The sequence below is a fragment of the Aquabacterium humicola genome, assembly GCF_030167915.1.
GTDB classification, from domain to species: Bacteria; Pseudomonadota; Gammaproteobacteria; order Burkholderiales; family Burkholderiaceae_C; genus Pseudaquabacterium; species Pseudaquabacterium humicola.
In genome coordinates this window covers 169,867-283,445 of record NZ_JARGNB010000001.1, presented here as the reverse complement: position 1 = coordinate 283,445, position 113,579 = coordinate 169,867, and the positions used below count along the sequence as shown (strand labels likewise).

Genomic DNA, 113,579 nt, shown 5'->3' with positions numbered 1-113,579 from the left:
GCTGGCCTATCACCACGACAGCCTGCGCTTCTGGCTCAACCGCGGCCTCGACGGCTTCCGCTTCGACGCGGTGCCGCACCTGATCGAGAACAGCGCGAAGGACTGGAACGACCAGCCGGAAAGCCACGCGCTGATGCGCGACGTGCGGGCATTGATGCGCGACGGCTACCGCCAGCGCTGGATGGTCTGCGAAGCCACCGCAAACCCGCAGCGCTGGGCCGGCGCCGACAGTTGCGGCGCCGCCTTCGCCTTCGGCCTGGAGCATCAGCTGATCGATGCCGCGCGCGGCAAGACCGAGGCGATCCAGCGCGTGGCCGCGTACTTCACGAGTGCGCCGCCGACGATGGCGACGATGCTGTCGAACCACGACATCTTCGCCGGCAAGCGCCTGCGCGACCAGCTCGGCGCCGACGACGCGGCCTATCGTCTCGCCGCGGCCACCTACCTGCTGCTGCCCGGCACGCCCTTCATCTACTACGGCGAGGAAATCGGCATGGCCGGCGTCGACGGGCTGCCCGGCGATGCACCGCTGCGCACGCCGATGAGCTGGACGGCCGATCCGGCTTCGGCCGGTGGTTTCACCCGGCCCGGCGTGAAGCCGTTCCGGCCCGCCTCGGACAACGCCGCGACGCACAACGTGGCCGCACAGCGCACCGATCCGGCCTCGGTGCTCGCGCACTACAAGACCTTGCTCGCACTGCGCAATGGCCTGCCGTCGATCGCCGTCGGCCGCTACGAAGCGCCGCAGGTCGCCGGCCAGGCGATGGCCTTCCAGCGCGCGACGGACGACGAGCACACGCTGGTATTGATCAACTACGGCAAGGCGCCGGCGACGATTCGCATCGACCGGCTGGGCGCCAACGCGCGCTACGCCAGCGAGTACCCGGCCGGCGGCGCGCGAACGCAGGCCGATGCGGACGGCCGCGTGCATTTCGCGCTGGCGCCGCAGTCGTTCCGGGTGCTCCGGCGCGAGCGCTGAGTAAACCCCCACGTCGCTTGGCTCCTGCCCCCCCGAGGGGGCCAGCCGCCTTGGGGCGGCCCGGCGGCGGCTGCGCCTTGCACAATGCGCCCTCCACGAACAGGGAGGGGCTGCATGCACCGCCACCACGACGGCAGCGCCGGTGATGCCGACTACGGACGCATCGGCGACGGCTACGCGCAGTACCGCCGCCCCGAGCCGCGCATCGCGGCGTGCATCCGCGCGGCGCTGGGCGATGCGCGCTCGGTGCTGAACGTCGGCGCCGGGGCCGGCTCGTACGAACCGACCGATGTCGTGGTCACTGCCGTGGAGCCCTCGGCGTCGATGCGGGCGCAACGCCCGCCGCAGCTGCCGCCGGCGATCGACGCGACGGCCGAAGCCCTGCCCTTCGCCGACGAGACCTTCGACGCGGCGATGGCCAGCTTCACCGTGCACCAGTGGCGCGACTTGGCGCGGGGCCTGGCCGAGCTGCGCCGCGTGACGCGCGGGCCGGTGGTCATCCTGTCCTGCGATCCCGACGCGCTGGACCGCTTCTGGCTCGCCGAGTACGCCCGCGAGGCGATCGAGGTCGAGGCGCGGCGCTATCCGCGCATCGAGACGCTCGTGGCGGGGCTCGGCGGCGCGGCGCGGGTCGAGCCGGTGCCGATCCCGCTTCACTGCAGCGACGGCTTCGGCGAGGCCTACTACGGCCGGCCGGAGCGGCTGCTCGACGCCGGCGCGCGCCAGGCCTGCTCGGCCTGGAGCTTCGTCGCGCCGGCGGTGGTCGAGCGCTTCGAGCGCACGCTCGCCGACGACCTGCGCTCGGGCCGCTGGGACCAGCGCTGGGGCGCGCTGCGCACCCAGCCCACATTCGACGGCTCGCTGCGCCTGATCGTCGCCTGACGCTCAACTCCGCAAGACTTGTCAAACAGGGTCGTGGAACGATGGCGACATCGATTCCTTCCGGAGCCCGACCATGTTCCAGATCCAGCACCACGACGCCTTCACGGTGATCGGCCTGCCCCTGCGCACGAACAATCGCGAAGGCTTCCAGACCATCCCCGCGCACTGGCAGCGCTTCTTCGCCGAGCAGTGGGCCGGGCGCATCCCGGGCCGTCAGGGCGACGACGTGGTCGCGCTGTACACCGAGTTCGAACACGCCGGCCGCGACAACCTGGGCGATTACCGCTTCGTGATCGGCGTGCCGGTGCAGCCCGGCGCGGTGCCGCCCGAAGGCTGCATCCAGGTCGACGTGCCGGCCGTGCGCTGCGCCGTGTTCGAGGTCGAGCGCGGCCATCCCGAGCGCGTCGGCGAGGCCTGGCGCAGCATCTGGCAGCATGATGCCGACACCTTGCCGCGCCGCTTCACCTGCGACCATGAGCGTTACCAGCCCGATGGACACATCCACATCGCCGTCGGCCTTCGCTGAGGCCACGGCGGCGTCATTCAGGCGCTACGAGGCGCGCCTGCAGCGTGTGATCGAGCACGTGCACGCGCGCCTGGACGAACCGCTGGACCTGATGACCCTGGCCGACATCGCCTGCCTGTCGCCCTGCCACTGGCACCGCGTCTACCACGCGGTCTACGGCGAGACGCTGGCGGCCACGGTTAAGCGCCTGCGGCTGCACCGCGCGGCCGGACAACTGGCGAACACCACGCTGCCGATCGAGCGCATCGCCAGGCACGCCGGCTACCCCAACCTGCAATCTTTCACCCGCATCTTCAAGTCGGTGTACCGGCTGCCGCCGGCCCGCTACCGCGCGGCGGGCGACCACGCGGTGTTCCAGCAGGCGATCGCCGCCGAGGACGGTGCCCACGCGGCGGCCGAGGTGAAGCTCGTCGAGCTGCCGGCGATTCCCCTGGTCGCCGCGCCGCACCGCGGCTCGTACATGCAGGTCGGCCAGGCGTTCGACGGGTTGTACGGTCGCCTCGCCGCGCGCGGGCTGTCGCGGCCCGGCATGCGGGCCATCGCGCTGTACCTCGACGACCCCGGCTCGGTGGCCGAAGCCGACTTGCGCTCGTTCGCCGGCGTCTCCGGCAGCGCACCCGCCGACGCCCTGCCCGAACCGCTGCAGGCGATGGTCACGCGGCCGGGGCCGTACGCGGTGCTGCGCCACCGCGGTCCCTATGCGTCGATGCACGCGGCCTACCGCTGGCTCTTCGGCACCTGGCTGCCGCGCTCGGGCCACGAGGCCGACGACGCCGCGCCGATGCTCGAGGAGTACCTGAACAACCCGCGCGACACCGAACCGGCCGAGCTGCTGACGGACATCTGCCTGCCGCTGAAGGCTGCATGAGCCGCTGCGCGGCCGTGGGGGATTGCCGCTACGATGCGCGCCCTCTCGACCGCACCGACCCCGGCCTCCGCATGACCACGATCCGCCGCGCCACCCTCTCCGACCTCGAGGCGCTGGCCGCGCTCTTCGACGGCTATCGCCAGTTCTACGAACAGGCACCGGACCGCGCGCGCGCACGCGACTTCATCGCCGCGCGCCTGTCGAAGAACGAGTCGGTGATCCTGCTCGCCGAGGACGATGCCGGCCGGGCCCTCGGCTTCATCCAGATGTACCCGACCTTCTGCTCGATCTCGGCGGCACCGATCTACATCCTGTCCGACCTGTTCGTCGATCCCGCCGGTCGCCGCGCCGGTACCGGCCGCCAGTTGATGCGCGCCGCCGAGGAGCAGGCCCGCGCCGACGGCATGGTGCGGCTGGACCTGACGACGGCGCACACGAACAGCCTGGCTCAGGCGCTGTACGAATCGCTGGGCTGGCAGCTGGACCGGGTCTATCGCGCCTACAACAAGGCGATCGCCGATTGACGCCGCCGGCCTACTGCAGCTCCAGCACCATCACCGACCTCGCCGGCAGCGTGAACGTCGGCTGCGCGAAGTCGATGCGGCGGCCGCTGATCACGTCGCTGCCGCTCCCCTTGCCCGTCAGCATCTCGGCGAAGCGCGCGGTCTGCAGCGTGGTGTCGGTGCTGTTCTTGTTGAACACCACCATCACGCGCTTGGCGCCGTCGTGGCGGAAGAAGGCGTAGGTGCCGTTCTCCGGCGCGTAGTGCACCAGGCGGCCGGTGTGGATCACGGCCGCGGTCTTGCGCCAGTTCATCAGCTTGCGCACGAATGCCTGCACGTCGCGCTGCGCGTCGGTCAGGCCCGCACCGGTGCGCGCGTTGACCCGGTCATCGGCCCAGCCGCCAGGGAAGTCCTGGCGCGTCGCGCCGTCGTCGCGCTGCTTCGGGCTCGTCATCAACACCTCGGTGCCGTAATAGAGCTGCGGGATGCCGCGCATCGTCAGCACGTAGGCCAGCGCCATCTTCGTCAGCTGAACGTCCTCGTCGAGCACGCTGAACAGGCGCGGCACGTCGTGGTTGCCCTCGAACAGCACCATGTTCGACGGGTCCGGGTACAGCTTGTCGTTGATCAGGCCCTCGTACAGCTCGTTGAAGCCGCCGTTCCAGCTTTCGCCCGAGGCGAGCGCGCGGCGCAGCACGTAGTGCAGCGGGAAGTCCATCAGCGCCGGCAGGTGCGAGACATAACCGTCGGGATTCTTCTTGCCGCGCTGCCAGTACGACACCACCACCGGGTTACCGCTCCATTCCTCGCCGACGATGTTGAGCTTGGGGTACTCGGCAAGAACAGCCTTGGTCCACTGGGCGAGGAAATCACGATCGGAGTACCCCCAGGTGTCGGCGCGCACGCCGGCCAGGCCCGCGTACTCGATCCACCAGATCGTGTTCTGGATCAGCCAGGTCGCGAGCAGCGGCTGGCGCTGGTTCAGGTCCGGCATGTTCTCGGTGAACCAGCCGCGCATGAAGTTCTCGCGGTCCGACGGCGCGGCATACGGGTCGCTGACGGCGGTGCGCGCATGGCGCGTCGGCACGAAGCGGCCGTCCATCGTCAGCCAGTCCTTTGTCGGCAGGTCGGCCATCCAGTGGTGGCCGGAGCCGATGTGGTTCAGCACGATGTCCTGGATCGTGCCGATGCCGCGCGCGCGGGCGGCTTCGACGAGGCGCTTGTAGTCGTCGTTGCTGCCGAAGCGCGGGTCGACCCGGTAGCCGTCGGTGATCGCATAGCCGTGGTACGAATAGCTCGGCTGCTTGTTCTCCAGCAGCGGCGTGGGCCACAGCATCGTGTAGCCCAGGCCGGCGATGTAGTCCAGGTGCTGCACGATGCCGGCGATGTCGCCGCCGTGGCGGCCGCCGGAGATGTCGGCGCGGTTGGCCGGGTCCGGGTAGCCGGCGATGTTGTCGTTGGCCGGGTCGCCGTTGGCGAAGCGGTCGGGCACCAGGTTCAGGATCACGTCGCGGGGGCCGAAGCCCTGTCGCTGCGCCGAGCCGGCGATGCGCTCGTGCAGCTCGTAGGCACGGCGCGTTGATTCACCCGCGCGCGCGAGCACGAGGTCGAAGCGCCCCGGCTTCGCGCCCGCGCCGATCTGCAGGTCGACGAACAGCACGTTCGGGCTGTCGCCGCGCCGCTGGCCGCTCACCCGCAGGCCCGGTGCGCGCACCGTGGCGGTCGCGTCGCCGATGCGCGGGCCGTACAGCATCAGCTGCAGCCGCGGGTTCTTCATGCCTGTCCACCAGAACGGCGGATCGATGCGCTCGACCACCGGCGCCGCGGCGCGGGCGGCGAAACAGCACAGCAGCAGCAACAGCGTCAGGACGTGGCGCATGTGATCGACGGCAGAAGGGTTCAGGGCAGCGGGAAGTAGTCGACATCCGGCGGCGGCAGCGGCGTGCACTCGCTCGGGATGCGGCCGGCGGTGGACGTGATCAGCCGCAGCACGCGGCCGGGCTCGGCGCCCACCATGTCCCAGCCGAAGCGCCAAGTCCAGTTGTGATCGCCCATCGTGCCGGGCGTGTTCATGCGGTGCTCGCTGCCGAGGCCCAGCACGTCCTGGAACGGGCAGACCGACAGGTTGGCCACCGAGTTGTGGGCCGCGCGGATCAGCGCCCAGTGCACGTCGGCGCTCGAGCAGGCGAGGTAGGTGCCGGCGTAGTCGCGCTCGTGCGGCTTGGCTTGCGCCCACCAGCCGTGCACCGTGTCGTTGTCGTGCGTGCCGGTGTAGACGACGCAGTGGCGCGGGTAGTTGTGCGGCAGGAACTCGTGCGTGCCGTTGCCGCCGAACGCGAACTGCAGGATCTTCATGCCGGGGAAGTCGCAGCCGTCGCGCAGCGCGATGACGTCCGGCGTGATGTAGCCCAGGTCCTCGGCGACGATGGGCAGCTCGCCCAACCGGCGCGCGATGGCGTCGAACAAGGCCTTCCCGGGCCCGGGCAGCCAGCGGCCGCGCTGCGCGGTCGGGCTGTCGGCGGGGATCTCGAAGTAGCCCGCGAAGCCGCGGAAGTGGTCGATGCGGAAGACGTCGGCATGGTCCAGCGCGCGGTGCACGCGGTCGGCCCACCAGGCCCAGTCCTCGGCGGCCATGCGGTCCCAGCGGTACAGCGGATTGCCCCAGCGCTGGCCCAGCGGCCCCAGCTCGTCGGGCGGCACGCCGGCCACCACCGTCGGCTGGCAGGCGGCGTCGAGCTCGTAGAGGTCCGGGCGCGCCCAGACGTCGGCGCTGTGGTGCGCGACGAAGATCGGCAGGTCGCCCATGATGTGCACGCCGCGCTCGTTCGCATAACGCTTGAGCGACGCGGCCTGCTCGTCGAAGCACCACTGCACGAAGCGCCAGAATTCGATCTCGTGGGCCTGCGCGCTGCGTGCGGCGGCCAGCGCCTGCGGCGTGCGCTGCCGCAGCTGCGCATCCCATTCCCACCACGGCCGGCCGCCGTGCGCGGTTTCCAGCGCCATGAAGAGCGTGTAGTCGTCCAGCCAGTAGGCCTGCTGGTCGCACCAGCGCGCGAAGGCCGCGCGGTCGGCCTCCTCGGCCTTGGCGAAGAAGCCATGTGCCGCCGCGCGCAGCTGCTGCAGGCGCCATGGCACGACGCGGCCGAAGTCGACCCTCCGCGCATCGAAGCCGCCCTCGGCGCCACCGGGCAGCGCCGGCGCGGCGAGCCAGCCGCGCTCGACCAGCGGCTCCAGCGCCACCATCAGCGGGCTGCCGGCGAAGGCCGACACGCTCTGGTACGGCGAGTTGCCCGGCCCGATCGGCGCCACCGGCAGCCATTGCCACAGCGACTGACCGGCGCCCGCCAGCCAGTCGACGAAATGACGCGCGTCGGGGCCGAAGTCACCGATGCCATGCGGGCCGGGCAGCGAGGTGGGATGCAGCAGCACGCCGGCCGCGCGTTGGTGAAGGTTCATGTCAGTGTCCGTTGCTTCTCAGGACCAGCAGCGCACGCGCGGGCACGGTGACCGTGGCCACCGCGGGCAGCGCGTGGCCGCCTTGAAGTTCGCCGCTCGAATCGATCGCCACCTGCCACAGGCCCGACGGCAGCACGAAGGCCTGCGGCCGCGCCTCGGGATTGAAGGCCAGCAGCAGCCGTGCGCTGCCGTGCTCGCCGCCGGCCGGGTCCATCGGCGAGCCGAGGATCTGGCAGGCGAACGCGGGATGGGCAGTGTCGTGCCAGTCGGCCACGCTCATCTCGCGGCCAGCGGGCGTCAGCCAGGCCAGGCTGCGTTCGCCCCGCGCGGCGGGCGGCGCGCGGAACCAGCGGTCGTGCCGCAGCGCCGGCTCGGCGCGACGCAGCGCGAGCAATTCGGCGACGAAGGCCTGGAACGCGACGTCGGCATGCGCCCAGTCCAGCCAGGTCAGCGGCGAATCCTGGCAGTAGGCGTTGTTGTTGCCCTGCTGCGTGCGGCCGATCTCGTCGCCGGCATTGATCATCGGCGTGCCCTGCGCCAGCAGCAGCGTGGCCATCATCGCTCGGCGCACCCGCCGGCGCGTCTCGACGATCGCCGGATCGTCGCTGGGCCCTTCGGCACCGAAGTTCGCACAGGGTTCGCCGTCGCGGCCGTCGCGGTTGTTCTCGCCGTTGGCGTGGTTGTGCTTGGTGGAGTAGCTGACGAGGTCCGCCAGCGTGAAGCCGTCGTGCACGGCGATGTAGTTGATCGATGCGCTCGGCCGGCGTGCGCCGTGGTGGAACAGGTCGCTCGACGCGGTGAAGCGCCGCGCCAGCTCGCCGCGGCCGACACCGGAGCCCAGCCAGTAGCGGCGCACGCTGTCGCGGAACTTGTCGTTCCACTCGAGGAAGCGGCCCGGGAAGCGTCCGACCTGGTAACCGTCGTAGGCCACGTCCCAGGGTTCGGCGATGAGGTGTGCACGCGCGAGCACCGGGTCCTGGCGCAGCGCATGGAAGAAGCCGGCATGCGGATCGAAGCCGTGGCGCGTGCGACCCAGCACCGGAGCCAAGTCGAAGCGGAATCCGTCGACGCCGAACTCGTGTACCCAGCAGCGCAGCGAATCGAGCACGAACTGCGTGATGCGCGGATGCGCGGCGTTCACCGTGTTGCCGCAGCCGGTCAGGTTCTCGCAGCGGCTCTTGTCATCGTGCGACAGCCGGTACCACGCGGCATGGTCCAAGCCGCGGAAGGCCAGGGTCGCGCCGGTCTCGTCGCCTTCGGGCGTGTGGTTGTAGACGACATCGAGCACCACTTCCAGCCCGGCGTCGTGCAGCGTCGCCACCATCGCCCGGAACTCGGCGTTCACCGCGGCGGGATCGTCGGGCGACTGCGCGAAGCGCGGGTCGGCGCAGAAGAAGCCGAGCGTGTTGTAGCCCCAGTAGTTGATCATGCCGCGCGCGGCCAGCGCGGGTTCGTCGACGTGGTACTGCACCGGCAGCAGCGACAGCGTGGTGACGCCCAGTGCCTTGAAGTGCGCGATGGCCGCGGGGTGCGACAGGCCCGCGTAGGTGCCGCGCAACTCGGCCGGGATGCCCGGGTGCTGCATCGTGAAGCCCTTGACGTGCACTTCGTACAGCACCATGTCCGCGGGATCGATGCGCGGCGCATTGAGGCAGCCGGGCGCGGCCTGCGGCGGCGGCGCGACACGCGCCTTCGGCATCGCCGGGGCGCTGTCGCGCGCGTCGAGCGAGCGTGTGCCGTCGGGATGGCCGGTGGTGTAGCCGTGCAGTTCGGGCGACCAGTGCACCCGGCCCACGATCTCGCGGGCACACGGGTCCAGCAGCAGCTTGCGCGCATTGAAGCGGTGGCCGGCCTCGGGCTGGTGCGGGCCGTGCGCGCGCAGGCCGTAGACCAGCCCCGGCCCGACGCCGGGCAGGAAGCCGTGGAACACGCCGTCGTCCGGGCCGGCCAGCTCGTAGCGCCGCAGCTCGCGCACGCCGTCGGCATCGAACAGGCACAGCTCGATGCGCGTGGCGTGCTCGGAGAACACCGCGAAGTTCACGCCGCCGTCGCGTGCGAACGAGCCCATCGGCTCGGCGCGGCCGGGCTGCATCTGGTCGGGCAGCTTGAAAGAGGTCATGACGGCAACAGGATCAGCGTCGCGAGCGGTGGCAGCGTCAATAGCACCGATTGTTCGCGGCCATGGGCGGCCCGGCCCTCGGTGCGCAGCGAGTGCGAGCCGTTGCCGACGTTGCTGCCGCCGTACCAGGCCGAATCGGTGTTGATCGCCTCGCGCCACTGGCCGATGCCGGGCGGCACGCCGAGCCGGTAGTCGTGGCGCGGCACCGGCGTGAAGTTGCACACCACCAGCGCGACACTGCCGTTCTCGTCGCGGCGGATCCACGCGAAGACCGAGGTCTCGGCCTCATCGACCGCAATCCAGTCGAAGCCGGCCGCATCGTGGTCCAGGCGGTGCAGCGCGGGGGTTCCGCGGTAGACGCGATTCAGGTCCCGCACCAGGCGCTGCACCCCGGCATGCCGGGGGTCGCCGGTCAGCGCCCAGGGCAGCTCGGCATCGTGGTTCCATTCGGTCGGCTGCGCGAACTCCTGCCCCATGAACAGCAGCTTCTTGCCCGGGTGCCCCCACATGAAGCCGTAGTAGGCGCGCAGGTTCGCGAAGCGCTGCCAGTCATCGCCCGGCATCTTGCCCAGCAGCGATCCCTTGCCATGCACCACCTCGTCGTGGGAAAGCGGCAGCACGAAGTTCTCGCTGAAGGCGTAGACCATGCCGAAGCGCATCTTGTCGTGGTGCCAGCGCCGGTGCACCGGATCCTCGGCCATGTACTTCAACGTGTCGTGCATCCAGCCCATGTTCCACTTGAAGTGGAAGCCCAGGCCACCGGCGAAGGTCGGCGCGGACACGCCGGGGAAAGCGGTCGATTCCTCGGCGATCGTGAACGCGCCGGGACACTCGGCGCCGATCACCTCGTTGGCGCGCTTGAGCAGGTGGATCGCTTCCAGGTTCTCGCGGCCGCCGTGCACGTTCGGCAGCCACTCGCCGTGCGCGCGGCTGTAGTCGCGGTAGAGCATCGAGGCCACCGCGTCGACGCGCAGCCCGTCGGCGCCGAATCGTTCGATCCAGTACAGCGCGCTGCCGATCAGGAAGTTGCGCACCTCGTGGCGGCCGAAGTTGTAGATCAGCGTGTCCCAGTCCTGGTGAAAGCCTTCGCGCGGGTCGGCGTACTCGTAGAGCGCCGTGCCGTCGAACTTCGCGAGGCCGTGCTCGTCCGACGGGAAGTGCGCCGGCACCCAATCGAGCAGCACGCCGACGCCCTGCGCGTGGCAGGCGGCGACGAAGCGTTCGAAGCCGGCGGGCGAGCCGAAGCGCGAGGTCGGTGCGTACAGGCCCAGCGTCTGGTAGCCCCAGGAGCCGTCGAACGGGTGCTCGGTGATGGGCAGCAGCTCGACATGGGTGAAGCCCTGTTCGGCCACATACGCCGGCAGGGCGGCGGCCAGGGTGTCCCAGTCGTGGAACGCGCCATCGGGATGGCGGCGCCAGGAGCCCAGATGCACCTCGTAGATCGAGATCGGCGCACTGCGCTGGTTGGCGGCGGCGCGCCCCGGCGGCAGCGGCCGGGCCGGCGGCAGCGCGGCCACCTGGCTCGCGGTGTCCGGCCGCAGCTGCGCGGCATGCGCGAAGGGGTCGCACTTCAGCGGCAGCACGGCGCCGCCACGCTGCAGCAGCTCGAACTTGTAGCGGTCGCCCTCGCTCACGTGCGGGATGAACAGCTCCCAGATGCCCGAGCCGCCGCGTGAACGCATCATGTGGCGTCGGCCGTCCCAGCCGTTGAAGTCGCCGACCACGCTGATGCGCATCGCGTTCGGCGCCCACAGCGCGAAGCGCACGCCGGCCACCGCGTGCAGACCTTCGCCCAGCACCATCGGGTGCGCGCCCAGCACCTCGTAGGGCCGCAGGTGCCGGCCCTCGGCCAGGTAGTGCAGGTCGGCATCGCCGATCAGCGGGCCGTAGGCATAGGCATCGGCGTACTGGCCTTCGCTGCCGTCGGACCAGCCCACGCGCAGCCGGTGGTCGAAGCGTTCGCCTCGCCCGGGCAGCGCGGCCTGCCACAGGCCGTCGGCATGGATGCGCTGCAGTGTCGCGACAGGCTGGCCGTTCGCCACGTCGATCACCGCGACGGCGTCGGCCTGCGGCAGCAGCGCGCGCACGACGAGCCCGCCGGCGCCGTCGGCATGCAGCCCGAGCACGGCGAAGGGGTCCGGATGGCGCGCGGCCACCAGGGCATTCACGTCGTGATCGCTGAGCATCATGAACGAGAGAGGGCTTGCCGGGTGGCCTGGCTCAGGCCGCCCAGACCCGCCGGATGTAGTCGCCGATGGTACGGTCGACGCTGAACGGCCCCATGCCGGCGATGTTGCGCAGTGCGCTCGCCTGCCAGGCGGCCGGATGCCGGAACAACGCGTCGACGCGGGCCTGAGCCGCGCGGTAGTCGGCGAAGTCGGCCATCAGGAAGTACCTGTCTTCGTCGGTCAGCGACTGCAGCAGCGCCTGGTAGCGCGTGGTGTCGCCGCCCGAGAACGTGCCGTTGCCGATTGCCGCCAGCACGCGCTGCAGCACCGCATCGCGGTTGATCCAGTCCTGCGGACAGTAGCCTTGCGCCCGCAACGCCGCGATGCCTTCGGCGCGCTGGCCGAAGACGAACAGGTGGTCGACGCCGACGGATTCGGCCATCTCGATGTTCGCGCCGTCCCAGGTGCCGATGGTCAGCGCGCCGTTGAGCGCGAACTTCATGTTGCCGGTGCCCGAGGCCTCGGTGCCGGCGGTGGAGATCTGCTCGGACAGGTCGGCTGCCGGCAGGATGGCCTCGGCCAGGCTGACGCCGTAGTTGGGCAGGAAGACGAGCTTCAACCGGTCGCGGCAGCGTGGATCGTGGTTCACCACCTCGGCCACGTCGTGGATCAGCCGGATGATCTCCTTCGCCCGCACATAGGCCGACGCCGCCTTGCCCGCGAAGATCACCGTGCGCGGATGCCAGTCCAGCTGCGGCGCGTCGGCGATGGCCTGCCAGCGCGCGATCACCTGCAGCAGGTTCAGCAGCTGGCGCTTGTACTCGTGGATGCGCTTGATCTGCACGTCGAACAGGCTGGCCGGGTCGACGACGATGCCGGTGCGCTGCACGATCACCGCCGCCAGCCGCTGCTTGTTGGCCTGCTTGACCGCCTGCAGCCGCGCCAGCAGCGGCGCATCGCCGTCGCGTTCGGCCAAGGCCTGCAGCTGCGACAGGTCGGCGCGCCAGCCGCGGCCGATCGCCTCGTCGAGCAGCGCCGACAACCCGGGATTCGCCTGCATCAGCCAGCGCCGCGGCGTCACGCCGTTGGTGACGTTGGTGAAGCGCTCGGGCCACAGCCGGGCGTGGTCGGCGAAGATGGTTTGCGTCATCAGGCGCGAGTGCAGCGCCGACACGCCGTTGACGGTGTGCGACGCGGCGATCGCCAGCGCGGCCATGCGCACGCGGCGCCCGGGGCGTTCCGCGCTGCCTTCGTCGATCAGCGACAGGCGCGCGGCGAGCGCGTCGTCGCCCGGGTGCAGCACGCGCACTTCGTCCAGCAGGCGCTGGTTGATCAGGAAGACGATCTCGAGGTGCCGCGGCAGCAGCTCGCCGAAGAGCGCGAGGTCCCAGGTCTCCAGCGCCTCGGGCATCAGCGTGTGGTTGGTGTAGCTGGTGGCGTCGCGCACCGTGCGCCAGGCCTCGTCCCACGGCAGGCCGTGCTCGTCGAGCAACAGGCGCATCAGCTCGGCCGGCGCCAGCGCCGGGTGCGTATCGTTCAGGTGCAGCACGTTGCGCGCGCCGACGTCGGCCGGCGCACCGCCTTCGCGCAGGTGCCGCGCCAGCAGGTCCTGCACCGAGGCGCTGACCAGCAGGAACTCCTGCTTCAGCCGCAGCCGCCTGCCGGCCGCGGTCGAGTCGTCCGGGTACAGCACCCAGTTCAGCGCCTCGGCGTCGTGGCGGTGCGCGGCGGACGCCGCATGCTCGCCGCGGCAGAAGGTCGCGAAATCCAGGCTGCGCGGCGCCTGCGCCTGCCATTGCCGCAGCGTCGACACGCGTTCGGTGCCGTGGCCGGGCACGACGAAGTCGACCGCCTGCGCGATCACCGTCTCAGCCGGCTGCCACTGCCTGCGGCCGTCGGCATCCACCACGCAGCCGCCGAAGCCGACCGGGTAGCGCAGCTCCGGCCGCACCAGCTCCCAGGGCTGGCCGTTGCGCAGCCAGTCGTCGGGATGCTCGACCTGGCGACCGGCCTCGATGGCCTGCGCGAACATGCCGTGTTCGTAGCGCAGGCCGTAGCCGAAGGACGGCAGGCCGAGCGTCGCGAAGGCATCGAGGAAACACGCGGCCAGGCGCCCGAGTCCGCCATTGCCCAGCGCCGCGTCGGGCTCCTGTTCCAGCACGTCGGCCAGCGCCGGCGCGCGGTCGCCGAAGGCCGCCGCCACGTCGCCCTCGATGCCCAGCGCCGACAGCGCGTTCTGCAGCGCCCGGCCCATCAGGAACTCCATCGACAGGTAGTGCACGCGGCGCTGGCTCGGGGCGCGGCGCGCGTCGTCGCCCTGCGTCACCGCCCAGCGCGCCGCCAGCAGCTGGCGGCTGGCCAGCGCCGCGGCACGCAGGCAGGCCGAGGGGCTGGCCGGGTCGGCGTGCTGCGCCAGCTCGCGCTGGTAGGCGGCATGGAATTCGGCGAGAGTCGGCAGGCCGATCGGGCCGGTGGCGCTGGCAGCAGCGACGGGATGCAGGTGCGCGGTCACGGTGGTCATCGCAGGCGGGATCGATGCAAGGGCCGCAGTATCGCCACAAAGCCACTCATCATGTAGTTTCGCTACATCTGGATTTCCCTGATTGACTGCTAAGTTGCTGTTTTTCTTCATATAGATGCCCGAATACCCTGGTTCTTCCGGCTTGGATCAGCGGAAGAATCTATGTATATTGTCTACATCCAGGAGGTTCCGAGGTGGCAGACGTCAAGCTGGTCCGGGTGCAGAAGGCTTATGGCGACGTGCAGGTGCTGCGCGACATCGACCTGCATGTGAAGGACGGCGAGTTCATGGTCTTCGTGGGCCCCTCCGGCTGCGGCAAGTCGACCTTGCTGCGCTCGATCGCCGGGCTGGAAGACATCACCGGCGGCACGCTGTCGATCGGCGGCCGCGTGGTCAACGACGTGCCGCCGGCCGAGCGCGGCATCGCGATGGTCTTCCAGTCCTACGCGCTGTACCCGCACATGAACCTGTTCGACAACATGGCGTTCGGGCTGCAGCTGGCGAAGGTGCCCAGGGACGAGATCAGGCGCTCGGTCGAGCAGGCGGCGAAGATCCTGCACATCGAGCACCTGCTGGACCGCAAGCCGAAGGCCTTGTCCGGCGGGCAACGCCAGCGCGTGGCGATCGGCCGCGCGATCGTGCGCAAGCCGGAGGTGTTCCTGTTCGACGAGCCGCTGTCGAACCTGGACGCCGCGCTGCGCGTGAAGATGCGCTACGAATTCGCCAAGCTCCACGAGGAGCTGAAGACGACGATGATCTACGTGACCCACGACCAGGTCGAGGCCATGACGCTGGCCGACCGCATCGTCGTGCTGTCGGTCGGCCGCATCGAGCAGGTCGGCACGCCGCTGCAGCTGTACGAGCAGCCGGACAACCTGTTCGTCGCCGGCTTCATCGGCTCGCCGAGGATGAACTTCCTCAACGGCGAGCTGCTGCGCGGTGATGCCACCGGCGCCGACGTGAAGCTGGCCAACGGCGACGTCGTGCGGTGCGCGGTGGACGCTTCGCGCGCGCAGGCGGGCATGAAGGTCACGCTGGGCGTGCGGCCCGAGCACCTGACCGTCGGCCTCGGCAGCGACCGGGAGAACCCGCTGCATGCCAAGGTCACCTTCGTCGAGGCGCTCGGCAGCAGCACGCAAGCCTATTGCGACTACCCCGGCACCGACGAGCCGCTGACCTGCCAGCTCGACGGCCGCACGCCGATCCAGACCGGCCAGGCGCTGACCCTGGGCGTGCCGGCGGCCTGGTGCTACCTGTTCGACGCCGACGGCCGCGCCTTCCCGCGCCGCTTCGCATTGCAGCCGCAGGCCGAGGCGGCGTGAGCCCGCACGGCCGCCCAAAGGGCGAAATCCCCCTCGGGGGGACGGCGCGCAGCGCCAAGGAGGCCAAGTGAAACGCTGGAAGGTCATCACGGCCGCGGTGACGGCCGGCCTGCTCGCGACGGGCGCCGCCGCCGCCCCGCTGAAGCTGCTGGTCTGGATCAACGGCGACAAGGGCTACCGGGGACTCCAGAAGGTCGGCGATGCCTTCGCGCGTGACAGCGGCGTCGAGGTGGTGGTGCAGCATCCGGAAGGCGCGCCGGACAAGTTCCAGGCCGCCGCCGGCGCCGGCAAGGGCCCCGACATCTTCTGCTGGCCGCACGACCGCGCCGGCGAGTGGGCCAAGTCCGGCCTGATCGTGCCGATCGCGCCGCCGAAGGCCGTGCGCGAGCAGATCGAGGACTCGGCCTGGGCCGCCTTCACCTACCGCGGCAAGGTCTGGGGTTATCCGCTGGCGATCGAGGCCATCGGCCTGGTCTACAACAAGGCGCTGGTGAAGACACCGCCGGCGAGCTTCGAGGCGCTGATCGAGATGGACAAGGCGCTGCAGAAGGAAGGCAAGCATGCGGTGCTGTGGGACTACAACAAGTCCTTCTTCACCTGGCCGATGCTGGCCGCGGGCGGCGGATTCATTTTCGGCAGGACGCCGGCGGGCGACTACGACACCGCGCGCATCGGCGTCAACGCGCCCGGGGCGGTGGCCGGCGCGACGATGCTGGCGAAGCTGATCGAAGGCGGCCACATGCCGCGCGGCGCGCGTTATGCCGAGATGGAGACGCAGTTCGCGCGTGGCCAGGTGGCGATGATGATCAGCGGCCCCTGGGCCTGGGACAACCCGCGCAAGGCGGGCATTCAGTTCGGCGTCGCGCCCATCCCGTCGATCGGCGGCCATCCGTCGAAGCCCTTCGTCGGCGTGCTCGGCTGCATGGTCTCGGCACCAAGCAAGGTCAAGGACCTCGCGCGCCTGTTCCTCGAGGACTACGTGCTGAAGGTGGAGCACCTGAAGACGATCTCGGCCGACGTGCCGCTGGGCACGCCGGCCAACAAGGCCTACTTCGCCGAGCTGTCGAGCGACCCCAACATCCGCGCGACGATGGAGAACGCGCGCCGCGGCGAGCCGATCCCCAACATCCCGGAGACGCAGCGCTTCTTTCCGGCGATGGACGCGGCGCTGGAGGCGATCACCAACGGCCGGCAGTCGCCGAAGGATGCGCTGGACGGTGCGGCCGCGCGCATGAAGGTGCAATGACCACCACCGCACTGCCCTCTCCCGCCGCCGCATCGGCCCGTGCCGCCTCGGCACGCGGCGCCACGGGGTTCAGGCTGGCCGTGATCGTGCTGCTCGGCGTCGGGCTGCTGTGGCTCGCCTTCCGCATGGCCGCCGCCGGCCAGCCGCTGTGGGCGCTGGGTGCGCTGGCGCTCGGCGGCACCGCGCTGTGGGTCTATGCGTCGGCCCGCACCCTGGCCGGGCGCTATCTGTTCCCGGGCGTCGCCGGCATGCTGCTGTTCGTCGCCTTCCCGCTGCTGTACACGATGCAGATCGGGTTCACGAACTACTCGTCGACCCATCTGCTGACCGAAGCGCGCGCCCGCGCCTACCTGCTGGACCAGGGCAGCTTCGACGAGACCCGGGCCCATGCCAGCAGCGTGCATGCCGACGGCGCCGGCTTCCGGTTGCAGCTGGTGCCGCCGGACGGTGGCGCGCCGCTGCTGACGCCGCCGCTCACTTTGAAGGGCATTGCGGCGAGCGAGCCGGTCGCCGTCGCGCCCGCGACGACCGCGCCCGCCTCGCCCGCCCTGCCGCTGCGCGAGCTGCTGGCGCACCGCGACGCGCTGATGGCGCTGACGCTGAAGCTGCCCGACGGCACGTTGCTGCACTACGCCGGCGTGCGCGAATTCGCGCCCTTCCAGCCGCAATGGCAGGCCGGCACCGACGGCGCACTGACCGAGGCGGCCACCGGCACGGTCTACAAGCCCAACCGCGACAGCGGCTTCTTCGAAGGGCCGAAAGGTGAACACCTGCAACCCGGCTTCCAGGTGAACATCGGCTTCGGCAACTACGCGCGCATGATCGGCGACGCCGACTTCCGCGGTCCCTTCGTCTCGATCTTCGTGTGGACCGTCGCGCTCGCCGCGCTGACGGTGCTGTTCACCACCGTCATCGGCATGACGCTGGCGGTGCTGCTGAACTGGGAGGCGCTGCGCTTTCGCACGCTGTACCGCACGCTGCTGTTCCTGCCCTACGCGATCCCCGGCTTCATCTCGATCCTCGTCTTCAAGGGCCTGTTCAACCAGAACTTCGGTGAGATCAACGCCATCCTGGATGCCGTGTTCGGCATCCGCCCCGACTGGTTCGCCGACCCGACGCTGGCGCGCACGATGATCCTGATCGTTAACACCTGGCTCGGCTACCCGTACGTGATGGTGTTGTGCACCGGCCTGATCAAGGCCATCCCGGCCGACCTGTACGAGGCCTCGGCCATCGCCGGCGCGACGCCGCTGACCAACTTCTTCCGCATCACCGCGCCCTTGATCGTCAAGCCGCTGACGCCGCTGCTGATCTCCGCGTTCGCCTTCAACTTCAACAACTTCGTGCTGATCGCGCTGCTGACCGACGGCCGGCCCGACTACCTGAACACCAAGCTGCCGGCGGGCACCACCGACATCCTGGTCTCGTACACCTACCGCATCGCGTTCACCGACGCCGGCGCGAACTTCGGCCTCGCCGCCGCGATCTCGACGCTGATCTTCTTCATGGTCGCGGCAATGTCGCTGCTGAACCTGAAGCTGACGAAGGCGAAGGACTGAGAAGGACTGACACGATGGCCATCGTCACCGGAAGAAGCCAGCGCTGGCGCATCGTCGCCGCGCACGTCGGGCTGTGGATCCTGATCGGCATCACGCTGTTCCCGCTGCTCGCGGTGGTGTCGATCTCGCTGCGGCCCGGCAACTTCGCGCACGGCTCGCTGATCCCCGCGGAGATCAGCTTCGAGCACTGGAAGCTCGCACTGGGCATCCCGCACATCACGAAGGACGGCACGCGCATCGACCCGCCCTTTCCGGTGCTGCTGTGGCTGTGGAACTCGGTGAAGGTGGCCACCGTCGCCGCGTTCCTGATCGTCGCCATCTCGACCACTGCGGCCTATGCCTTCGCGCGCCTGAAGTTCAGGTTCAAGACGCCGCTGCTCAACAGCATGCTGCTGCTGCAGATGTTCCCGGTGGCGGTCGCGCTGGTCGCGATCTACGCGATCTTCGAAGGCATCGGCCAGTACATCCCGTGGCTCGGCATCGAGACGCATGCCGGGCTGGTGGTCGCCTACCTCGGCGGCGTCGCGATGCACATCTGGACCATCAAGGGCTACTTCGAGACCATCCCGACGGAGATCGAGGAGAACGCGAAGGTCGACGGGGCGACGCACTGGCAGGCCTTCGTGCGCGTGCTGCTGCCGATGGCCGTGCCGATCCTGATGGTCGTCTTCGTGCTCGCCTTCATCGGCACCATCATCGAGTACCCGGTCGCCTCGGTGCTGCTGCGCGAGGAGCCCAACCTGACGCTCGCCGTCGGCTCGAAGTTCTACCTCTACGACCAGAAGTACCTGTGGGGCGACTTCGCCGCCGCCGCCGTGCTGTCGGGCCTGCCGATCACGCTGGTGTTCCTGGCCGCACAGCGCTGGATCGTCTCGGGGCTGACCTCCGGCGGCGTGAAGGGATGAACCGCATGCAATGGAAAACCCACGCCCTGCTGCTGGCCCTCGGCCTGGCCACCACCGGCCAACTCGCCACGGCCGCCGCGCCCAAGCCGCAGCCCGGCAGCGTGTACGACCAACGCGAGCGCGACTGGCGCAACGGTGCCATCGTCTACCAGGTGATCGTCGACCGCTTCGCCCCGGCGAAGGACCTGGCCGCCAAACGCGCCCTCTACCCCGCTCCCAAGCGCCTGCGCGACTGGGGCGAGGTGCCCGCGGCGGGCACCTACCTGCCCGAGTACAAGGTCAACTCCGCCGAGCTCGACTTCTGGGGCGGCGACCTGGCCAGCACCACGGCCCACCTGGGCCACGTGCGCCGGCTGGGCGCCCAGGTGCTCTACCTCAACCCCATCCACCTGGGCTGGACCAACCACAAGTACGACACGCTGGACTACCAGGCCATCTCGCCCGAGTACGGCAACCGCGACGACTTCCGCCGCCTCGCCGCCGAAGCCCACCGCCTGGGCATGAAAGTGGTGCTAGACGGCGTGTTCAACCACATGGGCCGCAACGCACCCGCCTTCCAGCAGGCGATGGCGGACGCCAACAGCCCCTACCGCCCGTGGTTCGCCATCGGCCCGCAGTACGAGGGCGGCGCGCGCGTGTGGACCGGCTTCCAGAACCACCCTGAACTGAACCTGGACCACCCGCCGGTGCGCCGCCACCTGTGGCTGGACCGGGACTCGGTGGTGCGCAGCTACCTGCGCGACGGGGCCGACGGCTGGCGCCTGGACACCGCCTTCGAGCTAGGCCCGCGCTACCTGCGCGAGCTGACCGACGCCGCCCACCGCGAGAAGCCGGGCTCGCTGGTGATCGGCGAGATCGCCAACTACCCGGGCGAGTGGCTCAAGGGGCAGGACGGGGTGATGAACTTCACCCTGCGCGAGATCCTGCTGGACATGGCGCGCGGCACCACGACCGCCCCCGCCGCCAGCCGCATGATCGACCGCCTGATCGGCGACGCCGGCATCGAGCCCATGCTCAAGTCGTGGACGCTGCTGGACAACCATGACGTGCCGCGCATCGCCACCCAGGTGCCCGACGAAGCCCCGCGCCGCATGCTGCAGGCGCTGCAGTTCACCTTGCCCGGCTCACCCAACCTGTACTACGGGGCCGAGGTGGGCATGACCGGCGGCGCCGACCCCGCCAACCGCGGTCCCATGCGCTGGGATCTGGTGGCCGACCAGCACCCCGAGACGGTGTGGCTGCGAAAGCTCATCGACCTGCGCGCACAGCACCGCGCGCTGCGGGTGGGCGACTTCCGCCGCATCGACGCCGAGCAACTGCTCGCCTTCGAGCGCCACACGGACAAGGCGCTGGAAACCCTCGTCATCATTGCCAACCCCAGCCGCCAGACCGTGCGCGAGCGGCTGTTGGTGCCCAACCCCTGGCTCATGGACGGCACGCCGCTGCGCGATGTTCTCGGTGCGGCGCCAGTGGGATTCGGCATCAACCACGGCCTGCTCAGTGTCGAGTTGCCGCCGCAATCAGTGCTGGTGCTGCAACCGCAGCCGCAGCCGATGGGTGGCTACAGCCGGTACAAGAACGTGCGCTGAAGCGGCGCCGGTGGCGTAAAGGGACGACATGCGACACACCCGCAGCTTGCTGGCCGCCGTCGCGGCACTTACCCTCGCCCTGCCCGCGCTGGCCGGTAAGGCTCCGCTCAGGCCCGGCGCCACCCCGATGAAGACCACGCCCAACGCCAATCGTTTCGACCAGGCCCTGGCGGGCGTGTTCGTCCCATGCACCTGGCCTACACCAACCACAAGTACGACGCGCTCGACTACCGGCAGGTGTCGCCCGAGTTCGGCACCCGCGCCGACGTGAAGGCGCTGGCCGCGAACCTGCCGGAGCTGAACCTTGAGCACGCAAAGGTGCGCGAGCATGTCTACGGCGGCCGCGACTCGGTCGTGCGCAGCTACCTGCGCGACGGCATCGACGGCTGGCGCCTCGATGTCGCGGTCGACATCGGCTTCCGCTTCCTCGACGAGCTGACACGCGCCGCGCACGCGCAGAAGCCGGGCTCGCCGGTCGTCGGCGAGATCGCGAACTACCCGAAGGAATGGTTCCCGTCGGTCGACGCGGTGATGAACTTCCCGCTGCGCGAGCTGTTGCTGCGCACCGTCTCCGGCCGCATCGAGCCGCAGACCGCGCAGCGCATGATCGCGCGGCTGGTGAACGACGCGGGCATCGAGCCGATGCTGAAGTCCTGGCTGATGCTCGACAACCACGACACCGCGCGCCTGGCGACGTCGCTGCCCGACGAGCGACAGCGGCGGCTTGCGCAGCTGCTGCAATTCACGCTGCCGGGCGCGCCGAACCTCTACTACGGCAGCGAAGTCGGCATGACCGGCGGCGACGACCCCGAGATGCGCGCGCCGATGCGCTGGGACCTGGTGCGCGACGACGACCCGACGCTGCAGTGGACCAGGCGCCTGGTCGAGCTGCGCAAACGCCACCGCGCGCTGCGCATCGGCGACTTCCGCACCATCGAATCGACGCGCCTGCTGGCCTTCGAGCGCCACACCGACCGCGCGCGCGACACGGTGCTGGTGTTCGCGAACCCGGGCAGCACCGAGGTCAGCGAGACGGTGATGGTGGCGAACTCCAAGCTGATGAACACGATGAAGATGCTCGACGTGCTCGGTGCCGTGCCGCCGCAGCCGATGAACGCGTCGTTGCTGCAGATCACGCTGCCGCCGCACGGCTTCCTGGTGCTGGCGCCGGAGGTCGCGCCGCCGGGCGGCTACAGCGCCTACAAGCGCGTGCAATGAAGCGCCATACCGCCGGCGCGCCGGTCGTCGCACTCGCGGCGGCGCTCGCGCTCGCATCGCCGCTGGCGCGCGCCGCGGACGACTGCCGGCCCGACCCGCTGAACGGCGAGACGCTGTTCCTGCGCGGCACGATGAACAACTGGGCCGCGCAGGACGACTGGGCGTTCCAGTACCGCTGCAACGCGTGGCTCCTGAACGTCAAGCTGCAGGGCCGTCACGACTTCAAGATCGCCGACGAATCGTGGACCGATGCGCGCACGTGGATCGTACCGAGCCCGGAGTTCGCCGGCGAGCACACGCTGCGCTTCGAGCTCGCCGACGGGCAGCCCAGACTGACGCTCGGCCCGAAGAGCTTCGACGACCCGGCGGCACGGCCGATGACCGATCCGGTGGCCGCCAGCTTGCGCCACGACACGCGGGCCGCCGTGCACAAGGCCCCGTTCGGCGCGGTGAGGGCCGGCAGCCGCATGCGCTTCGCGGTCGACGCGAAGCGCGGCGTCGAGCGCCTGACGCTGGTGATCGAGCAGCGGCGCATGCACGGCAACCAGGAAGGCCTGGCCTATGTCGATGCGCAGCGCATCCCGATGCGCCGGACAAGGGCCGGCGCCGATGCCGAGCGCTGGTCGGCCGCCTACCGCTTCGAGTCCATCGGCATCTGGGGTTATCACTTCGAGGCCGAGGTCGGCGGCCGCGTCTACGTGCTGCACAACAACGCCGATGCGATCTTCTGGACGCGCGAGAAGGGCAGTGGCGGTCTCGGCCACGTCGCCGAGCTGCCCGCCGATGCGCGCCGCATCCGCCGCTTCCGCCAGACCGTCCATGCGCCGGACTTCCGCGTGCCCCACTGGGCGGCCGACGCGGTCTACTACTACATCTTCCCCGACCGCTTCCGCAACGGCGACCGCAGCAACGATCCGAGGCCGGGACGCGACCGGTACCACGACCAGGGCGTCGAGTTCCATGCCAGCTGGCTCGACAAGCCCTTCAAGCCAGGCAGCGGCGACGGCTCCGACGCGGTCCACAACAACGACTTCTTCGGCGGCGACATCGCCGGCATCGTCGACAAGCTCGACCACCTGCGCGCGCTGGGGGTCAACGCGCTGTACATCACGCCGCTGTTCGCCGCGGCCAGCAACCACAAGTACGACACCGCGGACTACCACCAGATCGACGCGGCCTTCGGCAGCAACGAGGACTTCGTGCGCCTGACGCGGGAAGCGGCGCGACGCGGCATTCGCGTGGTGCCCGACATGTCGCTCAACCACACGGGCAGCGATTCCATCTACTTCGACCGCTTCGGCCGGCATCCCGGCACCGGCGCGTTCGAAGCCGGCCGCATCCGCGCCGACTCGCCCTACGCCAGCTGGTACCGCTTCGACCCGACGCAGACCGAGATCGACAAGCAGTACCGCGGCTGGGTCGGCGTGAGGGACCTGCCGGAGCTCGACAAGGCCTCGCCCGACTTCCGCCGCTTCGCCTACGGTGCGCCCGACTCGGTGACGCGCACCTGGCTGCAGCGCGGCGCCGCCGGCTGGCGCATGGATGTCGCACCGTGGGTGCCGGATGATTTCTGGCGCGAATGGCGGCGCGTCGTCAAGGCGCAGGACCCGCAGGCGATCACCATCGCCGAGACCTGGTTCGACGCATCGAAGCACCTCGTCGGCGACATGTTCGACTCGACGATGAACTACGTCTTCCGCAACACCGTGCTCGAGTTCGCCAACGGCGGCGATGCGGCCGCGCTGTATCGCAACCTCGAATGGCTGCGCGAGGCCTATCCGAAGCCGGCGCTGCACGCGCTGATGAACCTGCTGTCGTCGCACGACCAGGCCCGCGCACTGCATCATCTCGGCCACCACGGCGAATCGAGCGATGCCGCGACCATCGCCACCGCGAAGCAAAAGCTGCTGCTCGCGACGCTGTTCCAGATGAGCTACCCGGGCGCGCCGGCGATCTACTACGGCGACGAGGTCGGCGTGACCGGCGGTGACGATCCGTACAACCGCGCAACCTATCCCTGGACCGACGAAGGCGGCCGGCCGGATGAGGTGTTGCGAGCCGAGGTGCAGCGCCTGGTGCAGATGCGCGCGCGCCATCCGGTGCTTCGGCAAGGCGAGCTGCTGGCGCCGCTGATGGCCGACGCCGAGGTGCTCGTGCTCGCGCGCCGTCTGGATCGGGGCACCCGAAGCACCTGGGCGATCACCGCGTTGAACAACGCCGCGGTCCCGCGGCGGATGCGCATCCCCCTGCCGCCGGGCAGCCCATCAGCGTACGCCGATGCCCTCGAGGGCGGATCATCGCGCGCTCGCGCGCGTGTACTGGAAATCACGATTCCACCGCGCTTCGGCCGCGTGCTGATCTCGCGCTGACGCGGCCGTTGCTTCTTGCAGCAATGCGGCCCGCATCCGAGGGTGTCCCCATTGCTTCGCGTCATGCTTCGGGTGTAGAAACGCCATGTCCATAGCAGTGCATTTGCTCAACGTCAAAGGAGGGCAGCATGCGCAGAAGGATCTACTGGTTATTGCCTGACCTGCCGAGTGCTCGTCGGACAATGGATGATCTGCTGCTGGCTCGCATCAGCGAACGGCACATCCACTTCGTCGCCCGCGAGGACGCGGACATGACGGGGCTGCATCAGGCCAACGTGCTGCAGACCTCCGACGTGATCCGCGCCGCAGAGATGGGGCTCGTGGTCGGTGGCTCCGCCGGTTCGCTGATCGGCGTGATCGCAGCGATCTACTTCCCGATCATCGGCGACTCGCCGCAGTGGGGCCTGGCGGCCGTGCTGGGCATGCTGGGCGCGGGCTTCGGTGCCTGGTCGGCCAGCATGATCGGCATCTCGGTGCCGAGCCAGCGGCTCAAGCGCTTCACGCCGATGATCGAGCAGGGCCAGATCCTGCTGATGGTCGACGTGCCGAACTCGCGCGTCCAGGAGATCGAGGCCCGCTTGCAAGCCCTGCATCCGGAAGCCCACCTGGAAGGCGTCGAGTCGAACGTGCTGGCCTTCCCGTAGGCCGCTGACCGGCTGACCGGCGGGGCCGCGGGCACTGACCCGCGGCCGACCTGGGTCCCCTCATGAGGCGCAACGCGGTCGCGTGCAGCGACCGTGCCGGCGTCGAGTCCTGACGGAGGTACTCATGGAACTGCAGATGCAGTCGCATGCCTGGACGCGGCGCGCCCCGGACTGGAAAGCCGCGGCCGTGGCCGGTTTCGCCGCGGGCGCCGTGCTGATGGTGCTGGAGTTGCTGTGGGAAGCGACGATGGGCCCCGCGGGGCCGTGGCGCATCCCGCACCTCGTCGCCGCGCTGGTGCTGGGGCCCGACATCCTGAAGCCCGCGGTGCTGCCATTCGACCTCGGCGTCGTCAGCATCGCGCTGCTGGTGCACTACGTGATCGGCGTCGGCTTCGGGCTGCTGATCGGCGCGCTGATCGCGGGCTTCCACTACGAGACCAGCCTGGGCGTGATCCAGGCGATCGGCGTGGTGGCCGGCTTCGCGATGTACCTGTTCAATTTCCACGCGATGTCGCAGGTGTTCCCGTGGTTCGCCGAGCTGCGGGGCTGGGGCACGCTGATGGCACAACTGGTGTTCGGCGTCATCGCCGCGGTGCTGTACTGGAAGCTGGCTCGGAGTTCCGACGCCGGCAGCTAGCCCCGCGCGGGACCTGTCGGTGCAACAGGTCCTGACAGCGAAGGACGCCCGGGCAGCGAAGAGGAGAGCCCCGGGATGGTGATCGCGCTGGTTCTGCTGCTGATCGTCGTCGCCTCGGTGGTCTTCCACCTGGCGACGCCATGGTGGCTCACGCCACTGGCTTCCAACTGGAAGGCGATGGACGACACGCTGACGATCACGATCGTCGTCACCGGCGTGTTCTTCGTCGTCATCAACCTGTTCGTCGTCTACGCGCTGTGGCGCTTCCGGCATCGGAAAGGTCACAAGGCGAGCTACGAACCCGAGAACCACAAGCTCGAGCGCTGGCTGATCGGCGTCACGACGATCGGCATCGTCGCGCTGCTGGCGCCGGGGCTGAAGGTCTACGCCGACTACGTGCAGCCGCCCGGCGACGCAATGATGGTCGAGGTGCTCGGCCAGCAGTGGCAGTGGCGCTACCGGTTCCCCGGCCCCGACGGCAAGCTCGGCGGCAGCGACGCCCGCTTCTACACCGGCAGCAACCCGTTCGCGGTCGATCCGGCCGACCCCGCCGGCCGCGACGACGTGGTCGTCACCAGCAACGAGATGCACCTGCCGCTGAACCGGCCGGTGAAGATGGTGCTGCGCTCGCACGACGTGCTGCACGACTACTTCGTGCCGCAGTTCCGCGCCCGCATGAACATCGTGCCGGGCCAGGTCAGCTGGTTCTGGTTCACGCCCAGCAAGGCCGGCAAGTACGAGGCGATGTGCGCGCAGCTGTGCGGCGTGGGCCATCCGCAGATGCGCGGCTACGTGGTGATCGAGGACGACGCGGCCTTCCAGGCCTGGCTGAAGTCGCATCCGAGCTTCGCCGATTCGCTGGCGCCGCCGAAGGCCGCTGCCGCCGGCGGCGATGCGCTGGCCGCCCGCGGCAAGGAAGTGGCGCAGGCGCGCGGCTGCGTCGCCTGCCACTCGGTCGACGGCAGCGTCGGCGTCGGGCCGACGTGGAAGGGGCTGTACGGGAAGATGGAGAACCTCGACGACGGCACCACGGTGCGCGTCGACGACAGCTTCCTGCGCGACTTCATCAAGGAACCGACCGCGCGCAGCATCAAGGGCTTCCCGCCGGTGATGCCGAAGATGGACCTGAGCGCCGAAGAGCTCGACGCGCTGGTCGCCCACATCAAGGCCCAGGGCCAGCCCTGAACCTCACTGCACGCACGAGAGGCTTCAAAGATGGCCGACATCGACGTCCACGCCGCCGACGAGCTCGAAGAGCATCACGACGAACCGCACAGCTTCTTCACGAAGTACGTCTGGAGCCAGGACCACAAGGTCATCGCGGTGCAGTACGGCTGCGTCGCGATCTTCGTCGGCCTGATCGGCCTGGTGCTGTCGAACCTGATGCGGCTGCAGATCGGGTTCCCCGGCGTGTTCGAGTTCATCACGCCCGAGCGCTACTACCAGTACGTCACCATGCACGGGATGATCATGGTGATCTACCTGCTGACCGCCCTCTTCCTGGGTGGCTTCGGCAACTACATGATCCCGTTGATGGTCGGTGCGCGGGACATGGTGTTCCCGTACATGAACATGCTGAGCTTCTGGGTCTACCTGCTCAGCGTGATCGTGCTGCTGGCCAGCTTCTTCGCGCCCGGTGGGCCCACCGGCTCGGGCTGGACGCTGTACCCGCCGGCATCCGTGTTACCCGGCACACCAGGGCACGACTGGGGCATCATCCTGATGCTCGTGTCGCTGGTGATCTTCATCGTCGCGACGACGATGGGCGGCCTGAACTACGTCACCACCGTGCTGCAGGCGCGCTGCCGGGGCATGACCTTGCTGCGCATGCCGCTGACCGTGTGGGGCATCTTCACCGCGACGGTGCTCGCGCTGCTGGCCTTTCCGGCGCTCTTCGTCAGCGGCGTGATGATGCTGCTTGACAAGACGCTGGGCACCAGCTTCTTCATGCCGGCGGTGGTGTCGATGGGCCAGGTGGCCAGCTACAAGGGCGGCAGCCCGCTGCTGTTCCAGCACCTGTTCTGGTTCTTCGGCCACCCCGAGGTGTACATCGTCGCGCTGCCGGCCTTCGGCATCGTGTCGGACCTGATCAGCGTGCATGCGCGCAAGGCGATCTTCGGCTACCGCACGATGGTCTGGGCCATCGTCGTCATCGGCGGCCTGAGCTTCGTCGTCTGGGCCCACCACATGTTCGTCGCCGGCATGAACCCGTGGTTCGGTTTCTTTTTCGCCACCAGCACGCTGATCATCGCGGTGCCCACCGCGATCAAGGTCTACAACTGGGTGCTGACGCTCTGGCGCGGTGATATCCACCTGACCGTGCCGATGCTCTTCACGCTGGCCTTCATCCTGACCTTCCTGGCCGGCGGGCTGACGGGCCTGTTCCTCGGCAACGTCAGCGTCGACATTCCGCTGTCGGGCACCTACTTCGTCGTCGCGCACTTCCACATGGTGATGGGCGTGGCGCCGCTGCTGGTGGTCTTCGGCGCGATCTACCACTGGTACCCGAAGATCACCGGCCGCATGCTCGACGACCGGCTCGGCCACATCCATTTCTGGTCGACCTTCCTCGGCACCTACCTGATCTACTTCCCGATGCACTACCTGGGCGTGCTCGGCATGCCGCGGCGCTACCACAACTACGCCGACTACCAGTTCATCCCCGCGTCGGCACACCAGCTGAACGAGTTCATCACCGTGGTCGCGCTGATCGTCGGCGTGATGCAGCTGGTGTTCGTCTGGAACCTCGTCTGGAGCCTCTTCCACGGCGCGAAGGCCGACCCGAATCCGTGGCGCGCCGCGTCGCTGGAATGGTTCACGCCGGACACGCCGCCGAAGCACCTGAACTGGGGACCGAAGCTGCCGACGGTGCACCGCTGGGCCTACGCGTACAGCGTGCCGGGCGCGCCGCAGGACTTCATCGCGCAGAACGCGCCGCCGGAGGCCGGCGGGCTCGAGCCCGATCCGCCGCATTTCGAGCGCGCGGCGCAACCGAAGGGACACGCGTGATGAACACCGCAGCGATCGAGCCGCACGAGCTGGAGGCCCGTCCGGTCGCGCCGCTGCAGGCAGCCGGCGTCGGGCTGTGGGTGTTCATCGGCGTCGCGTCGGCGCTGTTCAGCCTGTTCCTGGCCGCGTACATCATGCGCATGGTCAGTCCGGACTGGTCGTCGATCGCGCTGCCCGGCCAGCTGTGGCTGAGCACCACGCTGCTGATCGGCGGCAGCGTTCTGATGCAAGCCGCGGCCTCGAGCGCCCGACGAGACGAGCCGGCGCGCACGACCGCGCTGCTGTGGGCCGGCGGGCTGTGCGCGATGGCCTTCCTCGGTGCGCAGCTGTGGGCCTGGTCGGCGCTGCAATCGGCCCGCGTCACGCTGGCCGGCAACCCGTCGGCCAGCTTCTTCTACCTGCTGACCGCATTGCACGGCCTGCACGTGCTGGGCGGCCTGATCGCCTGGAGCCTGGCGACGCGCGACATCGGCCCGCCGAAACTCGCGCCCGGCGCCGCGCCCGATCGCGCCGCGCTCGCCGAACGCGCGGTGGCAGCCGCGATGCGCATCCGCCTGTGCGCCCGCTATTGGCACTTCCTGCTCGCCGTCTGGTTGCTGCTGTATGCCGCGCTCGGCAACCTGACGCCCGAGTTCGTCCGCTATGTCTGCGGCATCGAGGCACCGACACGATGAGCGCACTGCCGATCCCCGGCGATCCGAAAGCCTCGCCCACCGCGGCGGCGCCCGCGCACGGCGGCCCCGGCCGCACCGGCGTCGACGGCCTGCGCGGCTTCGTCGCCGACTGGTCGTCCGACCGCCAGGCCTTCCACGTCTCGTGGGGCAAGGCGATGATGTGGATCTTCCTGCTGTCGGACACCTTCATCTTCGGCAGCTTCCTCACCGGCTACATGACGGTGCGCATGTCCACCACCGTGCCGTGGCCGAACCCGAGCGAGGTGTTCGCGCTGCACGTGGGCGGCACCAACGTGCCGCTGCTGCTGATCGCGATCATGACCTTCGTGCTGATCACCAGCAGCGGCACGATGGCGATGGCGGTGAACTTCGCCTACGGCCGCGACAAGTCCAAGGCCGCGATGCTGATGGTGGTGACCGCGGCCTTCGGCGCGCTCTTCGTCGGCATGCAGGCCTTCGAATGGAGCAAGCTGATCTCCGAAGGCGTGCGGCCCTGGGGCAACCCGTGGGGCGCGGCGCAGTTCGGCTCGGCCTTCTTCATGATCACCGGCTTCCACGGCCTGCACGTGACCGGCGGCGTGATCCTGCTGCTGCTGTTCGCGCGCAAGCTGGTGCGCGGCGACTACGACCGCAAGCCCAACTTCCAGATCGTCGAGGTGATCGGCCTGTACTGGCACTTCGTCGACCTGGTGTGGGTGTTCATCTTCGCGTTCTTCTACCTCTGGTGATCGGAGGGTCCATGCATACCGAAGCGAGCAGCCAGCACCCGGCGCCGGCATCCGCCGGCGGCGGCCATGGCACGCAGCAGCACCCGATCGGGCTGTACCTGAAGATCTGGGCGCTGCTCTTCGTGCTCAGCGCGTTCTCGTACATGGTGGACTACTTCCACCTGCAGGGCCTGCTGCGCTGGGGCCTGATCCTGCTGTTCATGATGCTGAAGGCCGGCCTGATCGTCGCGATCTTCATGCACATGGCCTGGGAGCGCATGGCGCTGATCTGCGCCATCCTGCTGCCGCCGGGCGCGTTGCTGGTGCTGGTCGGGCTGATGGCGTCCGAGGGCGGCCACACGCACCTGACGCGGCTGCTGTTCTTCCGCTGACACCGCGATGGAGCCGGGCGCAGCCGACGTCGCCGCGACCACCACGTCAGCGGTCGCCGCGCTGCCGCGCGCGCGGCGGCGGGCGTTGTGGCAGCGCTATGTCGAGCTGACCAAGCCGCGTGTCGTCGCGCTGATGAGCTTCACGGTGCTGGTCGGCATGATGCTCGCCACGCAAGGCCCGGTGCCCCTGACGCTGTTCGTCTTCGGCACGCTGGGCATCGCGCTGGTGGCCGGCGCGGCCGCGGCGATCAACCACCTCGTCGACCGCCGCATCGACGCGATCATGGCGCGCACGCGCTACCGTCCGCTGCCCAGCGGCGCGCTGGCTGCTCGACAGGTGCTGGCCTTCGCGGCGGGGCTGGGCGCCGCTGGCATGGCGCTGCTGCTGCAGTTCACGAACCCGCTGTGCGCGCTGCTCACCCTCGCCTCCCTGCTCGGCTACGCGGTCGTCTACAGCCTGTACCTGAAGCGCGCGACGCCGCAGAACATCGTCATCGGCGGGGCCGCCGGCGCCGCGCCGCCGCTGCTGGGCTGGGTGGCGGTGACGGCCCAGGTCGACCCCGGTGCCCTGCTGCTGTTCCTGATCATCCTGGTGTGGACGCCGCCGCACTTCTGGGCGCTGGCGATCCACCGCCGCGACGACTACGCGAAGGCCGACATCCCGATGCTGCCGGTCACGCACGGCATCCCGTTCACGCAGCGCCGCGTGCTGCAGTACACCATCGCGCTGCTGCCGCTGACCTTGCTGCCTTCGGTCATCGGCATGAGCAGCTGGCTGTACCTGGCCGGCGCCCTGCCGCTGGGGCTGCGCTTCATCTGGCATGCCTGGATGCTGACGCGCGACGTGAAGCAGGCGATGCCCGCCTTCCGCTTCTCGATCGTGCACCTGTTCGGGCTCTTCGGCCTGCTGCTGGCCGACCACTACCTGCTGACCTGAGCGGCCGGCCGGCGGGTCGGGTCAACGCGCCGCAGCCGCGCAGTGGCGCGCGATGTAGTCGCCGTGCGCCGGCATCGACTCCGCCGCATCGGCGATCGCGCGCCGCAGGCGCTCCAGGAAGTAGGCGGTCTCGTCCTCGCTGAGCAGATGCGCCAGCGCATGGTGGCCGCCCGGCATCACGCGCTGACCGACCAGCACCTGCAGCCAGCTGGACTCCGCGAACAGGTCGTCCTGCGCGCGGAACAGGCGCCCGCTGGCGCGGAAGAGCGCCATCTTCTGCGCCAGCGCCTCGGGCACCGGCATCTCGCGGCAATAGCGCCACAGCGGCGCGTCGTCCCGCTCGGTGGCCTTGTAGTGCAGGATGATGAAATCACGCACCAGCTCGAACTCGCGGTCGGCTTGGCGGTTGTGCTCTTCGATGTCCGCCGGATTGAAGTCGCGGTCCGGGAAGAAGTTCATCAGCCGCGCGATGCTCGACTGGATCAGGTAGATGCTGGTCGACTCCAGCGGCTCGAGGAAGCCGCTGGACAGGCCGATCGCGACGACGTTGCGGTTCCACAGCTTCCTGCGCTTGCCGGTGGTGAACTTCAACAGGCGCGGCTCGGCCAGCGGCTCGCCGTCGAGGTTCGACATCAGCGTGTGCGCCGCTTCGTCCTCGCTGATGAAGCGGCTGCAGAAGACATGGCCGTTGCCGGTGCGATGCTGCAGCGGGATGCGCCACTGCCAGCCGGCGGCGTGCGCGGTCGAGCGCGTATAGGGCGTGAATGGCTGCGCCGAGGTGCAGGGCACCGCCAGCGCGCGGTCACAGGGCAGCCAGTGCGTCCAGTCGTCGTAGCCGGTCTTCAGCGTCTGCTCGATCAGCAGGCCGCGGAAGCCCGAGCAGTCGACGAACAGTTCACCGTCGATGCGCTCGCCGCTTTCCAGCACCACCGCCTCGACGAAGCCGTCCGGCTCGCGCTGCAGCACGCGGCTGATCTTGCCTTCGGTCCGGCGCACGCCTCGTGCTTCGGCATAGCGCCTCAGGTACGCGGCATAGAGGCCGGCGTCAAAGTGGAAGGCGTAGACGATCGACGCCAGCGGCGAGCCCGGCGCCTGCTGGGGCGACGGCGGGCGCATGAAGCGGTTGCGACGCGCCGCCGCGGTGTCCATCGAATACTCGCCGAGCTCGGCCGCCTTGCCCTGCACATGCAGCCGGTGCCAGTAGTGGTGGAACGGCACCAGTCCGTAGGGCTGACCGACCTGGCCGAACGAGTGCAGGTACGAGTCCCCGATCCGCCCCCAGTTGCGGAACTCGATGCCGAGCTTGAAGCTGCCCTGCGTTTCCCGGATGAACTCGTTCTCGTCGATGCCCAGCGTCGCGTTGAACAGGTTGATCTGCGGGATCGTCGCCTCGCCGACGCCGACGATGCCGATTTCGTCGGACTCGACGAGGCGGATCTGCACGCTGCGGTCGAGCAGCCGCGACATCGCCGCCGCGGTCATCCATCCTGCCGTGCCGCCGCCGACGATCACGACACTGCGGATGCGCTTGTCTTCCATGTTGTCAACCACGGTTCATGAATGAAAGAGGCCCCTGCCGGCCTTGGTCGACAGGGGCGCTCACTTCGGACGTCAGCGTCAGAGCTTGTAGTTGACTCCGAACAGGTACGTGCGGCCGTACTTGACGTACTCCTTCGGCACGTTCGGATCGCCGTCGTAGCGGCGGTAGGGTTCGTTGGTCAGGTTGCTGACCTGGAACAGCAGCGACAGGCCCTTCGCAGGTCCGCTCTGGAATTCATAGCCCAGCTGCAGGTCGGTGACCTTCTCGGGACTGATGTAGACCAGGTCGCGGTCGGCGCCGAAGCCCGCGATCTCGCCGACGAAGGCCGAGCGGCTGACCTGCGAGATGCGGCCCGAGAAGCCGTACTTCTCGTAGTACGCGGTCAGGTTGGTCACGCGGCGCGACAGACCGGGCAGCGGCAGCGACGTACCGGGACCCTGCGGCTTGATGCTGCTGCGCGTATCGGAGTAGCTGCCCAGGAAGCCGAAGCCATCGAGCATCGGCGCCACCAGGTTCAACGGCATCGACACCGCGACCTCGAAGCCCTCGATCTTGCCGCCGGTGCCGTTGAACGGCGCCTTCATCGTGCCGAGCGTGCCCGGCGGATTGAGCTGGCCGGTCACCGGGTTCGGCAGGCCGGAGAAGTCCATCGGCAGCGTCTGCTCGTAGATGTAGCTCTTGAGCTTCTTGTGGAACGCGGCGACGCTGAAGTAGGCCTTCGTGCCGAAGTACTTCTCGTAAGACAGGTCGAAGGCATCGGCGCGGAAGGGCTCGGCCTGCGGGTTGCCGCCTTCGATCTTCACGATGCCCAGCGTGCGGTCGTACTCGTAGTTGTTGCTCGCGCGCAGCCAGTCCAGGCGCGGACGGGCGACCACCTTCGCGATGCCCAGGCGCAGCTTCTGGTCGGCCGGCAGTTCGGCCGCCAGGTTCAGGCTCGGCAGCGTGTCGCTGTAGGTCTTGCCGTCGCTGTTGGGCTTCGGATCGTTGGCGTTGCGGCCGGGCAGAGAGAACGCCGTCGAGCTCTGGTCGGTGCGGATGTGCTGCAGGCCGACGTTGCCGCGGATCGGGATGCCGCCGAGCTCGGTGTCGATGTCGAGCTTCGCGAAGAAGGTCGAGATCTTCTCGGTGACGGTCCAGTTCTTGTTGAAGATGTCCGGATGCAGGTTGGTCGACAGCTTGTACAGCGTGTCGTAGGCGCCTTGCACGTTGTAGGCCATCACCGGGCCGAAGCCGACGAAGTTGGCGGACACCGGCGACACCAGCAGGCCGGTCGGCACCGCGGTGGCGGCGCTCGAGAAGTTCGGCCGCGCGGCCGAACCCTTCAGGTCGACGAAGGCCTCGGGCACCTGCTTGGTCTTCTCGCGCTCGGTGTAGTTGACGCCGAAGTCGAGCTTGCTGAACAGGCCTTCCATGTCCTTGCTGCCCTGCAGGCGCAGCGACTTCAGCTCGTCGGTGACGTCCAGCCACTTGATGTAGCCGTCCTGGCCCCAGCCGCCGGAGTCGACCAGGCGGATCACCGACGGGTCGCCGTAGTTGAAGCCGGGCTTCAGCTTGGGCAGGCCGGTCGAGGGATCGAAGGTGAACGTGGCGTTGTCGCGCGTCAGCGAGCCGGCGTAGGTTTCGAGGATGGTCTCGTTCTTCTCGGCCTTCGAATAGCCGAGGTCGGCGATCACCGACCAGCCGCCGCCCACCGCCAGCTTGTTGTTCCAGCCGATCGCGTGGACCTCGTCCTCGCGGGTCTCCAGGTCGTTGCGCAGCACCGGCTTGATGCTCGTGAAGGTGCCCGCGACCAGGAAGTCGTTCTCGACCTTCGGGTTCGTCAGCGTCGCGCCGCCCCACGGCAGGCCGACCTCGAAGCCGCGCTTCTTGATCTGCTTGTCGAACTTCGAGTAGTACGCGTCGAGCACGCTCTCGAAATCCTTGCTGGGCTTGTACTGCACCACCGCCAGCAGGCTGTCGCGCGTCTGGTCGGTGGAATCGACGAAGGCCTTGAAGCCGCCGAGCACGCGCACGTTGGACGGCACGGCCGCATCGCTGGTGTAGCCCCAGGCTTCCCACCGCTCGGCCTGGCTGGGCGAGTCCAGCCGCGCATAACCCAGCGCGATGCCCAGGGTGCGGTCGGCGAACTGGTCGACGTAGGAGGCGCTGAAGCGCGAGCCCTTCGATTCGCTGTCCGGGTTCAGCGAACCCATCGAGTTCTTCTCGCCCATCAGCTTCACCGCGACGCGGCGGCCGCCGAAGTCGAGCGGCCGCACGGTCTTCATGTTCACCGTGCCCGAAAGGCCCTGGCCGATCAGCGTGCCATCGGGCGTCTTGTAGACGTCCACGCCGGAGAGCAGTTCGGACGGGTACTGATCGAACTCGATCGCCCGGTTGTCGCCGGTCGAGACTTGCTCGCGGCCGTTCAACAGCGTGCCGGCGAAGTCCCCGGACAGGCCGCGGATGTTGATCGTCTGCGCACGGCCGCCGACGCGCTGCGCGGCCAGGCCAGGCAGGCGGGCGATGGACTCGGCGATCGAGTTGTCGGGCAGTTTGCCGATGTCCTCCGCCGACACCGACTCGACGATCGAGTCGGAATTCTTCTTGACCGAAATGCCGGCCTCGATACCGCGGCGGATGCCGGTCACCGTCACGGTCAACCCGTCGCCGGCGGGCTGTTGTTGAGCGGCCTGCTGCGCTTGCGCTGCGGTGCCCAGGCACAGCAGCGCGACGGCGGCGGCGGTGGCACTCAGCCTCACCGCACCGCGCTTGTCATCGATCGAACTCTTCACCGGATGTCTCCTTGCTACACAACCCCGACACCTGCCCGGTGGGTGTCCGAACGCCACCTGCCGCAGTGGCGGTCCGCACCGGGGACCCTCGTCGTCGACCGGATTTGTACCAAAACTAGATTGTTTCTTTGACCTGCGTAAACCCTAGGTGTTGCTGCACAGCCACCTATCGCTCATCAAACTAAGCCCGTCTTCATAGGCAAGAATGACAAAGGGCGCGCACCGCCTTGCGCGATGCACGCCCTTGCATCAGTAGTCTAACTACTTATAACTTGGCGGTTTGTGTAGCGCTCAGATGTCGATCTGCTCGATCGCCAGCGCCGCCCCGCTCAGGGCCGCCAGGGTGTCGGTGATCAGGGCCGTCGGGATCGGCTCCAGGTAGCCCCGGAAACGCCCCTTGGCCTCGAAGCGCTCGCGGAAGCGCGAGGCGAAAAAGCGCTCGCCAAGCCGCGGCACGATGCCGCCGCCGATGTAGACGCCGCCGCGCGCGCCCAGCGTCAGCGCGACGTTGCCGGCGAAGCTGCCGAGCAGCGCACAGAAGGCGTCGATCGTGCGGCTGCAGACCTCGTCGCCGCCGGCCAGCCCGCGCTCGACGATGGTTTCGGCCGCCAGCGGTGCCGCGACCGGCCGGCCGAGCACGGCCGCCGCCGCGTCATGCAGCACCGGCAGGCCGATGCCCGAGAGCAGCCGCTCCGCCGAGACATGCTCGAAGCGGCCGCGGACGTGCTGCAGCAGCGCACTCTCGAAGTCATCGGTCGGCGCCAGGGTGGCATGGCCACCCTCCCCCGGCAGCGCGACCCAGCCGTGCGCCGTCTGCGTGACACCGCCGACGCCCAGCCCGGTGCCCGGACCGATGACCGCCAGCGTGCCGCGCGGCTGCAGCGGCGGTGCGCCGACGATGCGCAGCTGCTGCGGACCCAGGCGCGGCAGCGACAGCGCCAGCGCCTCGAAGTCGTTCAGCAGCAGCAACGCGTCGAGACCGAGCGCGTCGCGCAGCTTCGCGCGCGAAAACGTCCAGTGGCTGTTCGTCAGCGTGACCTCGTCGCCGTCGATCGCGGTGGCAATGGCGAAGGCCGCCCGCCGCGGCGCCCGGTAGTTGGCCCCCCGTTCCCGCTGCACGATCGCCAGGTAGGCGCGCACCGCTTCGGCCGGACCGGCATGGTCCGCCGCAGGCAGCTTGTGAATATGGGCCACGGCCCCGTCCGCATCGACCCAGCCGAAGCGGGCGTTCGTGCCGCCGATGTCCGCCACCAGCCAGGGGCGCCCCGCCGCCAATCCGTCATCGCTCAAGCGCTTGTCTCCCCATCAGTTGCCCCAAAGGTAGCAAAACTACATCATCGCATCAAGATGACTTAACCTAGGTAGCGGGGAAGTTCAGGAGACCATGTGGCGCGAGCTGTAGTCAAGCTACCGATACAAGTCGGGCAGGCCGGGATGACGCGCCCGCGCCGCGGGCGGACCGCCGCCGACGCCGGTGCGCGCCGCTCCCGCACAATACGGCGCCGCCCGGTCCCGGGCCCCCACCGCTGCACGACGACCAAGCCCGCCCCGTGAGCCGCTACGACAGCCCCCGACTGATCGCCGACATCGGCGGCACCTACGCCCGCTTCGCGCTCGAGACGGCGCCGGGCCGCTTCGAGCAGGCCGCGTCGCTGCGCTGCGCCGACCATGCCGACTTCCACGCCGCCGTCAGCGCCTACCTGAAGTCGGTGCCCGAGGGCCGGCTGCGCCACGCCGCGGTGGCCATCGCGAACCCCGTAGAAGGCGACGAGGTGCGCATGACCAACTACCACTGGCAGTTCTCGATCGAGCAGATGCGCGAGCGGCTCGGGCTGGACACGCTGGTCGTCGTCAACGACTTCACCGCGCTGGCGATGGCGGTGCCGCGCCTGGCGGATCACGAGCGGCGCCAGGTCGGCGGCGGCGCCGCCCGCGATGGCAGCGTCATTGGCGTGTTAGGCGCGGGCTCCGGCCTCGGTGTCTCGGGGCTGATCCCGGCGCACGACGGCTGGGTCGCGCTGGGCACCGAAGGCGGCCACACCAGCTTCTCGCCGCACGACGAGCGCGAGATCGTGGTGCTGCGCTTCGCGTGGAAGCAGTTCGAGCACGTGTCCTTCGAGCGCCTGCTGTCGGGCCCCGGGCTGGAGCTGATCCACCGCGCGCTGGCCGCCGATGCCGGTGCGTCCGGCGATGCACTGCCGGCGCCGGAGATCACCCGGCGCGGCCTCGACGGCAGCGATGCGCTGTGCGCCGCGGCGATCGAGGCCTTCTGCGCGATGCTCGGCACGGCGGCCGCGAACCTCGCCGTGACGCTGGGCGCCCTGGGCGGCATCTACGTCGGCGGCGGCATCGTGCCGCGGCTGGGCGACTACTTCGACCGTTCACCCTTCCGCCGACGCTTCGAGGACAAGGGCCGCTTCAGCGACTACCTGCGCGCGATCCCCACCTACGTGATCACCGCCGACAACGCGACCTTCGTCGGCGCCTCGGCGATCCTGCAGTCGCAACTGCGCACCATCGAGGCCGCGCCAACCTCGGCGATCCTCGAGCAGATCCGCCGCGGGCTCGAGGCGCTGTCGCCGGCCGAGCGCCGTGTTGCCGAGCATGTGCTCGCGCACCCGCGCGCGGCGCTGAACGACCCGATCGCCGACATCGCACGCGCCGCGGCGGTGAGCCAGCCGACCGTGATCCGCTTCTGCCGCTCGCTGGGCTGCGAGGGCCTGTCGGACTTCAAGCTGCGGCTCGCCTCCGGCCTCACCGGCACCGTGCCGGTGACGCACATCCAGGTCACCGGCGACGATTCCACCGTCGAGCTCGGTGCCAAGGTGCTGGGCAATACCGCGTCGGCGATCCTGCAGCTGCGCGACCAGCTCAACCGCGACACGATCGACCGCACGATCGGCCTGCTGAACGCCGCGCCGCGCATCGACTTCCACGCGGTGGGCCACTACGCGCCGGTGGCGCTGGACGCGCAGTACAAGTTCATGCGCTTCGGCATCGCGAGCAACGCCTACACCGATGCCCGCCTGATGGTGCTGGCCGCCGGGGTGCTCAAGCCCGGGGACGTGGTGGTGATCATCAGCAGCAGCGGCCGCATCAACGAGCTGATCGAAGTGGCCGACATCGCGCGCGAGCGCGGCGCCACGGTGATCGCCATCACCGCGAGCCAGTCGCCGCTGGCGAAGAAGGCGGACATCGCACTGATCGTCGACCACCCCGAGGACGTCACGACGCAGCTGCCGATGGTCAGCCGCGTACTGCACCTGCTGGTGATCGACATCCTCGCGGTCGGCGTCTCGATGCGCCGCCAGGGGGATGCCGGCGACGCGGCCGATGCCGACGCCGGCGAGCGCCGCCCGCGCAAGGCCGCCGGTGCGCGCGGCACGCCACCCGGCGTCAGCGCCTCGCTGCCGTATGCGCGGCTGACGTCGCACGGGCGTCGCTGAAGCCGCCGCATCGACACGATTCCAAGCAACACTGATCCCGTTCGAGGAGGAGTTCCCATGTCCGGTCACGGTTTCCACGTCCACGGTCCGCACGATCACGAGCTCGAGCATGCCGCCCACCATGCCGACAAGGACCGCTTCGCCGGCACCATCGCCGTGATGACCGCGATCCTCGCGACCATCGGCGCGCTGTTCTCCTACATGGGCGGCGCGACGCAGGCCAACGCCGGCCTGTTCAAGAACAACGCGGCGATCAAGAAGACCGAGGCGTCGAACCAGTGGAACTTCTACCAGGCCAAGAGCAGCAAGCAGAACATGGCCGAGCTGGCGGTGGCCATCGTCGCCGATGACAGGAAGGCCACGTACCAGCAGGAAGTCGAGCGCTACAAGCAGGAGAAGGCCGGGATCAAGAAGGACGCCGAGAAGCTCGAGAAGGAAGCGGCTGACTGGGACCAGCGCTCCGAGGCCGAGCTGCACCTGCACCACCGCTGGGCCCAGGCGACGACCGCGCTGCAGATCTCGATCGCGCTGGCCGCCATCGCACTGCTGACGCGCCGCAAGTGGCTCGAGTGGGGCATGTTCGGCGTCGCCGGCCTCGGCCTCGTGCTCGGCGGCATGGCGCTGGCGCACGTGTAGCGCCACGCGGGCCCGCCCGCATCGACAGCCGGCGAGTCACGCCGGTCCGTCGTCCGATCCGCCAGGCACCTGCGCGGCAACCGACCCGAACAGCTTGCGCAGCAGCGCGCAGGCCTGCCGGACCTCCTCGTCCGACAGGCCCGCGGTCCACTGCTGCACCTTCGAGAAGTCGCCCGGATTGCGGCGCGCCCAGAAACGACGGTGCCCGGGCGTCAGGCGCAGGCGCCGCGCGCGACGGTCCTGCTCATCGACCTCGATCACCAGGAAGCCCTTGCGCTCGAGCACCAGCGCGATCTGCTTGACGTTCTGATGCGTCATCGACAGGCCCTGCGCGACGGTGCCCATCGTCGGCGCGTCGCCACACGCTTCGATGAACTGCAGCAGCGCGGCCTGCTGGGTGGTGACGCCGCTGCCCGCCATCTCGCGATCGAGCCGGTTGCGCAGCGCAGCACCGCTGGCCACGGCCAGCCTGAAGAGACGGACGCGGGAGGCCAGCGCTTCGGGCAGGCCGTCGAGACCGTGCTCGAGCCATTGACGATGGGTGGACATATTCAATATATTACCTAATCGCCAGCCTTGCGGGAGACGCCAGATGATCGCCTTGGTTCCGAACTGCGGCTTCCTCTCCGAGACGTCGCGCATGCTGGCCATCGGCCAGGCCCTGCAGGCACGCGGCGAAGCGGTGGTCTTCGCCACCCACGGCGGCCCCTACGCGCAGCTGATCCGGGACGCCGGCTTCGAGCTGACGCTGCTGCCGCCCGCGATGGACGGCGAACGCTGCATGCGCTACGTGCACGACCTCTGCCGCATCGGCAAGCCCGGCACGCGGCTGCAGACGGCCGACGAAGTGCGCGCGAGCGTGCAGTCGGAAGTCGACTTCTTCCGCCGGCACGGCGTGCAGATGGCCGTCATCGGCTTCAGCCTCACGGTGTACCTGTCGAGCCGCGTGGTGGGCATTCCGGTGGTGGCTTCGCACGGCGGCAGTTATGTGCCGCCGCTGTTCGACCGCGGCCTCGCGCCGGTGCCGACGCAGATGCCGATGCCGGGCACGGAATGGCTGCCCGCGGGCGTCAAGCGCTGGATGGCCAACAAGGGTGCCGAGCGCATGACCGACCCGGTGCGCTTCCTCAACGACGTGGCGGCCGAACTCGGCGTCGAGCCCGTTCCCACGCTGGCCGCGCTGATGCTGGGCGACCTGACGCTGGTGACCGACGTGCCGGAGGTGCTGGGCGTGCCGCGCGCCGAGCTCGAGGCCTGGCGCCCGCGCCGGCCCAAGGCCTACCGCGCGGGCACGCGGCTGGTCTACACCGGTCCGCTGTACGCCACGCTCGACCTGCCGATCCCGGCGCCCGTCCAGGCCGTGCTGGATGGACGGCGCCCCACGGTGCTGGTGGTGCTGTCGTCGAGCACGCCGCAGATGCTGCGCGCCGCAGTCCGGCGTGCACGCGCCAGCGGAGCCCGCGTGATCGTCGGCGCCACGGTGCATGAGTTCGGCCCCGTCGACGACCCCGACATCGTCGTCGCCGGTCTCCTGCCCAACCACCGCGTGATGCCGCACGTCGATGCCGTGGTCAGCATGGGCGGCCAGGGCACCGTGCAGACGGCGATGTGCAGCGGCACGCCGCTGTTGGGCATTCCGCTGCACCCGGAGCAGGAGCTCAACGTGGACCTCGCGGTGCGCCAGGGCATGGCGCTGGCGGTCGCCCCGCGCCATGCCGACAGCGAGCGCCTGACCGACGCCGTGTCGCGCCTGCTCGCCCAGCCGGCCTTCAAGGCCGAAGCGCGACGCGTGCAAGGCCTGTACGCCGGCGTCGACGGTGCGGCGCAGGCGGCCGATGCGATCCGGCGCCACCGGACCGATCTGGCACTGGCCCGCGGCTGGGCCAACGCGGCATGAAGCCGGCCGGCCGCGCAGTCATCGCAGACACCCCCACAGCAACGTAGGAGCAACAAGGGCGAAGAAGCCCTCTGCTAGATTGGCTGCGTTCACGATGTGTCTGCGCGGTGCGACGACGCACCGCCCCGGAATGCCGCCATGACAACGACAAGCCGCCCCGTTGGGCTTCCGATCGCCGCTGCCTGCTTCGTCGGCCTCGCACTGCTCGCCGCCTGCAACCGGCAGGGCAGCGACGACGCGCCGAAACCCGCGTCGGCCGCGGCCTCCGGCGCCGGCGGCGCACGCCCTGCCGTCGCGGTCAGCGTCTACACCGCGCAGCAGCGCGACGTGCCGGTCACCGTCGAGGCCGCCGGCACCGTCGTCGCGCTCGACAGCGTCGACGTGCGTCCGCAGCTGTCCGGCACGATCGCGGAGGTGTTGGTGCGCGACGGCGCGTTCGTCAAGCGCGGCCAGCCGCTGTTCCGCATCGACGACCGTGCCGAACGCGCGAATGCCGACAAGGCGCGCGCCCAGCTGCTGCGCGACCAGGCCTCGCTGGCCGACCTGGAACGCCAATGGAAGCGCGCCCAGGAGCTGCGCGAGCAGAACTTCATCGCGCAGAGCGCGGCCGACACCGCGCGCGCCAATTACGAGTCGCAGAAGGCCGCCGTCGCCGCGTCGATGGCCGCGGTGCGGTCGGCCGACGTCAGCACCGGCTTCGGCACCATCACCTCGCCGCTGACCGGCCGCGCCGGCGCGGTCAACGTGCACCGCGGCACGCTGGTGCAGCCCGGCGGCACGACCCCGCTGGTCAACATCAACCAGATCGATCCGATCGGCATCAACTTCAACGTGCCCGAAGCGCAACTGGCCGCGCTGCTCAATGCCGCGGGCGGCCCGTCGCGCGACGACGGCGCGGAGGTCTCGGTCGTGGTGCCGGGCAGCGGCGAAGCCGCCCGTGCCGGCGTGCTGCCGGTGCAGCGCGGCCGCGTGGTCTTCGTCGACAACGCGGTGGATACCACCACCGGCACGATCCGCGTGAAGGCGGCGCTGCCCAACGCGCAGCAGCAGTTCTGGCCGGGCCAGTACGTCACGGTGCGCATGACCACGCGCACGATGCCCGGCGCGATGGTGATCCCGCAGGCGGCGCTGATCATCAAGGGCACGGAACGATCGGTGTACGTCGTGAAGCCCGATGACACGGCCGAGCTGCGCCCCGTGCGCACGACGCTGCCGGCGGGCGAGCTGGTCGTCGTCGAGGGCCTGAAGGCCGGCGAGAAGGTGATCGTCGACGGCAAGCAGAACGTCAAGCCGGGCAGCAAGGTGCGCGCGACGCCGTACCAGCCGGCGGGCTCGGACGACGGCCGCGGCGCCGGCAAGCCGGGCCGGGCCGCGTCGGGCGCCGGGCGGGGTGCCTCGGGACCCTCCGCCGGCAACGGTGCCTCGGGCCCCGCCGGCGCGCCGGTCGCCGCCGCGACGCAGGCCGCGTCATGAGTTTCACCGACCTCTTCATCCGCCGTCCGGTGATGACGGTGCTGATCAACGTCGCGGTCGTGATGGCCGGCCTGGTCGCGCTGAAGGACATCCCGGTCGCCGCGCTGCCGCGCTACGACACGCCGGTGATCCAGGTCAGCGCCAACCTGCCCGGCGCCTCGCCCGACACGATGGCCAGCTCGGTCGCGCTGCCGCTCGAAAAGCAGTTCTCCACCATCGCCGGCCTGTCGACGATCAGCTCGACCAGCGCGCAGGGCAGCACCTCGATCACGCTGGAATTCGAGGCCTCGCGCAACATCGACGCCGCCGCGGTCGACGTGCAGGCCGCGCTCTTCCGCGCGCAGCGCTCGCTGCCGACGGAGATGAACACGCCGCCGTCGTACCGCAAGGTCAACCCGGCCGACGCGCCGGTGCTGCTGGTGGCGCTGCAGTCGCCGTCGATGGGCATGGCCGAGCTCAACGAGTACGCCGAGAACCTGATCGCGCCGACGCTGTCGACGATCAACGGGGTGGCCCAGGTCGCCATCTTCGGGCAGAAGCGTTATGCGGTGCGGATTCGGGTGCGCCCGCAGGCACTGGCCGAGCGCAACCTCGCGCTCGATGAATTGCGCGCTGCGATCGCCGCCGCCAACCCCAACACCCCCGTCGGCGTGCTCGAAGGCCCGCAGCAGACGCTGACGGTGCAGGCCAACAAGCAGCTCGCCAGCGCCGCCGAGTTCGGAAAGGTCATCGTCGCCACGCGCGACGGCAACGCGGTGCGGCTGCGCGATGTCGCCGACGTGCAGGACAGCTTCGACACGCTGAAGAATTCGTCCACCTACGCCGGCGAACCCAGCATCACGCTGGCCATCCAGCGCCAGCCCGATGCCAACACGGTCGAGGTGGTCGACCGCGTGATCGCGACGCTGCCGCGCTTTCGCGACCAGCTGCCCGACTCGGTGACGCTGTCGACGCTGAACGACCGCTCGCAGTCGATCCGCGAGGCGCTGCACGACGTCAACCTGACCTTGGCCGGCACCATCGTGCTGGTGGTGCTGGTGATCTTCCTGTTCCTGCGCCGCGCCGCGGCGACGCTGATCCCGGCGCTGTCGCTGCCGATCTCGCTGGTCGGCGCGGTCTCGCTGCTGTACCCGCTGGGCTACAGCCTGGACAACATCTCGCTGCTCGGGCTGACGCTGGCGGTGGGCCTCGTCGTCGACGACGCGATCGTGATGCTCGAGAACATCGTGCGCCACGTCGAGGAGGGCATGGCGCCGTTCCAGGCGGCGCTGAAGGGCGCGCGCGAGATGGCGTTCACGATCATGTCGATCTCGATCTCGCTGGTCGCGGTGCTGATCCCGATCTTCTTCATGCCGGGCGTCATCGGCCTGCTGTTCCACGAGTTCGCGGTGATCGTCGGGCTGTCGATCCTGGTGTCGGCGCTGGTCTCGCTGACGCTGGTGCCGATGCTGGCCAGCCGCTTCCTGAAGCCGCACGCGGCGGTGGAAGAGAACGCGCTTGGCCGCACCTTCGAGCGCGGCTTCACCGCGCTGCAGAACGGCTACGCGCGCACGCTCGACTGGTCACTCGCCCACCGCTGGGTCATCGGCGGCGTCGCGATCGGCAGCTTCGTGCTGACCGGCGTGCTGTTCTCGACCATCCCCAAGGGCTTCTTCCCCGAGGAGGACATCGGCCAGCTGCAGGTGACGGTCGAGGCGTCCGAGGACATCTCGTTCGCGGCCATGGAATCGCTGACCGAGCGGGTCGGCGGCATCCTGCGCGCCGACCCGGCGGTGGCCGCGGTCGGCACGCGCGTCGGCGGGGGCGGCGGCGGCGGGCAGAACACCGGCCGCGCCTTCGTCACGCTGAAAGCCCGCAGCGAGCGGCCGCCGATGACGCAGGTGGTCGACGGCCTGCGCCGGCAGATGCGGGCGGTGCCGGGCGTCGCGGTCTACATGCGGCCGGTGCAGAACCTGCAGCTGGGCGGCCGCAGCGCTAAAAGCCGCTACCAGTTCACGCTGCAGAGCGTCAGCGCCGACGCGCTGAACGACTGGGCCACGCGCCTGGGCGACCGCATGGGCCGCGACCCGGCGTTCCGCGACGTCACCAGCGATTCGCAGCTGCGAGGCCTGCAGGCCTCGCTGACGATCGACCGCGATCGCGCCGAGCTGCTCGGCGTCTCGATGGCCGACCTGCGCAGCACGCTGTACTCGGCCTTCGGCGAACGCCAGGTGGCGACGATCTACGGGCCGTCGAACAGCTACCAGGTGATCATGGAAGCGGCTGAAGCCGACCGGCAGTTCGAGGACGCGTTCAGCCGCCTCTACATGCGCGGCAAGGGCGGCGCGCTGGTGCCGCTGTCGGCCTTCGCGCGGGTCGAGCGCACGATCGGCCCGACGGCGGTGAACCACCAGGGCCAGCTGCAGGCGATCACGCTGGCCTTCAACCTCGCGCCGGGCGTCGCGCTGGGCGAGGCGACGAAGAAGATGGAAGGCTTCGTCGCCGAGCTGAAGATGCCCTCGACCATCGTCACCAGCTACGGCGGCGACGCGGCGGTGTTCCAGGACTCGCAGAGCGGCCAGGCCATCCTGCTGGTCGTCGCGGTACTGGTGATCTACCTGCTGCTGGGCGTGCTCTACGAGAGCTACATCCACCCGCTGACGATCCTCGCCGGCCTGCCGTCGGCCGTCGTCGGGGCGCTGCTGACGCTGACGATCTTCAAGCTCGACCTGACGCTGATCGCGACCATCGGCATCCTGATGCTGATCGGCATCGTCAAGAAGAACGCGATCATGATGATCGACTTCGCGCTCGATGCGCAGCGAAACGAAGGTCTCGCACCGCACGAGGCCATCCGAAAGGCCTGCCTGCTGCGGCTGCGGCCCATCATGATGACGACGCTGGCCGCGCTGATGGGCGCGCTGCCGATCGCGCTGGGCCTGGGCGCCGGCGCCGAGCTGCGCCAGCCGCTGGGCCTGGCGGTGGTCGGCGGGCTGATCGTCTCGCAGGCGGTGACGCTGTACATCACGCCGGTGATCTACCTCGCGCTCGACCGCTGGAGCGGCAAGGGGCCGATCGTCGACGAGGTGCCCGCCGCGGCCGGGGCCGACGCGGCGGCGGCGCACGCGCCGGCCAGGTAACGCCGGAAAGGCGCGGCCACGGTGGTCGGACTCGGCCTGCTCGTCCTGCTGCACCTGTACATCGGCTGGCGCGTCGCGCCCGCGCTGCCGGGCCTGCTGGCGCCGTCGCTGTTCGTCCTGCTGCTGCTGGTGATCGGCGCGCTCATTCCGGCGGCCTTCCTCGGCCGGCGCGCGCCCGACCGCGCGGTCGCCGACCGCTGGAGCTGGGCCGGCATGCTGTCGCTCGGCGTATTCGCGATCCTGCTGGTGCTGACGCTGGGGCGCGACGCGCTGCTCGCGCTCGATGCGCTGTGGCCCGGACCGCCGCTGTGGCCGCCGCTGCGCGACGCCAGCGCGGCCGCGGTGCCGATCCTGGGCGCGATCGGCGTGGGAACCGGGTTGGCGAACGCACGCCGTACCGCCGGCGTGCGCACGGTGGACGTGCCGATCGCCGGGCTGCCGCCGGCGCTGGCCGGCTTCACGATCGTGCAGATCAGCGACATTCATGTCGGCCCGACCGTCAAGCGCGGCTACCTGCAGGCCATCGTCGAGCGGGTGAACGCGCTCGAGGCCGACGTCGTGGCCGTCACCGGCGATCTCGTCGACGGCCGGGTCGCGGACCTCGCCGACGACGTCGCGCCACTGGCCGCGCTGCGCGCACGACACGGCGCCTTCTTCGTCACCGGCAACCACGAGTACTACAGCGGCGCGCCCGAGTGGATCGCGCAGCTGCGCGCCTTCGGCCTGCGCGTGCTGCTCAACGAGCATGTGGTGATCGGGCACGGCGGCGCGACGCTGGTGCTGGCCGGCGTCACCGACTACAGCGCCCACCACTTCGACCGGTCGCAGCGCAGCGATCCGGAGCGTGCCATCGCCGGCGCGCCACCAGCCGCCGCGCGGGTGTTGCTGGCGCACCAGCCCCGCAGCGCTGCCGGCGCGCAGGCGGCAGGCTTCCAGCTGCAGCTGTCCGGCCACACCCACGGCGGCCAGATCTGGCCCTTCAATCACTTCGTGCCGCTGCAGCAGCCTTTCACCGCCGGGCTGCACCGGCTGGGCTCGATGTGGGTCTACACCAGCCGCGGCACCGGCTACTGGGGGCCGCCGCTGCGGCTGGGCGCACCGTCGGAGATCACGCGCGTGCGGCTCGTCCCCACCTGACGACGCGGACGCCTCGGCGTGCCGTTTGCCCTGGGGAATCGTCGCTTGCGTCCGGGGCCCTGCATGAACGATCCGTCCGACCCGCTGAACATCGGCCCCAGCCCGGCCGCCGACGACGCGCCGCAAGACCGGGTGAAGCTGCACATGCCCGTCGACGTGCGCAGCGCCTCGATGGGCATCGTCGCCATCCTGCTGGGCGTCTACATGCTGCACTGGGCGGCGGCCGTGCTGATCCCGCTGCTGCTGGGCTGGATGTTCAGCCACGCACTGTCGCCGGTGGCCGACGTGCTGGAACGCTGGCGGGTGCCGCGCTGGATCGGCGCGGCGGTCATCGTGATCGCTGCGGTCGGCGGCGCGGCCTGGACCGCCTACGCCCTCGCCGACGATGCCTCGCGGCTGATCGAATCGCTGCCGGAGGCCGCGCAGAAGCTGCGCCAGTCGGTCCGCCATCACCGTGATCCGCACGGCACGCTGGACAAGGTGCAGAAGGCAGCCGCCCAGCTCGAGCAGGCGGCCAACGAGACCGGCGGCGCGGCCCCGGGGGGCGCCCCGAAGGGCGTGACGCAGGTGCAGGTCGTGCGCGAGCGCTTCAACGTGCAGGACTACCTCTGGTCTGGCACGCGCGGACTGGTGGGCTTTGCCGGCCAGCTGCTGGCGGTCTGCCTGCTGACCTACTTCCTGATCGCCGCGGGCAGCACCTTCCGGCGCAAGCTCGTGCGCATCGCCGGCCCGACGTTCTCGCAGAAGAAGATCACCGTGCAGGCGCTCGACGAGATCACCGAGCAGATCCGGAGCTACCTGCTGGTGCAGGTGCTGATCAGCGCACTCGTCGGCGTGGCCACCGGGCTCGTCTTCGGCTGGATCGGCCTGCAGCATGCCGCCGTGTGGGGCATCGCGGCAGGGGTGCTGAACCTGATTCCGTACCTCGGCTCCCTGGTGGTGACCGCCGGCGCCGCGCTGGTCGCGCTGATGCAGTTCGGCTCGCTCGAGATGGCCGGCACCGTTGCCGGCGCATCGACGCTGCTGCACTTCGTCTCCGGTTACGTGCTGACCCCCTGGCTCACCGCGCGCACGAGCCGCCTGAGCCCGGTGGCGGTGTTCGTCGGCGTGCTGGCCTGGGGTTGGCTCTGGGGCGCGTGGGGCATGCTGCTGGGCGTGCCCTTGCTGATGATCGTCAAGGCCATCTGCGATCGCGTCGAAGGCCTGAAGCCGGTCGGCGAGCTGCTGGGGGCCTGAGCGGGCGCGGCCCGCCGCCCCGCATCGGGCCGGGACCCGGGCGGCCCCTGGCGGCCCCCTTGTACGATGCGCCGACGCGCCGTGCTTTCCCGGCGCGGCCTCCCCTCATCGACTCCCGACCACCTTGAAGATCGCCACCTGGAACGTCAATTCGCTCGCCATCCGACTGCCGCAGCTGCTGGCCTGGCTGACCGCCGAGCAACCCGATCTCGTCGTGCTGCAGGAAACCAAGCTCACCGACGACAAGTTCCCGCACGCCGAGCTGGCCGAAGCCGGCTGGCAGGCGCAGTGGTTCGGCCAGCGCACCTACAACGGCGTCGCGCTGCTGTCGCGCGGCGTCGCGGCCGGCGCGGTGCTGCGCAACATCCCCGGGTTCGACGACGAGCAGGCCCGGGTGATCGCCGGCAGCGCCGGCACGGCCGGCGAGCTGCGCATCGTCGGCGCGTACTTCCCGAACGGCCAGGCGCCCGGCAGCGAGAAGTTCGCCTACAAGATGCGCTGGCTGGACGCGCTGCGCGAGTGGCTGCGCGCGGAGCTGCAGCAACATCCGCAGCTCGTGCTGCTGGGCGACTTCAACATCGCCCCGGAGGACCATGACGTGCACGACCCGGTGCTGTGGGCGGGCCAGATCCACTGCACCGACGATGAACGCGCGCACTTCAAGGGCCTGCTCGGCCTCGGCCTGCACGATGCCTTCCGGCTCTTCGAGCAGCCGCCGAAGTCCTGGAGCTGGTGGGACTACCGCAACCTGGCGTTCCGCCGGAACCAGGGCCTGCGCATCGACCACATCCTGGTCAGCGACGGGCTGAAGGCGCGCGTCAAGGCCTGCCGCATCGACAAGGCGCCGCGCCGGAACGAGCGGCCGAGCGACCATGCGCCGGTGATCGTCGAGCTCACGGCCGCCTGAACCCGGTCACCGACGGCCGGCGCAATCCCCAGCACCGGGGTAAGCGCCCTTCCCGACCCCGTTGCGCGCATGGCATGATCCCGGTTCTTTGCCCCCCGGGGGTGCCCGTGCCGCGCCCACCTGCAGTACACCGCTTGCGCAAGACCATGAGGGATGCCCCGTCGAGCTACCTGACCGACGCGTTGATCGCGACCCAGGTCCACCCACCGCTTCCACCCGCGCGCCCGCGCTTCCGACCGCTGCACTGGCTGCGCATGCGCTTCCGGCGCGACACCGGCACGACGCTGGTGCCCGCGGCCTCGTCGATGCTGCCCCAGCAGCCGCCGACCGTCGTCGAAAGCCGCGGGCTGGCGCTGCGCAATGCGCACCGCGCCCTGCGCGCGCTGCTGCGTGAACGCCCGGCGCTGCGCCGGCTGATGCCGCACCTCGCGCACATCGAGCGTTCGCTGCGCAAGCACGGCTCGCGCGCGCTGCTGCGGCTGTCGGTCAACGTGCTGCAGCGCGGCCTCGAGCAGCTGGAAACGCTGCAGTCCGACGAACCGCGCGATGCGCTGCGCCCCCTGCGCACGCGGCTCATCGAGGCCATCGCGCTGCGCAACGTGGCGCGCAGCGTCACCTCGCCGGCCCCGCTGGCGCCGTCGGTCGAGGTGATGGACGCCTCGCACTCGGAGTTCGACGAGGCCGAGCGCAGCTGGACCGGCTCGATGCCGCTGAGCAGCCGGGACTGGGAAGACGAACCTTCGCGCCACTGAATCGCGTCGAACGAACGAATCCCGTCGAACGAACGCGCGGCCGCCATGGGCGGCCGCGTTGCCTTCAGCGATCCAGGCCGAGCTCCTGGATCTTGCGGGTGATCGTATTGCGGCCGATGCCGAGCTTGTGCGCGGCCTCGATGCGCCGCCCGCGCGTGACGTCGAGCGCGGTCTGGATCAGCTGGGCCTCGAACTGCCGCGTCAGCGTGTCCCACACTTCCGGGTCGCCGGTCTCCAGCAGCCGCCGCGCCTCGCGCTGCAGGTCGGTCAACCAGCCGGCCGGGCCTGCGGTCACGAGACCGCTGCCGATCGCCGGCACGGCGCCCAGCGGCGGCAGCGTGGGCGGGACGGCACCCGGCGGCGCGATCGACGCCGGCTGCGCCGCCAGCGGCATAGCCGGTGCCGGCAGGCCGTCGACCGGCGATGGCGGCAGCGGGCGCGCCTCGCCGCCCAGCAGCTCGGGCGGCAGGTCCTTCGGCTCGATCACCTGCGCCGGCGCCATCACGGTCAGCCAGTGGCAAAGGTTCTCGAGCTGCCGCACGTTGCCGGGGAAATCGAAGCCGACCAGCCGCTCGAGCGCCGCATCGGTGATGCGCTTGGCCTCGACGCCGAGCTCCTTCGCGCTCTTGGCGAGGAAGAAGCGCGTCAACGCCGGGATGTCCTCGCGCCGCTCGCGCAGCGGCGGCAGGCGCAGCCGGATCACGTTGAGGCGGTGGAACAGGTCCTCGCGGAAACCACCCTCGCGCACGCGCTGCTCGAGGTTCTGGTGCGTCGCCGCGATGACGCGTACATTGGCCTTTAGCGGCTGGTGCCCGCCGACGCGGTAGAACTGGCCGTCCGACAGCACGCGCAGCAGCCGCGTCTGCAGGTCGAACGGCATGTCGCCGATCTCGTCGAGGAACAGCGTGCCGCCGTCGGCCTGCTCGAAGCGGCCGCGGCGCATGGTCTGCGCGCCGGTGAAGGCACCGCGCTCATGGCCGAAGAGCTCGCTTTCCAGCAGGTCCTTCGGGATCGCCGCGGTGTTGATCGCGATGAACGGGCCGTTCGCGCCGGCGTCGCCGCGCGGGCTGTGCTTGTGCAGCGCACGCGCGACGAGCTCCTTGCCCGAGCCGGACTCGCCGGTGATCAGCACGGTCACGTTGCTCTGCGACAGCCGGCCGATCGCGCGGAACACGTCCTGCATCGCCGGGGCCTGTCCCAGCATTTCGGGCATCTCGGAGGCGGCGGCGTCGCGCACTTCCTCGCGCAGGCTCTCGTCGACCGCGCGGCGGATCAGCTCGATCGCCTTGGTCAGGTCGAAGGGCTTGGGCAGGTACTCGAACGCGCCGCCCTGGAAGGCCGAGACCGCGCTGTCGAGGTCCGAGAACGCGGTCATGATGATCACCGGCAGCCCCGGCAGGCGCTGCTTGACCTTGGCCAGCAGGTCGATGCCCGAGCCGCCCGGCATGCGGATGTCGCTGACCAGCACCTGCGGCTCGTCGTCGTCGAGCGCGCTGAGCACGTCGCGCGGGTTCGAGAAGCTGCGGACCGAGAACTGCTCGCGCTGCAGCGCCTTCTCGAGCACGAAGCGGATGGATTGGTCGTCGTCAACGATCCAGATGGGTTTCATGCGGCGCGGGCCTGTCTTCCTCTCGACTGCTCCCCGACGTCAGGGCAGCGGAATCACGATCTTGAACACGGTCCGGCCCGGTTCGCTGTCGCATTCGATCAGTCCCAAGTGCTGCTGGACGTACGTCTGCGCCAGCGTGAGCCCGAGGCCCGAACCGCCTTCGCGCCCCGATACCAGCGGGTAGAAGATGCGATCGCGGATGTCCTCGGGCACGCCCGGTCCGTTGTCCTCGATATGCAATTCCAGTGCCAGTCGGAAGCGCTGCTTGCCGATGGTGACCTGCCGCGCGACCCGCGTGCGCAGCACGATGCGCGCGTCACCCTCGGCGATGCTCGCCTGCAGCGCCAGCGCCGCGTTCTGCGCGATGTTCAGCACCGCCTGGATCAGCTGCTCCTTGTCGCCGCGGAACTCGGGAATCGAGGTGTCGTAGTCGCGGGCGACCGTCAGCCCCTGCGGAAACTCGGCCAGGATCAGCGCGCGCACGCGCTCGCAGACCTCGTGGATGTTGACGTCGACGACCACATGCGGCCGCCGGTGCGGCGCCAGCAGCCGGTCGACCAGCGCCTGCAGCCGGTCGGCCTCGTTGATGATGACGCTGGTGTACTCCGTCAGCTCCCGTGGACTCAGCAGCCCCTGGCTGCCGGCCGACTCCCCCCGGGACGGGCTGTCCGCCTTCAGTCGGCCCGGCGGCGGGCTGAGCTCCATCTGCAGCAGCTGCGCCGCGCCGCGGATGCCGCCGAGCGGGTTCTTGATCTCGTGCGCGAGGTTGCGGATCAGCTCCTTGTTGGCCTGCACCTGGCCGATCGCGCGCTCCTCGCGGTCCTGCCGCGTCTGCTGCTCGATCTCCAGCATCTCCACGAGCACGCGGTCGCTGCGCTGCTCGATCTGCGTGACGATGACGTGCACCGGCAGCAGGTCGTTCGCCGACATGCCGTTGCGGCGCAAGGTGCCGTCGAAGCGGCCGGTGGCGATCTCGTTGCGCAGCACCGCGGTCAGCGTCTCGCGCAGTTGGGCGCCTTCGACGAACCAGTCGAAGAGGCTGGTGCGCAGCAGCGCGCGGCGCGACAGCCCGGACTCCGTCTCCAGCATCGCATTGACGTACAAGGGCCGGCCGTCGCCGCCGACGATGGCAACCATCGTCGCCAGCAGGTCGAGCGCGTCGTAGCGACCGGCCTCGCCGGACGGCTCGGCAGGGCTCACTGCAGCTTCGACAGCTCGCGCTTCAGCGCGGCGATGTCGCTCTCGCTGCGCGTGATGCTGGCCTTCAGGCCGGCGACGCGGTCGAGGTAGGTCTGGTAGTTGCGCTCGCTGCCCAGTCGCTCCGGCTCGCCGTTGTTGTATTCCTTCTTCAGCGTCGCCAGCTTGTCCTCCTCGCGCTTGAGCTCGCCTTCGAGGATGCGGCGGGCGTCGTTGTCGCGTGCGCGCTGCGCGGTCGGATCGACGCGGCTGTCGGGGCGCGAGGCGCCGCCGGCGGCCGCGTTGGACGGCGCGGTGCGCGGCTTGGGCATCTGCACGATGGTGATCGGCGTGCCCTCGATCAGCTTGCAGCCGCGCTCGTTGGCTTCCTTGGCGGTCAGCGCGTCGGTGTAGAGCACCGGCGGGCCGGGGCAGCGGTACACGTTGGCCGAGGGCGCCTGCTGCGTCGGGGCGGTCGAGGGGCTCTGGGACCATGCCGCCGTCGATACGGCGAGCAGCATCCCGAGGTGAAACAGCCTGCTGGTCATGGCTCGTCTCCGGTCTGCACGCCATTGTGGCGCACCAGGACAACAAAAAAGGGCGGCCGACTGGCCGCCCCTTCTTGAACGCGCCGGCTCGCGACGAGCCGACAAGCCCAACAGCCGATTACAGGCTGTAGTACATGTCGAACTCGAGCGGGTGCGTCGTCATGCGGAAGCGCGTCACTTCCTGCATCTTCAGCTCGATGTAGGCGTCGATGTACGCGTCGGTGAACACGCCGCCCTTGGTCAGGAACGCGCGGTCCTTGTCGAGGTACTCGAGGGCCTGGTCCAGGCTGTGGCAGACGGTCGGGATCTTCGCGTCTTCTTCCGGCGGCAGGTGGTACAGGTCCTTCGTGGCGGCTTCGCCCGGATGGATCTTGTTCTCGACGCCGTCGAGGCCGGCCATCAGCATCGCGGCGAACGCGAGGTACGGATTGCAGGTGGGATCGGGGAAGCGCACCTCGATGCGGCGGCCCTTCGGGTTCGCGACGTAGGGGATGCGGATCGAGGCCGAGCGGTTGCGCGCCGAATAGGCCAGCTTCACCGGGGCTTCGAAGCCGGGCACCAGGCGCTTGTAGCTGTTGGTGCCGGGGTTGGTGATCGCGTTCAGCGCGCGGGCATGCTTGATGATGCCGCCGATGTAGTACAGCGCGAACTCCGACAGGCCGCCGTAGCCGTCGCCGGAGAACAGGTTCTTGCCGTCCTTCCAGACCGACTGGTGCACGTGCATGCCGCTGCCGTTGTCGCCAACGACGGGCTTGGGCATGAAGGTCGCGGTCTTGCCGTAGGCGTGCGCGACGTTGTGGATCACGTACTTCTGCAGCATCAGCCAGTCGGCGCGCTCGACCAGCGTCGAGAACTTGGTGCCGATCTCGCACTGGCCGGGGGCCGCCACCTCGTGGTGGTGAACCTCGACCGGGATGCCCAGCTGCTCGAGGATCAGGCACATCTCCGAGCGCATGTCCTGGAAGCTGTCGACCGGGGGCACCGGGAAGTAGCCGCCCTTGACGGCCGGGCGGTGGCCCATGTTGCCGCCTTCGAAGGTGCCGCCGGTGGACCACGGCGCTTCTTCGGAGCTGATCTTGTAGGAAGCGCCGCTCATGTCGACGTTCCAGTGCACCTGGTCGAAGATGAAGAATTCGGGCTCGGGGCCGAAGAAGGCCGCATCGCCGATGCCCGACGACTTCAGGTAGGCCTCGGCGCGCTTGGCCAGCGAACGCGGGTCGCGCTCGTAGGGCTTGCCGTCGCCCGGCTCGAGCACGTCGCAGGACAGGATCAGCGTCGGCTCTTCGAAGAACGGGTCGATGTTGGCCGTGTTCGGGTCCGGCATCAGCAGCATGTCCGAGGCCTCGATGCCCTTCCAGCCGGCGATCGACGAACCGTCGAAGGCATGGCCCGACGTGAACTTGTCTTCATCGAAGTGCGACACGGGCACGGTGACGTGTTGTTCCTTGCCGCGGGTGTCGGTGAAACGGAAGTCGACGAACTTGACTTCGTTTTCCTTCACCATCGACATCACATCGGCGACGGTCTTGGCCATCAGAGTGTTCTCCTAGCAGAACGCGGGAATGGGGGAATGAGGGGTGCGATTCTTCTTGGCGAGGGGATTGCCCCCTCAAAGACGCACTGGAATGTAGCAGAAAGCATGCCGGGTTCAGGGGCATCGGCCTGCCCTGGCGTCAAGCCCGTGATGCACCAACTTTGCGCACTGAAGAGCCCTATTTCGGTGCCAATGGCGGCGCATCGATCGCACTGATTTGGGGCGCCGATGGTGCCGGCATGGCGGCCGCTTCGGTGCGCAGCGCGGCCAGCGCTGCCAGCCCGTAGTGGGCGAACCAGAGCGTGCTGAAGGCGAATACCAGCGTGTAGAGCCAGATCGAGATCACCACCAGCAGCGGCGCGAAGATCAGCGTGCCGACGCTGAAGGCCCACAGCAGCGACGGTGCCGCGCCGAGGTAGCCGGTGACCAGCCCGATCGCCAGCAACGGCCCGCGGTGGCGCTGCATCAGCAGCCGGCGTTCGGTGGCGTCCGCGTGCTCGGCCAGCACGTCGAAGCTCATCACGCGGTAGGCCAGCCAGCCCCAGATCATCGGCGGCAGGATCAGGATCAGCGGCGGAATCAGCCACAGCGGCATGCTGACCACGATCGCGACCAGCGCCAGCGCCCCGCTGAGCACCGACCAAGCGAAGCCTGCCAGCAGGCTCGCGCCGCGGCGACGTTCCAGCGCCGGGAAGCGCCGGGCGGCGATGAGGCCGACCACCGCGGGCGCCATCAGCAGCGCCACCAGCAGCAGCGACAGCACGACCACCACCGGCAGCGCCAGCATCACGACGATCAGCGGCGCGAGCACCGTGCGGAACGAGCCGCCGACCATCGCCTCGACCCAGCGCAACGCCGCATCGACGAGCTGCCAGCTTTCCAGCGTCGCGCGCACCGCGTCCATCGCCGGTTCCCAGAACAGCCAGCCGAGGCCGAGCGCGATCAGCGCGCACAGCAGCAGCGGCAGCAGCGACAGGCCGATGACCTTGGGATGCAGGCAATAGGCCGCGGCACGCCAGAAGGCGTCGAGCAGTTCTTTCATCGCGGCGGAGGATAGCCGCAATGCGGGGCGCAGGCCCGCGCGTTCAGGCCTTGCCGACCAGGCGCTTCAGCCCCAGCCACTGCTGCGACCAGAAGCCGCGCCCGTAGTCGCGCCCGCCCTGGTCGGGCAGCTGGTCGCGGATGCCGGTCGGGTGATCGAGGCCGTCGTAGCGCGCGGTGCCGAAGAGGATGTCCCAGACCGGGAACAGCACCGCGAAGTTGTGGCCGCCCAAGGTGCCCGCCCCGCCCGACTCGTGGCCGATGCCGATGCCGTGGTGCAGCCGGTGGAAACGAGGGCCGACCAGCAGCCGGCTGCCCCAGCGGCCGAAGTCCAGCCGCACGTTGGCATGCGAGAAGCTCTCGATCAGCTGCGTCAGCGCGACCAGCGCGACGTACTGCGCCGGCGGCACGCCGATGGCCAGCGCCAGCAGCGCGAACAGGCTGTCGCGGATCAGGTCGTCGAGCAGGTGGTTGCGGTTGTCCGACCACATCGTCATCTGGCGCTGGCTGTGGTGCAGCGCATGCAGCTGCCACCACCAGCCGAACCGGTGCTGCGCGCGGTGCAGCCAGTAGTCGACGAAGTCGAAGACGACGAGGTAGACGAGGAAGCTGACCATCGGAATGTCGGTGAGGCCGGGCCACAGCCGGTCGAGGTCCAGCGGCCGCAGTTCCCACAGCCGGCCCTGCGCGGCCAGCGCATCCCACAGCGGATCGATCGCGAGGAAGGTGAGCAGGCGGAAGAGCCCGAGGCGATGGATCAGCGTATAGACGATGTCGGTGCGCACCGCGCGCCGGTCGGTCACCGGCTCGACCGGCCGCCAGCGTTCGAAGGCGCGCATCAATGTCAGCATGACCACGAGCTGCAGCAGCCCGACCAGCAGCCAGCCGGTGCCCTCGTAGCCCTGCTCGAGCACGCCGCTGAGGTCGAAGCGGTACATCAGCGGCTGCACCACCGCCTCGAACAGCGCCTGCTGCGCGTCGCCGAACCAATCAGCGGGCGACCCGCTCATTTCGCCGCCGCCCCGTAGCGCGGATGCTCGCGCAAGGTCGCGAAGCACAGGCCGCGGGCCTTCAGGCCTTCGATCAGCGGCTCCAGCACCGCCGGCGCCCAGGGGTCCTTCCGGTCGTGGATGCCCAGATGCGCGAGCAGGATGTCGCCGGCGCTGATGCGCGCGAGCGCCCGCCTGAGCAGCTGATCGTTCGGGAAGCGTTCGCTCGGCAGCTCGTCGCCGAGGAAACCGGCGTCGGACCAGCCGACATGCGTCCAGCCGCAGGACGCGGCGGCGGCCAGCAGCTTCGGCGAGGTCTTGCCGCCCGGTGCGCGGAACAGCGGCAGCATGGTCTGGCCCGTCATCGCCTTGAAGCGCTCGGCCGGTGCAGCGAGCTGCGTGCAATAGGCGGCTGCGTCGACCGTGAGCCGCTTGCCGGCCTTTGCGCCGGCGTCGGGCCGCATCTCGAAGCGGCCATCGGGCCGGTCGGCCAGCCAGCGCAGGTGGTCCCTCGTGTGCGAGCCGAAGGCGTGGCCCTCGGCCGCGCGGGCCTTCCACCAGCCGGCTTGGGCGCCGTCCAGGCTGGAGCCGCCGTCCAGCGTGCGTTCGTCGGCGAGGAAGAAGGTGACGCGCACGTCCTGGCGCTTCAGCACCTCGGCCACCAGCGGCGCGATGCCCATGTGGCCGGTGTCGAAGGTCAGGTAGACCGGGCGGGAACAGGTCCCCGCCGCCGCGCTGTTCAGCGCGGCCACGCACAGGGGGACGAACAGCAGGCTGCGCTTACCGGGGTGCATGGTCCAGCGTCCACACGCCATGCGGCGAGCGGCCCACCGGGACCTGCCGCACGAGCTTGCGGCTGTCGATGTCGACGAAGCTGAGCTTGCGCGCCCAGCGCGCACCGACCACCAGCGTCTTGCCGTCGGCGAGCACCTCGGCGCAATCGGGGCCGCCCGGGGCGGCAATCTGGCCGACAACGCTGAGGGTGGCCAGGTCGATCACGCTGATCGTGTTCGCGACGCGGTTGGTGACGAAGACCTGCTTGCCGTCGCCGCGCGCGCGGAAGGCATGCGCGCCCTCGCCGGTGACGATGCGCTGCAGCAGTGCCGGCTTGTCGCCCGCCACGTCGTAGACCTCGACCTGGCGGTCGCCGGTCAGGCCCACCAGCAGGCGCTTGTCGTCCGGCGTCAGGTAGACGTCGGCCGGCATCTTGCCGATCTTGATCGTCCACTTCGGCGCCTGCGTCTGCAGGTCGATGGCCATCAGCTCGTCGCTGTCCTGCAGCGACACATAGAGCATGCGGCTCTTCGAGTCGATTGCCAGGTGGCTCGGCGTCTTGCCGGCCGGAATGCGCTTGACGAGCTTCAGCGGCTGCGCGGCTTCCTGCGGCTGCCAGCGGTAGATGTCGACATGGTCGAGCCGGTTCGCCGCGGTGACGAACCACTTCATGTCCGGCGAGAAGCGCAGGTGATACGGATCGTCGATGTCGTTGACGGTGCGCTGCACCTCGGCGGTGACGGGGTCGACGAAGGTCAGCGAGTTGCTCATCGCGTTGGCGACGATCAGGCTCTTCCTGTCCGGCGTGAGGTACAGGTGGTGCGGTTCCTTGCCCCCGGTCGGGATGCGCTTGCGCTCGGCGAAGCTGACAGGGTCGACGACGCTGATGCTCGCGTCCATCGAGTTCAGCACGAAGATCGGCTTGGCGGCGGCGACCGACGGCATCGCGTCGGCCGAAGCGACCTGCGGCGCCAGCGTGGCGAAGGCGGCGCCGAGCAGCGCCGCCGCGGCGGCGACACGCCGCAGCGAGTTGGAAAGTTTCACGACCACCTACCGGACCGGACGAGCGAGAACCCGCGAGTTTAGGCGTGTGCCCCGGCTCGCGGCTTGAGAAAGGTCACTCGTCGTCGCCGCCGCCGAGAATTCCGCCCAGCAAACCGCCGGTGGCGATGCCGCCGAGCACCGACCCTTCCTCGCGGCCGCGGCCGCCCATCTGCGGCGCCGCCGCGAAGACGCGGCTGGCCAGGCGCGAGAACGGCAGGCTCTGCAGCCAGATCGTGCCGGGTCCGGTCAGCTTCGCGAAGAACAGGCCCTCGCCGCCGAACAGTGCCGTCTTGATCTTGCCGACGTACTGGATCTCGAAGTTGACGTTGGGCGTGTAGGCGACCACGCAGCCGGTGTCGACCATCAGCGTCTGGCCCGGGTGCAGCTCGCGGCGCACGACGGTGCCGCCGGCATGCACGAAGGCCAGGCCGTCGCCCTCGAGCTTCTGCATGATGAAGCCTTCGCCGCCGAAGAAGCCGACCGACAGCTTCTGCTGCAGCGCGATGCCCAGCGTCACGCCGCGCGCGGCGCAGAGGAACGAGTCCTTCTGGCAGATCAGCATGCCGCCGAGCTGCTTCAGGTCCATCGGCAGGATCTTGCCGGGGTACGGCGCGCCGAATGCGACGCGCTGCTTCTGGCTGGCGTTGTTGGTGTAGACGGTGGTGAACAGCGATTCGCCGGTGATCAGGCGCTTGCCGGCGCCCAGCAGCTTGCCGAAGAAGCCGCCGCCACCGCCCTGCGAGCCGTCGCCGAAGACCGTGTCCATGCCGATGCCGGCATCCATGAAGAACATGCTGCCGGCCTCGCCGACCGCTGCCTCGCCGGGGTCGAGCTCGACCTCGACGAACTGCATTTCCGAACCCTTGATCTCGTAGTCGACGACATCCATGCCCATGAAACTTGCTCCTGCGCCTTGGCGGAAGGCGATTGAAAACGGGCGCGATGGTACAGAAATCGCGCCGAGAACCGGCAGACCGTGCAGCCGCCCTACTTCGTATCGTCGTCCTTGGTGCCGAAGATCTTGTCGCCGGCGTCGCCCAGGCCCGGGATGATGTAGCCGATCTCGTTGAGGTGGCTGTCGACCGCGGCCGTCCAGCAGCGCACGTCCGGGTGGGCGTCGCTCAGCGCCCGGATGCCCTCGGGCGCGGCGACCAGCACCAGCGCGCGGATGTCCTGGCAGCCGCGCTTCTTCAGCAGGTCGACGGTGGCGATCATCGAGCCGGCGGTGGCCAGCATCGGGTCGACGATGATCGCCGTGCGTTCCTCGAGGTGGCCGACGAACTTCTCGAAGTAGTGCACCGGCTGCAGCGTCTCGTGGTCGCGCGACAGGCCGACGACGCTGATCTTCGCGTTCGGCACCAGGTCCAGCACGCCGTCCAGCATGCCCAGGCCCGCGCGCAGGATCGGCACGATCGTCACCTTGCGGCCGGCGATCTGGTCGATCTCGACCGGGCCGCTCCAGCACTCGATCGTCGTGCGCTCGAGCGGGAAATCGGCCGTCGCCTCGTAGGCCAGCAGACGCGCGATCTCGTGCGTCAGCTCGCGGAACTTCTTGGTCGAGATGTTGGCTTCGCGCAGCAGTCCGATCTTGTGGCGGACGAGCGGATGGGAGACGGCGGTGACGGGCATGGTGTGCTCGGGGCGGGAGGGGCCAGCGGTGGCGGCAAGTGTAGGCGCGCGCTGTGCGCCCGGCGGCCCGTCAGGCGCCGTCAGAGCCTGTCGGAACCGTCGAACAGCGCGGGCAGCAACGTCGCCGCGGTGCCGCGCAGCACGACATGCGCCTCGTCGTCGATCTCGCTCTCGTGCGGGTTCAGGATCGCGACAAACGCGCCCCGGCGCCGGGCGCGACCCGCCAGCCCGGCGGCCGGCCAGACCGCGCCGGACGTGCCGACCACCAGCATCACCGCGCAGCAGTTGACGGCGGACTCGGCCGCGTCCAGCGCCGCGAGGGGCAGCGCTTCGCCGAACCAGACGACGCCCGGCCGCAGCGCATTGCCGCACTCGGCGCAGCGCGGCGGCGTTCCGGCCGACGCCCGTGCGGTGTCGCAGCCCGGGCTGCGCGCGCAGGGTTCGAGCCAGCGGTCTTCCAGGATGTCGCCGTGCAGCCGGATCGTGTCGGCGTTGCCGGCGCGCTGGTCCAGGTCGTCGACGTTCTGGCTGATCACGGTCAGCCGGCCCGGATGGCGGCCGGCAAAGCCGCCGAGCGCACGATGGCCGGCGTTCGGCTCGGCGGCGCGCACGCCGGCGCGGCGCTCGGCGTACCAGTCCCAGACGAGCTTCGGGTTCGCGCGAAAGCCCTGTTCGCTGGCCAGCTGGGCCGGGTCGAAGCGCGACCACAGGCCGGTCAGCGCATCGCGGAAGGTGGCGATGCCGCTCTCGGCGCTCATGCCGGCGCCGGTGAGCACGCAGATCGACGGCGCGGCGCGCAGGCGCTCGCGCAGCTCGTCGATCGGCGGCACCGGTCCGCTCATGTCGGGCCGCTCATTTCAGGCGTTGGCGAAGCGCCTCGTACAGGCACACACCCGCGGCCACCGACACGTTCAGGCTCTCGACCGCGCCCTGCATCGGGATGCGCACCAGCTCGTCGCAGGTCTTGCGCGTCAGCTGCCGCATGCCGGGGCCTTCGGCGCCCAGCACCAGCGCGACGGGCTGCGTGAAGTCGACGTCATACAGCGTGCGCTCGGCGTCGTCGCTGAAGCCGACGATGCGGATGTCGCGCTCCTTCAGCTCGTTGAGCGTGCGCGCGAGGTTGGTGACCATCAGGTAGGGCACGGTCTCGGCCGCGCCGCTGGCGACCTTGGCCACCGTGGCGTTGAGGCCCACCGCGTGGTCCTTCGGCGCCACCACCGCGTGTGCGCCGGCGCCGTCGGCCACCCGCAGGCAGGCGCCGAGGTTGTGCGGGTCGGTCACGCCGTCGAGCACCAGCAGCAGCGGCGGGCCCTCGACCTCGTCGAGCACCTCGTCGAGCGAATGCCGCGCCTTCATCGGCTGCACGCGCGCGACCACGCCCTGGTGGCGCGGGCTGCCGGCCAGGCCCGTCAGGCGCGCATCGTCGCTGTCGACCAGCTTGGCGCCCAGGCCTTCGGCGCGCTCGACGAACTGGCGCATGCGCGCGTCTCGCCGCGTGGTGTCGACATGGATCTCGACGATCGACTCAGGCGCGGTCTTCAGCCGCACGGTGACGGCGTGGAAGCCGAACAGGATCTTTGTGCTCATTGTTGACGCCAGTGGAGGTACGCCATGATCGCGCCGATCAGCACCGGCTGGTGCAGCATGTAGAAGCTCAGCGACCAGCGCCCCAGCGCCGCCAGCGGCTTCAGCGGCGCCGCCAGTGCGCCCTGCAGCAGCGCCGGCCGGTTGGCCAGCAGCCATTGCCCGGCGGCGAGGCCGAAGCACATCACGCCGATCCACGGCAGCACCGGCACGTAGTCTTCGGTGACCGGCTTCTTCGTGACGAGGCCGATCCAGTTGGTCCAGCGGCTGTCGAAGAAGGTGTGCTGAACGAGCCGCGGCAGGATCAAGGCGATCGCCCCGGCGAGCCACAGCCACTGCCTCAGCGGCGCCATCCAGCGCACCAGCACCAGCATCACCGCGATGCCGTGCAGCACGCCGAAGCTGATCCAGCTGTTCGGGAACATCAGCGCCGAGCCGGCCGACACCAGCACCGCGCAGTCGAAGATCTGCAACCAGCGCTTCCAGAAGCGTCCGGGCCGCTGGCCCTGGTGCAGCGCCGCGGCCTGCGACAGGCCGGCGCAGAACAGGAAGCTGGTGACGATGGCCGTGCGCTGCCAGGTCCACAGCGGGTCGACGTAGAAGTTCTGCAGGGGCCGCAGCAGCCGGAAGTGGTTGAGGTCGAAGGCCAGGTGGAAGGCCGCCATCCAGACGATGGCGGCACCGCGCAAGGCGTCGAGGCGGTCGTAGCGGGCGGCGGCGGCGGTCATGCGGTGGCGATGGTAACGATTGAAACCCACCGCGGCCTGACGGTTGAAGCGGGCATGAAACGACACCGCCGGACGATGCGCGCACCCGCCGAAGGAGCCTGACCCGTGAACGCTGCCGCCCTGCCCCTGTCTTTCACCAGCCTCGCCGACAGCCTCGCGGCCGAAGCACGCAGCACCCTCACCACGCTGTCGCGGCCCTGTCTGGCCTTCGCCGTGCTGCCCGCCGCCGGGCTGATCGCCTGCACCGCCGCACCGCAGCTGCTGCGCAGCGTCAATCCCGCCAGCGCCGACGTGCTGCTGGCGTTGATCGCGCTGCCGCTGTGGAGCGCGCTGCTGCTGGCCGGTGCCGCGCCGCTGCTGGCGGGCCGGCTCGACCGCTGGATCGGATCGCGCGCGCTGCAGGCACTGCTGCTGCTGGCGGCGGTGACCGCGGTCAGCATGCTGAGCGCGCACGGCGCGACGCTGAAGAACCCGTCGACCGAATGGCTGGCCTACGGGCTGCCGCCGCTGGCGCTGCTGGCCGGCGCCTGGCTGCTGTGGCCGGTGCGGCGTGCGAGCATCGGCGGCCGATGAACCCTCTCCTGGTCACCTGCCTGGCTGCCGCCGCCCTGCTCGGCGGCTGCGCATCCGCGCCGCCGCCGGCCACCGGCTGGCAGCGCTGCGAGCTGTTCTTCGGGCTGTCGATCCCCGGCGGCGGCGATGTCAGTCCCTCCGACTGGCAGGCCTTCGTCGATGCGGAAGTCACGCCCCGCTTCCCGCAGGGCCTGACGGTGCTGGCGGCGCAGGGCCAGTGGCGCAGCGCGGACGGCGCGGTCGCCCGCGAAGCCAGCCGCGTGCTGGTGCTGCTGCTGCCCGACGACGATGCCGACGCGTCGGCGCGCCTCGATGCGCTGCGGGCGCGCTACCGCGAGCGCTTCCGCCAGGAGGCGGTCGGCCGCGCGTGCACCGTGGCCCGCGTCGCATTCTGACGACTGGCGAACGAAACTACCGTGACGCCGCGCGCGCTTCGGCCAGCTGCCGCTCCAGTTCGGCGATACGACGGCGGGCTTCGTCCCCCTCCGGAATGGCCTGCCCGCTGTCGCGCCATTGCACGGCGGCCTTGAAGCCTTCGGCCTGCGCATAACGCCGGAACCACAGCCCTTCCGGGTTGTGGCGGGTGATGCCGTCGAAGATGGTCGCCAGCTGCTGCGACTGTTCCAGGCCCATCGCCAGCAGCACCTGGTTCACGACCATCTTGTGCATCGCCAGGTGGCCACGCGGCACGCCGGCGATGCGATCGGCCAACCGGCGCACCGTTTCGTCGAGCCGGTCCGCCGGCGCCGACGCATTGGCCAGGCCCCATTCGGCCGCCCGGCGCCCGTCGATCACGTCGCCGGTGAACATCAGCTGCTTCGCGCGCGTGGGCCCGAGGCGGTAGGTCCACATCGCCGTCGTCGGGCAGCCCCACACGCGCGTTGGCATGTAGCCGATGCGCGCGTCGTCGGCCATCACCAGCAGGTCGCAGCACAGCGCGATGTCGCTGCCGCCGGCCACCGCCGCGCCGTGCACCTGCGCGATCGTCGGCTTCGGGCTGCGCCACAGGCTCATGAAATCCTCGGTGAAGCGCTTCATCACCGCGTAGTCGACCATCGGGTCCCAGGGCGCGCGCTCCTGCTGGCACGGGTGGTCGATCTGCCCCTCGCCGAACTGGCTCAGGTCGTAGCCGCCGCAGAAGCCCTTGCCGGCGCCCTGCACGACGATCACGTGCACCTCGTCGTCGGCCACCGCCCAGTCGACCGCGGCGCGGATCTCGCCGGGCATCAACTCGTTGATCGCGTTCAGCCGCTCCGGGCGGTTCAGCGTCAGCCGGGCGATGCGCGGGTTGAGCGCATCGTGGTCGATCGACAGCGTGCTGAAGGCCGGCACGTCTTTAGTCCTCGAAGCGCTTGCCGGAGGCGGCCATCTCGACCACCACCTTTGCGGGCTCGAAGCGCGCGCCGTGCTTCGCCGCGAGCTCGCGTGCACGTTCGACGAAACGTTTCGCGCCCATCGCGTTGATGTACTGCAGCGCCCCGCCCTGGAACGGCGCGAAGCCCCAGCCGAAGATCGAGCCGATGTTGGCATCGGCCACCGAGCGCAGCACGCCTTCTTCGTAGCAGCGTGCGGCCTCGTTGGCCTGGGCGAACATCAGGCGGTCGATCAGTTCCTGCTGCGCCGGTTGTTGCGCAGCCGTCGGATAGAGCGACGTCAGCTCCGGCCACAAGGACTTCTCGCCGCCCTTCTCGGCGGGCCAGTCGTAGAAGCCCTTGCCGGCCTTCTTGCCGATGCGGCCGATCTCGCACAGCGCGCGGATCACGGAGAGGCCCGGATGCTCGGTATAGGCCCTGCCTTCGGCCGCGAGGTCCTTCTTCGTCTGGTCCGCGACGTGCAGCCCGAGGCTCAGCGACACCTCGTCCTGCAGCGCCAGCGGCGGCATCGGCATGCCCGCCTGCAGGCCGGCGACCTCGATGCTGCGCGGGTGCACGCCTTCCTTCAGCATCGCGATGCCTTCCATCACGTAGGTACCGAAGACGCGGCTGGTATAGAAGCCGCGGCTGTCGTTGACGACGATCGGGGTCTTCCCGATCTGCAGCACGTAGTCGAAGCCGCGCGCCAGCGTCTCCGGCGAGGTCTGTTCGCCGACGATGATCTCGACCAGCGGCATCTTGTCGACCGGCGAGAAGAAGTGCAGGCCGATGAAGTTGGCCGGCCGCGCGCTCGCCTGTGCGAGGCCGGTGATCGGCAGCGTCGACGTGTTGGACGCGAATACCGCGCCGGCCCCGATCTGGCTTTCGGCCTGCTTCGTCACGTCGGCCTTGATCGCGCGGTCCTCGAACACCGCCTCGATCACCAGGTCGCAGCCGGCCAGGTCCTCGTAGCGTGTCGTCGGCAAGATCTTCGCCAGCAGCGCGTCGCGCTTCTCGGCCGTGCTGCGGCCCTTCTTCACCGCCTTGTCGAGCAGGCCCTGCGAATACGCCTTGCCGCGCTCGGCCGCTTCCTGCGAGGTATCGAGCAGCACCACGTCGATGCCGGCCTTGGCCGACACGTAGGCGATGCCCGCACCCATCATGCCGGCGCCGAGGATGCCGAGCTTCCTGACCGGCGACGGCGCGATGCCCTGCGGCCGCGACGCGCCCTTCTTGATCGCGTTGAGCTGGTACCACAGCGTGCCGATCAGGTTGCGCGATGCCTGCGACATCACGCAGGCCGCGAAGTAGCGCGACTCGACCACGCTGGCCGCATCGACGTCGAGCAGCCCGCCTTCGAACACGCAGCTCATGATGTGCTGGATCGCCGGGTAGTTGCCCCAGCTCTTCGCCGACGCGATCGACGGCGCGATGGCCAGCATCTGCACCACCGCCGGCGAGCGTGAATCGCCGCCGGGGAAGCGGAACTTCGGCTGGTCCCACGGCGCCCTGGCCTTCGGGTTCGCGAGACACCACGCACGCGCCTTGGCGATCAATTCGTCGCGGTTCGCGGCCAGTTCGGTGACCAGGCCCATCTCCAGCGCCTTCTTCGGCGCGAGGTCGTTGCCCTCGGCCATCAGCTGCAGCGCAGCCTGGATGCCGATCAGCCGCGGCAGGCGCACAGTGCCGCCGCCGCCGGGCAGCAGGCCCAGCTTGACTTCGGGCTGTCCGAGCTTGAGCCGGGGATCGTCGAGCACGATCCGCGCATGGCAGGCCAGCGCGATCTCCAGCCCGCCGCCCAGCGCATGGCCGTTGATCGCCGCGACCACCGGCTTGCCGCCCGTCTCCAGCCGGCGCAGCACCGCCTTCATCTGTGTCGTCACATCGAAGGCCTGCTGCGCGGTCTGAATCTTCGAGATGCGGTCGATGTCGCCACCGGCGCAGAAGTCGGCCTTGCCCGAGGTCAGCACCAGGCCCTTCAGCGCAGCATCGCTCGCCAGCCGCTCGGCGATGGCGGCCAGCGGCACCATCAGCTCGTCGTTGACGACGTTCATCGGCCGGCCGGCCAGGTTCATCGTCGCGACGGCGATGCCGTCGGCGCCAACGTCCAAAGTGATCGCGTCCGCCATGGTCAGATCCTTTCGATGATGGTCGCGATGCCCATGCCGCCGCCGACGCACAGCGTCGCGCAGCCGGTGCTCAGGTTTCGGCGCTCGAGCTCGTCGAGCACGGTGCCGAGGATGATGCAGCCCGTCGCGCCGAGCGGATGGCCCATCGCGATCGAGCCGCCGTTGACGTTGATGCGCTCGGGGTCGATGTCCAGCACACGCGCGGCCTTCATCGGCACGACCGCGAAGGCCTCGTTGACTTCCCACAGGTCGATGTCCTGCGCGCGCATGCCGGCCTTCTTCAGCGCCTTCTGGCAGGCCGGCGCCGGGCCGGTCAGCATGATGGTCGGCTCGCTGCCGGTCACCGCCATCGAGCGCACGCGCGCCCTCGGCTTCAAACCGGCCTTGGCGCCGGCTTCCTTCGAACCCAGCAGCATCAGCGCCGCGCCGTCGACGATGCCCGACGAGTTGCCGGCATGGTGCACATGGCGGATGCGCTCGACCGTCGTGTACTTGCGCAGCGCGGTGGCGTCGAAGCCCATCTGGCCGATCATCGCGAACGAAGGCTCCAGCTTGGCCATCGCTTCGCGCGTGGCGTTCGGACGGATCGTCTCGTCCTCGGCCAGCATCGTCAGGCCGGCGATGTCGGTCACCGGCACGACCGCCTTCTTGAAGCGGCCGTCGGCACGCGCCGCGGCGGCCAGCTGGTGCGAACGCAGCGCGAAGGCATCGACATCGTCGCGCGTCCAGCCTTCGAGCGTCGCGATCAGGTCGGCGCTGATGCCCTGCGGAATGAAGCCCAGCGCCTGGTTGACGCGCGGATCCATCACCCACGCGCCGCCGTCGCTGCCCATCGGCCAGCGGCTCATCGACTCGACACCGCCGGCGACGACCATGTCCTCGAGCCCGCTCATCACCTTCGCGGCCGCGAGGTTCACCGCCTCGAGGCCCGAGGCGCAAAAGCGGCTCAAGGTCACGCCGGCCGTCGTCTCCGACCAGCCGGCATCCAGCACCGCCGTGCGCGCGATGTCCGCGCCCTGCTCGCCGACCGGCGTCACGCAGCCGAGCACGACGTCGTCGACCAGCGACGTGTCCAGTTCGTTCCTGCGCTGCATCGCCTGCAGCAGCGTGCGCAGCAGCCAGATCGGCGTCGCCTGGTGCAGGCCGCCGTCCTTCTTGCCCTTGCCGCGCGGGGTGCGCAGGTGGTCGTAGATGAAAGCTTCGGTCATGACACGCTCCTGAGGCGTTAGCGTCGGTTGCGGGGATGGTCGGCGGCGCTGCGCTCGTTGCCGCGTTTGTAGTTGCCGGTCAGGCGCGCCATCGCCTGTTGTTGTGCATCTGTATCGGCGCCGTGCATCTCGGCGAGGAAGTCGATCGCATCGCGGCCGCGCAGCGTGCTCGCTAGGCGGCCGTGGTGGGTAACCTGCACGTCGCCGTTCTTCATGCGGCGGTAGGTGAAGCCGAGGTCGCTTGTTTCAGTCATTCTGGTTGTCGCTTGCCCAGATCGAACGCGCCAAGGCCACTGGGTGCCCGGCTCCGCTCATGTCCCCCGGGCCGGGCTGCGCTTCCATGCCTTTGCCTGGATCTCGGCCGGCCCTCCTCCTTGACTTCGCTACGCCGGGCACCCAGCGCCCTTGGCTGTGGCGACACCGTGGCATGCCATGGCCTGCCAGGGCGCTGCGGATCAGGCCGGCGGGGCGCTCTGTGGAGCGAAGTCAAGGAGGAGGGCCGGCCGGACTGCAGCCTGGGCGCCTGAGCGGAGCCCGGCCCGGGGGAGTGAGCCCGGACACAAACAGTCCAGTGGACTGTTTGTGCCTGGCGAACGCCAGGGCCGCGAGGCCCTGGCATGAGCGGAACAGAGCGCCCCGCCGGCCTGATCGTGCGCCGATGCCAGCATGCGAGAGAAGGAAGCACTGACGAAAGAAGCACTGACGCCTACCCCCGCGTCCCCAGCGCCGTGCGCACCGTCTGGTTGATCAGCCGCAGCTCCGCCAGCGTGGCGTCGATCGCCGCGCGCTTCTTCTCGAGCTCGGTGATCGCCTCGTCGGTGCGGTCGCGCACGTACTTCAGCTGCTGCACGCGGCCCTCGCCGTGCGCCCCGTAGAGATCGAGGTAGTGCTTGATCTCGGCCAGCGACGAGCCGATGGCCTTGGCCCGCAGGATCAGCGCCAGCCGCGCACGGTCGCGCCGCGTGTAGACGCGCGTGCCGTTGATGCGCCGCGGCAGCAGCAGCCCCTTGTCCTCGTAGAAGCGGATCGCGCGCGGCGTGATGCCGAACTCGCCGCACAGCTCGGTGATGCCGAACAGCTCGGCTGCGCCCTCGTCGCGGTGCGCGGCGACGGTCTCGTGGGCGGAGGCGAGCGCAACCGTCATGTTCAGACGACGCGCTGCAGCTTCAGCGCGACGCTCATGTCGCCGGAAACCTTGAACTTGCCGGTCATGAAGCCCGTGGTCGGTTCGAGCTCACCCGTCAGCAGGTCGCCGAGGTTGGCCATTGAGATCGCGACCGTGCAGTCGGCCTCGCGGTCGACGTTGTCGACCGTGTTCGGCGTCGCCTTGCCGTCGATGACGATCACGCCGTCGGTACCGGTGTCGAACTTCAGCACGGCGTTCAGGCCGCTCTGGTCGCCCACCTTGCTGCGCAGGGTCTCGGTGGCGGTGCTCAGGTCCATGGGTGTCTCCCGTTTGAATGCAGGGCGCCGGCAATGGCGCGATGCGGGGCATGCTACGTGGCAGCAGTGCCGCAAACATCCGCGTATTCCCCCATGCGATACCAGGTTGACGTTAACGTCACCCTCCGCTCCAATGCGGCACGATCACTCGATGGATCAAGGAGACGAGGTGCCCGACCGCTACCGCAGCGTGTTCCGTCCCGGCCTGTTCGATGGCCAGCGCTTCTGGGTCACCGGCGGCGGCTCCGGCATCGGCCGCTGCGTCGCGCACGAGCTCGCGTCGCTGGGTGCGCGCGTGCTGATCAGCGGCCGCACGGCGGAGAAGCTCGAGCGCGTCGCCGCCGAGATCGCCGAGGACGGCGGGCGGTGCGAGTGGCGCGCTTTCGACATCCGCGACGAAGAGGCGGTGAAGGCCCACATCGCCGCCGCCCTGGAAGAAGGTGGCCCGGTGGCCGGCCTCGTCAACAACGCCGGCGGCCAGTTCCCGGCGCCGATGATGGCCATCGGCAAGAAGGGCTTCGAAGCCGTCGTCACGAACAACCTGACCGGCGGCTTCCTGATGATGCGCGAGCTGTTCATCCAATGCCTGCAGCAGCACGGCGGCGCGATCGTCAACATGACGGCCGACTACAAGCTCGGCATGCCCGGGATGGCGCACACCGGCGCCGCGCGCGCCGGCATGGCCAACCTGACGATGAGCGCGGCCTTCGAATGGGCGCATGCCGGCGTGCGCGTCAACGCGGTGGCGCCGGGCTGGGTCGCGTCGAGCGGCATGGACACCTATGCCGGCGCGGTGCGCGCGATGATCCCGAAGTTGAAGAACCACGTGCCGCTGCGGCGCCTGGCCACCGAGGCCGAGGTCAGCGCGGCCATCGTCTTCCTGCTGTCGCCGGCAGCGGCCTTCATCACCGGCGTGACGCTGCAGATCGATGGCGGCGCCGGACTCGGCTCGCCGGCCTTCCCGTCCATCGACCACCAGCGCAGCGTGCCGTTCGACGGCTTCCACCGTGCGGTGACGCCCGAGGTGCTGAAGTAATGCCGGCGCTGCAGAGCCGAATCAACGTCAGGTCGGCCGCCTTCGGCGCCAACGCCGAGCGCATGCACGAGCGCCTGGCCGAGGTGCGCCGCCTCGAAGCGATGGTGGTCGCCGAATCGACCTCCAAAGCCGACAAGTTCGAGCGCCGCGGCCAGCTGCTGCCGCGCGAGCGCGTCGCGCGGCTGCTCGACCGCGGCACGTCCTTCCTCGAACTGTCGACCTTGGCCGGCCTCGGCATGCACGACGACGACGGCAAGAAGAGCGTGCTCGGCGGCGGCTCGATCGCCGGCATCGGCACCGTGGCCGGCAAGCGCGTGATCGTCTCGGCCAACGATGCCGCGCTGAAGGGCGGCACCGTCGCGCCGATGGGGCTGCGCAAGGCGCTGCGCATCCAGCAGATCGCCTTCGAGAACAAGCTGCCGCTGGTCTCGCTGGTCGAGTCCGGTGGCGCGAACCTGATGTACCAGGCCGAGATGTTCGTCGAGGGCGGTCGCGCCTTCGCGAACCAGGCGCGGCTGTCGGCCGCCGGCATCCCGCAGATCGCCGTCGTGCACGGCTCGTCGACCGCCGGCGGCGCCTACCTGCCGGGGCTGTCGGACTACGTGATCCTGGTGCGCGACCGCTCCAGCATCTTCCTCGCCGGCCCGCCGCTGGTGAAGGCCGCGATCGGCGAGGACGCCACCGACGACGAGCTCGGCGGCGCGATGCTGCATGCCGAGACCACGGGCCTGGGCGAATACCTCAGCGAGAACGACGCGCATGCGATCGCGCTGGCGCGCGAGCTGGTCGACAAGCTGAACTGGGACGTGCCGAGCGCGTCGGGCGCGGCGCCCGCGCCGCTCTACGACGCCGACGAGCTGATGGGCATCGTGCCCGCCGACGACCGCGAGCCCTACGACGTGCGCGAGGTCATCGCGCGCCTGGTCGACGGCTCGGACTTCCTCGAGTTCAAGACGCTGTACGCACCCGACACCGTCTGCGGCCATGCGCGCATCGACGGCCACCTGGTGGGCCTGATCGGCAACAACGGCCCGATCCAGCCCAACGGCTCGACCAAGGCGGGCCAGTTCATCCAGCTGTGCGACCAGAGCGGCACGCCGCTGGTCTTCCTGCAGAACACCACCGGCTACATGGTCGGCCGCGAGGCCGAACGCGCCGGCGCGATCAAGCACGGCAGCAAGATGATTCAGGCGGTCGCCAATGCGCGGGTGCCGAAGTTCACGATCGTCATCGGCGGCAGCTTCGGCGCCGGCAACTACGGCATGTGCGGCCGCGGCTTCGATCCCCGCTTCATCTTCAGCTGGCCGTCGGCGCGTGTCGCGGTGATGGGCGGCGCGCAGGCGGCGATGGTGATGGAGATCGTCAGCCGCGGCAAGCTCGAGCGCGGCGGCGTGGCGGTCAACGACGACGCGCTGAAGGCGATGAGCGACCAGCTGCGCCAGCGCATCGACCGCGAGTCGAACGTGCTGTACGGCACCGCGCGCCTGTGGGACGACGGGATCATCGACCCGCGCGATACGCGGCGGGTGCTGGCGCTGTGCCTCGCACTGGCCGCCGAATCGGAACAACGAACCCTGCGCCCGAACGCCTTCGGCGTCGCACGACTCTGAACACAACGACCCCAGGAGACACGGCCATGAAGCTGACCGCAGAACACCGCCAGATCGCCGACACGGTGACCCGGTTCGTCGAGAAGGAGCTCAACCCGCACGTGCCCGCGTGGGAAGCGGCGGAGATCTACCCCGCGCACGAGGTCTTCAAGAAGCTCGGCGCGCTGGGCATGCTGGGCATCAAGTACCCCGAGGAATACGGCGGCCTCGGCCTCGACTTCTCGTACTCGATGGTGATGGCCGAGGCGCTCGGCAACTGCCATTGCGGCGGCGTGCCGATGTCCATCGGCGTGCAGACCGACATGTGCACGCCGGCGCTCGCGCGCTTCGGCTCGGAGGAGCTCAAGCGCGAGTTCCTGATGCCGGCGATCGCCGGCGAGATGGTGGGCTGCATCGGCGTCAGCGAAGCGGGCGGCGGATCGGACGTCGCGGCGGTGAAGACGACCGCGAAGGTGGTCGACGGCGACTACGTGATCAACGGCAGCAAGATGTGGATCACCAACGGCCTGCAGGCCGACTGGTGCTGCCTGCTGGCGAACACCAGCGACGGCCCGGCGCACAAGAACAAGAGCCTGATCATGGTGCCGATGGATGCGCGCGGCATCGACAAGCAGAAGATCAAGAAGATCGGCATGAACTCGTCGGATACCGCCCAGCTGTTCTTCGACAACGTGCGCGTGCCCAAGCGCAACGTCGTCGGCCAGGAGGGCCTGGGCTTCATGCTGCAGATGATGCAGTTCCAGGAGGAGCGGCTGTGGTGCGCGGCCTCGGCGCTGCGCGGGCTCGACCGCATCATCGACGCGACGATCGAGTACACCCGCGAACGCAAGGCCTTCGGCAAGAGCATCCTCGACAACCAGGTCGTGCATTTCCGACTTGCGGAGCTGCGCACCGAGGTCGAGTGCCTGCGCGCGCTGACCTGGAAGGCCGTGGAGCTCTACATCGGCGGCCAGGACGTCACCAAGCTCGCCTCGATGGCCAAGCTGAAGACCGGCCGGCTGTCGCGCGAAGTCGCCGACTGCTGCCTGCAGTACTGGGGCGGCATGGGCTTCACCTGGGACAACCCGGTGTCGATGGCCTACCGCGATACGCGCCTGGGCTCGATCGGCGGCGGCGCCGACGAGGTGATGCTGGGCATCATCTGCAAGCTCGAAGGCACGCTGCCGAAGGGCGCGCACTGAGATGCCGGCCGCGTACGAGACGCTGCTGGTCGAGCGCGATGCCGCGCTGTCGCAGCCGGGTGCGGGCGCGGCGACGCGGGGCGTCTGGCTGGTGACGCTGAACCGGCCGGAGTGCCGCAACGCCATGTCCCTGCAGATGGTGCAGGACCTGCGCGCGGTGCTGGCCGAGGCGGAATCCGGCGGCGCCCGCGTGATGGTGCTGCGTGGCGCGGGCGGCCACTTCTGCGCCGGCGGCGACATCAAGGACATGGCCGCGGCCCGGTTGCGGCCGGCCGATCCGGATAGCGGCGCGCGCGACCCGATGGCCGCCGTCAACGCGGCGTTCGGCGAACTGTGCGTCGCCTACGCCGACACGGGGCTCGCGGTGGTGGCACTTGTCGAGGGCACGGTGATGGGCGGCGGCTTCGGGCTGGCCTGCGTCGCCGACGTCGTGCTGGCGTCGCCGACGGCGCAGTTCCGCTTGCCGGAGACCTCGCTCGGCGTCGTGCCGGCGCAGATCGCGGCCTTCCTGGTCGAGCGCCTGGGTTACTCGGAAGCAAAGCGCCTGGCCGTCACCGGTGCGAAGCTGGGTGCGCACGCAGCGCTGACCCTGCGCCTGGTGCACGAGGTGCACGGCCCGGCCGAGCTGCCGCTGGCGCTGGCGCGCATCGTCGACGAGATCCTGCAGTGCGCGCCGCAGGCGCTCGCCGCCACGAAGCGGCTGCTGGCGAAAGCGCGCTTCGAGCGGCCGGCCCTGCTGATCGACGAAGCGGCGGCGGTGTTCTCGCAGGCGCTGCAGAGTGCCGAGGGCCAGGAAGGCACGCGGGCCTTCATCGCCAGGCGCAAGCCGTCGTGGGCGCCGCAATGAGCGCCGCCCGGCCGTTCCGAAGGCGCTCGGCCCCCCTCGGGGGGACCGGCGCGCAGCGCCGTAGGGGGCCAAGGTGAGCTTCCACAAGATCCTGATCGCCAACCGCGGCGAGATCGCGTGCCGGGTGATCCGCACGGCGCGTGCGCTCGGCTACCGCACGGTGGCGGTGTACAGCGATGCCGATGCGCAGGCGCCGCACGTGCGCCTGGCCGACGAGGCGGTGCGCCTCGGTCCGGCACCGGCGGCCGAGTCCTACCTGAAGATCGACGCGGTGCTCGCCGCCGCCCGTGCCACCGGTGCGGACGCGCTTCATCCGGGTTATGGCTTCCTGTCCGAACGCGCGGACTTCGCCGCCGCCTGCGCCGAAGCCGGCCTGGTCTTCATCGGGCCGCCGCCATCGGCCATCGATGCGATGGGCCACAAGGCCGCCGCGAAGCGCCGCATGCTCGAAGCCGGCGTGCCCTGCGCGCCGGGCTACCTCGGCGACGAACAATCGGACGAACGCCTGCGCCGCGAGGCGGAGGTGATGGGCTATCCGCTGCTAGTCAAGGCCGTCGCCGGCGGCGGCGGCCGCGGCATGCGGCTGGTGCGCTCGGGCGATGACGTCGTCGCGGCGCTGGCCGGTGCGCGACGCGAGGCCGAGAGCGCCTTCGGCGACGGCCGGCTGATGCTGGAGCGCCTGATCGAGCACGGCCGCCACATCGAGATCCAGGTCTTCGCCGACCGCCATGGCAACGCGATCCACCTCGGCGAACGCGACTGCACTGCGCAGCGGCGTCGCCAGAAGGTGATCGAAGAAGCGCCGTCGCCGATCGTCGATGCCACGCTGCGCGCGCGCATGGGCGCCGACGCGGTGGCCGCGGCGCTGGCCGTGGGTTATGTCGGTGCCGGCACGGTCGAGTTCATCGTCGATGCGCAGCACCGGCACTACTTCCTCGAGATGAATACCCGGCTGCAGGTCGAGCATCCGGTCACCGAATGCGTGACCGGGCTGGACCTCGTCGAGTGGCAGCTGCGCGTCGCGGCCGGCGAGCCGCTGCCGCTGCAGCAGTCCGACGTGCGGCTGGACGGCCACGCGATCGAGGTCCGGCTGTATGCCGAGGACCCGTACGCGGGCTTCGCGCCGCAGACCGGACGTGTGCTGCACTGGCGACCCGAGGCCGCGCTGCAGGCGGCGAATCCCGGCGGCGCGCTGCGCGATTCGCTGCGCATCGACGCCGGCATCGTCGAGGGCGGCGAGATCGGTCCGTACTACGACCCGATGGTCGCCAAGCTGATCGTGCACGGCCGCAACCGCGGCGATGCGATCCGGCGCCTGTCGGCTGCGCTGGAAGACCTGCCGCTGGTCGGCCCGGCGAACAACGGCCGCTTCCTGCGCGACCTGCTGCGCCATCCGGACTTCGCACAGGCGCGTCTGCACACGACGCTGATCGACCAGTGGGCAGCGGATGGCGAACCGCTGCTGCAGCGGCCGCGCGCCGGCGATGACGCATGGCGGGTCGCCGCGCTGCTGCGGGCGTCGGGCGACGGCCTGCTGCGACCCGCCGGCAGCCCCGGCGGCCTGCGGTCTGCCGGCAGCGCCGGCGGCCTGCGGTCTGCCGGCAGCGCCGGCGGCCTGCTGCGGTCTGCCGGCACCGCCTCCTTCGACCTGACGCTGGTTTGCGATGGCGAGCAGCGCCGGCTGCGCGTGACGCCGCGCGGCGGCGGCGCGGTGGACGTCGCGACGAACGGAGACACGCTCACTTTGCGGGTCATCGAGCGCGACGGCCGCTGCCTGGTGATCGAGCAGGCCGGCGTGCGCCGCCGCTGGCTGGTGGTCGAGCAGCCCGCGGCCTCGTCGGATGGCGCCGCGGTGCTGCACATCGTGCACGACGGCGCGGTGTTCCGTTTCGAGGAACCGTCCGCGCTGCCGGTGCAGGCCGCATCGGACGACCCGCGCCGCGCCTGCGCGCCGGTGGCCGGACTCGTCGCGCAGCTGCTGGTGCGCGCCGGCGACCGCGTCGAAGCCGGCCAGCCGCTGGCCAGCGTCGAGGCGATGAAGATGGAAATGTGGCTGGTCGCCGGCACCGCCGGCACCGTCGCGGCGGTGCATGTCGCGCCGCGCGACGCGGTCAGCGCCGGCGCGCTGCTGGTCGAGCTGGCCCCCGAGGAGCAAACCGCATGAGCACGTCCGACAAAGCCATCCTCACCTGCGCGCTGACCGGCGTGCTGACCAACCCGAAGCAGCATCCGGTGCCGGTGACGCCCGCCGAGATGGCGGCCGAGGCGCGTGCCGCGTTCGATGCCGGCGCGGCCATCATGCACGTGCACCTGCGCCAGCAGGCCGAGGGCCAGGGCCACCTGCCGAGCTGGGACCCGGACGTCGCCGAAGAGGTCATCGGCGCGATCCGCACCGCGTGCCCCGGCGTGATCATCAACCTGACGACCGGCGTCGTCGGCAAGGACATCTCGGGCCCGGTGGCCTGCATCCGCCGCGTCAAGCCCGAGATCGCCGCCTGCAATGCCGGCAGCCTGAACTACCTGAAGCTGAAGGAAGACGGCCAGTGGGCCTGGCCGCCGATGGTCTTCGACAACCCGGTGGCGAAGATCCAGGCGATGCTCGACGTGATGGCCGAGACGCATACGCATCCGGAGTTCGAATGCTTCGACGTCGGCATCGTGCGCTCGGTCGGCATGTACCTGAAGGCCGGGATGTTCAGTGGCATCCCCGAATACAACTTCGTGATGGGCGTGGCCTCCGGCATGCCCTGCGACGCCGAGCTGCTGGCGCTGCTGCCGAAGTACCTCGCGCCCGGCGCCGTGTGGCAGGCCACCTTGATCGGCCGCGCCGAGATCTGGCCGGTGCACCAGCGTGTCGCCGAGCTGGGCGGCATGCTGCGCACCGGGCTGGAAGACAGCTTCTACCTGCCGGGCGGCGAACGCGCGCGCGGCAACGGCCCGATGATCGAGGCGCTGGCGCGCTGCGCGCGCAACGCCGGCCGCGACATCGCGACGCCGGCCGAGGCGCGCGAGCGCCTCGGGCTTCACTGAGCCGGCGCCGGGTTCAGCCCTTCGGCGCTTCCGCGAACATCTTCTGCGCACGGGCGCCGATCTCTTCCGGCGTCAGTTCCTCGATGTGCGTCGCGATGCACCACTTGTGGCCGAAGGGGTCGGTGACGTTGCCGCAGCGGTCGCCGTAGAACTGGTCGGCCACCGGCATCGTCACGGTGGCGCCGTTGGCGACCGCGCGGTTGAACACCGCGTCGCAGTCGTTCACGTACAGCATGATGCTCGACGACGAGTTGCCGACGGTCGTCGGGCTCAGCGCGTTCCACTGCGGGTTCTCGTCGTGCAGCATGATCACCGAGCCGCCGATGCGGATCTCGGCATGGGCGATCGAGCCGTCGGGCATCGGCATGCGCATCACTTCCTCGGCACCGAAGGACTTCTTGTAGAAGTCGATCGCGGCGGCGGCGCCCTTGATCGTCAGGTACGGGGTGACGCTGGAGTAGCCAGCGGGAATGGGGGGAACCTTCTTCGTCTTCGTGCTCATGCGGAAATCCTCGTGGGCCGCGGGAAGGGAAACGCCGCAGGCCCGGCCCGGGACGCTGCGGCGGTCAGCAAGTGCTGTATGGATATACAGCCTAGCACCCGTCCGGCGGTGTTTCAAGCCGCGGCCGTAACGGGCCCGGGCAGGTATTCGCCCCGGCGCGTCAGGCGCCGGCCGGCACCGGGTAGCGCGCCCAGTAGCCCGCCGCGGGCTCGACCTGCTCGACGATGTCCAGTGCCAGGCCGGCCGGATCGATCACCTGGAAACGCTTCTGGCCCCAGGGCTCGGTGCTCAGCGGGTAGGTGATGGCGACGCCGGCGGCGGCCAGGCGCGTGGCTTCGGCCTCCGCGTCGTCGACCTGCAGCGTCAGCAGCAGGCCGCGACCGTCGAAGGGCTCGGGGCCGGGCGGCCTCGACGGATGCTCCGGGTGCATGAAGGCGAGCGCGACGGCACCGTCGTCAGCGCCCCGGGTCAGCCAGACGAACCAGCTCGCCTCGAAGCCGACCTCGAAGCCGAAATGGCGCCGGTAGAAGTCGCGGCAGGCGAAGAGCTGTGGCGTGGTGATCAACGGGTAGGCGGACAGCAGGCGGGCCATCGGTGGTCTCCTCGGATTGACGGTCGCGACGACTTACATACAGACTGTATGCTTGATCGAATCGTAGATACGTACAGCCTGTATGTCAAACAAGGAAGCACCCGCGCCGGACCGTCCGCAGCGCCCGAACCGCCGCATCGAGCAGGGCCTGCAGTCGCGCGCCCGGCTGGTCGCCGAGGCGCGCCGGCTGTTCGAGCGCGACGGCTACGCGAAGACCTCGACCGAGGGCCTGCTCGCCGCCACCGGGCTGACGCGCGGCGCGCTGTACCACCACTTCCGCGACAAGCGGGACCTCTTCGTCGCCGTCTGCGACGCGGTGCATGCGGACCTCGCGGAGGCCATCGACGCGGCCGCCGACGGCATCGCCGATCCGGCCCGGCAGCTCGTCGCCGGCGCGCTGGCCTGGATCGCTGCGGTCGCGCAGCCGGGTCCGCGCCAGGTGCTGCTGATCGATGCCCCCGCGGTGCTCGGCGCCGCCGAGTGGCAGGCGCTGGACGACAGCCACGGCTTCGCGCAGCTGCGCCAGGCCGTGCTGGCGCTGTTGCAGCCGCAAGGCGCCGCCGCGACGCAGCGCGCGGAGGCGCTGGCCGCGGCGTTGAACGGCGCGCTCAACGCGCTGGTGCACTGGCGCGCACAGCACGACGGCCGGTCGGCCGAGGCGGCGCTGCAGGAGGTCGTCGAGCGCCTGTTCGCGACGCTGCTCAAACAGCCCCCGGCCGCCACGGCGACAATGAAGCGCCCCGCCCGGCCGCGCACGCCATGAGTTCTCCCGCCGATCCACCGACCCCTGCCGCCGCCCTGCCGCAGTTCATCGAGCACCTGCTCGCCGCCCTGGCCGACGGCACGCTGCTGCGCGGATCGCTCGCCAAGTACCGCGGACCGGACACTTCGCTGCAGCGCGTGCTGCTGCGCCCGGTAACGCTGCGCGGCGAGGTCCAGCTGCAGCTGGTCTACCGGCACGCGACCAAGGACATCACGAAGAACCAGGCGCCGGCGGAGCTGCCGGCGCTGCTGGCGCAGCTGCTCGGCGCCCAGGGCTTTCGCCATGCGCACCTGCACCTGGACGGCGCCGAGCTGGAGCTGGTGATCACGCAGCGCGGCCAGGCCACCTTGCATCGCCGCACCCCGGCCGGCGACACGCCGGGGCCGGCCGCCGCACCCGCTGCGCACAACCGCGAGAAGAAGCGCTGGCTGTCCCTCGAGCGCCCCTTCCTCGCCGAGCTCGGCGTCACCACCGCCGAACACCAGCTGGTGCCTGCGATGGCGCGCAAGTGGAAGCAGATCAACAAGTTCGTCGAGGTCTTCGCGCACGCGCTCGAGGACTCGCCGCTGAAGGACGCGCAGCGGCTGCGGGTGATGGACTTCGGCAGCGGCAAGGGCTACCTGACCTTCGGCGTGCACGACTGGCTGACCACCCAGCGCGGCCTTGCCGCCGACGTCACCGGCGTCGAGCTGCGGCCGGACATGGTGGCGCTCGGCAACGCGGCCGCCGCGAAGCTCGGCCTGCAGGGCCTGCACTTCGAGCAGGGCGACCTCGCCCGGTGGCAGCCGCAGCCGCTGGACGTGATGATCGCGCTGCACGCCTGCGACACCGCGACCGACCTGGCGATCGACCTCGGCCTGCGCGGCGGCGCCAGCATCATCCTGTGCTCGCCGTGCTGCCACAAGCAGATCCGCCCGCAGCTGCTGCAGCCGCATCCGCTGAAGCCCATCCTGCAGCACGGCGTGCACCTGGGCCAGCAGGCCGAGATGCTGACCGACGGCCTGCGTGCGCTGTGGCTCGAGGCCTGCGGCTATCACACGCAGGTGTTCGAGTTCATCTCGCTGGAGCACACCAACAAGAACAAGATGATCCTCGCGGTCAAGCGTGCGCACCCGGCCGCGCCGGCGCCCGTGCTGTCGCAGATCGACGAGCTCAAGCGCTTCTACGGCATCCGCGAGCACTGCCTCGAGACGCTGCTGCGCCAGCGGCATGCGTTGCCCGAACCTCAGGAGAACCTCACGTGACGAAGCCACAGGCCAAGCCCGGCGAACTGGCGATCGATCCGTCGCAGGTGCGGGTCGGCGTCTACGTGCGCATCCCGCTGTCGTGGCTCGACCATCCGTTCCTCAGCTCGAGCTTCCTGGTGACGACGGAGGACCAGGTGCGCGAGATCAACGCGCTGGGCGTCGGCGTGTTCGCCGATGCCAAGCGCTCGAAGGTGATGCCGGCGCCCCCGCCGAAGGCGGCCGCGCCGGCACCCGATCCGGCCAAGGAGCTCGAGCTGACCTTGCTGCGCCAGAAGCAGGAAGCCCAGCGCGCCGCGAAGGCGCAGCGCGCGAAGGTGATGGCCGACATGCGTGCGCGGCTCGACCTGGTCCAGAAGCAGTACATGTCCGCAGCCGAGCAGACGGCCGGCGCCTTCAAGCAGCTCGATGCGCGGCCTGCCGAGAGCATGGGCGCGATGCGCACGGTGGCCAACGAGTCGGCGCACTCGCTGCTGGCCGACCCGAGCTCGGCCATCATCCTGATCGCCGACAAGGCGAAGAGCCAGGGCGAGGTGGCGCATGCGCTGTCGGTGATGACCCTGTCGCTGCTGCTGGCCAAGCACCTCGAGCTGCCCGAGGCCGAGATCGAGCAGATCGGCGCCGCCGCGTTGCTGCACGACATCGGCCACCACAGCATCAACCCGTCCATCCTGCGCAACCCGGCGCGCAACCGCCACGAGGAAGCGGCCTTCCAGCTGCATGCGAAGGCCGGCCACGACCGCCTGCAGGCCATGGCCGCCACCGGTGCCGCCGTGCCGCCCGGTGCGGCCGAAGTGGCGCTGTACCACCACGTGCGCGAAGACGGCAGCGGCTACCCCCATGGCCTGAAGGTGGCGCAGATGTCGCGCGCGGCGAAGATCGTCGCCATCACCAACCGCTTCGACAACCTGGCCAATCCGGTCGACCCCCGCCTGGCCGTCTCGCCCTTCGAGGCGCTGGGCGTGATGTGGGCGCGCGAGCGCGGCGGCTTCGACGAGACGCTGCTGCAGCAGTTCATCCGCACGATGGGCATCTACCCGCCGGGCACGCTGGTGTTGCTGTCGGACAGCCGCATCGGCGTCGTGGTGGCCACCGCGCCGCCGTCGGCGCGCCTGTGTCCGCAGGTGCTGATCTACGATCCGGACACCCCGCGCCGAGAAGCGCTGATCCTCGACCTCGCCGAACCCGAGACCGCACAGCAGCTGAAGGTCGACAAGGCGCTGCGCATGCAGGAGCGCAGCGAGGACGAGCTGGACTACCTGCTGCCGCGGCGCAAGATGAACTGGTTCCGCGGCAATACCGGCTGATCGGCGACCACGCTCATCTGTCGCGCTAGGAGCGCGCGGCGATCAAGCGGATCGCGAGCCGCCTTTCCGGCGGCGGCAGTTTCATGACCTCGGCGATCAGTGCGGCCGCGCGCTCGCAATGCGGCCACCCGACCTCGCCCGGATGGCGCAGCGCCAGCAGCTGGCCCGGCGCGCGCGGCCCGAGCGTGCGCCGCACCACCTCGGCTTCGAGCGCCGTGGGGCCGCGCGCGGCCTGCATGTCCGGCTCGGCCGAGGCATCGACCAGCCACGCCGCTTCGCGCACGGCCAGCTCGCGCGGCATCGCGCGCCGCGCCGTCGCGGCACCGGACAGCAGCTGCCCGCAGCCAGTGAAACCCAGCTCGCCCGCCGCGGCGATCTGCTGCGCCAGCAACTCGACGTACTGCTCGCGCAGCGCGGGCCCGGACTGGCCGAGCAGCCGGGGGATCAACTCGTCGATGCCGGCCTGCGTGGCCTCCATCAGCGCGTCGCCCTGCAGGCCGGCGTCGCGCGCGGCCAGCCAGCGCGCAGCGGCGGCGTCGATCAGGCCCGGAACGCGCCGCTCGAGCAGCGGCCAGACCAGGCCGGAACGCAGCGCGTCGGCGACGTCGGCGACCGTCGCCGCGCGCGGCATCGGCACGTCGACGTCCAGCGGATGCCGCGGCCCATGCAGCGCGCCCATCTCCGACAACTCCTCGCGTCCCGCCCGCCACGGCGTGCCGATCGGCATGGCCAGCGACTTGCGCACGAAGGCCGCCGGCAGGCCCGCCTGCTCGTGCAGCACCGCCAGCCGCCGGCGTATGAGCTGCCTGAGCAACGGATTGAACGCCGCCGGCGGCGGACGCCGGATCGCCAGCTGGGCTTCGGGCAGCGCCTGGCGCAACGCGCCGGCCAGGAATACCGGCACGCAGGCATCGATGCAGTGGCCGGTGATGCGCGTGGTCCAGCCGCGATCCCGGATCAAGGCGGCAATCTGCAAGGCGTCGTGCAGCCGCCCACCGGGCACGTCGAGCTCGAGCAGGCGGGCCTGCGGCGTGACCTCCAGGACCCGCTGCACCTGCTCGGCCGCACCGGCGCTCAACGGCCCCTGCAGGCGCACGCGGCGGCCGTCGGGCGAGGCGCTGACACTGATCGGGCCGGCCGGATCACGCCCGATCGCCAGCGACAGCAAGGACGGCAGACGCGGCACGAAGTGCAGCGCCGTCGAGGCCAGCAGCACCAGCGCCCACGACGCGATGACCAGGCGGGCGGCGAACGTGGCGCGGCGCAGCCGCGGGTCGTCAAGCGCCGTGCGCGTGGCGCTGCGCCACGCGCCGGCGATGCCCCAGCTCTGCACCAGCAGCGCCAGCGGCCAGCCCGACAGCAGGGCCAGCGCCGGCCAGCGCGGCGACGCAACGGTCGCCACATCGGGCCAGCCCGCCAGCGCCGCCGCGACGAGAGCGGCGAGCCCGCCGACCAGCGCGCAACACCCACCGAGGCTGGTGCCCAGCGCCAGCTCGCCGCGCCAATGCGCCCTCACCAGCGTGCGCACGAACCCCGCCCGCGCGACGGCCGGCCGGTGGGCACCGAGCGCCGCCGCATCGACCGGCAGCCCGGCCGTGACCCCGCGACCGCCGATCACTTGACCTGGTCCAGGTACTTGTCCTTCAGCGTCGGTTCGCCTGGCTTCACGCCCGCGAGCTCCGACATCACGCTGCCCGAGGCCACCGCCCCGGGCGGAGGTGCCGGCACGGGCGTCGCGGGCAGCACGGTGATCGTGCCGCCGCTCACGGCCTGGGCACGGCTGCCGGCCGGGCAGTCGCCGTTCGTGTAGGTGACCTGCGCACCGTCGATGCATTTGCGCAGCGCAGCGGCCGCAACCCCCGGCGCAGCATTCGCGGCCGGCGGGCGGACCTCACGCTCGATCGTCGCGCCCTGCTGCGTGATCCACTGGGCCGGCGCACTGGTGCGAAGCCGGGCGGCCAGCTCGCGCAGCGGCGGCGTGTCGCGCAGCCACCAGACGACGGCGGCCAGCGCGCCCACCAGGCAAACCAGCCTGAACGACTGGATGGTGTTCATGAAACTCCTCCCTGGCGCCTTCCCCGATCCCGTTGATGCGGGCACGGCGCTTGTATTGATTTCTGCGCGAACTCTAGCCGACCGCGTGCGGCTAGGGCCAGACCAGCTCCACCACCTCCTCGAAGCTGCGAGCCGCCTGCCAGCCCGGGTGCGCGATCTGCGCCCGCGGGTTGCTGTAGCGGTGCAGCAGCAGCATCCTCAGCGCGGGCAGGCGCCAGCGACGGTCGCGTGCTGCGCCGTAACCTTCGAGGTACGCGTCCACACGCTCGCGGCTGCCGGCCGCCAGGAAGCACAAGGGCCCCAGCCAGTCGTAGCCCGCCAGGCCGATCAGGCCGTCGCCGAAGTCGTACATGCCGGCCAGGCCCTGCGGACCGTGCAGCAGGTTCATCGGGGTGTACTCGCCGGTCAGCATCACGTCGGGGCCGCCGGGCAGCTCGCCGGCGATGAAGGGCTCGAGCTGCGCCAGCAGCTGCGGCGGCAGCCCGACACGCTCCTGCCGGCGCCGGCAGCCGGCGCGCTGGCGCTCGATGAAGTCAGCCCACCTCGGCGCCAGCGCACGCTGGCCGTCCACCGGCAGGGCATGCACCTCGGCCGCGACCCGTCCGATCGCCGACAGCACCGCGCACTTCGCCGCTTCGTCGAGGCCGGGCCAGGTCGTGGTCAGCGGCGCGCCCGGCAGCTGCGTCATCACGACGAAGGGCCAGCCGTCGATCTCGCCGCGGTCGACCAGGCGCGGCGTCGGCACGCTCAGGCGCCCGTGCAGGCGCGGCAGCATCGCCGCCTCGAACTCGAAGTGATCGCGCAGGAACGGCGGGTAGAGCTTGAAGACCAGCTCGTCGCCGAGCAGGCCGACGAGCACGGTGCCCTCTTCCATCGGCGTGAACGGCGCATCCGAGTAGCGTGCGGCGAAGGACGCCACCAGCGCGCGCCAGCGGGGGATGTCGTCGTGCAGCACATCGAAGTCGGCGTAGCCGACGACCGGCGGCAGGGCGCGCAGCGGCGCAGCGTCGGTGGACATGGCGGGTGTGGTCGCGGATCTCGAGGCAGCGCAGCGTAGCCGAGCGCGGCGGCGCGGTCACCCCACGGGTGATGGATGATGTGCCGATGCCGCCGCCTGTCGCCCCGTTCGCCGCCCGCGCGACGCTGCCGGTCACGCTGCTGGTGCAGTCCGCGGCGTCGGCGGCCGCGCTGGCACCGACCGTGGCGGCACCGCAGTTGCTGGCCGCGCTGCAGCTGAAGGCCGTGGCGGTGGGCATCTACATCGCGCTGGTCTACTTCGCCGCGATGTTCTCCAGCCAGTGGGGCGCGGCGCTGGTGCGGCGCTGGGGACCGCTGCGCACCAGCCAGGCGGCGCTGGCCAGCTGCGCGTTCGGCCTGGCGCTGATGAACCTGCCGCAGCTGCCCGCGGCGCTGGCCGGCGCGCTGCTGATCGGGGTGGGCTACGGGCCGATGACGCCGGCGAGCTCCGAGATGCTCGCCCGCACGACACGCCCCGAGCGTTACGCGCTGGTGTTCTCGATCAAGCAGACCGGCGTGCCGCTGGGTGGCGCCATCGCCGGACTGCTGGTGCCGCCGCTGCTGGGCCGCGTCGGCATGGGCGGCATGCTGGCCGCGATGGCGCTGCTGTGCGGGCTCGGCATCGTGCTCGCGCAGCCGCTGCGCGGGGTGCTCGATGCGGCGCGCGATCCGGCCGCGCCGTGGCCGACGCCCTCGCGCATGGCCGGTCCGGTGCGCCGCGTGCTCGCGCATCCGGTGCTTCGGCGCATCGCGCTGTGCACGCTGGTGTTCTCGGCGGTGCAGGTCAGCCTGACCTCGTACACAGTGACCTTCCTGACCGCGGAGCTGCACTGGACGCTGGTCGCCGCCGGCGTGGCGCTGTCCGTTGCGCAGGGCGGCGGCGTGGCCGGCCGCATCGCCTGGGGCTGGGTGGCCGACGGCCGCGCCGGGGCCGCGCGCACGCTGATCGGGCTGGCGCTGGCGATGGCGCTGCTGGGCGGCGCGATGGCGCTGCTCACGCCGGCCACGCCGCCGTGGCCGGCGATGGGGCTGCTGGCCGCCTACGGCGCGACGGCGATCGGCTGGAACGGCGTCTACCTGGCGACCGTCGCGCGGCTGGTGACGCACGACGAGGCCGCCGCCGCCACCTCCGGCAGCCTGTTCTTCACCTACTTCGGCGTCGTGCTCGGCCCGCCGCTGTTCGGCGCGATCGGCACGGCCAGCGGCTCGCTGGGCACCGCCTTCGCGCTGCTCGCGCTGCCGCTGGCCTGGACGGTGTGGACCTTGAAGCGCGCCGGCATCGCGCCGTGACGGCGATTCAACCGCCGAGGATCTCGCGCTGCAGCTTCTTCGTCAGGCTGCCCAGCACCAGCGCATGCGAGCGCTCGACCAGCGCCTTCAGCTCGGCCAGCGGCAGCGCCTTCGGCTCCTGCAGCTTGACCCACTTGACGCGCGCGAGGTACGGCGCCGGAATGATGCCCGGCACGCCGGTCAGCTCGAGGAAGCGGTGCTCGTCGACCTTGAAGGAGCAGCCGTTCCACGGGCCCGGCTCGGGGCCGCCGACGAGGAACATCTTGCCGCCCACCGAGGCTACCCAGTCGCAACCCCACTTGATGTCCTCGGTGGCCCCGGGCAGCGTCGCGGCATGCTTCTTCAATGCGGCATAACTCATAGCGTCCCTCCGTTCGTGGTCAGAACACGCCGAGCGCGAGCCCGGCCGCCAGCGCCGCGCCGGTGTCGCGGCAGCGCGCCAGGTCCTCGGGGCCGATCACCTTGGGCGCCAGGATGCGTTCCGGCGTCTGCGCGTGCGTGCAGACGATCAGCCCCGGCGCGGCGGCCTTGAGGCGCCAGCCGGTGGCGATGCGCTCGAGCTGGCGCAGCGCACCCTGCCCGTCGCTGCCGGCGCAGATCAGCGCCGCGTACGGCCGGCCGTTCAGCTGCCCGAGCGCGGGGTAGTAGCAGCGGTCGAAGAAGTCCTTCATCAGGCCGGCCATCGCGGCCAGGTTCTCCGGCGTCGCGAAGAGGTAGCCGTCGGCCGCCAGCAGGTCCGCGGGCTGGGTCTGCACGGCGGTCTGAAGACGCACCGCCACACCGGCTTCGTCGCCCGCGCCGGCCGCCGCGGCCCCGGCCATCTGGCGGGTGCCGCCGGTCATCGTGTGGTAGACGATCAGCAGCGTCTTCACGCAGCGATCCTAGTCTGCAAGGTGCTCGGCCAGCAGGCGGTGGAAGTGGTGCACGCCCTGCTCGCGCGTGGGCGAATAACGCCCGCCGCGGTAGAAGCGCGAGCGCACGCCGCGCTGCACCTGCACGACGACCGCCTCGTCCTCCATCTCCACGCGGTCGAGGTCGCCGCCGGCGCCGGTGCCCAGCCGCGACGCATCGCCGACGTAGCTGCGGAAGACCACGCGCGTGCGGCCCGGCCCGAGCGGCTGCACCTGGTTCAGCGACAGCCCCCAGGGGTAGAAGTTCAGCATCAGGTTCGGGAACACCCACCAGTAGTAGGCGGCCACCGACTTGCCGGCGTCGATGCTGTCCGCCGGCAGTGCGAACGCCGGCTCGCCCGGCTTGGCCAGCGCCAGCTGCAGGTTCGCGTAGCGGCCGAGCTCGTAGCTGTACTGGTTGAAGTCCAGCGTCTGCATCAGCCCCGCATGCAGGAACGGGATGTGCAGCCCTTCGAGGTAGTTCTCGACGTAGAGCGCCCAGTGCGCATCGAACTCGAACGACCGGTCGCGCGACGGGTCGTGGCGCCAGTCGCGCAGCGGCAGCCAGCCGATGCGCGACTCCATCTCGGCGAACACCTCGGCCAGTGGCGCGGCCGGCTTGACGCTGGCGAAGCCCAGGCCGTGCCAGTCCTCGAACGGCACCTGCACCAGGTGGTCGTTGTCGGACGGAAAACACTCGGCCTGCTGGAATTCGGGCATGAAGGTCATGCGCCCGGCCAGATCGAAGCGCCGGGAGTGGTAGCCGCAGCGGATCTGCTCGGCGCGGGTGCACTCGTGAACGAGGATGTTGCCGCGGTGCGTGCAGACGTTCGACAGGCAGCGCAACTGGCCGCGCGCATCGCGCGATAGCAGGATCGGCTCGTCGAGGCTGCCCGGCAGCAGCCAGCGCGGCGCCAGCGTGCCGGGCGCGGCGACATCCCGCAGATCGCCGATCCATTGCCAGCTGCGCGCGAAGACGGTCTCCAGCGCCGCTGCATAAGCGGCTTCGTCGCGGTAGAACGCGGCGTCGAGCGTGCCGGCACGGCGCACGTCCGGATCGACACGGTAGATCGGGATCGTCGTCATGCGCGGGCCTCCTCGCCGTGCTCGATCGGGTACTGGCGCAGCGCGGCCTCGAGCCGGCGCCGCACCGCCTGCTGCAAGGAGGCCGGCGCCAGCACGCGCACCTGCTCACCCTGGCGCAGCAGGTCCATCACCAGCTCGGTCTCGTCGACATAGGGCAGCTCGAGCTCGTAGCTGCCGTCGTCGAGCCGGCGCCCGCGCTGCTCGGGGTGCCATTCCTCGCGGCTGATCCAGGCCGCGGCCTGCGGCGAGAAGCGCAGCGTCGCCCACTGCGCGGTGCCGCCGGCGAAGACGCCGTAGCCGGCATCCATCTCCGCCTCGACCTGCTTCATCGCGACGTCCTTCGCGCGCGCGTCGAGCACGCGCGCCTGCTGCATTGCGTCGAGCGCGAAGCGCAGCAGCTTCTCGCGCGTGTGGCACCAGGCATCGAGGTACCAGGTGTTCTTGTAGTGCACGAGGCGCTGCGGCGAAACCTCGCGCTCGCTGCTGGCGCCGCCGCGGCCGCGCGTCGAGTAGCGCATGTACAGCCGGCGCCGCCGCAGCAGCGCCTCGCCGACACGCTCGAAGAACTCGCTGGCCACCGGCCGCTTCAGCGCGCCGACGATCTTCACGCGGCGCATCAGCGCGCGCGACTGCGTCTGCCCCTCGGGCCCCAGCAGCTCGTGGATGCGGTCGAGCAGCGGCTGCAGGTGGCGCGACAACAGGCCCTCGCTGTCCAGTTCGCTCAGCAGCTGGTGGGCCATCAGCAGCGAGTAGAGCTCGCGCTCGTTGAACCACAGCCCGGGCAGCTCGTGCTTCTGGCCGCGGTATTCGGCGCCGAAGCGGTAGCCGTTGACGTCGCGGTCGTACTCGATCGGCGCGCCGAGCTGGTCGCGCAGGTATTCGAGGTCGCGCTTGAGCGTCGCGCGCGAGACCTCCAGCTCTTCGAGCAGCGTGGCCATGCTGACGTGGCCGCGCTGCTTGATCAGGCTCTCGATCTTGTAGAGGCGGGCGGTGTGCAGGGCCATGGGGCTGAATGTACCGCGGCGCCGGGCCTGCGGCTGCGCTAGCACGCCGGTGGCTCAAATCGTGAGCCACCGTGTGTCAGCGCCGATCGAAAGATCGTTCCGCGGTGGCTCACGTCATGAGCCACTGAACTTTCACACTGCCGTCCATGCCGAGGTCGTCTCGGCGCCGCCACCGCAGAGGATCGCCATGTCGCAAGCCGCCTTCCTGTTCGATACGCCCGTCGCCCTCGCCCCCGCCACCACGCCGGCAGCCCGGGGTCAGCGCCGCCCTCGCCCGGCCGGCATCGACGACACGGCCTTCGAGATCGGCTGGGACTTCGCCCACTACCGGCTGACGCCCCCGGTCGCGCACCTGCATGCCGACAACCCGGTGCGCCAGGGCTGGAGCGCCGGCCGCGCCAGCTTCGGCAGCCGCACCCTGAAGCCCAGCCCCGCCGTGCGCCGCTGGCTGCAGCTGCGCCTGGCGGCCTGGCAGCGAGGCCAGGCCTTCGAGAGCGTGCAGGTGACGCCCCATTTCCTGGCGCAGCTCGAAGTGGCCCGTTGCCCGGTGACTTGCCAGGCGCTCGGCCGCGACGACGAGGCCGCCGACGCCTCGGTCATCGAGCGCCTGAACGGCCGCGCCGCCTACGCGGCCGGCAACCTCGCGATGCTGTCGAACGTCGCCCGCCAGGCGCTGGCCGGCCACGACTGCCGCGCCGCGCTGAGCTATGCCGAGCGCATCGATGCCGGCGAGCAGCCGCAGTTCCACGGCCTCGACGGCGATCAATGGCGCCGCCTCGCGGTGCTGGCCAGCTTCGCGACGCCGCTGCCGCATGCCGAAGCCGCCGCGCTGCCGCTGGTCGTGCTGCCGCCGAACCGCGTGCGCGTGCTGAACCCGGTGCAGGCGCTGCAGGTGATGCTGACGCTGCAGTTCTGCCAGGCCGGTTATGCACGCCGCCTCGTCGCGCTGGCGGCGCTGATGCCCTCGAGCGCCGCACGCCAGGCCTTCCAGGTCTTCATGCACACGCTGCTGGCGCGGCGCATGGCCGCCGGGCCGGTGCTGGACGACGATGCGATGCGCTCGGCGATGCAGTCCGCGTGGCACGACGCGCTGGTGCAGCGCCGCTGGGCGCGGCTGGCGACGCTGCTCGACGAAGCCGATTGCGAGCGCCTGCTGCAGCGCGCCGCGCGCCGTGGCCTGCTCGGCGCGAGCCAGCGCTGGCACAGCGCGTCACAAGCCACGGAGGGCTGGGCGCTGGACCCGGCGGGAGCGCCGCTGGCCGGCGTGCCGGATCAGGACTCGGCGATGCCCGCCACCGACGGCGTCGTGTCGGCGAACGCGATGTCGCACTGAACGCCGGTCGTCAGCGCCACGGTGCTCGCCGCGGCGCCGGCCGGCAGGCCGCGCAACCGCGGCTCGCAGTAGGCCGCCAGCTGCTGCACGCTGACCGGGCCGGTCTGGCCGCAGTAGCGCTGTGCCGGCACGATGCTCGTCGCGATGCATTCCAGCGCCGCGGGGCTCGGATCGATCTGGTACAGCGCGTTGTGGCAGCGCAGCAGCGCGACCGTCGGCAGCTGGCGCTGGCCGGCCACCGCGATCGCGGCGACGACGGCCTGCACCAGCGCATCGCCGCGCACCTGGCGGGTCCAGGCGGACGGATCGTGGTCGCGGCGGTCCTCGCTGCGATCGGTCAGGCACAACAGGCCGTTGCCGTGCTCGAACACCGCATCGGGATGCGCCAGCAGCTCCGAGATGGCGTACTGGCCACGTTCACCCGGCGCGTGCAGCGGCGTCGGCCGGGTCGGCGCCAGCACGGGCAACGCGCGGTCGACCCAGTCGCCGCGGGCATCGACGATCGCCGGATCGAAGAAGAAGGCACGCACCTGCAGGCCGAGCAGCGCCTGCTCGTCGTCCCAGAACAGGGCGCTTTCGCTGCGGGCGTTCATCGCGCACCTGCCTTCGGCACGGCCTGCACCGCCGGCTCAGCCACCGGTTGCAGCGCGGTCGCGACGCTCCAGGCGCCGCCCAGCGCGCTGAGCAGCACGACGGCCGACGCGACGCGCACGCCGAGGCTGACGCGGCGCACGGGCCGGCCGAGTTGCGGCACCGGCAGCGCGGGTTCGGCCCGTGCCGACGCGGCCGACGCGACGGGGGCCGCGGTGCGGGCCGCCTCGTCCGGATCGACCAGCACCCAGCGCACGGCGGACACGCCGCTGCGCTCGAGCATCGATGCAATCTGCACCTGGATCATTCAGATGGCTCCCTCGTTCGCGTGGTTCTTCAAGCGTTCGGCCCCAGACACCGAGTCAGGCACCGAGTCAGGCACCGAAGGCGCTCGCGCCCGGCGACACGGTGGCCGGCGCCGAGTCGGCGTCGTCGTCGACCACTCGTCCGCGCAGCTTGGCCGCGATGTCGAGCGGCAACGCATGCTCGAAGGCGATGCGCAGGGCGGTGCTGGCCGCGCCGCCGGCGAAGCCGAACACGGCGAAGACGATGGCGATCGCCGCGATGTCCTGCACGCCGGCGAACAGCCCGAGGCCGATGGCCGCGAAGGCGCAGGCCCAGCCGCTGCCGGCGAGCACGATCAGGAAAGCCAGGGGGGTGAGGCGTTTCATCCTGGTGGTTTCGGCAATGCCGGCGCCGGCTTGAGCGGCAAGCGCCGTCCGCGCCGACGCTATGCTTCGCGCCCATGACCTCTGCCACCACCCTGGACCGCCGCAGCGATGCCGAACAAGCCAAGCTCGATGCCGAGCTGGTCGCGCTGGTCGAGCAAAAGATCACGTTCAACCAGGTGCTCGGGCTGAAGGTGCACCAGTTGCGGCCGGAGTTCCTGGTGCGCTTCGACATGCGGCCCGAGCTCGTCGGCCACTACCACTACGGCCGGCTGCACGGCGGCGTTATCTCCGCCACGCTCGACGCGATGGGCGGCTGCGCGCTGATGCTGGCGATCGCCGACAAGCACCTCGACGAGACGGCCGACCAGGTGATGCACCGCTTCGTCAAGATGGGCACGATCGACCTGCGCGTGGATTTCCTGCGCCAGGGCATGGGCAAACACTTCGTCGCCAGCGCCGAGGTGATGCGCCTCGGCGGCCGCGTCGGCTCGACGCAGATGCGGCTGGTCAACGACGAATGCACGTTGATCGCCACGGCGGCCGCCGCCTACATCGTGAGTTGAGCATGCGTCTTCCGGCGTTGTTGATCGGGGCCGCCGCGCTGCTCGCGCTGGCGTGCGACGGCCAGGCCCAGCGCGAGGCGCCCGGCGCGCGCAGCGATCCGCCCTCACGCGCGGTGACGCCGCGCGGGCCGCTGGGTGCCGACGAACTGGCGAACATCGATCTCTTCAAGCGCCTGTCACCGTCGGTCGTGCACATCACGACGCTCGAGGTCTCGCGCGACTTCTTCTCGCGCAGCGTGCAGCAGGTGCCGCGCGGCACCGGCACCGGCTTCGTCTGGGACACCCAGGGCCATGTCGTCACCAACTTCCACGTCATCCAGGGCGCCGATGCCGCGCGGGTGACGCTGGCCGACCAGTCGACCCACCGCGCGACGCTGGTCGGCGCCTTCCCCGACCGCGACCTCGCGGTGCTGAAGATCACGCTGCCGCGCGAGAAGCTGCAGCCGATCCCGGTGGGCACCAGCCGCGACCTGCAGGTGGGCCAGCGCGTCTACGCGATCGGCAACCCCTTCGGCCTGGACCAGACGCTCACCACCGGCATCGTCAGCGCGCTGAACCGCGAGATCGACTCGGTGAACCAGCGCACGATCCGCGGCGTGATCCAGACCGATGCGGCGATCAACCCGGGCAACTCGGGCGGTCCGCTGCTCGACTCGGCGGGACGGCTGATCGGCGTGAACACCGCGATCTACAGCCCGTCGGGCGCCAGCGCCGGCATCGGTTTCGCGATCCCCGTCGATGAAGTGAACCGCATCGTGCCGCGGCTGATCCGCGATGGCCGCATCAGCCGGCCGGCGCTCGGCGTCTCCGCCGCGCCCGAGCAGGTGCACCGCGCGCTGCGCCTGCCCGAAGGCGTCGCGCTGCTGCAGGTGACGCCCCGCGGCCCGGCCGAGAAGGCCGGCCTGCAGCCCTTCGCGCGTGCGGCCGACGGCAGCATCATCGGCGGCGACGTGATCACCGCGATCAACGACGAGCCGGTGCGCAGCCTCGACGACATGCTGACGCTGCTGGAGAAGCACCAGCCCGGCGACACGGTGACCTTGAGCGTCTGGCGCAACGGCCGCACGCGCAAGCAGGCGGCGGTGCTGTCGGGCGACTGAAACGCCGCCCGGGCAGTCCCGCTCGCGGCCAATTCCGCCTTTACCTGCCAGGTCATCGCCCGCGCCCGCGAACGGCGCTACCGTCGCCTGCGTGACGGACAAGCCCGGCTTGCCCGGCGATAAGGTCGACCTGACGCAGGAGCAACCGATGACCAGCCCCCAGACCCACTACCGCATCTGCCCCTTGTGCGAGGCCTGCTGCGGCCTCGAGGTGCGCACCGAAGGCCGCAAGGTCGTGGCCATCCGCGGCCTGGAGAGCGACGTCTTCAGCCACGGCTTCATCTGCCCGAAGGCGGTGGCGCTGAAGGACCTGCACGAGGACCCCGACCGCCTGCGCCAGCCGCTGGTCAAGCGCGACGGCCGCCATGTGCCGGTGAGCTGGGACGAGGCCTTCGCCGAGATCGAGCGCCGGCTGCCGCCGATCCTCGCGGCGCACGGCCGCGACGCGCTGGCGCTGACGGTGGGCAACCCGGCGGCGCACAAGGCCGGGCTGCTGCTGTACTTCGCGCGGCTGGCCCGCGCCGCCGGCACGAAGAACCTGTACTCGGCCAGCACGCTGGACCAGATGCCCAAGCACCTGCAGGCCGGCCTGATGTTCGGCACGCTGTTCTCGATCGCCGTGCCCGACATCGTGCGCACCGACTACATGCTGGTGCTCGGCGCGAACCCGATCGCCAGCAACGGCAGCCTGTGGACCGTGCCCGACTTCCGCGGCAAGGCCAAGGCGCTGCGCGCGCGCGGCGGCAAGCTGGTGGTGATCGACCCCCGCCGCACCGAGACCGCCGACGCCGCCGACGAGCACCACTTCATCCGTCCCGGCACCGACGTTCACCTGCTCGCCGCGATGCTGAACACCCTGTTCGCCGAGGGCCGCGTGCGCCTGGGCCGGCTGGAACCGCTGGTGGCCGGGCTCGACGCGCTGCAGCAGGCGGTCGCCCCCTTCACGCCCGAACGCGCGGCCGCGCGCTGCGGCATCCCGGCCGACACCATCCGCACGCTGGCGCGCGAGCTGGCCGACGCTGAGCGCGGTGTCGTCTACGGCCGCATCGGCACCTGCACGCAGGCCTTCGGCACCTTGTCGCAATGGCTGATCGATGCGCTGAACACCGTCACCGGCCACCTCGACGAGCCGGGCGGCGCGATGTTCTCGAAGGCCGCGGCCTTCGGTCCCAATACGATGGGCCCGCCGGGCAAGGGCCGCGGCATCATCACCGGCCGCCACGCCAGCCGCGTCTCCGGCGCGCCGGAGGTCTTCGGCGAGCTGCCGATGGTCAAGCTGGCCGAGGAGATCGAGACCGGCGGCGCGGGCCAGGTGCGCGCGCTGATCACGATCGCCAGCAACCCCGTGCTGTCGGCGCCGAACGGGCCGCGGCTGTCGAAGGCGCTCGACGCGCTCGACTTCATGGTCAGCGTCGACATCTACCTCAACGAGACATCGCGCCACGCCGACGTGGTGCTGCCGGGCGTCTCGCCACTGCAGGACGGCCACTACGACGTCGCCTTCCCGCAGATGAGCTGGCGCAACCATGCGCGCTACAGCGCCCCGGTGTTTGCGCGCGACGAGGGCCAGCCGGCCGAATGGCAGAACCTGCTGCGGCTGACGGCGATCCTGAAGGGGCTTGGCGCCAACGCCGACCTGCAGGCGCTGGACGACGAGCTCACCGCCGACGACGTGCGCAAGCTCGCCGGCGAGCAGACCCCCGCCGTGATGGCCGCGGTGAGCCGCTGGCAGGGACCCGAGCGCCTCGTCGACCTCGCGCTGCGCGCCGGGCCCTACGGCGATCGCTTCGGCCTGAAGCCCGACGGCCTGAACCTCGCGAAGGTCGCCGACGCACCGGGCGGCATCGACCTCGGCGAGCTGCAGCCGCGTCTGCCCGAGATGCTGCGCACGCCCAACGGCAAGATCGAGCTCGCGCCCGCACCGCTGCTGGCCGACCTGCCGCGCGCCGTCGCCGATCTCGATGCCGAGCTCGACCGCAGCGGCGCCGCGCCGATGAGCATCATCGGCCGCCGCGAGCTGCGCTCGAACAACAGCTGGATGCACAACCTGCCGACCTTGGCCAAGGGCCCGCTGCGCTGCACGCTGCTGATGCATCCGGACGACGCGCAGCGCCTAGGGCTTTCCGACGGCGCGCTGGCCGAAGTGAAGCGGGCCGGCCGCGCGATCAGCGCGCCGGTGGCGATCAGCGACGCGATGATGCGCGGCGTGGTCAGCCTGCCGCACGGCTGGGGCCATCACCTCGACGGGTCGCAGCTCGCCGTCGCCGCCGAACGGCCGGGCGCCAACCTCAACGCGGTGCTCGACGAGTCGCTCTACGACCCGTTGTCGGGCAATGCGGTGCTGTCGGGCGTGGCCGTGGAGGTCGCCGCGGCAACCTGAACGCCTAACGCGCCATTTCAGCGGCCAGGCGATCGAGCGCGGCGGCCAGCTCGCCGAACTTCACCGGCTTGGTGATGTACTGCGCGAAGCCGGCCAGCAGGCCGCGCTCGCGCTCGTCGGCCTTGGCATCGGCCGTCAGCGCGATCACCGGGATGTCCACGGTCTGCGGCGATTCGCGCAGCGCGCGCAGCACCTCGTAGCCATCGATGCCCGGCAGGTGCAGGTCGAGCAGGATCGCGTCGGGCGATTCGGCGCGCGCGGCGGCCAGGCCCCGCTCGCCGTCCTCGGCCAGCAGCAGCCGCCAGGCCGGCTGGGTCTGGAAGAAGGCTTCCATCAACGTGCGGTTGGTCGGGTTGTCCTCGACGTAGAGCACACGCAGGCCGCGCTGCGGCTCCAGCGGCGCCGCATCGCTGCTGACGGCCGCCGGCGCGGCCACCGGCGGCGCGGCCGGCAGCAGGTCGATCCAGAAGGTCGAGCCCCGGCCTTCGACCGAGTCGACGCCCATTTCGCAGCCCATCAGCTCGGCCAGCCGCTTGCTCAGCGACAGGCCGACGCCGGTGCCTTCGATCGCGGTGTCCTCGCGGCCCAGGCGTTCGAAGGGCTGGAACAGCCGGTCGAGGCGGTCCTTCGGGATGCCCAGGCCCTGGTCGGTGACCGAGACGCGCACACGGCCGTCGGCCAGCGGCTGCGCGCCGATCACGATGCGCCCGCCGCCCGGCGTGTACTTCACCGCGTTCGACAGCAGGTTGACGAGGATCTGCTTCAGCCGCAGCGGATCGGCCGACACCGCCGGCAGCGACGCTTCCGGCCGCACGTCGAACTGCACCTTCTGCCGCGGCAGCGCCGCCTGCACGATGCCCACCGCGTCGTGCAGCAGCGGCGCGAGGAGCACCGGGTCGAGGTGCACCTGCAGCTTGCCGACCTCGATGCGCGACAGGTCCAGCAACTCGTCGATCAGCTTCAGCAGGTGCTCGCCGGCATGCTCGATCTCGGCCGACCAGCGCTGCAGCGTCGGGTCGGCGTTCGACAGGTTCATCAGCTGCGCGAAGCCGAGGATCGCGTTCATCGGCGTGCGCAGCTCATGGCTCATGCGCGACAGGAACTCGCTCTTCGCCTGGCTGGCGCGCTCGGCCTCGTCGCGCGCCTGCTCCAGCGCCTGCGTGCGCTCGCGCACGCGCGCCTCCAGCTGGCGGTTGACTTCCAGCACCGCGGATTCGGCCTGCTTGCGCTGGTGGATGTCGGCCATGGTGCCGACCGCGCGCCGGGGCGCGCCGCGCGCATCGCGCTCGACGAGCCGGCCGCGCCACGACATCCAGCGCCAGTCGCCCAGGTCGTTGCGCATGCGCATCTCGACGGTGAAGCGCGCCTCCGGCCGCGAATCCTCGAAGTGCCGCCTGATCGCCGAACGGGCCTGGGCAAGGTCGTCGGGATGGATCTGCGCCTCCCAGTAGGCGTAGTCGTGCTGGCGCGGGCCGGCGGCCTCGGCCGAGGTCTCGCGGCCGAGGATGCGCAGGCAGTCCGGCCCCAGGTACAGCCGCGCGTGCACGATGTCCCAGTCCCACAGCCCGGCGCCGGCCGCCTCCAGGCCCAGCCGCAGCCGCGCCTCGCTCTCGGCCAGTTCCGCCTGCGACAGCACCAGCCGCTGGCGCGCCTCGTGCAGCGAACGCAGCAGGCCGTTGGTGGCCTCGACGACGGTGTCCAGGATGTCGGGCCGCCAGCGGCCGCGCTCGCGGCGGTCGAGCTCCAGCCGGCGCAGCAGCGCCGCCGGGTCCTGCAGGTCGATGCCGCGCACGAAGCGGGCCACCTTCGCGAGGTGCTGGGTGATCAGCACCTGGAAGCACACCAGCAGGAAGCCGGCCACCAGCATCGTCTTCACCGCGTTGGCCAGCAGCACCTCGGCCAGCCGCGCCCAGACGCGGCCGAGCACGCGGTCGACACTGGCGACGATGCGCAGCTGGCCGATGGTCTGGCCGCCGGGGCCGCTGCCGCGCACCAGCGGCACCATCATCTCCCGCGTGCGCAGCGACACCGCCCGGCCGGCAAACCAGCGCGTCTGGCCGTCCTCGAGGATCGCGATGTACTCCACGTCGGGCAGGCTGGCCAGCGCGTCGAGCTGGCTCTGCACCTGGATGTCGTCGACGTTCCAGACGCTGTTGGTCAGCGAGGGCAGGTAGTTCGCGCCGACAAATTCGAACGCGCTGTCGATCGCCCGCAGGTCGCGCCGATAACCGGCGTAGAGCTCGGCCGCCGTGATCAGCGCGGTGATCGCCGAGCTGAACAGCACCACGTAGACCAGCACCCGGCGCGCGAGCCCGTTGCCGTGCAGCAGGCCTTGTTGCAGCGGCAGCCAGCGCCCGAGCATCAGTGTCTGAGCAGCGCTCGTTCGACCAGCCGGTCATGCTCGCCCGAACGGCGCATCGCGTCGAGCGCGCGGTCGAAGCGCTGGAGCAGCGCACGCTTGTTGGCGGACTTGTTGAACGCCAGGTGCGTCGGATTGACGGCCAGCGGCGTCGGCAGCGCGATCACCGACGGGTACTGCCCGCTGGCCAGCTGCGCCGTGCCGGCCTGTTCGACCGCGACGATCGCATCGAGCCGCTTCTGCTCCAGCTTGCTGAAGTTCTGCGCGTCGCTGGCCACTTCCTCGGCCTGCAGGTGGCCGCCGCGGCGCGCGGCGTCGAAGGCGTCGCCGTAGCTCCAGCCGCGGATCACGCCGATGCGCAGCCCCGCGAGGTCGGGCACGCCCGCGAACGCCCGCGGCTTGTCGCGGCGCACGTAGAGCACCAGCTTCTCGACGAAGATCGGGGCGCTGTAGTCGTATTTCTGCACGCGTTCGCTGTTCTTGTAGATGCCGCCGACGCCGATTTCCGCCTGCTCCAGCGCCGCCAGCGCACGCGACCACGGCAGCGCCTCGATGCGCACCGGCACGCCGATGCGGTCGAAGCCGGCCTGCAGCAGCGCCGGATAGAGCCCCGCCGCGCGCTCGCCGTCGGCGTACATGAACGGCGCGTTCTGCGAATCGACCGCCACCCGTTCCTGCGCGGCGACCGGCGGCGACAGCAACGCCACCACCAGCGCCCACGCCGCCCACCGGCCCCACTTGCTGACCATCGCACGCTCCCGTGCAGGCTGAGTCGTTCGCTCTCCCGGTAGCGCGCATTGAACCGCGCCGGCCCCGCGCTGTCCAGCACGGCGCCACGCGGACTTGCCCGGGGTGCGCCGCAGTCGCTGCGGTACGATTCGCGGCCTTCGCGGGGGCCGGTCCGCACCCACCCCGAAGCCCGCCCGAGGCCCCCCGCGCTGCCCGTCACGCTGTCGTCTTCCCCCGGAGTTTTCCTGCCATGCAAGTGATCTGCCTCGACCTCGAAGGCGTGCTGATTCCCGAGATCTGGATCGCGTTCGCCGAACGCACCGGCATCGCCGAGTTCCGCCGCACGACGCGCGAGGAGCCCGACTACGACAAGCTGATGCGTTACCGCATCGGCCTGCTCGAGCAGCACGGCCTGAAGCTGGCCGACATCCAGGGCGTGATCGGCGGCATGGCGCCGATGGACGGCGCGAAGGACTTCCTCGACGAGCTGCGCAGCCGCTTCCAGGTGATCATCCTGTCGGACACCTTCTACGAGTTCGCCGACCCGCTGATCCGCCAGCTCGGGCGGCCGACGCTCTTCTGCCACAAGCTGGTGGTCGACGACGCGGGCTTCGTGCGCGACTATCAACTTCGCCAGCCCGACCAGAAGCGCCGCGCCGTCGAGGCCCTGAAGGGGCTGAACTTCCAGGTGATGGCGGCCGGCGATTCGTACAACGACACCGGCATGCTGGGCGCCGCCGATGCCGGCTTCTTCATCCACCCGCCCGAGACCATCGTCGCGCAGTTCCCGCAGTTCCCGGTGAACCGCAGCTATGCCGAGCTGAAGGCCTCGTTCGACGCGGCCTCGGCGCGCCTGCTGGCAGCGCCGAAGGCCTGAGCCTCGCGGCGGCCGGCGCGCCGAATACCCGTGCCGCCGCCGCTCAGGGGCTGCCCGCCTAGAATCGCGGGTTACCCACGGAGGGCTGCATGCCTCCTGCCCCGCGCCAAGCTCTCGAACTGCTCTCCCCCGCGCGCGATGCCGACATCGGCATCGCGGCGATCGACCACGGCGCGGATGCCGTCTACATCGGCGGCCCCGACTTCGGTGCCCGCGTCAATGCCGGCAATACGCTCGCCGACATCGAGCGGCTGGCGCGCCATGCGCACCGCTACCACGCGAAGATCTTCGTCACGCTGAACACCATCCTGCGCGACGACGAACTGGAGCCCGCGCGCCGCCTGGCCTGGCAGCTGCACGAGGCCGGCGCCGACGCGCTGATCGTGCAGGACATGGGCCTGCTCGAGCTCGACCTGCCGCCGATCCAGCTGCACGCCAGCACGCAGACCGACATCCGCACGCCCGAGAAGGCGCGTTTCCTGCAGGACGTGGGCTTCGCGCAGATGGTGCTGGCGCGCGAGCTGACGATCCCGCAGATCGAGGCCATCCGCGCCCAGGTGCAGCAGGCGACGCTGGAGTTCTTCATCCACGGCGCGCTGTGCGTGGCCTACTCCGGCCAGTGCTTCATCAGCCACGCGCACACCGGCCGCAGCGCGAACCGCGGCAACTGCTCGCAGGAATGCCGGCTGCCGTACACGGTGACCGACACCGCCGGCCGCATCGTCGCGCACGACAAGCACGTGCTGAGCCTGAAGGACAACAACCAGAGCGCGAACCTGCGCGCCCTGGTCGACGCCGGCATCCGCAGCTTCAAGATCGAGGGCCGCTACAAGGACCTCGGCTACGTCAAGAACGTCACCGCGCACTACCGGCAGCTGTTCGATGCACTGATGGAAGGCGATGGCGCGCCCGCCGCCGCAGGCGGCGCCTCGTTCACACGCGCGTCGTCCGGCCGCACCACCTTCCTCTTCACGCCCGACCCCGAGCGCAACTTCAACCGCCAGGCGACCGACTACTTCGTCACCGGCCGCAAGGAAGACATCGGCGCCTTCGACACGCCCAAGCATGCCGGGCTGCCGCTGGGCGAGGTGATCAAGGTCGGCGCCGACCACATCGACCTGCAGCTGGCCGAGGGCGCCGATGCGCCGAACAACGGCGACGGCCTGACCTGGTGGGACCTGCAGCAGGAACTGTGTGGCGTGCAGGTCAACGTCGCGCGGCCGCTCGACGAAGCGCGCGGCCAGTGGCGCGTCTTCCCGAACGAAAGCACCTCGGAGCTGAAGGACCTGAAGCGCGGCCGGGCGCTGTACCGCAACCGCGATGCCGCCTGGGACCGGCAGATGGACCGCAAGTCGTCCGAGCGCCGCATCGCCGTCGACCTGCGCCTGGACGAGACGGACGACGGCCTGCTGCTGACGCTGACCGACGAAGACGGCCACGTCGGCCAGGCGACGCTTGAGCACGCCTTCCAGGCGGCCCAGCAACCCGAACGGGCCCAGGCGCAGCTGCGCGAGCACCTGGGCAAGCTGGGCAACACCCTCTTCTCGCCGCGCGACGTCGAGCTGGCGCTCGCCCGGCCCTGGTTCCTGCCGGCCTCGGCCGTCAACGCGCTGCGCCGCGACGCGGTGGCCGCGCTCGAAGCGGCGCGCGAGGCGGCGCGCGAACGGCTGCAGCCGGCGCGCGCGGTCGAGCCGCCGGTGCCCTTCCCCGACGACACGCTGAGCTACCTGGCGAACGTCTACAACCACAAGGCGCGCGACTTCTACGCCCGCCACGGCGTCAAGGTGATCGAGGCCGCCTACGAGAGCCACGAGGCGCTCGGCGACGTCAGCCTGATGATCACCAAGCACTGCGTGCGCTACTCGCTGAGCCTGTGCCCGAAGCAGGCCAAGGGCGTGACCGGCGTGCAGGGCACGGTGCGCGCCGAGCCGATGACGATCCGCCACGGCGACGAGACGCTGACCCTGCGCTTCGACTGCAAGCCCTGCGAGATGCACGTCGTCGGCCGCATCAAGCGCAACGTGCTGCAGCAGGCCGCCGCCGTGCCGGTAAAGGTCTACCGCACCCGGCCCGCGGGCGGCCGCGTCACGCAAGGCTAGTCCCGGCCGACGCACCGGCGGCGAACGCGCGATGACCGACCCGCCCTCGCCCGCCGCCCAGGCCCAGCGCGAGCTGCTGCGGCTGTCGCTGCAGGGCGCGGCGCACAGCGTGCCGGGCCAGTTCGCCGCCGCGCTGTACCTGCTGTACCTGGCGATCGACGTCAGCCAGACCTGGGTCGCGGTGCTCGCCGGCTTCGGGCCGCTGATCGGGCTGTGGCGCTTCTCGCTGACCCGCCGTTATCGGGACAACACCGGCGACGAAGCCGCGCTGACCCCGGAACGGGTGGCGCGCGCGACCGCCGAGCTCGAGCTCAACGCGCTCGCTTCCGGGCTGCTGTGGTCGCTCGCGGTGATCGCCGTCTACCCCTGGCTGCACGGCGCGCCGGCGACGCTGATGGTGATGATCGTCGCCGGCTCGGTATCGCTGGCGGCGCTGTTCATGTCGCTGGCCGGGCGCGCGTTCTCGCTGCTGGTGCTGCCGCAGATCGGCGCGCTGATCGTCGTCAGCCTCGGCGTCGAGTCGGTGCGCTCGATCCCGCTGGCGCTGCTGGCGGCGATCTACGGCGCCGCGCTGTACCGGGCCGCGCGCAACTACCGCGACGTCGCGCTGCGCTCGATCCGCCATCGCCTCGAGGTCGACATCAGCAATGCGCGCCTCCAACGCGCAAAGGACGCGGCCGAGTCGGCCAGCCGCGCGAAGACCGAGTTCCTGGCGACGATGAGCCACGAGATCCGCACGCCGATGAACGGCGTGCTCGGCGCGCTGGAGCTGCTGCACCGCTCGAGCCTGAACCCGCGCCAGCGGCGGCTGGCGCGCATCGCGTCGTCGTCGGGCGCGACGCTGATGGCGCTGCTCAACGACCTGCTCGACCAGTCGAAGATGGACGCCGGCAAGTTCACGCTGAAGCCCGCGCCGATGTCGCTGCATGCGCTGCTGGTGTCGGTGGTCGCGCTGTTCCGGCCGAATGCCGAGAAGCGCGGGCTGCAGCTCGAGCTGCGGCTCGGCGATGGCGTGCCCGACCGGGTGGTCGCCGACGGCCAGCGGCTGAAGCAGGTGCTGTCGAACCTGATCGGCAACGCGATCAAGTTCACCGAGCATGGCCGCGTCGAGCTGCGGGTGCTGGTGCGCCCGCGCGGCATCGGCTTCGAGGTCAGCGACAGCGGCATCGGCATCGCGCCGGACCGCATCGACCGCCTGTTCGATCCCTTCTACCAGGTCGACGGCACGCGCAGCCGCCATGGCGGTACCGGCCTCGGCCTGTCGATCAGCCAGCGCATCGTGCAGGAGATGGGCGGCCACATCCGCGTGCACAGCATGCCGGGCGAAGGGTCGGCGTTCCGCTTCACGCTGGCGCTGCCGGCAGCCCCGCCGGCGGCGGATGACGACCACGCGGCGCTGTCGATGGCCGATTCGGTCCACGGCGGGCTCGACGGCGCGCCGCCCGAGATGCCGCTGCAGGGCACGGTGCTGCTGGCCGAGGACAACCCCGTGAACCGGCTGATCGCGCAGGAAATGCTGCAGGCGATGGGCCTGGCGGTGGTGCATGCCGACAACGGCGCCGTGGCGCTGGAACTGCTGGAGACCGAACGCGTCGACATCGTGCTGATGGACTGCCAGATGCCGGTGCTCGACGGCTACGACGCGACGCGGCGCCTGCGCGAACGCGAGGCCCGACTCGGCCTGCAGCGGCTGCCCGTGCTGGCCCTGACGGCCAACGCGCTGGCCGAGGATGCGCACCGCGCGCTCGCCGCCGGCATGGACGGCTACCTGACGAAGCCGTACACGCACGCGCAGCTGCGCGAGCTGCTCGAGGCCTGGGTTTAACGACAGGGTCCGGCCCACTTCCGCACCCTATCGCCGATAGGACGCGGGCGTCATCTCCGGTCACAACTTGCCGCGTCCCGTGTGACGGCCATCACCGTGCCTGCGCGGCCGGGTTCCCACAATGCCGTCCACCACAACGCAGAGAGGACCCCCGATGAGCAGCACGTCCACCACCCCCGGTCTGTATGGAAGCAAGGGCGGCGACCCAACGCCGCCCGCGGACCCGCCACCGGTGACGCCGTCGCCGGTGGATCCGGCCCTCGACGGCGACGACGTGCTGCACGCCGGCAGCGGCAACGAGACGCTGTACGGCGGCAAGGGCCAGGACACCGCGGTCTTCGACGGGGACCTCTCGGACTACCTGATCGACTTCGATCCGGGCACCTGGCAGGTGGTGATCACCGATCGCACGGGTGGCCACACGCACCACCTGGCCAGCATCGAGCAGCTGCAGTTCGGCGACACGACGATCGCGCTCGACGGCCTCAACGGGCTGATGCGGGAAGCCGGCGACGACGCGGCCGAATGGCAGCGGGTCGACGGCTACCCGCTGCCGCAGCAGCAGCCGGAGGGCCCCGGCGAAGACATCATCGTCTTCATCGGCGTGACGACGCCCGGTGACATCGGATTCATCGACGACGTCGCGTTCGGCTACGTGACCACCACGGCCTTCGCCGGCCCCGCACCGGCCGATGCCGCGGCGTTTGCCGATGCAAGCGGCAGCGGCGTCGAGCTGGTCGGGCTCGCGCTCGACCACGCCTTCACGCACTCGGCAACGATCCTGGCGTGAACAGCGCCAGCGTCGCGGCCGAGCTCGCCACCCTGCGCGCCCGAGGCCGGCTCGACGAAGCGCGCGCCGTGCTGGGCGGCGCGCTGCGCGAGCAGCCGCAGGACGAGGCGCTGCGCCGGCTGGCGTGGCAGCATGCGCCGGTCTGGTGGCAGCCGCTCGCGGGCCCGCGCGCGCGCCTCGAGCGCCGCGGCCCTGACGACGCGGCGTTCGTGCGGCGCTGCTGGGCCGACGGCGACTTCATGGCGCGATTCAACCGCCTGGCCGCACCGCTGCCGGCCGGCGACGACGCGCTGCGCGCCCTGCTGGCCGGCGAGCAGCGCGCGCTGATCGCCGACAGCCGCGCGATCCACTGGACGATCCACGACGCCGCCGGCCCCGCCGGCTTCGTCAGCCTGGTCGACATCTCGTTCAGCCACCGCCGCGCCGAGTTCCTGATCGGCGTGCTGCCGCAGGCCAGCCGCTGGCTGGCGCCCGAGGCGGCGCACCTGGCGATCGGCTTCGCCGCGGGCCCGCTGAAGCTCGAACGGCTCAGCGCGCACTTCTACCCGCAGAACGTCGAGGCCCAGCGCATCGCGCAGAAGTTCGGCTTCGAGCGCGAAGGCCTGCTGCGCGGCTACCTGCGCCTGCCCGGCAGCGGCGAGCGCTGCGATCTGGTGATCGCCGGCCTGCTGCTCGATGACGCGTACTTTGCGCGCTCGGCGCGCCAGCGCGAACGCCTGCTCGGCCGCGACAGCCATCGAGACGCCGCCCGGGACGACGGGCGGGACGACGCCTGAGCCGGGCTCAGCCGCCGACCGGCCGCCAGGCGTGCGCGTTGGCCCGCAGCCAGTCGTGCGCCGGCCGGTCGTCCTGCTGCGACGGGTGGAAGTCCTCGCGCAGGTAGGCCTTCCACGGCGTGCGCAGGCGGCGCACCAGGCCATCGCGCCCGAACAGCAACCGCAGGCCGCCGGCCCAGGTCGACGGCTTCCACCAGGTGCCGTCGCGCCACAGGTTGTGCATCGTCTGGCGCAGCGCGTCGGTGATGAAGATCCAGGTCACGATGCGGAAGATGCGCACGCGCCAGTACTCGTTGCCCTCGAGCGCACGGTAGAGGTCGAACGCGGTGCTGCGATGCTCCGACTCCTCGCTGGCATGCCAGCGCCACAGGGTCTGCAGCCGCTCCTCGGCGCCGGCCAGCGGCGCGTCGATCGTCAGCAGGTACTCGGCGAGGATCGCGGTGAAATGCTCGGTGGCCGCGGTGACCGCCAGGTGGGTTCGCACCTCGGCGTTGGCCATCTCGCGCATGCGGGCCAGCGCGCGCGGCTCCCAGTGGTTCACGAGACCCTGGCGCGCGAGGTGGTTGTTGAACAGCGCGTGGATGCGGCGGTGCGTCGCTTCCTGCCCGATGAAGCCGCGCGCCTCGGCCTCGAACGCCGTGCGGCGGTCCGGCGGCAGGGCCTGGATGCCGGCACGCACCGAGTCGATGAAGAACTGCTCGCCGCTCGGGAAGCTCATCGACAGCGCGTTGAAGAACGCGGTGCGGAAGGCGTCGCCGCCGTTCCAGTGGCGCGGCAGCGGGGCTTCCAGGTCGATCAGCAGGCGGCGCACCACCAGGTCGGTCATCGGCTTGTCCTCGGCGGCAACAGTGGTACCGTTCAGTACCAAGGGTTCATCATCAACCTGCGACCGGGGGCATGTCAAGCGGGCCACCCCCTGTGATCCAATGTCTGCGAAGACGCCTGCCCCATGAAACGACGCCTGCTGCTGGCCGGACCCCTCGCGCTGCTGGGCGGCGCGGCTGCGGCGCAGTCTGCACGCGCCGCGCCGCTGAAGGTGCACCTGGTCGCCGAAGCCTTTCCGCCGCTGCAGTACGCCGATGCGCAGGGCCAGCCGCACGGCACAGCGCACGACCTGGCTGTCGCCGCACTGGCGCTGGCGGGCGCGCAGCTGCCGCTGGAGGTGGCTGCGCTGCAGTTCGTGCCACTGCAGCGCGCATTGATGATGGCCGCATCGCAGCCCGACACGCTGGTGCTGTCGATCGCGCGCACGCCCGAGCGCGAGCAGCGGCTGCGCTGGATCGCTCCGATCGCGCCCTACGAGCTGTGGCTGTACCGGCTGCGCTCGTCCGAGCCGTTGCCGGCCTCGTTCGACGCGCTGCGCGGCCACGGCCTGCGCTTCGGCGCGCAGCTGCGCAGCAATTTCCACGAGTGGCTGCTGCGCCAGGGGTTGGGCACGGCGCCGGACAATTCGGTGATCGACACCGTCGCGCGCAACAACCTGAACTTCCTGAAGTCGCGCGCCGGCCGCATCGACTACTTCGCGCACCCGTCGATCAGCTTCACCTACCGCGCCGCCGAACAGGGCCTGCGGCCCGCCGACTTCGAGCCGGTGCTGCGCATCGACGAGCTGTCGATGCCGCTGTGGGCCGCCACCGGCCCCGACAGCGATGAGCGCCTCGTCGCCGCATTGATGCGTGCCTTCGCCGAGCTGCAGCAATCGGGTCGCGCTGCGCGGCTGCACGAACAATCGATGCGGCAGTTCAATACCCTGCACCGACTCGAAGGCGGATGAGCTTCGGCGCTGGCATCATCGAGCGCATGTCCGACCTCGCCGTTCCCCCGCTCACCGACCACCGGCGCCGCCTGCTCGACGCGATGGCCCACGCCGTCGCCGGCAAGGGTTACGCCGCGGTGACGATCGCTGACCTCGCCGCCGAGGCCCGTGTCTCCAAGCGCAGTTTCTACGAACACTTCACCGACAAGGCCGCCTGCCTGATCGCGCTGTACGAGGCCGCAAGCCACCAGTCCCTGGAGGTGCTGCGCAACGCGCTCGATCCGGCGCGCGACTGGCATGCGCAGGTCGAGCAGGTGATGACCGTCTACTTCGAGACGCTGTCGCTGAACCCGCCGCTGCTGCGCACCCTGTTCATCGAGATCATCGCGCTCGGCCCCGACGGTCTCGCCGCGCGCCGTCGCACGACGCAGCACTTCGCCGACTTCATCGTCGCCGCCACCGGCGGCGCACTGCCGCATGCGCAGGCGGTGGCCATCGTCGGTGGCATCCACGAGTGGGTGCTGGAGGCGGTCGAGGACGAACGCGTCGCGCAGTTGCCGGCGCTGGCGGGCCCGGCGGCGCGGCTGGTGCGGGCGGTGGTTGATCACCACGGGTGATCGGCAGACTCCGGCAAGCCCGGTCGGTCAACGCCGCGCCAGGACGCCGTACAGGGGTGCGCGGCCGCGCAGGATCGGCCATGCCGAGAGGAAGACGAGAAGTCCACCACACACGCTCGACAGCGCCAGCATCACCAACATCACGATGTCTTGACTTGCCTCGTCGAATTGATAGGCACGCAGCGCCGAGTCCGCGATCGACAGCGTGGCCCCGGTGCCCAAGACGTACGCGAGCAGCGAGACCACGAACATCAGCCGGGCGCGAGAGACGGCCAGCATGAATAGTTCGCAGTAGAAGAAGAAGAAGGTCATCGCCGTCGCCGCAGCCAGCCCCCCCGCCAACTTCAACGCGACCGGTGGTTCCGTGACCTCTCGAAGCGCCGCGGCCAGACCACCCAAGCCAACGAACAGGACAATCGGCAGCACGGCGCTCAAGCGCAGCGCGACGCGCAGCGCATCGCGCCAGGCCGGATCGAGCAGCAGCTGGCCCGACAGCACGCGATCGATCGTGCGCGGTGCATCCCACGTCATGCCGGACAGCCCGCGCACGACAATGAACCCGGCCGGAGAGTGGATCACCCAGCCACCGCCCTTCACCAGCGCAGGCAGGGTTACAGCGGATGCCAGGTGCTGGCGCAGCGCGTGCCATGTCGCTGCAGCGGAGATCGGCTTCCTGTCGCCGCCCCGAACCTTCCAGCTCCAGGGCATGAGGATCGCTGCCCGGCGGATGGCCCCGGACTTCAGCAGATGCGTGAACTCGGTTGTCGTGGGATTCGCCTCGTCGAGGTGCAGGGGCGGAACGAAGACGAAGGCATCGGCGCGCTCGGCGACCTGCTCGAAGACCGGCACCCACGGCTGCCCCGGCAGAATGGAGATGGCGCCGATCCGGTGGGTCAGGCCGCGCGCCAGCCGACGCGCGAGCGACCGCACCGGAGCGTGGCCACCGTCCAGCCTGACCAGTTGCGCGCGCGGCTCGACGGCCCGCACCAGTCGGCTCTCCAGGCCGCCCAAGCGGCCGACCCCCGGAAGCAGCACGTCGAGCAATGCCGACCGCAGGGGCGGATCATCGGCAGTGATCAAGGCATCGGTCAGGAAGGGCCGCAGAAACAGCACGAGCGGCCGGCCGCCGTCGACAGAAGATCGGGCAACGAAGTCGGCGGCGGCGGCGTCACGCAGCGCATTCGCCGCGCCGACGTGCCGCCGCAGGCCATGGAACCCGAGCGGAAGCGCGCCGGCCAGCATCAGCACCAACCCCCCCGGCACCTCTCGGTGCAGCAGCACCGACATCGCCGACCCCAGGCTCGCCAGCGCGCCGACCGCGAACAGGATCTGCGACGCCACGCGCACGGACGCAGACGCGAAGAATGTCGGACCCGGCGGTGCCATGGGCGCTACACCTGGCACCACTGCAGTGGCCGCCGTTCACCCTGCAGACGCGAGAGCTCGCTCTCGATGGCGTTGACGCGCGTCTGCGACGCGGGGTGCCGAGCCAGCGGCGCGTCTGCCTCGCGAACCGCATTCGGCAGATTGAACAAGTCGCGTTGGCAGGCCTCGTCCGATCGGGACACCTCGAGCTCCAGCGTGTCCACTGTGCTGACACCCGACGAGATGGAGGCGGCGCAAGCGCCGAGCAGTGCCACGACGGCAGCCGCTGTCGATGCTCGTAGCATGGTGAATCCTCCCGTGCAGTGCCGCGCAGCTTAAGCATCAGCCCGGCCGCCCGTCCAGGGCCGCCATCCGCCTTCGGTACTAGGCCGGTCCCGTCCGCGCCTGCCGTTACCCCCACCCCGGCAAGGCCACCCGATCCCCGGCACCATGCCGCCGATGATTCCCCTGTCCATCCTCGACCTGGCCCCCATCGTCGACGGCGGCGACGCGGCCGACGCGCTGCGCCGCACGCTCGATCTCGCGCAGCATGCCGAAGCCTGGGGCTACAAGCGCTTCTGGCTCGCCGAGCACCACAACATGGACGGCATCGCCTGTTCGGCGACCGCGGTGCTGGTGGGGCACGTGGCCGGCGGCACGAAGACGATCCGCGTCGGCTCCGGCGGCGTGATGCTGCCGAACCATGCGCCGCTGATGGTCGCCGAGGCCTTCGGCACGCTGGCCACCTTGTACCCGGGCCGCATCGACCTCGGCCTGGGCCGCGCGCCGGGCACCGACCAGGCCACCGCCCGCGCCCTGCGCCGCCACCTCGCCGGCGAGGCCGAGGACGGTTTCCCGCAGGACGTGATGGAGCTGCAGGACTACCTCGGCGATGCGAAGCCGGGGCAGGCGGTGCGCGCGATTCCCGGCGTCGGCACCCGGGTGCCGATCTGGCTGCTGGGCTCCAGCCTGTACAGCGCGCAGCTCGCCGCCTACATGGGCCTGCCCTTCGCGTTCGCGTCGCACTTCGCGCCGGACCTGCTGATGCAGGCCCTCGACCTCTACCGGTCGACCTACCGCCCGTCGGCCGACTGGCCGAAGCCGCATGCGATGGTCGGCGCCAACGTGATCGTCGCCGACAGCGACGACGAGGCCGCGCGGCTGTTCACGTCGCTGCAGCAGCGTTTCCTCGGCATGCAGCGCGGCCAGCGCGGGCCACTGCCGCGGCCGATCGAGCCGGCGCAGATGGCGGCGATGTGGACGCCGCGCGAGCAGGCCGGCGTCGAACGCATGCTCGCGGCCAGCGCGGTCGGCTCGCCGGACAGCGCGAAACGCCAGCTCGACGCGCTGATCGAACGCACGCGCGCCGACGAGCTGATCGTCGCCTGCGCGGTGCACGAACACGCGGCGCGCTTGCGTTCTTACGAACTGCTATCGCGTTTCTGACGCGGCCATCCCAGGCACCGCTCACAACCAGTCCGGTTCGGCATCGAGCACGCTGGCCTCGGTGCAGCGCAGCAGCGCATGGCGGCTCTGCACCGGCTGCAGCTCGGTGCGCAGGAAGTGGTCCATCGCGGCCAGCTTGCCGTGGTACGGCAAGGCGGCCGGGCCGTCGAGACCCTCCAGCGCCCGATGTGCCGCGAGGCCCTGCTTCAGCCACAACCAGCCGACGACGCCGTGGCCGAAGACCTGCAGGAAGTCCCACGCCAGCGCGAGCGTGCGGCGCGGATCGTGGTCCATCAGCTGGCGCAGGGCGCGCACCGTGTCGCCGAGCGCATCCCAGGCCTCGGCGACGGTGCGCGCCTGCGCCTCGAGCTCGGTGCCGGCCGCAGCGACCGTCTCGTTCACCTCCTGCGCCAGCCAGCCATAGGCGATGCCATCGTCGGCGAAGAGCTTGCGGCCCAGCAGGTCGAGCGCCTGGATGCCGTTGGTGCCTTCGTGCAGCGCATTGAGCCGGTTGTCGCGCCAGTGCTGCTCGACCGGGAAGTCGCGCGTATAACCGTAGCCGCCGAGCACCTGGATCGCGAGGTCGTTGGCCGCCGTGCCGTGGTGCGAGCACCAGGCCTTGACCACCGGTGTCAGCAGGTCCAGCACCTGGGCGGCGCGCGTCCTCAGCATCGGGTCCGGCGCCTCGCGCGACCAGTCCTCCAGCCAGGCTGCATGCAGCGCCAGCGCCAGCGCACCTTCGGCCAGCGCCTTCTGCGTCAGGAGCAGGCGGCGCACGTCGGCATGTTCGACGATGGCCACCGGCGCCTGCCGCGCATCGCGGCCCAGCCGGCCCTGGCGGCGCTCGCGCGCATAGGCCAGCGAAGCGCGGTAGCCCGCCAGCGCCACCATCGCCGAGCCGAGGCCGACGCCAATGCGCGCCGCGTTCATCATCTGGAACATCGCCGCGAGGCCCTCGTGCTCGCGGCCCAGCAGTTCGCCGATGCAGTCGCCGCGCTCGCCGAAGTTCAGCATCGCCGAGGTCGTGCCGCGGAATCCGAGCTTGTGGATCAATCCGGCCAGCGCGACGTCGTTGTCGGCGCCGGCGCTGCCGTCGGGCCGCAGCCGGCGCTTGGGCACGATGAACAGCGACAGCCCGCGCACGCCCGGCGGCGCGCCGTCGATGCGCGCGAGCACCAGGTGCACGATGTTCTCGCTGAGCGCGTGGTCGCCGGCGGTGATGAAGAGCTTGCGGCCGCGGAGGGCATAGCGGCCGTCGGGCCGCGGCGTCGCGCTGCTGGTCAGGTCACCCAGCGACGAGCCGGCCTGCGGCTCGGTCAGCACCATCGTGCCGGACCAGCGCCCGTCGAGCAGCGGCGGCAGGTAGCGATCGATCTGCGCGGCCGTGCCCTGGGCCCTGATCACGTCGGCGACGCCGGCGCTCAGCGTGGCATACGCCTCCAGCGCGATGTTCGCGGCCTTGAAAAGGCCCCAGCAGCCCATCGCGACGCACAGCGGCAGCTGCATGCCGCCGCGATCGGCATCGTGGGTGGCGGCGACGAAGCCGGCCTCGGCGAAGGCGCGCAGGCCGCGCGCCGCCGCCTCCGGCAGCACGACGGTGGAGCCGTCGAGGATCGGCTCATGCTCGTCGAGCTCGCGATGGCACGGCGCGAAACGGTCGCCGGCGACGGTCTCGGCGGCCTGTAGCGCGGCGCGCAAGGTGTCGGCGTTGTGCTCGGCGAAACGCGGCAGCGCGAGCAGCCGCGTCGCGTCGAGCACCGCGAACAGCTGGAACTCGAGCTCGCGCCGGTGGTCGTCGAGATGCGCCCCGGCGCTCATCGTGGCCCCCTGCTCATCGCCCGACGCAGCGGTACAGCGTGTCGCACAGCGCCGCGGCGTTGGGCCCGCCGATGATGCCCGGCGCCATGCGGTTCATCATGTAGGCGAAGCACAGGCGGCGGTCGGCGTCGGCGATGACGATCGAGCCGCCCCAGCCGCCCCAGAAGCAGACGCGGCCGTCGGGGATGAACGGCAACGCCGGCATCGGCAGGCCCCAGCCGAGGCCCATCTTCAGCGGCAGCCCGAGCACCAGGTCGACGCCGTCGGCCTGCGGCTCGAAGATGCGCTCGATCGTCTTCGGCGACAGCAGGCGCACGCCGTCGACTTCGCCGCCGTTGGCGATCAGCGACTGCAGGCGCGCCACCGAGCGCGCGTTGCCATGGCCGTTCGCGGCGCCGATGTCGGCCTGCTGCCATTGCGGCGTCCAGCTGACCGTGGCATCGGGCAGCGGGTTGCTCATCGTGCGGAACATCGGGCTCGCCGGGTCGAGCGTCGCCAGGTCGATCGGCAGCGGCGGCGGCGGCACGACGCGGGCCACGCGCGAGGCCTCCGCCGGGGCGAGGCCGATGTGGAAGTCGGCCTGCAGCGGGCGGGCGATCTGCTCGGCGAAGAAGCGGCCGGGCTTGCTGCCGGTGATGCGCCGCACGACCTCGCCGACCAGGTGGCCGTAGTTCAGCGCGTGGTAGCCGGAGGCGCTGCCGGGCGCCCACCAGGGCGCCTGCGCGGCCAGCAGCGTGGTGCTGCGCTCCCAGTCGCACAGCACGTCGGCGGTCACCGGTTCGGCCCAGCCGGGCACCCCCGAGGTGTGCCCCAGCAGGTGGCGCACCAGCACCTCGCCCTTGCCGTTGGCGGCGAACGTCGGCCAATAACGTGCCACCGGTGCGTCCACGTCCAGCTCGCCGCGTTCGACCAGCAGCAGGGCCGCGAGCGAGGTCATGGTCTTGGTCGTCGACCAGACATGCGTCAGCGTGTCGCTGCGCCAGGGCATCGTGCGCGCCTCGTCGACGTGGCCGCCCCACAGGTCGACCACCATCTCGCCGTCGATCGTCAGCGCCATCGAGGCGCCGAGGTCCTCGTCGTTGGCGAACAGCGCGGCGAAGCGCTCCCTCAGCGGCTCGAAGCGTGTCGCGCAAAGGCCCTGCACGGTGATTTCGCGGGTGGGCATGGTCAGAACTCCAGCGATGCACCGAGACCGACCTGCCGCGGCGGCGTGTAGGTGACCTGCCGCGCGGCGCCGAGCAGCGGCGAGGCGATGCTCATGCTGGTGATCGCGGTCTTGTCGGTCGCGTTGCGCACCCAGGCGTGCACCTTCCACTTGCCATTGGCGGGACGGATGGAGGCCGCGACGTTGAGCAGGCCGTAGGCCTCCTGGGTCGCGTCGGGGGTGTTGAACTCGGTGAAGAAGACGCGGCTCTTCCACACATAGTCGGCGCGCAGGCTGGCGCGCAGGCCGGCGATGGTCGGCGTCCACTCGGCGCTCAGCGCGGCCTGCGACTTCGACACGAACGCCAGCTGGTTGCCCTTC

General features: G+C 70.5%; 101 protein-coding genes (2 of these 101 only partly in view). 53 read left to right on the top strand and 48 right to left on the bottom strand.

Translation table 11 applies throughout. The annotated features are described in order from the left end of the window. The 5 genes from P1K89_RS01250 to P1K89_RS01230 form a co-directional block, all read left to right on the top strand. Positions 1–979, top strand: the 3' portion of a protein-coding gene (locus P1K89_RS01250) for an alpha-amylase family glycosyl hydrolase (protein WP_284614535.1). The gene continues 614 nt to the left of window position 1, outside the view; the window shows 979 of its 1,593 coding nt (coding positions 615–1,593); its start codon lies off the left edge, out of view; the stop codon is at positions 977–979. A gap of 114 nt (positions 980–1,093) precedes the next feature. Beyond that, complete coding sequence (locus P1K89_RS01245) at positions 1,094–1,861, top strand: class I SAM-dependent methyltransferase (protein WP_284614534.1); 768 nt, start codon at positions 1,094–1,096, stop codon at positions 1,859–1,861. 73 nt (positions 1,862–1,934) lie between these two features. Further along, positions 1,935–2,387, top strand: coding sequence for a GyrI-like domain-containing protein (locus P1K89_RS01240; protein WP_284614533.1), 453 nt, complete (start codon positions 1,935–1,937; stop codon positions 2,385–2,387). Continuing rightward, positions 2,353–3,255 carry an AraC family transcriptional regulator gene (locus P1K89_RS01235; RefSeq protein WP_284614532.1) on the top strand — a complete coding sequence of 301 codons (903 nt, stop codon included), beginning with the start codon at positions 2,353–2,355 and terminating at the stop codon, positions 3,253–3,255. Before P1K89_RS01240 ends, P1K89_RS01235 begins: the two co-directional genes overlap by 35 nt. Positions 3,256–3,326: 71 nt before the next feature. After that, a complete protein-coding gene (locus P1K89_RS01230; RefSeq protein ID WP_284614531.1) occupies positions 3,327–3,779 on the top strand; it encodes a GNAT family N-acetyltransferase in 453 nt (150 codons plus the stop codon). 10 nt (positions 3,780–3,789) lie between these two features. Here the strand turns inward: P1K89_RS01230 and P1K89_RS01225 are convergent, their stop codons facing one another. Genes P1K89_RS01225 through P1K89_RS01205 form a run of 5 tightly spaced genes read right to left on the bottom strand, consistent with a single transcriptional unit; the run spans position 3,790 to position 14,022 of the window. Beyond that, positions 3,790–5,637 (bottom strand): glycoside hydrolase family 13 protein, encoded by a 1,848-nt coding sequence (locus P1K89_RS01225; RefSeq protein ID WP_284614530.1) that lies wholly within the window; start codon positions 5,635–5,637, stop codon positions 3,790–3,792. Between the two features lie 20 nt (positions 5,638–5,657). Beyond that, the gene (gene malQ, locus P1K89_RS01220; protein WP_284614529.1) at positions 5,658–7,214 is read right to left on the bottom strand and encodes a 4-alpha-glucanotransferase; all 1,557 of its coding nucleotides are present in this window, start codon (positions 7,212–7,214) and stop codon (positions 5,658–5,660) included. Position 7,215: 1 nt separating this feature from the next. Then, a complete protein-coding gene (gene glgX, locus P1K89_RS01215) occupies positions 7,216–9,333 on the bottom strand; it encodes a glycogen debranching protein GlgX (protein WP_284614528.1) in 2,118 nt (705 codons plus the stop codon). Then, a complete protein-coding gene (glgB, locus tag P1K89_RS01210) occupies positions 9,330–11,519 on the bottom strand; it encodes a 1,4-alpha-glucan branching protein GlgB (protein ID WP_284616287.1) in 2,190 nt (729 codons plus the stop codon). The genes glgX and glgB overlap by 4 nt, the downstream gene beginning before the upstream one ends. Positions 11,520–11,553: 34 nt before the next feature. Beyond that, positions 11,554–14,022, bottom strand: a complete 2,469-nt coding sequence (locus tag P1K89_RS01205) for a glycogen/starch/alpha-glucan phosphorylase (RefSeq protein WP_284614527.1) — start codon at positions 14,020–14,022, stop codon at positions 11,554–11,556. Positions 14,023–14,216: 194 nt separating this feature from the next. Between P1K89_RS01205 and P1K89_RS01200 the strand changes: the two genes are divergently transcribed. From P1K89_RS01200 to cyoE, 15 genes are all read left to right on the top strand, one after another. Further along, entirely contained in the window at positions 14,217–15,344 is a 1,128-nt protein-coding gene (locus P1K89_RS01200) for an ABC transporter ATP-binding protein (RefSeq protein WP_284614526.1), read from the top strand. A 67-nt stretch (positions 15,345–15,411) separates the two neighbouring features. Then, a complete protein-coding gene (gene malE / locus P1K89_RS01195) occupies positions 15,412–16,590 on the top strand; it encodes a maltose/maltodextrin ABC transporter substrate-binding protein MalE (RefSeq protein ID WP_284614525.1) in 1,179 nt (392 codons plus the stop codon). Continuing rightward, positions 16,587–18,149: a maltose ABC transporter permease MalF gene (malF, locus tag P1K89_RS01190; protein ID WP_284614524.1), complete on the top strand. Its 1,563-nt coding sequence runs from the start codon at positions 16,587–16,589 to the stop codon at positions 18,147–18,149. Before malE ends, malF begins: the two co-directional genes overlap by 4 nt. Positions 18,150–18,163: 14 nt before the next feature. Further along, the gene (gene malG / locus P1K89_RS01185; RefSeq protein WP_284614523.1) at positions 18,164–19,054 is read left to right on the top strand and encodes a maltose ABC transporter permease MalG; all 891 of its coding nucleotides are present in this window, start codon (positions 18,164–18,166) and stop codon (positions 19,052–19,054) included. A 5-nt stretch (positions 19,055–19,059) separates the two neighbouring features. Continuing rightward, entirely contained in the window at positions 19,060–20,643 is a 1,584-nt protein-coding gene (locus tag P1K89_RS01180; protein ID WP_284614522.1) for an alpha-amylase family glycosyl hydrolase, read from the top strand. 186 nt (positions 20,644–20,829) lie between these two features. After that, on the top strand, positions 20,830–21,861 hold the full coding sequence (locus P1K89_RS01175) for an alpha-amylase family glycosyl hydrolase (RefSeq protein ID WP_284614521.1): 1,032 nt from the start codon (positions 20,830–20,832) through the stop codon (positions 21,859–21,861). Next, complete coding sequence (locus P1K89_RS01170) at positions 21,858–24,230, top strand: glycoside hydrolase family 13 protein (protein WP_284614520.1); 2,373 nt, start codon at positions 21,858–21,860, stop codon at positions 24,228–24,230. Before P1K89_RS01175 ends, P1K89_RS01170 begins: the two co-directional genes overlap by 4 nt. 128 nt (positions 24,231–24,358) lie before the next feature. Further along, positions 24,359–24,874: a DUF1269 domain-containing protein gene (locus P1K89_RS01165; RefSeq protein WP_284614519.1), complete on the top strand. Its 516-nt coding sequence runs from the start codon at positions 24,359–24,361 to the stop codon at positions 24,872–24,874. A gap of 124 nt (positions 24,875–24,998) precedes the next feature. Further along, positions 24,999–25,511 carry a hypothetical protein gene (locus P1K89_RS01160; RefSeq protein WP_284614518.1) on the top strand — a complete coding sequence of 171 codons (513 nt, stop codon included), beginning with the start codon at positions 24,999–25,001 and terminating at the stop codon, positions 25,509–25,511. A 75-nt stretch (positions 25,512–25,586) separates the two neighbouring features. Next, positions 25,587–26,696, top strand: coding sequence for a c-type cytochrome (locus P1K89_RS01155; RefSeq protein ID WP_284614517.1), 1,110 nt, complete (start codon positions 25,587–25,589; stop codon positions 26,694–26,696). Between the two features lie 30 nt (positions 26,697–26,726). Next, on the top strand, positions 26,727–28,520 hold the full coding sequence (locus P1K89_RS01150) for a cbb3-type cytochrome c oxidase subunit I (protein ID WP_284614516.1): 1,794 nt from the start codon (positions 26,727–26,729) through the stop codon (positions 28,518–28,520). After that, a complete protein-coding gene (locus tag P1K89_RS01145) occupies positions 28,520–29,194 on the top strand; it encodes a cytochrome c oxidase subunit 3 family protein (protein ID WP_284614515.1) in 675 nt (224 codons plus the stop codon). The genes P1K89_RS01150 and P1K89_RS01145 overlap by 1 nt, the downstream gene beginning before the upstream one ends. Beyond that, positions 29,191–29,922: a heme-copper oxidase subunit III family protein gene (locus P1K89_RS01140; RefSeq protein ID WP_284614514.1), complete on the top strand. Its 732-nt coding sequence runs from the start codon at positions 29,191–29,193 to the stop codon at positions 29,920–29,922. The genes P1K89_RS01145 and P1K89_RS01140 overlap by 4 nt, the downstream gene beginning before the upstream one ends. An 11-nt stretch (positions 29,923–29,933) precedes the next feature. Beyond that, complete coding sequence (locus P1K89_RS01135) at positions 29,934–30,293, top strand: cytochrome C oxidase subunit IV family protein (protein WP_284614513.1); 360 nt, start codon at positions 29,934–29,936, stop codon at positions 30,291–30,293. Between the two features lie 7 nt (positions 30,294–30,300). Continuing rightward, positions 30,301–31,230, top strand: coding sequence for a heme o synthase (cyoE, locus tag P1K89_RS01130; protein ID WP_284614512.1), 930 nt, complete (start codon positions 30,301–30,303; stop codon positions 31,228–31,230). A 21-nt stretch (positions 31,231–31,251) separates the two neighbouring features. Here the strand turns inward: cyoE and P1K89_RS01125 are convergent, their stop codons facing one another. The 3 genes from P1K89_RS01125 to glk all read right to left on the bottom strand — a co-directional run bounded on the left by P1K89_RS01125 (position 31,252) and on the right by glk (position 36,831). Beyond that, complete coding sequence (locus P1K89_RS01125; RefSeq protein ID WP_284614511.1) at positions 31,252–32,769, bottom strand: tryptophan halogenase family protein; 1,518 nt, start codon at positions 32,767–32,769, stop codon at positions 31,252–31,254. Between the two features lie 78 nt (positions 32,770–32,847). Continuing rightward, entirely contained in the window at positions 32,848–35,541 is a 2,694-nt protein-coding gene (locus P1K89_RS01120) for a TonB-dependent receptor (protein ID WP_284614510.1), read from the bottom strand. A gap of 291 nt (positions 35,542–35,832) precedes the next feature. Then, positions 35,833–36,831, bottom strand: a complete 999-nt coding sequence (glk, locus tag P1K89_RS01115; protein WP_284614509.1) for a glucokinase — start codon at positions 36,829–36,831, stop codon at positions 35,833–35,835. 260 nt (positions 36,832–37,091) lie between these two features. On the opposite strand from glk, the gene P1K89_RS01110 reads away from it, so the two are divergent. Together P1K89_RS01110 and P1K89_RS01105 are read left to right on the top strand one after the other, a co-directional pair. Further along, positions 37,092–38,987: a glucokinase gene (locus P1K89_RS01110; protein ID WP_284614508.1), complete on the top strand. Its 1,896-nt coding sequence runs from the start codon at positions 37,092–37,094 to the stop codon at positions 38,985–38,987. Positions 38,988–39,044: 57 nt separating this feature from the next. After that, positions 39,045–39,623, top strand: a complete 579-nt coding sequence (locus P1K89_RS01105) for a DUF4337 domain-containing protein (protein ID WP_284614506.1) — start codon at positions 39,045–39,047, stop codon at positions 39,621–39,623. Positions 39,624–39,659: 36 nt separating this feature from the next. Here P1K89_RS01105 and P1K89_RS01100 read toward each other — a convergent pair whose 3' ends face one another. After that, positions 39,660–40,265: a MarR family winged helix-turn-helix transcriptional regulator gene (locus tag P1K89_RS01100; RefSeq protein WP_284614505.1), complete on the bottom strand. Its 606-nt coding sequence runs from the start codon at positions 40,263–40,265 to the stop codon at positions 39,660–39,662. Here P1K89_RS01100 and P1K89_RS01095 point away from each other — a divergent pair. The 7 genes from P1K89_RS01095 to P1K89_RS01065 all read left to right on the top strand — a co-directional run bounded on the left by P1K89_RS01095 (position 40,216) and on the right by P1K89_RS01065 (position 50,144). After that, positions 40,216–41,520: a glycosyltransferase gene (locus P1K89_RS01095; RefSeq protein ID WP_284614504.1), complete on the top strand. Its 1,305-nt coding sequence runs from the start codon at positions 40,216–40,218 to the stop codon at positions 41,518–41,520. The genes P1K89_RS01100 and P1K89_RS01095 overlap by 50 nt on opposite strands. A gap of 138 nt (positions 41,521–41,658) precedes the next feature. Continuing rightward, complete coding sequence (locus tag P1K89_RS01090) at positions 41,659–42,993, top strand: efflux RND transporter periplasmic adaptor subunit (protein ID WP_284614503.1); 1,335 nt, start codon at positions 41,659–41,661, stop codon at positions 42,991–42,993. Continuing rightward, positions 42,990–46,112, top strand: coding sequence for an efflux RND transporter permease subunit (locus P1K89_RS01085; RefSeq protein ID WP_284614502.1), 3,123 nt, complete (start codon positions 42,990–42,992; stop codon positions 46,110–46,112). The genes P1K89_RS01090 and P1K89_RS01085 overlap by 4 nt, the downstream gene beginning before the upstream one ends. Positions 46,113–46,133: 21 nt before the next feature. Next, a complete protein-coding gene (locus P1K89_RS01080; protein WP_284614501.1) occupies positions 46,134–47,249 on the top strand; it encodes a metallophosphoesterase in 1,116 nt (371 codons plus the stop codon). A 63-nt stretch (positions 47,250–47,312) separates the two neighbouring features. Beyond that, entirely contained in the window at positions 47,313–48,485 is a 1,173-nt protein-coding gene (locus P1K89_RS01075) for an AI-2E family transporter (RefSeq protein ID WP_284614500.1), read from the top strand. 124 nt (positions 48,486–48,609) lie between these two features. Continuing rightward, on the top strand, positions 48,610–49,392 hold the full coding sequence (xth, locus tag P1K89_RS01070) for an exodeoxyribonuclease III (RefSeq protein WP_284614499.1): 783 nt from the start codon (positions 48,610–48,612) through the stop codon (positions 49,390–49,392). Between the two features lie 146 nt (positions 49,393–49,538). Then, on the top strand, positions 49,539–50,144 hold the full coding sequence (locus tag P1K89_RS01065; RefSeq protein WP_284614498.1) for a hypothetical protein: 606 nt from the start codon (positions 49,539–49,541) through the stop codon (positions 50,142–50,144). A 64-nt stretch (positions 50,145–50,208) separates the two neighbouring features. On the opposite strand, the gene ntrC is transcribed toward P1K89_RS01065, so the two are convergent. The 13 genes from ntrC to P1K89_RS01000 form a co-directional block, all read right to left on the bottom strand. Then, positions 50,209–51,753, bottom strand: coding sequence for a nitrogen regulation protein NR(I) (ntrC, locus tag P1K89_RS01060; protein ID WP_284614497.1), 1,545 nt, complete (start codon positions 51,751–51,753; stop codon positions 50,209–50,211). A gap of 39 nt (positions 51,754–51,792) precedes the next feature. Further along, positions 51,793–52,890 (bottom strand): two-component system sensor histidine kinase NtrB, encoded by a 1,098-nt coding sequence (locus tag P1K89_RS01055; RefSeq protein ID WP_284616286.1) that lies wholly within the window; start codon positions 52,888–52,890, stop codon positions 51,793–51,795. Between the two features lie 59 nt (positions 52,891–52,949). After that, positions 52,950–53,477, bottom strand: a complete 528-nt coding sequence (locus tag P1K89_RS01050; protein WP_284614496.1) for a hypothetical protein — start codon at positions 53,475–53,477, stop codon at positions 52,950–52,952. Between the two features lie 118 nt (positions 53,478–53,595). Beyond that, on the bottom strand, positions 53,596–55,011 hold the full coding sequence (gene glnA / locus P1K89_RS01045; RefSeq protein ID WP_284614495.1) for a type I glutamate--ammonia ligase: 1,416 nt from the start codon (positions 55,009–55,011) through the stop codon (positions 53,596–53,598). Between the two features lie 178 nt (positions 55,012–55,189). Continuing rightward, positions 55,190–56,053 (bottom strand): EI24 domain-containing protein, encoded by an 864-nt coding sequence (locus tag P1K89_RS01040; RefSeq protein WP_284614494.1) that lies wholly within the window; start codon positions 56,051–56,053, stop codon positions 55,190–55,192. 43 nt (positions 56,054–56,096) lie between these two features. Then, a complete protein-coding gene (locus P1K89_RS01035) occupies positions 56,097–57,062 on the bottom strand; it encodes a sterol desaturase family protein (RefSeq protein WP_284614493.1) in 966 nt (321 codons plus the stop codon). Continuing rightward, positions 57,059–57,835, bottom strand: coding sequence for a polysaccharide deacetylase family protein (locus P1K89_RS01030; RefSeq protein ID WP_284614492.1), 777 nt, complete (start codon positions 57,833–57,835; stop codon positions 57,059–57,061). Before P1K89_RS01030 ends, P1K89_RS01035 begins: the two co-directional genes overlap by 4 nt. Next, positions 57,822–58,790 carry a YncE family protein gene (locus P1K89_RS01025; RefSeq protein WP_350080796.1) on the bottom strand — a complete coding sequence of 323 codons (969 nt, stop codon included), beginning with the start codon at positions 58,788–58,790 and terminating at the stop codon, positions 57,822–57,824. Before P1K89_RS01025 ends, P1K89_RS01030 begins: the two co-directional genes overlap by 14 nt. A gap of 142 nt (positions 58,791–58,932) precedes the next feature. Then, a complete protein-coding gene (locus P1K89_RS01020; RefSeq protein ID WP_284614491.1) occupies positions 58,933–59,754 on the bottom strand; it encodes a TIGR00266 family protein in 822 nt (273 codons plus the stop codon). Between the two features lie 92 nt (positions 59,755–59,846). After that, a complete protein-coding gene (upp, locus tag P1K89_RS01015; protein ID WP_284614490.1) occupies positions 59,847–60,488 on the bottom strand; it encodes a uracil phosphoribosyltransferase in 642 nt (213 codons plus the stop codon). Between the two features lie 80 nt (positions 60,489–60,568). Beyond that, complete coding sequence (locus P1K89_RS01010) at positions 60,569–61,330, bottom strand: SIR2 family NAD-dependent protein deacylase (protein ID WP_284614489.1); 762 nt, start codon at positions 61,328–61,330, stop codon at positions 60,569–60,571. 10 nt (positions 61,331–61,340) lie between these two features. After that, on the bottom strand, positions 61,341–62,075 hold the full coding sequence (gene rlmB, locus P1K89_RS01005; protein WP_284614488.1) for a 23S rRNA (guanosine(2251)-2'-O)-methyltransferase RlmB: 735 nt from the start codon (positions 62,073–62,075) through the stop codon (positions 61,341–61,343). Continuing rightward, the gene (locus P1K89_RS01000) at positions 62,072–62,800 is read right to left on the bottom strand and encodes an acetyltransferase domain-containing protein (RefSeq protein WP_284614487.1); all 729 of its coding nucleotides are present in this window, start codon (positions 62,798–62,800) and stop codon (positions 62,072–62,074) included. Before P1K89_RS01000 ends, rlmB begins: the two co-directional genes overlap by 4 nt. Before the next feature lie 105 nt (positions 62,801–62,905). Here P1K89_RS01000 and P1K89_RS00995 point away from each other — a divergent pair, with 105 nt between their 5' ends. Next, positions 62,906–63,373: a hypothetical protein gene (locus P1K89_RS00995; protein WP_284614486.1), complete on the top strand. Its 468-nt coding sequence runs from the start codon at positions 62,906–62,908 to the stop codon at positions 63,371–63,373. After that, positions 63,370–63,768 carry a DUF3574 domain-containing protein gene (locus P1K89_RS00990; protein WP_284614485.1) on the top strand — a complete coding sequence of 133 codons (399 nt, stop codon included), beginning with the start codon at positions 63,370–63,372 and terminating at the stop codon, positions 63,766–63,768. Before P1K89_RS00995 ends, P1K89_RS00990 begins: the two co-directional genes overlap by 4 nt. A 16-nt stretch (positions 63,769–63,784) precedes the next feature. On the opposite strand, the gene P1K89_RS00985 is transcribed toward P1K89_RS00990, so the two are convergent. The 6 genes from P1K89_RS00985 to P1K89_RS00960 all read right to left on the bottom strand — a co-directional run bounded on the left by P1K89_RS00985 (position 63,785) and on the right by P1K89_RS00960 (position 69,505). Next, positions 63,785–64,705, bottom strand: a complete 921-nt coding sequence (locus P1K89_RS00985) for a crotonase/enoyl-CoA hydratase family protein (protein ID WP_284614484.1) — start codon at positions 64,703–64,705, stop codon at positions 63,785–63,787. 4 nt (positions 64,706–64,709) lie between these two features. After that, positions 64,710–66,854: a 3-hydroxyacyl-CoA dehydrogenase NAD-binding domain-containing protein gene (locus P1K89_RS00980; protein ID WP_284614483.1), complete on the bottom strand. Its 2,145-nt coding sequence runs from the start codon at positions 66,852–66,854 to the stop codon at positions 64,710–64,712. A 2-nt stretch (positions 66,855–66,856) separates the two neighbouring features. Further along, positions 66,857–68,062, bottom strand: coding sequence for an acetyl-CoA C-acetyltransferase (locus P1K89_RS00975; RefSeq protein ID WP_284614482.1), 1,206 nt, complete (start codon positions 68,060–68,062; stop codon positions 66,857–66,859). 17 nt (positions 68,063–68,079) lie between these two features. Continuing rightward, entirely contained in the window at positions 68,080–68,277 is a 198-nt protein-coding gene (locus P1K89_RS00970) for a hypothetical protein (protein ID WP_284614481.1), read from the bottom strand. A 491-nt stretch (positions 68,278–68,768) separates the two neighbouring features. Beyond that, positions 68,769–69,206 carry a MerR family transcriptional regulator gene (locus P1K89_RS00965; protein ID WP_284614480.1) on the bottom strand — a complete coding sequence of 146 codons (438 nt, stop codon included), beginning with the start codon at positions 69,204–69,206 and terminating at the stop codon, positions 68,769–68,771. Between the two features lie 2 nt (positions 69,207–69,208). After that, positions 69,209–69,505 carry an SCP2 sterol-binding domain-containing protein gene (locus P1K89_RS00960; RefSeq protein WP_284614479.1) on the bottom strand — a complete coding sequence of 99 codons (297 nt, stop codon included), beginning with the start codon at positions 69,503–69,505 and terminating at the stop codon, positions 69,209–69,211. 151 nt (positions 69,506–69,656) lie between these two features. Between P1K89_RS00960 and P1K89_RS00955 the strand changes: the two genes are divergently transcribed. The 6 genes from P1K89_RS00955 to P1K89_RS00930 all read left to right on the top strand — a co-directional run bounded on the left by P1K89_RS00955 (position 69,657) and on the right by P1K89_RS00930 (position 77,209). Beyond that, the gene (locus P1K89_RS00955) at positions 69,657–70,541 is read left to right on the top strand and encodes an SDR family oxidoreductase (RefSeq protein WP_284614478.1); all 885 of its coding nucleotides are present in this window, start codon (positions 69,657–69,659) and stop codon (positions 70,539–70,541) included. Beyond that, complete coding sequence (locus P1K89_RS00950; RefSeq protein ID WP_284614477.1) at positions 70,541–72,151, top strand: acyl-CoA carboxylase subunit beta; 1,611 nt, start codon at positions 70,541–70,543, stop codon at positions 72,149–72,151. Before P1K89_RS00955 ends, P1K89_RS00950 begins: the two co-directional genes overlap by 1 nt. 26 nt (positions 72,152–72,177) lie before the next feature. Then, on the top strand, positions 72,178–73,332 hold the full coding sequence (locus P1K89_RS00945) for an acyl-CoA dehydrogenase family protein (protein ID WP_284614476.1): 1,155 nt from the start codon (positions 72,178–72,180) through the stop codon (positions 73,330–73,332). Between the two features lies 1 nt (position 73,333). Continuing rightward, positions 73,334–74,179 (top strand): enoyl-CoA hydratase/isomerase family protein, encoded by an 846-nt coding sequence (locus P1K89_RS00940; RefSeq protein WP_284614475.1) that lies wholly within the window; start codon positions 73,334–73,336, stop codon positions 74,177–74,179. Positions 74,180–74,252: 73 nt separating this feature from the next. Next, on the top strand, positions 74,253–76,343 hold the full coding sequence (locus tag P1K89_RS00935; protein ID WP_284614474.1) for an ATP-binding protein: 2,091 nt from the start codon (positions 74,253–74,255) through the stop codon (positions 76,341–76,343). After that, the gene (locus P1K89_RS00930; protein ID WP_284614473.1) at positions 76,340–77,209 is read left to right on the top strand and encodes a beta-keto acid cleavage family enzyme; all 870 of its coding nucleotides are present in this window, start codon (positions 76,340–76,342) and stop codon (positions 77,207–77,209) included. Before P1K89_RS00935 ends, P1K89_RS00930 begins: the two co-directional genes overlap by 4 nt. Positions 77,210–77,222: 13 nt before the next feature. On the opposite strand, the gene P1K89_RS00925 is transcribed toward P1K89_RS00930, so the two are convergent. Both P1K89_RS00925 and P1K89_RS00920 read right to left on the bottom strand, forming a co-directional pair. After that, entirely contained in the window at positions 77,223–77,711 is a 489-nt protein-coding gene (locus P1K89_RS00925; protein ID WP_284614472.1) for a VOC family protein, read from the bottom strand. Positions 77,712–77,871: 160 nt separating this feature from the next. Then, complete coding sequence (locus tag P1K89_RS00920; RefSeq protein WP_284614471.1) at positions 77,872–78,303, bottom strand: VOC family protein; 432 nt, start codon at positions 78,301–78,303, stop codon at positions 77,872–77,874. An 82-nt stretch (positions 78,304–78,385) separates the two neighbouring features. On the opposite strand from P1K89_RS00920, the gene P1K89_RS00915 reads away from it, so the two are divergent. From P1K89_RS00915 to P1K89_RS00905, 3 genes are read left to right on the top strand one after another with little or no spacing between them, the layout of a single operon-like run. After that, positions 78,386–79,066 (top strand): TetR/AcrR family transcriptional regulator, encoded by a 681-nt coding sequence (locus P1K89_RS00915; RefSeq protein ID WP_284614470.1) that lies wholly within the window; start codon positions 78,386–78,388, stop codon positions 79,064–79,066. Then, entirely contained in the window at positions 79,063–80,310 is a 1,248-nt protein-coding gene (locus P1K89_RS00910; RefSeq protein WP_284614469.1) for a class I SAM-dependent methyltransferase, read from the top strand. Before P1K89_RS00915 ends, P1K89_RS00910 begins: the two co-directional genes overlap by 4 nt. Then, positions 80,307–81,617: an HD-GYP domain-containing protein gene (locus P1K89_RS00905; protein ID WP_284614468.1), complete on the top strand. Its 1,311-nt coding sequence runs from the start codon at positions 80,307–80,309 to the stop codon at positions 81,615–81,617. Before P1K89_RS00910 ends, P1K89_RS00905 begins: the two co-directional genes overlap by 4 nt. A 25-nt stretch (positions 81,618–81,642) precedes the next feature. On the opposite strand, the gene P1K89_RS00900 is transcribed toward P1K89_RS00905, so the two are convergent. From P1K89_RS00900 to P1K89_RS00890, 3 genes are all read right to left on the bottom strand, one after another. Continuing rightward, complete coding sequence (locus P1K89_RS00900) at positions 81,643–83,235, bottom strand: hypothetical protein (RefSeq protein ID WP_284614467.1); 1,593 nt, start codon at positions 83,233–83,235, stop codon at positions 81,643–81,645. Next, positions 83,232–83,672: a hypothetical protein gene (locus tag P1K89_RS00895; RefSeq protein ID WP_284614466.1), complete on the bottom strand. Its 441-nt coding sequence runs from the start codon at positions 83,670–83,672 to the stop codon at positions 83,232–83,234. Before P1K89_RS00895 ends, P1K89_RS00900 begins: the two co-directional genes overlap by 4 nt. A 91-nt stretch (positions 83,673–83,763) precedes the next feature. Beyond that, a complete protein-coding gene (locus tag P1K89_RS00890; RefSeq protein ID WP_284614465.1) occupies positions 83,764–84,690 on the bottom strand; it encodes a phosphotransferase family protein in 927 nt (308 codons plus the stop codon). A gap of 86 nt (positions 84,691–84,776) precedes the next feature. On the opposite strand from P1K89_RS00890, the gene P1K89_RS00885 reads away from it, so the two are divergent. Beyond that, positions 84,777–85,979 carry an MFS transporter gene (locus tag P1K89_RS00885; RefSeq protein WP_284614464.1) on the top strand — a complete coding sequence of 401 codons (1,203 nt, stop codon included), beginning with the start codon at positions 84,777–84,779 and terminating at the stop codon, positions 85,977–85,979. 7 nt (positions 85,980–85,986) lie between these two features. Here the strand turns inward: P1K89_RS00885 and P1K89_RS00880 are convergent, their stop codons facing one another. Genes P1K89_RS00880 through P1K89_RS00865 form a run of 4 tightly spaced genes read right to left on the bottom strand, consistent with a single transcriptional unit; the run spans position 85,987 to position 88,959 of the window. Next, positions 85,987–86,340, bottom strand: coding sequence for an MmcQ/YjbR family DNA-binding protein (locus P1K89_RS00880; RefSeq protein ID WP_284614463.1), 354 nt, complete (start codon positions 86,338–86,340; stop codon positions 85,987–85,989). 19 nt (positions 86,341–86,359) lie between these two features. Beyond that, positions 86,360–86,851, bottom strand: coding sequence for a flavodoxin family protein (locus P1K89_RS00875; protein WP_284614462.1), 492 nt, complete (start codon positions 86,849–86,851; stop codon positions 86,360–86,362). 9 nt (positions 86,852–86,860) lie between these two features. Continuing rightward, complete coding sequence (locus P1K89_RS00870; protein ID WP_284614461.1) at positions 86,861–87,955, bottom strand: aromatic ring-hydroxylating oxygenase subunit alpha; 1,095 nt, start codon at positions 87,953–87,955, stop codon at positions 86,861–86,863. Continuing rightward, entirely contained in the window at positions 87,952–88,959 is a 1,008-nt protein-coding gene (locus tag P1K89_RS00865; protein WP_284614460.1) for a helix-turn-helix transcriptional regulator, read from the bottom strand. Before P1K89_RS00865 ends, P1K89_RS00870 begins: the two co-directional genes overlap by 4 nt. Positions 88,960–89,146: 187 nt before the next feature. On the opposite strand from P1K89_RS00865, the gene P1K89_RS00860 reads away from it, so the two are divergent. Beyond that, entirely contained in the window at positions 89,147–90,292 is a 1,146-nt protein-coding gene (locus P1K89_RS00860; RefSeq protein WP_284614459.1) for a hypothetical protein, read from the top strand. Here P1K89_RS00860 and P1K89_RS00855 read toward each other — a convergent pair. The 3 genes from P1K89_RS00855 to P1K89_RS00845 all read right to left on the bottom strand — a co-directional run bounded on the left by P1K89_RS00855 (position 90,232) and on the right by P1K89_RS00845 (position 91,554). Further along, the gene (locus P1K89_RS00855) at positions 90,232–90,885 is read right to left on the bottom strand and encodes a hypothetical protein (protein WP_284614458.1); all 654 of its coding nucleotides are present in this window, start codon (positions 90,883–90,885) and stop codon (positions 90,232–90,234) included. The two genes, P1K89_RS00860 and P1K89_RS00855, sit on opposite strands and share 61 nt — an antisense overlap. Next, the gene (locus tag P1K89_RS00850) at positions 90,882–91,190 is read right to left on the bottom strand and encodes a hypothetical protein (protein WP_284614457.1); all 309 of its coding nucleotides are present in this window, start codon (positions 91,188–91,190) and stop codon (positions 90,882–90,884) included. The genes P1K89_RS00855 and P1K89_RS00850 overlap by 4 nt, the downstream gene beginning before the upstream one ends. Positions 91,191–91,257: 67 nt before the next feature. After that, positions 91,258–91,554, bottom strand: a complete 297-nt coding sequence (locus tag P1K89_RS00845) for a hypothetical protein (protein WP_284614456.1) — start codon at positions 91,552–91,554, stop codon at positions 91,258–91,260. 74 nt (positions 91,555–91,628) lie between these two features. Between P1K89_RS00845 and P1K89_RS00840 the strand changes: the two genes are divergently transcribed. The 3 genes from P1K89_RS00840 to P1K89_RS00830 all read left to right on the top strand — a co-directional run bounded on the left by P1K89_RS00840 (position 91,629) and on the right by P1K89_RS00830 (position 95,597). Next, the gene (locus tag P1K89_RS00840; protein WP_284614455.1) at positions 91,629–92,117 is read left to right on the top strand and encodes a thioesterase family protein; all 489 of its coding nucleotides are present in this window, start codon (positions 91,629–91,631) and stop codon (positions 92,115–92,117) included. Positions 92,118–92,119: 2 nt separating this feature from the next. After that, positions 92,120–93,217 (top strand): S1C family serine protease, encoded by a 1,098-nt coding sequence (locus tag P1K89_RS00835; protein ID WP_284616284.1) that lies wholly within the window; start codon positions 92,120–92,122, stop codon positions 93,215–93,217. Between the two features lie 148 nt (positions 93,218–93,365). Continuing rightward, a complete protein-coding gene (locus tag P1K89_RS00830) occupies positions 93,366–95,597 on the top strand; it encodes a molybdopterin-dependent oxidoreductase (RefSeq protein WP_284614454.1) in 2,232 nt (743 codons plus the stop codon). A gap of 4 nt (positions 95,598–95,601) precedes the next feature. On the opposite strand, the gene P1K89_RS00825 is transcribed toward P1K89_RS00830, so the two are convergent. Together P1K89_RS00825 and P1K89_RS00820 are read right to left on the bottom strand one after the other, a co-directional pair. Further along, positions 95,602–97,959 carry an ATP-binding protein gene (locus P1K89_RS00825; RefSeq protein WP_284614453.1) on the bottom strand — a complete coding sequence of 786 codons (2,358 nt, stop codon included), beginning with the start codon at positions 97,957–97,959 and terminating at the stop codon, positions 95,602–95,604. Continuing rightward, positions 97,959–98,705 carry a substrate-binding periplasmic protein gene (locus P1K89_RS00820; protein ID WP_284614452.1) on the bottom strand — a complete coding sequence of 249 codons (747 nt, stop codon included), beginning with the start codon at positions 98,703–98,705 and terminating at the stop codon, positions 97,959–97,961. Before P1K89_RS00820 ends, P1K89_RS00825 begins: the two co-directional genes overlap by 1 nt. Before the next feature lie 230 nt (positions 98,706–98,935). On the opposite strand from P1K89_RS00820, the gene thrH reads away from it, so the two are divergent. The 5 genes from thrH to P1K89_RS00795 all read left to right on the top strand — a co-directional run bounded on the left by thrH (position 98,936) and on the right by P1K89_RS00795 (position 105,052). Then, a complete protein-coding gene (thrH, locus tag P1K89_RS00815) occupies positions 98,936–99,562 on the top strand; it encodes a bifunctional phosphoserine phosphatase/homoserine phosphotransferase ThrH (protein WP_284614450.1) in 627 nt (208 codons plus the stop codon). 89 nt (positions 99,563–99,651) lie between these two features. After that, a complete protein-coding gene (locus P1K89_RS00810; RefSeq protein ID WP_284614449.1) occupies positions 99,652–101,661 on the top strand; it encodes a peptidase U32 family protein in 2,010 nt (669 codons plus the stop codon). 31 nt (positions 101,662–101,692) lie between these two features. Beyond that, on the top strand, positions 101,693–103,486 hold the full coding sequence (locus P1K89_RS00805) for an ATP-binding protein (RefSeq protein WP_284614448.1): 1,794 nt from the start codon (positions 101,693–101,695) through the stop codon (positions 103,484–103,486). A 154-nt stretch (positions 103,487–103,640) separates the two neighbouring features. Continuing rightward, a complete protein-coding gene (locus P1K89_RS00800; RefSeq protein WP_284614447.1) occupies positions 103,641–104,276 on the top strand; it encodes a hypothetical protein in 636 nt (211 codons plus the stop codon). Further along, positions 104,273–105,052 carry a GNAT family N-acetyltransferase gene (locus tag P1K89_RS00795; protein WP_284614446.1) on the top strand — a complete coding sequence of 260 codons (780 nt, stop codon included), beginning with the start codon at positions 104,273–104,275 and terminating at the stop codon, positions 105,050–105,052. The genes P1K89_RS00800 and P1K89_RS00795 overlap by 4 nt, the downstream gene beginning before the upstream one ends. A gap of 7 nt (positions 105,053–105,059) precedes the next feature. Here P1K89_RS00795 and P1K89_RS00790 read toward each other — a convergent pair whose 3' ends face one another. Then, positions 105,060–105,878: a metal-dependent hydrolase gene (locus P1K89_RS00790; protein ID WP_284614445.1), complete on the bottom strand. Its 819-nt coding sequence runs from the start codon at positions 105,876–105,878 to the stop codon at positions 105,060–105,062. 123 nt (positions 105,879–106,001) lie between these two features. Between P1K89_RS00790 and P1K89_RS00785 the strand changes: the two genes are divergently transcribed. Together P1K89_RS00785 and P1K89_RS00780 are read left to right on the top strand one after the other, a co-directional pair. Continuing rightward, positions 106,002–106,826 carry a substrate-binding periplasmic protein gene (locus P1K89_RS00785; RefSeq protein WP_284614444.1) on the top strand — a complete coding sequence of 275 codons (825 nt, stop codon included), beginning with the start codon at positions 106,002–106,004 and terminating at the stop codon, positions 106,824–106,826. Next, positions 106,823–107,425: a TetR/AcrR family transcriptional regulator gene (locus P1K89_RS00780; protein ID WP_284614443.1), complete on the top strand. Its 603-nt coding sequence runs from the start codon at positions 106,823–106,825 to the stop codon at positions 107,423–107,425. The genes P1K89_RS00785 and P1K89_RS00780 overlap by 4 nt, the downstream gene beginning before the upstream one ends. A gap of 27 nt (positions 107,426–107,452) precedes the next feature. Here the strand turns inward: P1K89_RS00780 and P1K89_RS00775 are convergent, their stop codons facing one another. Together P1K89_RS00775 and P1K89_RS00770 are read right to left on the bottom strand one after the other, a co-directional pair. Then, complete coding sequence (locus P1K89_RS00775; protein WP_284614442.1) at positions 107,453–108,766, bottom strand: hypothetical protein; 1,314 nt, start codon at positions 108,764–108,766, stop codon at positions 107,453–107,455. Between the two features lie 50 nt (positions 108,767–108,816). Then, complete coding sequence (locus tag P1K89_RS00770) at positions 108,817–109,065, bottom strand: hypothetical protein (RefSeq protein WP_284614441.1); 249 nt, start codon at positions 109,063–109,065, stop codon at positions 108,817–108,819. Positions 109,066–109,249: 184 nt separating this feature from the next. Here P1K89_RS00770 and P1K89_RS00765 point away from each other — a divergent pair, with 184 nt between their 5' ends. Next, positions 109,250–110,236: an LLM class flavin-dependent oxidoreductase gene (locus tag P1K89_RS00765; RefSeq protein ID WP_284614440.1), complete on the top strand. Its 987-nt coding sequence runs from the start codon at positions 109,250–109,252 to the stop codon at positions 110,234–110,236. A gap of 21 nt (positions 110,237–110,257) precedes the next feature. Here P1K89_RS00765 and P1K89_RS00760 read toward each other — a convergent pair whose 3' ends face one another. The 3 genes in view from P1K89_RS00760 to P1K89_RS00750 are tightly spaced (at most 13 nt apart) and all read right to left on the bottom strand, a layout consistent with a single transcriptional unit that may run on beyond the window. Next, positions 110,258–112,054 (bottom strand): acyl-CoA dehydrogenase, encoded by a 1,797-nt coding sequence (locus P1K89_RS00760; protein ID WP_284614439.1) that lies wholly within the window; start codon positions 112,052–112,054, stop codon positions 110,258–110,260. Between the two features lie 13 nt (positions 112,055–112,067). Next, entirely contained in the window at positions 112,068–113,219 is a 1,152-nt protein-coding gene (locus tag P1K89_RS00755) for a serine hydrolase domain-containing protein (RefSeq protein WP_284614438.1), read from the bottom strand. Between the two features lie 2 nt (positions 113,220–113,221). After that, on the bottom strand, positions 113,222–113,579 hold the end of the coding sequence (locus P1K89_RS00750; protein ID WP_284614437.1) for a TonB-dependent receptor. Its footprint extends 1,871 nt past the window's final position; 358 of the gene's 2,229 nt are visible here — the last part of the coding sequence; its start codon lies beyond the right edge, outside the window; its stop codon occupies positions 113,222–113,224.

What these genes read in the sequence shown, in the direction of transcription:
- malG (WP_284614523.1), top strand. Translation starts at nt 18,164, where the DNA reads ATGGCCATCGTCACCGGAAGAAGCCAGCGCTGGCGCATCGTCGCCGCG.
- P1K89_RS00955 (WP_284614478.1), top strand. Translation starts at nt 69,657, where the DNA reads ATGGATCAAGGAGACGAGGTGCCCGACCGCTACCGCAGCGTGTTCCGT.
- P1K89_RS00990 (WP_284614485.1), top strand. Translation starts at nt 63,370, where the DNA reads ATGAACCCTCTCCTGGTCACCTGCCTGGCTGCCGCCGCCCTGCTCGGC.
- P1K89_RS00930 (WP_284614473.1), top strand. Translation starts at nt 76,340, where the DNA reads ATGAGCACGTCCGACAAAGCCATCCTCACCTGCGCGCTGACCGGCGTG.
- P1K89_RS00870 (WP_284614461.1), bottom strand. Translation starts at nt 87,955, where the DNA reads ATGACGACGATCCCGATCTACCGTGTCGATCCGGACGTGCGCCGTGCC.
- rlmB (WP_284614488.1), bottom strand. Translation starts at nt 62,075, where the DNA reads ATGAGCACAAAGATCCTGTTCGGCTTCCACGCCGTCACCGTGCGGCTG.
- P1K89_RS00785 (WP_284614444.1), top strand. Translation starts at nt 106,002, where the DNA reads ATGAAACGACGCCTGCTGCTGGCCGGACCCCTCGCGCTGCTGGGCGGC.
- P1K89_RS01030 (WP_284614492.1), bottom strand. Translation starts at nt 57,835, where the DNA reads ATGCACCCCGGTAAGCGCAGCCTGCTGTTCGTCCCCCTGTGCGTGGCC.
- P1K89_RS00855 (WP_284614458.1), bottom strand. Translation starts at nt 90,885, where the DNA reads ATGAACGCCCGCAGCGAAAGCGCCCTGTTCTGGGACGACGAGCAGGCG.
- P1K89_RS01095 (WP_284614504.1), top strand. Translation starts at nt 40,216, where the DNA reads ATGATCGCCTTGGTTCCGAACTGCGGCTTCCTCTCCGAGACGTCGCGC.
- P1K89_RS00780 (WP_284614443.1), top strand. Translation starts at nt 106,823, where the DNA reads ATGAGCTTCGGCGCTGGCATCATCGAGCGCATGTCCGACCTCGCCGTT.
- P1K89_RS00760 (WP_284614439.1), bottom strand. Translation starts at nt 112,054, where the DNA reads ATGAGCGCCGGGGCGCATCTCGACGACCACCGGCGCGAGCTCGAGTTC.
- P1K89_RS01055 (WP_284616286.1), bottom strand. Translation starts at nt 52,890, where the DNA reads ATGGTTGCCATCGTCGGCGGCGACGGCCGGCCCTTGTACGTCAATGCG.
- cyoE (WP_284614512.1), top strand. Translation starts at nt 30,301, where the DNA reads ATGGAGCCGGGCGCAGCCGACGTCGCCGCGACCACCACGTCAGCGGTC.
- P1K89_RS01150 (WP_284614516.1), top strand. Translation starts at nt 26,727, where the DNA reads ATGGCCGACATCGACGTCCACGCCGCCGACGAGCTCGAAGAGCATCAC.
- P1K89_RS01065 (WP_284614498.1), top strand. Translation starts at nt 49,539, where the DNA reads ATGAGGGATGCCCCGTCGAGCTACCTGACCGACGCGTTGATCGCGACC.
- P1K89_RS01100 (WP_284614505.1), bottom strand. Translation starts at nt 40,265, where the DNA reads ATGCGCGACGTCTCGGAGAGGAAGCCGCAGTTCGGAACCAAGGCGATC.
- P1K89_RS01155 (WP_284614517.1), top strand. Translation starts at nt 25,587, where the DNA reads ATGGTGATCGCGCTGGTTCTGCTGCTGATCGTCGTCGCCTCGGTGGTC.
- glgX (WP_284614528.1), bottom strand. Translation starts at nt 9,333, where the DNA reads ATGACCTCTTTCAAGCTGCCCGACCAGATGCAGCCCGGCCGCGCCGAG.
- P1K89_RS00755 (WP_284614438.1), bottom strand. Translation starts at nt 113,219, where the DNA reads ATGCCCACCCGCGAAATCACCGTGCAGGGCCTTTGCGCGACACGCTTC.
- P1K89_RS01160 (WP_284614518.1), top strand. Translation starts at nt 24,999, where the DNA reads ATGGAACTGCAGATGCAGTCGCATGCCTGGACGCGGCGCGCCCCGGAC.
- P1K89_RS01050 (WP_284614496.1), bottom strand. Translation starts at nt 53,477, where the DNA reads ATGACCAGCAGGCTGTTTCACCTCGGGATGCTGCTCGCCGTATCGACG.
- glnA (WP_284614495.1), bottom strand. Translation starts at nt 55,011, where the DNA reads ATGGCCAAGACCGTCGCCGATGTGATGTCGATGGTGAAGGAAAACGAA.
- P1K89_RS00920 (WP_284614471.1), bottom strand. Translation starts at nt 78,303, where the DNA reads ATGGCCCGCCTGCTGTCCGCCTACCCGTTGATCACCACGCCACAGCTC.
- P1K89_RS01145 (WP_284614515.1), top strand. Translation starts at nt 28,520, where the DNA reads ATGAACACCGCAGCGATCGAGCCGCACGAGCTGGAGGCCCGTCCGGTC.
- P1K89_RS00845 (WP_284614456.1), bottom strand. Translation starts at nt 91,554, where the DNA reads ATGAAACGCCTCACCCCCCTGGCTTTCCTGATCGTGCTCGCCGGCAGC.
- P1K89_RS00840 (WP_284614455.1), top strand. Translation starts at nt 91,629, where the DNA reads ATGACCTCTGCCACCACCCTGGACCGCCGCAGCGATGCCGAACAAGCC.
- P1K89_RS00925 (WP_284614472.1), bottom strand. Translation starts at nt 77,711, where the DNA reads ATGAGCACGAAGACGAAGAAGGTTCCCCCCATTCCCGCTGGCTACTCC.
- P1K89_RS01140 (WP_284614514.1), top strand. Translation starts at nt 29,191, where the DNA reads ATGAGCGCACTGCCGATCCCCGGCGATCCGAAAGCCTCGCCCACCGCG.
- P1K89_RS01125 (WP_284614511.1), bottom strand. Translation starts at nt 32,769, where the DNA reads ATGGAAGACAAGCGCATCCGCAGTGTCGTGATCGTCGGCGGCGGCACG.
- P1K89_RS01235 (WP_284614532.1), top strand. Translation starts at nt 2,353, where the DNA reads ATGGACACATCCACATCGCCGTCGGCCTTCGCTGAGGCCACGGCGGCG.
- P1K89_RS00790 (WP_284614445.1), bottom strand. Translation starts at nt 105,878, where the DNA reads ATGACCGACCTGGTGGTGCGCCGCCTGCTGATCGACCTGGAAGCCCCG.
- P1K89_RS00890 (WP_284614465.1), bottom strand. Translation starts at nt 84,690, where the DNA reads ATGTCCACCGACGCTGCGCCGCTGCGCGCCCTGCCGCCGGTCGTCGGC.
- ntrC (WP_284614497.1), bottom strand. Translation starts at nt 51,753, where the DNA reads ATGAAACCCATCTGGATCGTTGACGACGACCAATCCATCCGCTTCGTG.
- P1K89_RS00975 (WP_284614482.1), bottom strand. Translation starts at nt 68,062, where the DNA reads ATGACCGAAGCTTTCATCTACGACCACCTGCGCACCCCGCGCGGCAAG.
- P1K89_RS01135 (WP_284614513.1), top strand. Translation starts at nt 29,934, where the DNA reads ATGCATACCGAAGCGAGCAGCCAGCACCCGGCGCCGGCATCCGCCGGC.
- P1K89_RS00880 (WP_284614463.1), bottom strand. Translation starts at nt 86,340, where the DNA reads ATGAGTTATGCCGCATTGAAGAAGCATGCCGCGACGCTGCCCGGGGCC.
- P1K89_RS00945 (WP_284614476.1), top strand. Translation starts at nt 72,178, where the DNA reads ATGAAGCTGACCGCAGAACACCGCCAGATCGCCGACACGGTGACCCGG.
- P1K89_RS00825 (WP_284614453.1), bottom strand. Translation starts at nt 97,959, where the DNA reads ATGCTCGGGCGCTGGCTGCCGCTGCAACAAGGCCTGCTGCACGGCAAC.
- P1K89_RS01175 (WP_284614521.1), top strand. Translation starts at nt 20,830, where the DNA reads ATGCACCTGGCCTACACCAACCACAAGTACGACGCGCTCGACTACCGG.
- P1K89_RS00820 (WP_284614452.1), bottom strand. Translation starts at nt 98,705, where the DNA reads ATGGTCAGCAAGTGGGGCCGGTGGGCGGCGTGGGCGCTGGTGGTGGCG.
- P1K89_RS01085 (WP_284614502.1), top strand. Translation starts at nt 42,990, where the DNA reads ATGAGTTTCACCGACCTCTTCATCCGCCGTCCGGTGATGACGGTGCTG.
- P1K89_RS01165 (WP_284614519.1), top strand. Translation starts at nt 24,359, where the DNA reads ATGCGCAGAAGGATCTACTGGTTATTGCCTGACCTGCCGAGTGCTCGT.
- P1K89_RS00980 (WP_284614483.1), bottom strand. Translation starts at nt 66,854, where the DNA reads ATGGCGGACGCGATCACTTTGGACGTTGGCGCCGACGGCATCGCCGTC.
- P1K89_RS00965 (WP_284614480.1), bottom strand. Translation starts at nt 69,206, where the DNA reads ATGACGGTTGCGCTCGCCTCCGCCCACGAGACCGTCGCCGCGCACCGC.
- P1K89_RS01000 (WP_284614487.1), bottom strand. Translation starts at nt 62,800, where the DNA reads ATGACCGCCGCCGCCGCCCGCTACGACCGCCTCGACGCCTTGCGCGGT.
- P1K89_RS00835 (WP_284616284.1), top strand. Translation starts at nt 92,120, where the DNA reads ATGCGTCTTCCGGCGTTGTTGATCGGGGCCGCCGCGCTGCTCGCGCTG.
- P1K89_RS01225 (WP_284614530.1), bottom strand. Translation starts at nt 5,637, where the DNA reads ATGCGCCACGTCCTGACGCTGTTGCTGCTGCTGTGCTGTTTCGCCGCC.
- P1K89_RS00850 (WP_284614457.1), bottom strand. Translation starts at nt 91,190, where the DNA reads ATGATCCAGGTGCAGATTGCATCGATGCTCGAGCGCAGCGGCGTGTCC.
- P1K89_RS00895 (WP_284614466.1), bottom strand. Translation starts at nt 83,672, where the DNA reads ATGAACACCATCCAGTCGTTCAGGCTGGTTTGCCTGGTGGGCGCGCTG.
- P1K89_RS01205 (WP_284614527.1), bottom strand. Translation starts at nt 14,022, where the DNA reads ATGACCACCGTGACCGCGCACCTGCATCCCGTCGCTGCTGCCAGCGCC.
- P1K89_RS00800 (WP_284614447.1), top strand. Translation starts at nt 103,641, where the DNA reads ATGAGCAGCACGTCCACCACCCCCGGTCTGTATGGAAGCAAGGGCGGC.
- P1K89_RS00765 (WP_284614440.1), top strand. Translation starts at nt 109,250, where the DNA reads ATGATTCCCCTGTCCATCCTCGACCTGGCCCCCATCGTCGACGGCGGC.
- glgB (WP_284616287.1), bottom strand. Translation starts at nt 11,519, where the DNA reads ATGCTCAGCGATCACGACGTGAATGCCCTGGTGGCCGCGCGCCATCCG.
- P1K89_RS01245 (WP_284614534.1), top strand. Translation starts at nt 1,094, where the DNA reads ATGCACCGCCACCACGACGGCAGCGCCGGTGATGCCGACTACGGACGC.
- P1K89_RS00805 (WP_284614448.1), top strand. Translation starts at nt 101,693, where the DNA reads ATGACCGACCCGCCCTCGCCCGCCGCCCAGGCCCAGCGCGAGCTGCTG.
- P1K89_RS01180 (WP_284614522.1), top strand. Translation starts at nt 19,060, where the DNA reads ATGCAATGGAAAACCCACGCCCTGCTGCTGGCCCTCGGCCTGGCCACC.
- P1K89_RS00865 (WP_284614460.1), bottom strand. Translation starts at nt 88,959, where the DNA reads ATGGCCCTGCACACCGCCCGCCTCTACAAGATCGAGAGCCTGATCAAG.
- P1K89_RS01230 (WP_284614531.1), top strand. Translation starts at nt 3,327, where the DNA reads ATGACCACGATCCGCCGCGCCACCCTCTCCGACCTCGAGGCGCTGGCC.
- P1K89_RS00810 (WP_284614449.1), top strand. Translation starts at nt 99,652, where the DNA reads ATGCCTCCTGCCCCGCGCCAAGCTCTCGAACTGCTCTCCCCCGCGCGC.
- P1K89_RS00970 (WP_284614481.1), bottom strand. Translation starts at nt 68,277, where the DNA reads ATGAAGAACGGCGACGTGCAGGTTACCCACCACGGCCGCCTAGCGAGC.
- P1K89_RS00830 (WP_284614454.1), top strand. Translation starts at nt 93,366, where the DNA reads ATGACCAGCCCCCAGACCCACTACCGCATCTGCCCCTTGTGCGAGGCC.
- P1K89_RS01020 (WP_284614491.1), bottom strand. Translation starts at nt 59,754, where the DNA reads ATGGGCATGGATGTCGTCGACTACGAGATCAAGGGTTCGGAAATGCAG.
- thrH (WP_284614450.1), top strand. Translation starts at nt 98,936, where the DNA reads ATGCAAGTGATCTGCCTCGACCTCGAAGGCGTGCTGATTCCCGAGATC.
- P1K89_RS00885 (WP_284614464.1), top strand. Translation starts at nt 84,777, where the DNA reads ATGCCGCCGCCTGTCGCCCCGTTCGCCGCCCGCGCGACGCTGCCGGTC.
- P1K89_RS00915 (WP_284614470.1), top strand. Translation starts at nt 78,386, where the DNA reads ATGTCAAACAAGGAAGCACCCGCGCCGGACCGTCCGCAGCGCCCGAAC.
- P1K89_RS01105 (WP_284614506.1), top strand. Translation starts at nt 39,045, where the DNA reads ATGTCCGGTCACGGTTTCCACGTCCACGGTCCGCACGATCACGAGCTC.
- P1K89_RS01170 (WP_284614520.1), top strand. Translation starts at nt 21,858, where the DNA reads ATGAAGCGCCATACCGCCGGCGCGCCGGTCGTCGCACTCGCGGCGGCG.
- P1K89_RS00910 (WP_284614469.1), top strand. Translation starts at nt 79,063, where the DNA reads ATGAGTTCTCCCGCCGATCCACCGACCCCTGCCGCCGCCCTGCCGCAG.
- P1K89_RS01240 (WP_284614533.1), top strand. Translation starts at nt 1,935, where the DNA reads ATGTTCCAGATCCAGCACCACGACGCCTTCACGGTGATCGGCCTGCCC.
- malF (WP_284614524.1), top strand. Translation starts at nt 16,587, where the DNA reads ATGACCACCACCGCACTGCCCTCTCCCGCCGCCGCATCGGCCCGTGCC.
- upp (WP_284614490.1), bottom strand. Translation starts at nt 60,488, where the DNA reads ATGCCCGTCACCGCCGTCTCCCATCCGCTCGTCCGCCACAAGATCGGA.
- P1K89_RS01010 (WP_284614489.1), bottom strand. Translation starts at nt 61,330, where the DNA reads ATGAGCGGACCGGTGCCGCCGATCGACGAGCTGCGCGAGCGCCTGCGC.
- P1K89_RS00940 (WP_284614475.1), top strand. Translation starts at nt 73,334, where the DNA reads ATGCCGGCCGCGTACGAGACGCTGCTGGTCGAGCGCGATGCCGCGCTG.
- P1K89_RS01090 (WP_284614503.1), top strand. Translation starts at nt 41,659, where the DNA reads ATGACAACGACAAGCCGCCCCGTTGGGCTTCCGATCGCCGCTGCCTGC.
- P1K89_RS01035 (WP_284614493.1), bottom strand. Translation starts at nt 57,062, where the DNA reads ATGAGCGGGTCGCCCGCTGATTGGTTCGGCGACGCGCAGCAGGCGCTG.
- P1K89_RS01075 (WP_284614500.1), top strand. Translation starts at nt 47,313, where the DNA reads ATGAACGATCCGTCCGACCCGCTGAACATCGGCCCCAGCCCGGCCGCC.
- P1K89_RS00960 (WP_284614479.1), bottom strand. Translation starts at nt 69,505, where the DNA reads ATGGACCTGAGCACCGCCACCGAGACCCTGCGCAGCAAGGTGGGCGAC.
- malQ (WP_284614529.1), bottom strand. Translation starts at nt 7,214, where the DNA reads ATGAACCTTCACCAACGCGCGGCCGGCGTGCTGCTGCATCCCACCTCG.
- P1K89_RS00950 (WP_284614477.1), top strand. Translation starts at nt 70,541, where the DNA reads ATGCCGGCGCTGCAGAGCCGAATCAACGTCAGGTCGGCCGCCTTCGGC.
- P1K89_RS00860 (WP_284614459.1), top strand. Translation starts at nt 89,147, where the DNA reads ATGTCGCAAGCCGCCTTCCTGTTCGATACGCCCGTCGCCCTCGCCCCC.
- P1K89_RS01040 (WP_284614494.1), bottom strand. Translation starts at nt 56,053, where the DNA reads ATGAAAGAACTGCTCGACGCCTTCTGGCGTGCCGCGGCCTATTGCCTG.